Origin of the sequence: Pedobacter sp. Leaf176, from assembly GCF_001424305.1 — a bacterium.
GTDB lineage: Bacteria > Bacteroidota > Bacteroidia > Sphingobacteriales > Sphingobacteriaceae > Pedobacter.
Genome location: NZ_LMPD01000008.1, coordinates 57,672 through 173,014, shown reverse-complemented (window position 1 = coordinate 173,014; position 115,343 = coordinate 57,672). Strand labels below are relative to the sequence as shown.

At 38.3% G+C, this 115,343-nt stretch carries 102 protein-coding genes, 1 tRNA gene and 1 pseudogene (2 of these 104 cut by a window edge); 38 read left to right on the top strand and 66 right to left on the bottom strand.

Annotated features, from left to right (window positions below):
• Positions 1-238, bottom strand: partial view of an RNA polymerase sigma factor gene (locus ASF92_RS20605; RefSeq protein WP_056097618.1) — the 5' end (the start) only. Its footprint begins 578 nt before the window's first position; 238 of the gene's 816 nt are visible here — the first part of the coding sequence; its start codon is at positions 236-238; the stop codon falls past the left edge of the window.
• A gap of 1,050 nt (positions 239-1,288) precedes the next feature.
• Between ASF92_RS20605 and ASF92_RS20595 the strand changes: the two genes are divergently transcribed.
• From ASF92_RS20595 to ASF92_RS20570, 6 genes are all read left to right on the top strand, one after another.
• Entirely contained in the window at positions 1,289-1,522 is a 234-nt protein-coding gene (locus ASF92_RS20595) for a helix-turn-helix transcriptional regulator (RefSeq protein ID WP_056097616.1), read from the top strand.
• A 32-nt stretch (positions 1,523-1,554) separates the two neighbouring features.
• Complete coding sequence (locus tag ASF92_RS20590; RefSeq protein ID WP_056097615.1) at positions 1,555-2,088, top strand: hypothetical protein; 534 nt, start codon at positions 1,555-1,557, stop codon at positions 2,086-2,088.
• Between the two features lie 415 nt (positions 2,089-2,503).
• A complete protein-coding gene (locus ASF92_RS20585; protein WP_056097614.1) occupies positions 2,504-3,517 on the top strand; it encodes a beta family protein in 1,014 nt (337 codons plus the stop codon).
• An 85-nt stretch (positions 3,518-3,602) separates the two neighbouring features.
• Complete coding sequence (locus ASF92_RS20580) at positions 3,603-4,157, top strand: sce7726 family protein (RefSeq protein WP_056097613.1); 555 nt, start codon at positions 3,603-3,605, stop codon at positions 4,155-4,157.
• A gap of 653 nt (positions 4,158-4,810) precedes the next feature.
• Positions 4,811-6,217 carry an AAA family ATPase gene (locus tag ASF92_RS20575; protein WP_056097612.1) on the top strand — a complete coding sequence of 469 codons (1,407 nt, stop codon included), beginning with the start codon at positions 4,811-4,813 and terminating at the stop codon, positions 6,215-6,217.
• Complete coding sequence (locus ASF92_RS20570; RefSeq protein WP_056097611.1) at positions 6,217-6,984, top strand: hypothetical protein; 768 nt, start codon at positions 6,217-6,219, stop codon at positions 6,982-6,984. Before ASF92_RS20575 ends, ASF92_RS20570 begins: the two co-directional genes overlap by 1 nt.
• On the opposite strand, the gene ASF92_RS20565 is transcribed toward ASF92_RS20570, so the two are convergent.
• The 5 genes from ASF92_RS20565 to ASF92_RS21115 all read right to left on the bottom strand — a co-directional run bounded on the left by ASF92_RS20565 (position 6,959) and on the right by ASF92_RS21115 (position 10,230).
• A complete protein-coding gene (locus tag ASF92_RS20565; RefSeq protein ID WP_056097610.1) occupies positions 6,959-7,810 on the bottom strand; it encodes an HEXXH motif-containing putative peptide modification protein in 852 nt (283 codons plus the stop codon). The two genes, ASF92_RS20570 and ASF92_RS20565, sit on opposite strands and share 26 nt — an antisense overlap.
• Positions 7,807-8,391 carry a cyclophane-containing peptide 2OG-Fe(II) oxygenase YhhC gene (yhhC, locus tag ASF92_RS20560; RefSeq protein WP_056097609.1) on the bottom strand — a complete coding sequence of 195 codons (585 nt, stop codon included), beginning with the start codon at positions 8,389-8,391 and terminating at the stop codon, positions 7,807-7,809. Before yhhC ends, ASF92_RS20565 begins: the two co-directional genes overlap by 4 nt.
• Positions 8,384-9,532, bottom strand: coding sequence for a cyclophane-forming radical SAM/SPASM peptide maturase YhhB (gene yhhB, locus ASF92_RS20555; RefSeq protein ID WP_197413352.1), 1,149 nt, complete (start codon positions 9,530-9,532; stop codon positions 8,384-8,386). Before yhhB ends, yhhC begins: the two co-directional genes overlap by 8 nt.
• Positions 9,522-9,707, bottom strand: coding sequence for a YhhA family cyclophane-containing RiPP (gene yhhA, locus ASF92_RS21310; RefSeq protein WP_197413351.1), 186 nt, complete (start codon positions 9,705-9,707; stop codon positions 9,522-9,524). The genes yhhB and yhhA overlap by 11 nt, the downstream gene beginning before the upstream one ends.
• Positions 9,708-10,062: 355 nt before the next feature.
• Positions 10,063-10,230, bottom strand: coding sequence for a hypothetical protein (locus ASF92_RS21115; protein ID WP_157264014.1), 168 nt, complete (start codon positions 10,228-10,230; stop codon positions 10,063-10,065).
• Between the two features lie 272 nt (positions 10,231-10,502).
• On the opposite strand from ASF92_RS21115, the gene ASF92_RS20550 reads away from it, so the two are divergent.
• Entirely contained in the window at positions 10,503-10,871 is a 369-nt protein-coding gene (locus ASF92_RS20550; RefSeq protein WP_056097607.1) for a hypothetical protein, read from the top strand.
• Between the two features lie 3 nt (positions 10,872-10,874).
• Here the strand turns inward: ASF92_RS20550 and ASF92_RS20545 are convergent, their stop codons facing one another.
• The 5 genes from ASF92_RS20545 to ASF92_RS20530 all read right to left on the bottom strand — a co-directional run bounded on the left by ASF92_RS20545 (position 10,875) and on the right by ASF92_RS20530 (position 13,791).
• Positions 10,875-11,921, bottom strand: a complete 1,047-nt coding sequence (locus tag ASF92_RS20545) for a site-specific integrase (protein ID WP_056097606.1) — start codon at positions 11,919-11,921, stop codon at positions 10,875-10,877.
• Entirely contained in the window at positions 11,903-12,268 is a 366-nt protein-coding gene (locus tag ASF92_RS20905) for a hypothetical protein (protein WP_157264012.1), read from the bottom strand. The genes ASF92_RS20545 and ASF92_RS20905 overlap by 19 nt, the downstream gene beginning before the upstream one ends.
• A gap of 17 nt (positions 12,269-12,285) precedes the next feature.
• Positions 12,286-12,359, bottom strand: a tRNA-Ala gene (locus ASF92_RS20540).
• A 110-nt stretch (positions 12,360-12,469) separates the two neighbouring features.
• Positions 12,470-13,099 carry a chloramphenicol acetyltransferase gene (locus ASF92_RS20535; RefSeq protein WP_056097605.1) on the bottom strand — a complete coding sequence of 210 codons (630 nt, stop codon included), beginning with the start codon at positions 13,097-13,099 and terminating at the stop codon, positions 12,470-12,472.
• A complete protein-coding gene (locus ASF92_RS20530) occupies positions 13,096-13,791 on the bottom strand; it encodes an HAD family hydrolase (protein ID WP_056097604.1) in 696 nt (231 codons plus the stop codon). The genes ASF92_RS20535 and ASF92_RS20530 overlap by 4 nt, the downstream gene beginning before the upstream one ends.
• A gap of 326 nt (positions 13,792-14,117) precedes the next feature.
• On the opposite strand from ASF92_RS20530, the gene ASF92_RS20520 reads away from it, so the two are divergent.
• Both ASF92_RS20520 and ASF92_RS20515 read left to right on the top strand, forming a co-directional pair.
• Entirely contained in the window at positions 14,118-14,312 is a 195-nt protein-coding gene (locus ASF92_RS20520) for a hypothetical protein (protein ID WP_056097602.1), read from the top strand.
• A 4-nt stretch (positions 14,313-14,316) separates the two neighbouring features.
• Complete coding sequence (locus ASF92_RS20515) at positions 14,317-14,679, top strand: hypothetical protein (RefSeq protein ID WP_157264010.1); 363 nt, start codon at positions 14,317-14,319, stop codon at positions 14,677-14,679.
• Between the two features lie 199 nt (positions 14,680-14,878).
• On the opposite strand, the gene ASF92_RS20510 is transcribed toward ASF92_RS20515, so the two are convergent.
• The 3 genes from ASF92_RS20510 to ASF92_RS20500 all read right to left on the bottom strand — a co-directional run bounded on the left by ASF92_RS20510 (position 14,879) and on the right by ASF92_RS20500 (position 16,192).
• Positions 14,879-15,073, bottom strand: coding sequence for a hypothetical protein (locus ASF92_RS20510; RefSeq protein WP_056097600.1), 195 nt, complete (start codon positions 15,071-15,073; stop codon positions 14,879-14,881).
• A gap of 129 nt (positions 15,074-15,202) precedes the next feature.
• Positions 15,203-15,814: an NUDIX domain-containing protein gene (locus ASF92_RS20505; RefSeq protein WP_082489653.1), complete on the bottom strand. Its 612-nt coding sequence runs from the start codon at positions 15,812-15,814 to the stop codon at positions 15,203-15,205.
• 15 nt (positions 15,815-15,829) lie between these two features.
• A complete protein-coding gene (locus ASF92_RS20500; protein WP_056097598.1) occupies positions 15,830-16,192 on the bottom strand; it encodes a hypothetical protein in 363 nt (120 codons plus the stop codon).
• Positions 16,193-16,398: 206 nt separating this feature from the next.
• Here ASF92_RS20500 and ASF92_RS20495 point away from each other — a divergent pair, with 206 nt between their 5' ends.
• Together ASF92_RS20495 and ASF92_RS20490 are read left to right on the top strand one after the other, a co-directional pair.
• Entirely contained in the window at positions 16,399-16,971 is a 573-nt protein-coding gene (locus tag ASF92_RS20495) for an alpha-ketoglutarate-dependent dioxygenase AlkB (RefSeq protein WP_056097597.1), read from the top strand.
• A 226-nt stretch (positions 16,972-17,197) separates the two neighbouring features.
• Positions 17,198-17,818 carry a Crp/Fnr family transcriptional regulator gene (locus ASF92_RS20490; RefSeq protein WP_056097596.1) on the top strand — a complete coding sequence of 207 codons (621 nt, stop codon included), beginning with the start codon at positions 17,198-17,200 and terminating at the stop codon, positions 17,816-17,818.
• 69 nt (positions 17,819-17,887) lie between these two features.
• Here the strand turns inward: ASF92_RS20490 and ASF92_RS20485 are convergent, their stop codons facing one another.
• The 4 genes from ASF92_RS20485 to kduI form a co-directional block, all read right to left on the bottom strand.
• Positions 17,888-19,489: a RagB/SusD family nutrient uptake outer membrane protein gene (locus tag ASF92_RS20485; RefSeq protein ID WP_157264008.1), complete on the bottom strand. Its 1,602-nt coding sequence runs from the start codon at positions 19,487-19,489 to the stop codon at positions 17,888-17,890.
• 10 nt (positions 19,490-19,499) lie between these two features.
• Positions 19,500-22,547, bottom strand: a complete 3,048-nt coding sequence (locus ASF92_RS20480; protein WP_082489652.1) for a SusC/RagA family TonB-linked outer membrane protein — start codon at positions 22,545-22,547, stop codon at positions 19,500-19,502.
• 781 nt (positions 22,548-23,328) lie between these two features.
• The gene (locus ASF92_RS20475; protein ID WP_056097593.1) at positions 23,329-24,093 is read right to left on the bottom strand and encodes an SDR family NAD(P)-dependent oxidoreductase; all 765 of its coding nucleotides are present in this window, start codon (positions 24,091-24,093) and stop codon (positions 23,329-23,331) included.
• 47 nt (positions 24,094-24,140) lie between these two features.
• Positions 24,141-24,980, bottom strand: coding sequence for a 5-dehydro-4-deoxy-D-glucuronate isomerase (kduI, locus tag ASF92_RS20470; protein WP_056097592.1), 840 nt, complete (start codon positions 24,978-24,980; stop codon positions 24,141-24,143).
• Positions 24,981-25,389: 409 nt separating this feature from the next.
• Here kduI and ASF92_RS20465 point away from each other — a divergent pair, with 409 nt between their 5' ends.
• Together ASF92_RS20465 and ASF92_RS20460 are read left to right on the top strand one after the other, a co-directional pair.
• Positions 25,390-26,634, top strand: coding sequence for a M23 family metallopeptidase (locus ASF92_RS20465; protein ID WP_197413350.1), 1,245 nt, complete (start codon positions 25,390-25,392; stop codon positions 26,632-26,634).
• A 2-nt stretch (positions 26,635-26,636) separates the two neighbouring features.
• Positions 26,637-27,059, top strand: a complete 423-nt coding sequence (locus ASF92_RS20460; protein WP_056097590.1) for a secondary thiamine-phosphate synthase enzyme YjbQ — start codon at positions 26,637-26,639, stop codon at positions 27,057-27,059.
• Positions 27,060-27,063: 4 nt separating this feature from the next.
• Here the strand turns inward: ASF92_RS20460 and ASF92_RS20455 are convergent, their stop codons facing one another.
• From ASF92_RS20455 to surE, 22 genes are all read right to left on the bottom strand, one after another.
• Entirely contained in the window at positions 27,064-28,032 is a 969-nt protein-coding gene (locus tag ASF92_RS20455; RefSeq protein WP_056097589.1) for a YihY/virulence factor BrkB family protein, read from the bottom strand.
• Positions 28,033-28,094: 62 nt separating this feature from the next.
• Positions 28,095-30,713, bottom strand: coding sequence for a PAS domain-containing protein (locus ASF92_RS20450; protein WP_056097588.1), 2,619 nt, complete (start codon positions 30,711-30,713; stop codon positions 28,095-28,097).
• Positions 30,714-30,833: 120 nt separating this feature from the next.
• Positions 30,834-32,153 carry a DUF3887 domain-containing protein gene (locus ASF92_RS20445; protein WP_056097587.1) on the bottom strand — a complete coding sequence of 440 codons (1,320 nt, stop codon included), beginning with the start codon at positions 32,151-32,153 and terminating at the stop codon, positions 30,834-30,836.
• Positions 32,154-32,258: 105 nt separating this feature from the next.
• The gene (locus ASF92_RS20440) at positions 32,259-32,663 is read right to left on the bottom strand and encodes a hypothetical protein (RefSeq protein WP_056097586.1); all 405 of its coding nucleotides are present in this window, start codon (positions 32,661-32,663) and stop codon (positions 32,259-32,261) included.
• Between the two features lie 287 nt (positions 32,664-32,950).
• Positions 32,951-33,337 carry a hypothetical protein gene (locus ASF92_RS20435; protein ID WP_056097585.1) on the bottom strand — a complete coding sequence of 129 codons (387 nt, stop codon included), beginning with the start codon at positions 33,335-33,337 and terminating at the stop codon, positions 32,951-32,953.
• Between the two features lie 65 nt (positions 33,338-33,402).
• Complete coding sequence (locus tag ASF92_RS21110; protein WP_157264006.1) at positions 33,403-33,576, bottom strand: hypothetical protein; 174 nt, start codon at positions 33,574-33,576, stop codon at positions 33,403-33,405.
• 184 nt (positions 33,577-33,760) lie between these two features.
• Positions 33,761-34,549, bottom strand: a complete 789-nt coding sequence (gene rpiA, locus ASF92_RS20430; RefSeq protein ID WP_197413349.1) for a ribose-5-phosphate isomerase RpiA — start codon at positions 34,547-34,549, stop codon at positions 33,761-33,763.
• 176 nt (positions 34,550-34,725) lie between these two features.
• Positions 34,726-36,708, bottom strand: a complete 1,983-nt coding sequence (locus tag ASF92_RS20425) for a c-type cytochrome (protein ID WP_056097584.1) — start codon at positions 36,706-36,708, stop codon at positions 34,726-34,728.
• Between the two features lie 13 nt (positions 36,709-36,721).
• Entirely contained in the window at positions 36,722-38,143 is a 1,422-nt protein-coding gene (locus ASF92_RS20420; RefSeq protein ID WP_056097583.1) for a DUF1080 domain-containing protein, read from the bottom strand.
• Between the two features lie 125 nt (positions 38,144-38,268).
• Entirely contained in the window at positions 38,269-40,554 is a 2,286-nt protein-coding gene (locus ASF92_RS20415) for a GH92 family glycosyl hydrolase (RefSeq protein ID WP_056097582.1), read from the bottom strand.
• Between the two features lie 30 nt (positions 40,555-40,584).
• Positions 40,585-41,988 (bottom strand): alpha-L-fucosidase, encoded by a 1,404-nt coding sequence (locus ASF92_RS20410; RefSeq protein ID WP_056097581.1) that lies wholly within the window; start codon positions 41,986-41,988, stop codon positions 40,585-40,587.
• Between the two features lie 14 nt (positions 41,989-42,002).
• Positions 42,003-42,674 carry a basic secretory protein-like protein gene (locus ASF92_RS20405; protein ID WP_056097580.1) on the bottom strand — a complete coding sequence of 224 codons (672 nt, stop codon included), beginning with the start codon at positions 42,672-42,674 and terminating at the stop codon, positions 42,003-42,005.
• Positions 42,675-44,915 carry a GH92 family glycosyl hydrolase gene (locus tag ASF92_RS20400; protein WP_082489651.1) on the bottom strand — a complete coding sequence of 747 codons (2,241 nt, stop codon included), beginning with the start codon at positions 44,913-44,915 and terminating at the stop codon, positions 42,675-42,677.
• Positions 44,916-45,011: 96 nt separating this feature from the next.
• Positions 45,012-45,929 carry an ROK family protein gene (locus ASF92_RS20395; RefSeq protein ID WP_056097578.1) on the bottom strand — a complete coding sequence of 306 codons (918 nt, stop codon included), beginning with the start codon at positions 45,927-45,929 and terminating at the stop codon, positions 45,012-45,014.
• 56 nt (positions 45,930-45,985) lie between these two features.
• Entirely contained in the window at positions 45,986-48,253 is a 2,268-nt protein-coding gene (locus tag ASF92_RS20390) for a GH92 family glycosyl hydrolase (protein ID WP_056097577.1), read from the bottom strand.
• Between the two features lie 10 nt (positions 48,254-48,263).
• The gene (locus ASF92_RS20385; RefSeq protein ID WP_056097576.1) at positions 48,264-50,711 is read right to left on the bottom strand and encodes a glutaminase family protein; all 2,448 of its coding nucleotides are present in this window, start codon (positions 50,709-50,711) and stop codon (positions 48,264-48,266) included.
• Positions 50,712-50,899: 188 nt separating this feature from the next.
• The gene (locus ASF92_RS20380; RefSeq protein ID WP_056097575.1) at positions 50,900-52,540 is read right to left on the bottom strand and encodes a RagB/SusD family nutrient uptake outer membrane protein; all 1,641 of its coding nucleotides are present in this window, start codon (positions 52,538-52,540) and stop codon (positions 50,900-50,902) included.
• Between the two features lie 13 nt (positions 52,541-52,553).
• Positions 52,554-55,580 carry a SusC/RagA family TonB-linked outer membrane protein gene (locus ASF92_RS20375; RefSeq protein ID WP_231729876.1) on the bottom strand — a complete coding sequence of 1,009 codons (3,027 nt, stop codon included), beginning with the start codon at positions 55,578-55,580 and terminating at the stop codon, positions 52,554-52,556.
• A gap of 368 nt (positions 55,581-55,948) precedes the next feature.
• Positions 55,949-56,953: a LacI family DNA-binding transcriptional regulator gene (locus tag ASF92_RS20370; protein ID WP_056097574.1), complete on the bottom strand. Its 1,005-nt coding sequence runs from the start codon at positions 56,951-56,953 to the stop codon at positions 55,949-55,951.
• Between the two features lie 184 nt (positions 56,954-57,137).
• Positions 57,138-58,253 carry a lipid-A-disaccharide synthase gene (gene lpxB / locus ASF92_RS20365; RefSeq protein ID WP_056097573.1) on the bottom strand — a complete coding sequence of 372 codons (1,116 nt, stop codon included), beginning with the start codon at positions 58,251-58,253 and terminating at the stop codon, positions 57,138-57,140.
• A 139-nt stretch (positions 58,254-58,392) separates the two neighbouring features.
• The gene (locus tag ASF92_RS20360; protein WP_056097572.1) at positions 58,393-58,665 is read right to left on the bottom strand and encodes a hypothetical protein; all 273 of its coding nucleotides are present in this window, start codon (positions 58,663-58,665) and stop codon (positions 58,393-58,395) included.
• A gap of 7 nt (positions 58,666-58,672) precedes the next feature.
• The gene (surE, locus tag ASF92_RS20355) at positions 58,673-59,512 is read right to left on the bottom strand and encodes a 5'/3'-nucleotidase SurE (RefSeq protein ID WP_056097571.1); all 840 of its coding nucleotides are present in this window, start codon (positions 59,510-59,512) and stop codon (positions 58,673-58,675) included.
• Between the two features lie 208 nt (positions 59,513-59,720).
• Here surE and ASF92_RS20350 point away from each other — a divergent pair, with 208 nt between their 5' ends.
• Positions 59,721-62,651, top strand: coding sequence for a pitrilysin family protein (locus tag ASF92_RS20350; RefSeq protein ID WP_056097570.1), 2,931 nt, complete (start codon positions 59,721-59,723; stop codon positions 62,649-62,651).
• A gap of 62 nt (positions 62,652-62,713) precedes the next feature.
• On the opposite strand, the gene ASF92_RS20345 is transcribed toward ASF92_RS20350, so the two are convergent.
• From ASF92_RS20345 to acs, 3 genes are all read right to left on the bottom strand, one after another.
• Positions 62,714-63,763 (bottom strand): glycoside hydrolase family 130 protein, encoded by a 1,050-nt coding sequence (locus tag ASF92_RS20345; RefSeq protein WP_056097569.1) that lies wholly within the window; start codon positions 63,761-63,763, stop codon positions 62,714-62,716.
• 72 nt (positions 63,764-63,835) lie between these two features.
• Positions 63,836-64,021: a CsbD family protein gene (locus ASF92_RS20340; RefSeq protein ID WP_056097568.1), complete on the bottom strand. Its 186-nt coding sequence runs from the start codon at positions 64,019-64,021 to the stop codon at positions 63,836-63,838.
• Between the two features lie 145 nt (positions 64,022-64,166).
• Positions 64,167-66,059 (bottom strand): acetate--CoA ligase, encoded by a 1,893-nt coding sequence (gene acs / locus ASF92_RS20335; protein ID WP_056097567.1) that lies wholly within the window; start codon positions 66,057-66,059, stop codon positions 64,167-64,169.
• A 209-nt stretch (positions 66,060-66,268) separates the two neighbouring features.
• Between acs and rpmB the strand changes: the two genes are divergently transcribed.
• The 6 genes and pseudogenes from rpmB (at position 66,269) to rimO (ending at position 69,941) form a co-directional block, all read left to right on the top strand.
• Positions 66,269-66,502 carry a 50S ribosomal protein L28 gene (gene rpmB, locus ASF92_RS20330; protein ID WP_025145121.1) on the top strand — a complete coding sequence of 78 codons (234 nt, stop codon included), beginning with the start codon at positions 66,269-66,271 and terminating at the stop codon, positions 66,500-66,502.
• Positions 66,503-66,547: 45 nt separating this feature from the next.
• Positions 66,548-66,730, top strand: a complete 183-nt coding sequence (gene rpmG / locus ASF92_RS20325; RefSeq protein ID WP_010599807.1) for a 50S ribosomal protein L33 — start codon at positions 66,548-66,550, stop codon at positions 66,728-66,730.
• An 80-nt stretch (positions 66,731-66,810) separates the two neighbouring features.
• The gene (locus tag ASF92_RS20900) at positions 66,811-66,966 is read left to right on the top strand and encodes a DUF4295 domain-containing protein (RefSeq protein ID WP_010599808.1); all 156 of its coding nucleotides are present in this window, start codon (positions 66,811-66,813) and stop codon (positions 66,964-66,966) included.
• Between the two features lie 84 nt (positions 66,967-67,050).
• Positions 67,051-68,013 (top strand): signal recognition particle-docking protein FtsY, encoded by a 963-nt coding sequence (gene ftsY / locus ASF92_RS20320; protein WP_056097566.1) that lies wholly within the window; start codon positions 67,051-67,053, stop codon positions 68,011-68,013.
• A gap of 58 nt (positions 68,014-68,071) precedes the next feature.
• Positions 68,072-68,443: pseudogene (locus ASF92_RS21475) on the top strand (GxxExxY protein).
• Positions 68,444-68,609: 166 nt separating this feature from the next.
• Positions 68,610-69,941 (top strand): 30S ribosomal protein S12 methylthiotransferase RimO, encoded by a 1,332-nt coding sequence (rimO, locus tag ASF92_RS20310; RefSeq protein ID WP_056097564.1) that lies wholly within the window; start codon positions 68,610-68,612, stop codon positions 69,939-69,941.
• 52 nt (positions 69,942-69,993) lie between these two features.
• On the opposite strand, the gene ASF92_RS20305 is transcribed toward rimO, so the two are convergent.
• The 4 genes from ASF92_RS20305 to ASF92_RS20290 all read right to left on the bottom strand — a co-directional run bounded on the left by ASF92_RS20305 (position 69,994) and on the right by ASF92_RS20290 (position 74,370).
• On the bottom strand, positions 69,994-70,335 hold the full coding sequence (locus ASF92_RS20305) for a hypothetical protein (RefSeq protein WP_056097669.1): 342 nt from the start codon (positions 70,333-70,335) through the stop codon (positions 69,994-69,996).
• 191 nt (positions 70,336-70,526) lie between these two features.
• Positions 70,527-71,525, bottom strand: a complete 999-nt coding sequence (locus ASF92_RS20300) for an NAD(P)H-dependent glycerol-3-phosphate dehydrogenase (RefSeq protein ID WP_056097563.1) — start codon at positions 71,523-71,525, stop codon at positions 70,527-70,529.
• Between the two features lie 115 nt (positions 71,526-71,640).
• Entirely contained in the window at positions 71,641-72,984 is a 1,344-nt protein-coding gene (locus ASF92_RS20295; RefSeq protein ID WP_056097562.1) for an efflux RND transporter periplasmic adaptor subunit, read from the bottom strand.
• 30 nt (positions 72,985-73,014) lie between these two features.
• Entirely contained in the window at positions 73,015-74,370 is a 1,356-nt protein-coding gene (locus ASF92_RS20290; protein WP_056097667.1) for a TolC family protein, read from the bottom strand.
• Between the two features lie 71 nt (positions 74,371-74,441).
• Between ASF92_RS20290 and ASF92_RS20285 the strand changes: the two genes are divergently transcribed.
• A complete protein-coding gene (locus tag ASF92_RS20285; RefSeq protein WP_056097561.1) occupies positions 74,442-75,134 on the top strand; it encodes a polysaccharide deacetylase family protein in 693 nt (230 codons plus the stop codon).
• A 231-nt stretch (positions 75,135-75,365) separates the two neighbouring features.
• Positions 75,366-77,645 carry an aconitate hydratase gene (locus ASF92_RS20280; protein ID WP_056097560.1) on the top strand — a complete coding sequence of 760 codons (2,280 nt, stop codon included), beginning with the start codon at positions 75,366-75,368 and terminating at the stop codon, positions 77,643-77,645.
• Between the two features lie 133 nt (positions 77,646-77,778).
• Here ASF92_RS20280 and ASF92_RS20275 read toward each other — a convergent pair whose 3' ends face one another.
• Positions 77,779-78,099: a hypothetical protein gene (locus tag ASF92_RS20275; RefSeq protein ID WP_197413347.1), complete on the bottom strand. Its 321-nt coding sequence runs from the start codon at positions 78,097-78,099 to the stop codon at positions 77,779-77,781.
• A gap of 439 nt (positions 78,100-78,538) precedes the next feature.
• A complete protein-coding gene (locus ASF92_RS20270; RefSeq protein WP_056097558.1) occupies positions 78,539-79,876 on the bottom strand; it encodes a GH1 family beta-glucosidase in 1,338 nt (445 codons plus the stop codon).
• Positions 79,877-79,969: 93 nt separating this feature from the next.
• Between ASF92_RS20270 and ASF92_RS20265 the strand changes: the two genes are divergently transcribed.
• Positions 79,970-82,513, top strand: a complete 2,544-nt coding sequence (locus tag ASF92_RS20265) for a PKD domain-containing protein (RefSeq protein ID WP_056097557.1) — start codon at positions 79,970-79,972, stop codon at positions 82,511-82,513.
• Here ASF92_RS20265 and ASF92_RS20260 read toward each other — a convergent pair.
• Entirely contained in the window at positions 82,510-84,324 is a 1,815-nt protein-coding gene (locus tag ASF92_RS20260; RefSeq protein WP_056097556.1) for a DNA mismatch repair protein MutS, read from the bottom strand. The two genes, ASF92_RS20265 and ASF92_RS20260, sit on opposite strands and share 4 nt — an antisense overlap.
• A 109-nt stretch (positions 84,325-84,433) precedes the next feature.
• On the opposite strand from ASF92_RS20260, the gene rlmH reads away from it, so the two are divergent.
• Complete coding sequence (gene rlmH / locus ASF92_RS20255; RefSeq protein ID WP_056097555.1) at positions 84,434-84,907, top strand: 23S rRNA (pseudouridine(1915)-N(3))-methyltransferase RlmH; 474 nt, start codon at positions 84,434-84,436, stop codon at positions 84,905-84,907.
• 245 nt (positions 84,908-85,152) lie between these two features.
• On the opposite strand, the gene ASF92_RS20250 is transcribed toward rlmH, so the two are convergent.
• Positions 85,153-85,704 carry a DUF5606 domain-containing protein gene (locus tag ASF92_RS20250; RefSeq protein WP_056097554.1) on the bottom strand — a complete coding sequence of 184 codons (552 nt, stop codon included), beginning with the start codon at positions 85,702-85,704 and terminating at the stop codon, positions 85,153-85,155.
• Between the two features lie 66 nt (positions 85,705-85,770).
• Positions 85,771-86,229, bottom strand: a complete 459-nt coding sequence (locus ASF92_RS20245; protein ID WP_056097553.1) for a peptidylprolyl isomerase — start codon at positions 86,227-86,229, stop codon at positions 85,771-85,773.
• A 220-nt stretch (positions 86,230-86,449) separates the two neighbouring features.
• Between ASF92_RS20245 and ASF92_RS20240 the strand changes: the two genes are divergently transcribed.
• Together ASF92_RS20240 and ASF92_RS20235 are read left to right on the top strand one after the other, a co-directional pair.
• Positions 86,450-87,631 (top strand): asparagine synthetase B, encoded by a 1,182-nt coding sequence (locus tag ASF92_RS20240; RefSeq protein ID WP_082489649.1) that lies wholly within the window; start codon positions 86,450-86,452, stop codon positions 87,629-87,631.
• 272 nt (positions 87,632-87,903) lie between these two features.
• The gene (locus ASF92_RS20235) at positions 87,904-88,596 is read left to right on the top strand and encodes a porin family protein (RefSeq protein ID WP_056097551.1); all 693 of its coding nucleotides are present in this window, start codon (positions 87,904-87,906) and stop codon (positions 88,594-88,596) included.
• A 65-nt stretch (positions 88,597-88,661) separates the two neighbouring features.
• On the opposite strand, the gene ASF92_RS20230 is transcribed toward ASF92_RS20235, so the two are convergent.
• Genes ASF92_RS20230 through lpxK form a run of 3 tightly spaced genes read right to left on the bottom strand, consistent with a single transcriptional unit; the run spans position 88,662 to position 92,547 of the window.
• The gene (locus ASF92_RS20230; RefSeq protein ID WP_056097550.1) at positions 88,662-90,683 is read right to left on the bottom strand and encodes a putative porin; all 2,022 of its coding nucleotides are present in this window, start codon (positions 90,681-90,683) and stop codon (positions 88,662-88,664) included.
• On the bottom strand, positions 90,684-91,499 hold the full coding sequence (locus tag ASF92_RS20225) for a purine-nucleoside phosphorylase (protein ID WP_056097549.1): 816 nt from the start codon (positions 91,497-91,499) through the stop codon (positions 90,684-90,686).
• Complete coding sequence (lpxK, locus tag ASF92_RS20220) at positions 91,471-92,547, bottom strand: tetraacyldisaccharide 4'-kinase (RefSeq protein ID WP_231729875.1); 1,077 nt, start codon at positions 92,545-92,547, stop codon at positions 91,471-91,473. The genes ASF92_RS20225 and lpxK overlap by 29 nt, the downstream gene beginning before the upstream one ends.
• 221 nt (positions 92,548-92,768) lie before the next feature.
• Here lpxK and ASF92_RS20215 point away from each other — a divergent pair, with 221 nt between their 5' ends.
• From ASF92_RS20215 to pruA, 8 genes are all read left to right on the top strand, one after another.
• A complete protein-coding gene (locus ASF92_RS20215) occupies positions 92,769-93,899 on the top strand; it encodes an NAD(P)/FAD-dependent oxidoreductase (RefSeq protein WP_056097547.1) in 1,131 nt (376 codons plus the stop codon).
• Between the two features lie 2 nt (positions 93,900-93,901).
• A complete protein-coding gene (locus ASF92_RS20210; protein WP_056097546.1) occupies positions 93,902-94,615 on the top strand; it encodes a methyltransferase domain-containing protein in 714 nt (237 codons plus the stop codon).
• Positions 94,612-95,664 (top strand): type III polyketide synthase, encoded by a 1,053-nt coding sequence (locus tag ASF92_RS20205; RefSeq protein WP_056097545.1) that lies wholly within the window; start codon positions 94,612-94,614, stop codon positions 95,662-95,664. Before ASF92_RS20210 ends, ASF92_RS20205 begins: the two co-directional genes overlap by 4 nt.
• A gap of 1 nt (position 95,665) precedes the next feature.
• Positions 95,666-96,112 (top strand): 3-hydroxyacyl-ACP dehydratase FabZ family protein, encoded by a 447-nt coding sequence (locus ASF92_RS20200; RefSeq protein WP_056097544.1) that lies wholly within the window; start codon positions 95,666-95,668, stop codon positions 96,110-96,112.
• Complete coding sequence (locus ASF92_RS20195; RefSeq protein WP_056097543.1) at positions 96,105-97,385, top strand: beta-ketoacyl synthase; 1,281 nt, start codon at positions 96,105-96,107, stop codon at positions 97,383-97,385. Before ASF92_RS20200 ends, ASF92_RS20195 begins: the two co-directional genes overlap by 8 nt.
• Entirely contained in the window at positions 97,378-97,638 is a 261-nt protein-coding gene (locus ASF92_RS20190) for an acyl carrier protein (protein WP_056097542.1), read from the top strand. Before ASF92_RS20195 ends, ASF92_RS20190 begins: the two co-directional genes overlap by 8 nt.
• A complete protein-coding gene (locus ASF92_RS20185; protein WP_197413346.1) occupies positions 97,607-98,188 on the top strand; it encodes a 4'-phosphopantetheinyl transferase superfamily protein in 582 nt (193 codons plus the stop codon). Before ASF92_RS20190 ends, ASF92_RS20185 begins: the two co-directional genes overlap by 32 nt.
• A 92-nt stretch (positions 98,189-98,280) precedes the next feature.
• Entirely contained in the window at positions 98,281-99,915 is a 1,635-nt protein-coding gene (gene pruA, locus ASF92_RS20180; protein ID WP_056097540.1) for an L-glutamate gamma-semialdehyde dehydrogenase, read from the top strand.
• 374 nt (positions 99,916-100,289) lie between these two features.
• On the opposite strand, the gene gcvP is transcribed toward pruA, so the two are convergent.
• Positions 100,290-103,166, bottom strand: coding sequence for an aminomethyl-transferring glycine dehydrogenase (gene gcvP / locus ASF92_RS20175; RefSeq protein ID WP_056097539.1), 2,877 nt, complete (start codon positions 103,164-103,166; stop codon positions 100,290-100,292).
• 220 nt (positions 103,167-103,386) lie between these two features.
• Between gcvP and ASF92_RS20170 the strand changes: the two genes are divergently transcribed.
• Positions 103,387-103,749, top strand: a complete 363-nt coding sequence (locus ASF92_RS20170) for a DUF1304 domain-containing protein (protein WP_056097538.1) — start codon at positions 103,387-103,389, stop codon at positions 103,747-103,749.
• A gap of 14 nt (positions 103,750-103,763) precedes the next feature.
• Positions 103,764-104,336 (top strand): murein L,D-transpeptidase catalytic domain-containing protein, encoded by a 573-nt coding sequence (locus ASF92_RS20165; RefSeq protein WP_056097537.1) that lies wholly within the window; start codon positions 103,764-103,766, stop codon positions 104,334-104,336.
• Between the two features lie 83 nt (positions 104,337-104,419).
• Here ASF92_RS20165 and ASF92_RS20160 read toward each other — a convergent pair whose 3' ends face one another.
• Positions 104,420-105,607, bottom strand: coding sequence for an SAM-dependent methyltransferase (locus ASF92_RS20160; protein WP_056097536.1), 1,188 nt, complete (start codon positions 105,605-105,607; stop codon positions 104,420-104,422).
• A 262-nt stretch (positions 105,608-105,869) separates the two neighbouring features.
• Between ASF92_RS20160 and ASF92_RS20155 the strand changes: the two genes are divergently transcribed.
• Positions 105,870-107,606 carry a GMC family oxidoreductase gene (locus ASF92_RS20155; RefSeq protein ID WP_056097535.1) on the top strand — a complete coding sequence of 579 codons (1,737 nt, stop codon included), beginning with the start codon at positions 105,870-105,872 and terminating at the stop codon, positions 107,604-107,606.
• A gap of 1 nt (position 107,607) precedes the next feature.
• On the top strand, positions 107,608-108,240 hold the full coding sequence (locus tag ASF92_RS20150) for a gluconate 2-dehydrogenase subunit 3 family protein (protein ID WP_056097534.1): 633 nt from the start codon (positions 107,608-107,610) through the stop codon (positions 108,238-108,240).
• 94 nt (positions 108,241-108,334) lie between these two features.
• Here ASF92_RS20150 and ASF92_RS20145 read toward each other — a convergent pair whose 3' ends face one another.
• The 9 genes from ASF92_RS20145 to map form a co-directional block, all read right to left on the bottom strand.
• Positions 108,335-111,295: a glycoside hydrolase domain-containing protein gene (locus tag ASF92_RS20145; protein ID WP_056097533.1), complete on the bottom strand. Its 2,961-nt coding sequence runs from the start codon at positions 111,293-111,295 to the stop codon at positions 108,335-108,337.
• A gap of 144 nt (positions 111,296-111,439) precedes the next feature.
• Positions 111,440-111,970 (bottom strand): 50S ribosomal protein L17, encoded by a 531-nt coding sequence (gene rplQ / locus ASF92_RS20140; RefSeq protein WP_056097532.1) that lies wholly within the window; start codon positions 111,968-111,970, stop codon positions 111,440-111,442.
• A gap of 104 nt (positions 111,971-112,074) precedes the next feature.
• Entirely contained in the window at positions 112,075-113,067 is a 993-nt protein-coding gene (locus tag ASF92_RS20135) for a DNA-directed RNA polymerase subunit alpha (protein WP_056097531.1), read from the bottom strand.
• Between the two features lie 85 nt (positions 113,068-113,152).
• Positions 113,153-113,761 (bottom strand): 30S ribosomal protein S4, encoded by a 609-nt coding sequence (gene rpsD, locus ASF92_RS20130; protein ID WP_056097530.1) that lies wholly within the window; start codon positions 113,759-113,761, stop codon positions 113,153-113,155.
• A gap of 62 nt (positions 113,762-113,823) precedes the next feature.
• Positions 113,824-114,213: a 30S ribosomal protein S11 gene (rpsK, locus tag ASF92_RS20125; protein WP_055910073.1), complete on the bottom strand. Its 390-nt coding sequence runs from the start codon at positions 114,211-114,213 to the stop codon at positions 113,824-113,826.
• A gap of 137 nt (positions 114,214-114,350) precedes the next feature.
• Positions 114,351-114,728, bottom strand: a complete 378-nt coding sequence (rpsM, locus tag ASF92_RS20120; RefSeq protein WP_056097529.1) for a 30S ribosomal protein S13 — start codon at positions 114,726-114,728, stop codon at positions 114,351-114,353.
• Positions 114,729-114,797: 69 nt separating this feature from the next.
• Positions 114,798-114,914, bottom strand: coding sequence for a 50S ribosomal protein L36 (gene rpmJ / locus ASF92_RS20890; RefSeq protein ID WP_010599887.1), 117 nt, complete (start codon positions 114,912-114,914; stop codon positions 114,798-114,800).
• Between the two features lies 1 nt (position 114,915).
• A complete protein-coding gene (infA, locus tag ASF92_RS20115) occupies positions 114,916-115,134 on the bottom strand; it encodes a translation initiation factor IF-1 (protein ID WP_010599888.1) in 219 nt (72 codons plus the stop codon).
• A 71-nt stretch (positions 115,135-115,205) separates the two neighbouring features.
• Positions 115,206-115,343, bottom strand: partial view of a type I methionyl aminopeptidase gene (gene map, locus ASF92_RS20110; protein ID WP_056097528.1) — the 3' portion only. It continues 648 nt past the right edge of the window; the window shows 138 of its 786 coding nt (coding positions 649-786); the start codon falls outside the window, past its right edge; its stop codon occupies positions 115,206-115,208.

Below are 115,343 nucleotides of genomic sequence, written 5' to 3'. Positions count from 1 at the left end.
CAAAAGTTTCGATTTGCTCAGGGCTGGTGATAATTTTTCGGGATAGCCAAAGCCTCAGGAATGCTTCATTTACGATACAACCCGCATTGACATCATCTTTTATGTACCTGAACCCATAGTAATATGCTCGAGGATATAATAGTTTATAGAAAAACTCAAGGCCCTTTTCGTTTCCATTTCGAAATTTTTCGAAATGAATAGCGTGGGCTTTCTTGAAATGTTGAATCGTAGATTCCATGATGGTCTCATTTAAAATATTTATAAACAGTTCGTTAAAGTGGATAACGACAAAATAAAGGGAGACCCATCTTTCATCTGGCGGCCTATGAGATGGGGCAGAATATTCCTTGAGTTAAGCTTTTCAAACATGGGTTCGTTCAGTAATTAATTTAATTTTACTTAAAACCAAGCCTGTAAGCTATTTTGGCTACACCTGCAAAAAGAGTAGCAAACATTACGACTTTTTAACCGGATTTGATTTAATCATTAAATAAGATTTTCGCTTCAAAGCATAAAGTCCATATGCTATCGGTTCACCATATGCTGTTGCATATGAGTTTATATGTTCATTAATAATTTTACAAAAACCAGCCCTTCCGCATAAAAATATGCGGATACGGGAAACCGTATTTGTTATTAGGAAAAAGATACTTACCTTGGGATTGCGAAAAACCATAGTAACTGCACCTTTGCCTAAACAATAAAGGGCTGGTACCAAGCTAAATTAACCCGCCGGGACTTTGTGCGCTCTCTTCACACTAGCCTCTGCTCTTTTGGGCTATATTTTAACTTGGAATTCTGGCAAGTATTACGATGGAGAACAAATGACGTTCTTTAATAATAGTTTTAGGGAATAATCACGAATCACTTCCTGGAAATGAATCATTTTGACGGCGGTTAATTTTTTCGTTTTCATAAACGGTTGTTTTTATGTAAAACGATGTACTACGAAGCAAGAAAAGCAAACCAAATTGGCAAACCAATAAGGCGAACCTCAATGCTTTTGAAACTGGTACCGTCAAGAACCGCTCAGAAATAAATCTGAGTTCCACAAAAGACTGACATGAAATTCGCCCTATTGAATAGTATATCAAAGATATAAATATCCAATAGAAATGGCGAACTCACGATCGGCTCATGTGGAAATTGACGGTTTCGTTTCATGAGAGACATCGTTAAAGCCAGGTTATCCCCGACTCTGTTTGTCGCTATAAATAACTGATAACAAATATAGTTAATTGATTATTAAAATCAAAATATTGACTATTAAAATCAATAATATAATCGAATGGCTGATTTAAATAGAATAAAAGTGGTGCTTGCCGAGAAGAAAATTTCTAATAAGTCATTGGCCGAACACCTTAATAAAAGAGAGGAAACGATTTCGCGATGGTGCCAAAACAAGCAACAACCATCAATCGAAGACCTTAATAAAATTGCAGAATTCCTGATATTGGATATCAGAGACTTATTAAATCCAAGTGATTGGAGCGGCAGTAAAGGTGAGGTATTTAAAAAGTGATTTACAATTAGAAGAATTTGAAAGTCTAATAAATGAAAAATAAGCAGATCTATATTTCAATTTTCTTTTCCGTTACGATACTCTTTTTTTCATGCCGACAAAATGAAAACAAACAAGCCGATTTTATACCAGATAGCTTAATTAAGGCAACGGAAGGAATTGCCATAGGTAAAGCGAAGTTTGGGATATCTGAAAAAGAATTTAACCAATTATATCCAGACTCACTTGTAGATTTAGACGGGAACCTATACAACGTTAGCACATACTTTGACAGTTCAAAAGCATTGAACAAAGTTTATCTAATTGATACCGCTACCATTGACAATACTAAGTTTGGTGAAGCGCTATTCGATAGAATGGATTTACTTAAACAACATTTTATGAAAACTTACGGCGTGCCACAATATGATAGAGGTTATCCAAAACAAGATAAGATGCAGAACGGAAAGGCCTTTGATGCGTACATGTGGAAAGTTGGAAAAAAGAAAATATTTGTCGGTATAGCGCTGGAAGAAACTGATCGAGGAAATATCTATTATGTAGTAGCGCATGTTGATAGAAAATAACTTTTGATAAAGCTCATTTCATTCTGCCTATAAACTCCTCAAAGTCTTTCCTTTGCTTAAGGTAGTCCTTATTCCAATATATCTACCGTTTTACGGGAAACCGTAAGTTAATTGATCTGGTTACATTAGCTTTGTACAGAGCCTATATGGGTACAAAAACTAATGATTTATTAATTTAAATTATTATGGAAGCAATCAAACCTAAACATCCTGATCTGAAACCGCACATTCATAAACCTAAGGATTAAGTTATTGGCATTAGGTTTTGCGCATCATGATAATAGCCCATTATAGTACAAATTGCTTTTAATGACATCAATTAATTGTGATTTATGTCAATAAAACAATAATTAGTCATCATTTGAACATAAATATTGATAGTTTAGTGAAAATAACTAAACCTAAATTAACCCTCATGAAATATTACCCTGTTTTGCTTTCGAAAGCTGGCGAATTAATTGCCTTAGAAAAACTTGCACAGAACGTTAAAAATAGTTCTGCACCTATCATCCAAGTTGTCGAAGATAACTTTACTTCTGTATCAGATCATCTAAAAAACAATTGGTCATTCGCAAATAATGAAGTTTTATTAGATTTTTCGTTGATCGATAGTTTGTCAGCTAAAATGCCAGATGTAACATTACTAATAAAGGACTCAGTCGCAAATGGAATAAATGTTATTCCTGTTATTGATTCCAACTCACCCATTGCGTATATTAACGCTGTTAGATCTTTAGTAAATCAGTTTAATCTTAAAGTATGTCTAAGAGAAATTAACCCATCTAATTTGATTTTGCTCAATTCAAAAGTTGCAAACATTTTAACTACTTTCTCTAGATCTGAATCACAAATAATTCTATTACTAGATCTAGGATATGTACAAGCGAGCAATTTCTCCGTGAAAGCTAATAACGTTGCTACGCTAATATCTGGCTTAATAAATGTCTCCAAATTCGATGCGATAGTTGTTGCGAGTGGATCTTTCCCAGAAAATCTTTCACCTTTTACTGCAAATCATGTTCATATAATAAGGCGTTATGAAAACGACATCTGGGATTATTTAACAATGCAAAATCTCCCGAAAAATCTAAGATATGGCGATTACGGGACGAAATATCCAACCTATACGAATGTGAGTTTTACTGGAACATGCAGTATAAAGTACACGACGGCTAAGACCTTTGCTATCTATAGAGGTGAACTCTCGCAAAACCATCCACTTGGAAATGCTCAGTATATACAGTTTGCAAAGCAATTAGTTTTGGCATCTTACTATTCTGGCTCATCCTTTAGTTGGGGAGATCAAAAAATTGAGACAATTTCTCTTCAATCACTCTCACCTCCACCTCGTTTAAAACCGGGTAACGCGAAGACATGGGTTGAGATAAGCCAGAATCACCATATAACATTATTAGAAAGTATTTTGTAGTTTTATATTCAAGGTAAGGCGGTTTATTAGCAATAGATTCTACGTCTTTAATAAAAATGAGCTAAATTTGAAGAAAAGTTGATTTATGACTGATGTTGATATCAGAATCATTCTGAAAAACAATTTGTTAAAAAATTATTACGAATGTTCCAATACTAAGGTTGTTGAAGAGCTTGAACTTCCTGTTGCAAAAGCAAGAATAGATATGGCAGTGATCAATGGTTATATGCATGGCTTTGAAATAAAAAGTGCAAGTGATACATTGAAAAGAATTCCGTCTCAAGTTGAAGCATATACTAAAGTATTTGACTACCTATCAATCGTTACGGAGGAAAAATATCAGAATAAATTACTTACAATGACTCCGAAGTGGGTAGGAATAATTATTTGTAATCGAGATGGTGAAACAACCTTAATTAGAAAAGCATTAATAAACAAAAAAAAACAATCATTTTTTCTTGCAAAGCTTTTGTGGAAGGGTGAATTACAACTACTACTGGCTAATAGTGGAGTAAAATTTAACAAATCAGATCGAAATTGGTTGCTATGTGAGGCCCTTGCCGAAAAATTCACGGTAAATGAGGTATCTGAATTAGTCAGAGAACAGCTTAGACTAAGAGTGAATTGGAAAGATTGTTAGAATTTAAGTAAGATTTAAGATTTTCTTGTTTGAGCTTACTTAATGATTTTAATGTTATAGATGGCGGATGAGACCGGAGATTTAAATTCTAGTGTTTGCAGGAAATAAATTAGCAGAAAATAGAAAACACAATATTGGCAAGCAACTATATTTCTCAATTTAAGAAAACGACTAGCAAATTCACCAAATCTGATTGAATACCAGTTCAATTTAACTAATGGAGAGTCATTTCGATAAACTAGGCAACCCTTAAGATTATGTATTCGATCTTACACTTGTAGACTTCCGGGCGTTGGATGATAATTCCAGCGGCGTTGTCGTGAGGGACCTTGCAAACGTTATTGCCGAAAACAAGAAGTTAATGGCAAGACTGCGCAATAGGACAATCTGGATCAATAGGAACCAGCATTTCATTCTAAACATTCAAATCGATCCCCGTAGCTTTCTCTGGTTCCAGTAAATCGTCCACTTGCCAATAATAAAACTTGGTTTACAAAGATTTATATCTTTATGATTCTTGGTGCAGGATAAAATTACTTCATTACATCCGTTTTCGCTACATTAGTGGTCAAGTGGCTCAAAAAGTAAAATACAAACGAACCATAAATTACCGTTCCTAGCTGAAGAATTTTCTTGAGTGATATAAATTAACAATGAAGATAACCCCGTTTTACATCAATCTACTTGAACTAAAAGGAATAAAAACCTATTCAAGAGAAACATCTCTCTCATTTTGCAAGGAGGATGGAACCATTTCCAAGTGGACACTAATACTTGGAGATAATGGTGTAGGAAAATCAACCTTGCTACAGTGCATCGCATGGATGAAACCCCTATTGCCGTATAACATGACTGAGGTAGGTGAAACATTTGTGGCATCTCCACTGATAAATGATGAGGAAAATGAAGTGCTGGAAAAGTTGGTCAGTAGAAAAAATGAAGGAGAAGGTACCTTGGAGATAAGAGGGCATTTTGTCGCTAATAGCATCCTTGGACAAAAAGCAAAAACCGGAACAACCGACAACTGTGAGACGGGAATAAAGATCGGCGTCAATGAACACCGTAAATTAGATCTTGTCGAGCCAAGTTTCCTAGCAGAAAATAAAAATGTGTTTTATGATGATGAAGTTCTTGTGTTTGGCTACGGTGCTTCAAGGACTATCGGCAAGCAAAATCTTAGCAACCCGAGGCTTTTTGATACCATACCCCAATTTATCAACGAGCGTACCGAACTTTACGATCCTGAGGAAATCTTGCATAGCATCAGATATGCTTCATTGGCATCTAAGAAGAAAGGAGATAGATTAAAATACGCTAAACTATTGGATGATATCAAAGAAATAATTGTTTCAACTTTACCCGATTTCGAGGAGATTGATAAATTCGAGATTTTGCCTCCACGTGTACTATTGTCAGATCCCGAAGGGGGAATAATCGTTACAACCAAGTATGGAAAAAAAATTCCTTTTGCTGACCTAAGCCTTGGATACCGTACCATTATGTCAGTAATCATCGATCTTTCATGGAGACTTTTCAATAAATATCAGGCACAATCTTCGAAGCCTTTGAACGAACCTGCGATTGTGCTTATTGATGAAATTGATCTTCACCTACATCCAATCTGGCAAGGCGAGATTATGCCTAAATTCTCACATCATTTTCCCAACATACAATTTATTGCCACCGCACATAGCCCTCTAATGCTACAGACTGCTTTAGAGTATAACTATGCTGTTGTCAGGTTTAATGATTCCGAAGATGCAGTAGAGATCTTAAACCAGCCGGATGGTGTTGATGGCTGGCGCGTTGACCAAATCTTGACCAGTGAGCTTTTCGGACTGGAGAGCGCCCGCGGCATACAATATGATAAGCTAATAAAAGACAGAAAAATTCTTTTGCAGAAGAAAAAATTGACAGACGCTGATAGCCGTTACCTTGAAGATATTGAAAAAAAGCTAAAAAAAGTTCCTGTGGGGGAAAATCCAGATGAAATAAAAAAACGAGACTATATCTCGGAACTATACAACAAAATACAGAACGGAGAAATCAAATTTGAATAATGATTAAGATTAACAGACCTCTCGCAATCCCTTTAAGACTTTCTGTTGAGGGGGCAGCCGCTGATCTTCAGAACCGAAACGACTACGATGCAAGCCCAGGAAGCTACACTTCTCTAATTATCGAGTTTGAAATTCTGAACAAAATATACGGCCATGTATCTGTAAAAAGCGCTCTCCGTGCAGCTCAGTTCAACAAATGCTGTTTCTGTGAAAAAGATCAGGTCGAAGAAGACGGAACAGTCGAACACTTTAGGCCAAAAATGGGCTTCAGGGAAAAACGGAAGGAGGCATTGGTCAAACCAGGTTATTATTGGCTGGGATATACCTGGACAAATCTGCTTTTCTGTTGCAGCAAATGCAATGGAGCACGATACAAAGGAAACCTGTTCCCTTTACGCGCTGGCTCCGCGCGAGCAAGGACACACAATGATGACCTAAGCCTTGAAGACCCTTATTTAATTGATCCCGCAAGCATAGACCCACGGGCGCACATTTATTTTGATGACGAAATGGTTAAATACAGAACTGACTATGGGCAAGAGACGATCCACATCCTTGGCTTGGATAGAACTACACTTAACGATTTTCGCAAAGCACTGATCCAGGACCTGAAATCAAGAATAATAACCATTAAAGCCCATAGATTTTGCACGCCAGCTCAAGTAGCAGAAGCAAAGCAGTTTCTACGGGACGCACAATTGCCAAGCGCAAAGTTTTCTGCTGCCGCAATTGATTTTATCGCTAAAGCAGGTGTTGCGTTAGATTGACGGCTAGCTTTTTTCCTTCAAATGTCAGCCCGGGATTTTTATAAAACGAGGAAATCTGTGAAATTTCCTTTCTGATATCCGCTATTCGGCCCCCAACAAATTCCCTGCATTCCGCAATATCCCTATTTGATAGGCTTGTATAAAAGTCTTTTATGGCACTAAAAACAAAAAGACCATGCAGAACTCCTTTCACCGGACGCTTTTCTTGCCTCCATGGAGAAAAATAGGTTTCGACTGTTTTATCAATAACTATTGGAACACTTCCCTCTAATAGCGTCAAATAAAGATGCATCGATTCGTGTATGATAGATTCGGCAAGTCGGAGCGCTGCCAATGGTGTCTTCTCCAAACCTACTGATACAAATATGGTAAAAGGGATATCTGGATGACTATAGCTGATATCATATTCCGGTTCAAATACCCTTAAAGCCTGTAGCGATTTAAGAACAGGCAAAATTGTAGCGTATAGTTGAGGAACCCTTTTTACAAAATGCATTGCCGCTAATAATTTTTCCTTAACATCAAACTTAATATATTCCCGCTCCGTAAGACATTCAAGGCCATGCTCTAAATAAAAGCTTTCCATATCTCCTGAAGGAAGTTCCAAAGAAAAAGGCAGAGATTCCGCGCCCGGAGCTAGGATTATATGTTCAACAGCCCGCTTCTTTAAATAAGCACACCGTGTACTGTAAGATTCATCACCTATCAAAATTTTTCTATTTCCCAATTCCAGCATCTTCGATTCTGCTAGATGCATCGAAATAACAGGATTCCACGGAATTTCTCCGGGTTCAAGCAAAAAATTGATATCTAAGATATTGCTCATGCTTCATTGAAAGTATAAACTAGCGTATAACGCTCGAAATCATGCACAGTTGAAACAGCATGATAGGACTTTTGAGATATCTCAAATCCGATAGCGGAATTATGAAGCGGCTGCACGACTGTAGCGACATCCTGAGGGCTCTTAGAATTAAAGAGCATCAAAAATCCTCCCCGATCCTGTTGCCAATCACGGTTTAGCTGGATCACCAACCTATGACTCTCCTTTTTCCCAATAAAATCATTATGAACACCCATTCGGTGCCCATCAAGAAGTTTGTGGGCCGTAAGACCAACCAGATCAAGATTTGAAACTGTGAAGTGCTCTATCAAAAGGGTTCTGATTCGCTCTACTATTGGCTCTTCAAGTAAGGAATCCATTTTCGTAGGCAATTCACCATCCATCAGACTGAATTCATATTGCGTGTAAAAGCTGGTCTCGGTCAGAAACCACTTATCGGTCTGTTCGAACCACTTCAATATCTCTTCTGCAAATCCTTCTTCAAAAACAGCAGATATAGCAAAATGCGGAAACGGCTGGGTTGCGGATGCTACTCCTTCCAATGCCAAAGATTGATTAGACATACCGTTCTATTAACTTATTAATTCTGTTCTGCATCGCCTCAATCAGGTAAATCTGATCTGAACAATACACCGAAGGGTTATCAAAACCAGATTTTTCGCTCCATCGGTGCAAGATCATTCCGCCACCACAAAGATCCAGTTTTGGACAGGACCGGCAGCGGGCATGCACCGGACGCTGCATTTTTTTATATTCCAAAAATCCTTCAGAATGAATAAAAGGAATCAATGATCCTTCTTTAACATTTACCGGCTCCTCAAACCTGTCCGCCCCATTATAGGAGCTTTTCAAGGTATCATTTTTCATTACTGTACCATCGGTATCGATAATAAGAATCCCGAAATCCGTCAAACCTATTCCCTCTTTTGATACAGCGCCGCCAAGCAGCACCTTCATCATATCATCGAGCACCCGTATCGGCAGTGGTTCAGGATCAGACAAGTATTGATCCATCAAACGCACCATCCAGTCTCCATATTCTACAGAAAACAAAGACTGCTTTCCAAGGGGAAGCCTATCGTGGTTTCCGTCCTTGCAGAGAAAATCAACGCTGGGTGCTGCTAGTGATTTAAAAAAATGATAGATTTCTAAGGGGTCAGAACTGGGGTCTATAACAGCAAGCAACCCCGCATTTAAAAATGATGCACCGCGATGTTTTGATAAAGTTTTTATTCCCCTAAGCACCTTCGCAAATGTTCCCTCTCCGGAATGTCCTACCCTAAAACGGTCATGGATATGTTCCGGTCCATCAATGCTCACCGCTACACTAGCGTGGAACTGCAAGCAGATATCCAGGATTTCATCTGAAATCAAAATGCCATTGGTCTGGATGCTGATCGGGTATCGTTCTGGTAAAACTTCCCGGAGAGCTTCTAAAAGTTCAAACAACCTTCGTTTACCCAAAAGAAAGGGTTCTCCACCATGTAAAACCACACTAAAGGGCTTTTCCTGCTGGGAAACAAGTTGGGAAAAGGACCCGCACATGGCGGCAATGGTTCCGCTATCCATAAACTTGGACATACGTGACCAGTTATCATCACCCATATGATAAACATAGCAGTAGGTACAGTTAATATTACATCTGCTTGCTACCTTCACTAATACGGTGTCCACTTCGCTTTCTGGAGCGACTTTATCTACCACGGTTATGGCGGTTGTGCGTCCTATTATAAGCATTTATCTGATTGGCACCTTCAAAGTCAATCTCACCGATCAGTCTTCTCAATACAGCATTGTCCATTTTGGATGGATCTATCGTTAACGGCTCTTTTAAAAAAACCTTCTCAGTATTTAAATTGCTGATATTCAATTGTTCCATATATTGCTTGATTTCGGGTAAAGTTATAAAAAAAAATAGCCCGAAATTAAATTATTCACAAATCATTAATTATCAATATTTTGTATAGGATTTTGCTAAAATATATACCGTACAGCATTTTTATCAAAACAACCTTTTTAGTCAAATTAATTACCTAATAATCAATTTAATATGATTACATCTTTTAAGATTATAACCTACAAAACTATCTCAAAAAATAGCGCTATCCTTCAATATATATTTTCCATGCATTTAATGCCGTTATCAAAAGCTTCCTCACCGAATACAATCAATAGTTATTCGATCATATTTTTTAGCTTATCATGCCTGGACTATGTTACAAATAACTCGCCTACTATTCTTTTGGCCTGTTCATCAGGAGCAGGTTAGGCTGATTCTTTACCTTATCAGGCAGACGAACCACTGCGACACTGGATGCGCGCCGCTCAGCACTTCGCTCCACACTAACATCAGTAAAATAACAATATTCATCATAATCGGTGTCCTTTAATTTGATAAACATCGGCACGCAGTTTTTCTACTTGTGAATCAATACAAGCTGCATTCCTTAAAATTCTAGTTAAACGGAAAGTTAAACATCATCATGTTTTCTAGGAAGAATAATTTCTGAATCGGATTCTTTTCGATAAATTATGATTTTCTGTTGCCGCAGATATATGTCTAGTCCTTGGAAAAGCTGACTATTTATTTTACTAAATTCAGGGCAAAAAAAAACATAGGGCTCCCTATTGAGATACCCATATCATAAATCCCGTTAAGTGTAGCTTGCCGGCTATGAATTCAAACGGTGAAAAAAAAGAAATATCAGAATCAAATCCTGAACAGCAGGAACTGCTTTGGCTGGAAGGGATTTACTTGAGGGTTGAGCGACTATTCATCGAAATTGCCTCAATTCGAGATGAAATTTCCGAGGTAGCAGGTAAAGGCAGTTACGCAGGCATATTACCTAACCATTATTCCTCGGCAAGGCAAAAAAAGAGTGCCCACGAGGGTATATCTATTGACTTAATGGCTGATCTTACCAAAAAAGTTAACGAGATACACCGGTTGCATTTTGCCGGAGAGTACCTTGTGAAAAAGAAGAATACCAGGGAAAAATTTCTTGCCGAAATCTTAGTAACCCCGGCAAGAAATCAGAAATGATGATCAAATTGCTGGTATGGCTTTATCCGATCGCACAAATTTGAGCAGTTCCTTTAGATAGGTTTCCGTTTCAGAGAGACTACCATGCCTGTTGGCTGAACAAATCTCTGCAAGCGTCCATCCTGCCCTAAACTTTCTCACGTTAGAGAGGTGTTTAAAAGAATAGAGTGTGTAATTTTTATCCAGCAAACCGGTTGCCTCCAAACATTTTTTAAATCTGTTGTAAGCATAATTCTCAGCGCACATTTTGTGTGAAATAAAAGTGTCCGCAGAACCAAGCAGGAAATATTCCTTATCAAATTTTTCTATCTGTAATTTATCAAGTTCTGCTCTTAAGCTTACGTCAATATTTACAGGGATTGATTTTTTGTTTTTTGAGACGACGCCGGGAATTGTGATGGTATTGTCCTCCAAATCGATGTACTTAAGCTGCAAGAACCGGAGTTCCTTTGGTCGAATGCATGTATAATAAATCATCCGCACAAAGAGCTGGCAATATTTGTCATTTTTATCAAGCCAGTCCATGATAACCTTGAAATCACGTTCAGTAAAAACCTGATGGGACTGGGTTGGCATTTTCTTACGTGTTTCGCAGTCCGTTACCGGGTTTTCAGAAATGTATTTGTTGACCTTCAAATACCTAAAAAAGTTATTAAGACCTATTCTGCAGTTATTGTAGGTTACTCCCGCCCACTTCTCCTCCCTTTCCTTAAAGTTCAAAAAATCGGTAATCTCAAAATCAGTAATCGTATTTACCTTTTTATTTCCCCCGTGATATTTAATAAAAGAGTTAACTGTTGAGCGGTAAGTACTGATTGATTTTGGCCTGGTGCCTTTGGCTTTGTGGTAAGACTCGAACAGCAACAGCGCTTCATTAAGATCAATGCCAATCAGTTCTTTTCTTAACCGGGCATTGGCATGTTCATCCAGAGGATTCCAACCACCTTCGAGTGCGATTTTGTAAGCCTCGCAAAGGTTATTAAAATTCCTGAGTTTTTGCTTTGGGTCTTTTATCCTGTTAAGCTTCCTGGTTACCCTGATTCGCTCCATCCGCTCTTCAGATGCATTGTGAAAAAAAATTCCACATACCAACTTTGCCTGGCAACCTCTTTTTCCATTGTACTTCCCGCAGGAACTTTGATTATGTTCCGTCCTTTTACGACACGGGGAATAGTATATGGCAGTTCAGGAATTTCCATGAAGCCAAAATTCGCCACTCGGGGATTTTTTTCTTGTGACTGACGTTCGGGATACCCAACGTTTTTAGACTTTTCGTTAGAAGAATTTTGATTTTTTCGCCGTGCTGGCCGGGATGAATTTTGGGCTCCTGGGGCGTTTAGTGGCAGACTTGTGTCAGAGTTTGAAGGTAAAAAATCTCCTAAATTATTGTTTTTCAATAACTTAGGAGTACCTGTGGAGAATATCGGATTCGAACCGATCACCTCTTCACTGCCAGCGAAGCGCTCTAGCCAAATGAGCTAATCCCCCTTGTGCAACAAAAATAGCAATTAGTTTTTCTAAAGCAAATGATATTCAATCTTTAAATTGAATATCATTTGCTGTTCACTGGCTATTAAATAGTTAAAACATATTTAAGTCTAAGCTTTGTGGCTAAGCAATTGTTGATAGGCATTTACAAATTGCGCAACATGAAAACCGTCCATCAATGCATGATTTGCATGAATAGAAACAGGCATTATTTTGCTGTCATTTTCATCTCTAACCTTTCCAAAAGAAATTTTCGGACAGCTGTCTTTGTATGAATAATTTCTGGCGTGCGACATTGAAGTGAAGTTTAACCAGGGTAGCGCAGAATAATGAATTACGTTTTCTCCCGATGACGAAGGAATTAACCCACTTGTTGTCTTCACCTTCTCTATTTCCTGAGTCGCTCCAGCATTAAAATCTATAAAGTTGTTTAGGTAGTCAAAATAGCCAAAGCCAAAGGTTCCGTCAGGTCTGTTTATGGTTGCCGCAGCATTAACTATATCATATTTCCAAACTTCGCCGTTGATGATACGATACTTGAAGTTTTCAATCTGGTTTGCCGCGATCAATGATTTATGCAGATATAGCAAAAAAAATGAAACTCCATTAGCTTTGGCTTCCTGGTATGTTGCTGTGCAATCTACTTCAATTGTTACACCAAAGAAAGGCTCGTCGAAGTTATTGAAAAAGTTAAAATGGTCTTTCCGTAACCAGGTGTTTATATTTATTTTTTCTTTCATTTAATTAATTTTGGTAAAACCTCCGACAGGCTTTCCATCTGGTAAAAATTTGGATGCTCAATTGTATGTTCGATGTGTTCGTGCATCCAGGTGGTGTGGTAAGGTATATGAACCGCATGGCCACCAATGGACAATACAGGTAAAACATCAGATTTTAGCGAATTACCCAGCATCAAAAATTCTTCTGGCTTACAGTCCAGGTGTTTAAGCAGTTTTATATAATCTTTTTCCTGCTTATCGCTCATAATTTCAATGTGATGGAAGTAGTGATCCAAACCTGACTTGGTCAATTTTCTTTGCTGATCCAATAGATCACCTTTAGTAGCCACTACCAGGCGATATTTCCCCTGCAATGCTTTCAAAACATCTTCTACACCATCTAACAATTCAATAGGCTTATTTAACATTTCCTGTCCTAGTTGAATCGCTTTTGTAATTACTTCAGGATTTACTTTTCCTTCGCTGATTTTTAAAAGAGTTTCAATCATACTCAACATGAAACCCTTGATGCCATAACCATATAGTGGCAGATTAGCGATTTCTGTTTTATATAATTCGGCAATGACGCTATGGTAAGGCAGGAAATCTTCCAGTAAAGCTGCAAAATGAGTTTCCGTTTCCCGGAAATAAGGTTCGTTTACCCAAAGGGTATCATCAGCATCAAAAGCAATTACACTAATCTTATTTTCCATGGTTATGCTTACTTAATGTTCAAAAGTAAATCAAGCCAAATTAATATGAAAGGACATTTGTCTTAAACGGAATTATGATACAAATAAAAACCATGCTTTTTGCTATTTTCACAAAGATAGGCGGTTAACGATGTTCTGCTCGAATGAAAAAGGCATGTTTGAGACGAGCTCAGAGCGCTTATGCTCGACCAGCGTTCATTACTCTTCCAATCAGAATGGCGAAGCGTTTCCAATTGATATCAAGCTGAACCATAACCAAACCTTCACAAACAATTTAGAAAACTTATTTGTCAGCCCGGAGGTTAAAATAAATAAATCTCTATGATATGAATACATCAGATAAAAAAGAAAAGTCAGCAAAAAATAGCGAACCAAAGGTTGGCAGCAAAAAAACGGTAAGAGGATCTGGATATACCTATACAGAAAAGCAGGAACGTACTGATAAGAGTATTCCTTTGAGCGAAGCAGAGGAAGAACAAATTGTCCAGCTACCGAATCTTGGCCAGAAAAACCGCCCATAATTAAATGATGAATAAGCTACTGCGTCTTCAGGGCGTATTTTATCTTTTCACAGGTGTGTGGCCGATAATTCACATACAAAGTTTCATGTGGGTAACCGGACCAAAGATAGATATCTGGCTGGTAAAGATGGTTGGTCTGCTGAGCATTGCCATTTCTTTGTCGATACTCTCCCAGCCTGCCCACAAACAGCGATCACCGGTGCTGAGCATCAGTACCGCCATTAGCTTTCTAGCCATTGACGTCTACTACACTACGGTCGGCACAATTTCTAAGATCTACCTGGCCGACGCGGTAATCCAACTGATTTTCATCATCTTAGCCTGTTTAGCCACCGATAAAGGTAAAAAATCAAAATTTCAACTTTAACTTTAGGCACAACCGTCATGCCAGCACGAAAAAAATACGTATCCCAGGCCGGTAAAATCCTGTTAACTACCGTGCAATCCCAAAGAGCGTGCGTTTGATCTTCTGTTATTAGTATAAAATTTATGTTGTGAAAACAATCATTCAGCTACCTGGCACGAATTACCTGACCAAGCGGATCTGGCACCTAAACGATTAATAGCTATTGCTGCACTTTATCTCCCGCTGGCAATGAATCCGTTTTAGCAGTATCCTTTTTGTCTCCTGCTTGATCGCTACGGCCGGCTTTTACTGATCCGCTTCCGGGATGTGAATCGGCTGGACTATTCTGCCCGGATGTACAGTTTGCCAAAAATAAGGATACCGGGATAATCAATAGTTTAATGTATTTGTTCATAGCTATTTTTTTTTGAATAATGTTTCTGTTGCAGGCAGATAAAAAGGTCCTAATTTGAGAAACTGACATATGTACATCCAAAATTGGAGACATAGTGCAGCCACATTAACAACAACTTTCCTCCCATTCTTATACATGTGTAGAAATATTTTGCTTTCCTGTTCCCATAAAATTAAAGTAGTGCTGCAATAACAACATGGTTTTAGCGTCGTTTATTTTCCCGTCAACGAGCTGATTCCATGCATCTTCAATTTTTAAACCGATAAGTTCGATATCCTCTCCTTCTCCCTCAGCTCCGCCGCCCTGACTGGTTCGATCCACTTCGCGCACCTTTGTAATGAACAAATGCAGGTACTCGGTTAAGCCTCCGGCTGAGGTATACACACCACCGATTTTTTTCGGCTCAGAAATTTCATAACCGGTTTCTTCCCTGGCCTCCCGGATAACCGCCTGCTCGGGAGACTCTCCATTCTCGATCAGCCCCGCACAGACCTCCAGCAAAAAACCACCCGCTCCTTCCTGCGGATTAAGTAGCACTGGCAGCCGCAATTGTTTAGTTAGTATGAATTCCTCTTTCTTAGTGTCAACTAAAAGAACAGCAACCGCATCCGGCCGAAAGTAAACCTCATTTTTCTGCTCATGGCTATTGCCCTCGATATTTGGCTTCGTGAAATCAATCTCTTCCAGTTTGTATTTCTCGTTGGAGAGAAGTTTCCTGTTCCGGATCATTATCTGTTTCATATACCCGAATAAATCTTATGCGCCGCCTTTCTTACGCCATTGCGTTAACAATACCGAAGTGATACCAAGGGCAACCATACCAAGGTTGAAGCCGACAGCTTTGGGTTTTTTGCGGATGCCCTTATACCCGGTTAGCAGCGCCATACCCGATAAATTGGCCACATCAATCAACTTGTGCACCCTCATCGGGATTAAAGGCAACAGTGCCAATGGCTGACGGGTAATGGCTCCGTACAGGAACACTTCTATGGCCAATCCCCTGAAAAGCACGACCGTTTTTTTATTGCAGCCAATCAATGCCGGGACTGTGTAGAGTGTTGCGGCAAAAGCGTAATCTACCAGCCCATGTATGGCGGGAGTTATGGGTTTCTTGTTCATAACTTAACATTTAGAGTTTACGATTAGTATGTATTGACCTTTTCTGCTATAACTTCATATTTGGATTAACAGTAGAAAAAATGAAAAGGTTTGTACAGCTATCTCTTTCCGTAGATCACTGCAAATAGTGTTGGAAATACGGTTAATTCCTGGCTACTACGGGGAACTTATTCGCTAAAAACTTGTTATATCTTAAACATTTCACCATGAGTACAATTTCCCTGTTCGATCCTGTGCTGCCTGAAGGTTTCAGCTATTATCCAGAATTTCTTAGTGCAGAGGATGAACAAAGGCTGCTGGAAATCGTGCAAGACTTAGATTTGCAACCCATGGTTTTCCAGGGTTATCAAGCCAAACGCAAAACCAAAAGCTTCGGTTACGACTACCATTTTCACAGCCGTAAACTGGAAAAAGGACTACCGATACCGGAAACATTCAACGCCCTTATTGACAAAGTTTCCCTAAAATTAGCCTTCGATCCAAAGCTGTTTAAGGAAGTGCTGGTTACCGAATATCCACCCGGCTCAGTCATTAACTGGCACCGGGACGCACCTCCATTTGGCCTCATCTCCGGAATTTCATTATTATCCGACTGCAGTTTACGTTTCCGTCCGCACGATAAATCCAAACAAGGCAGAAAGACAATCATAAATATAACTATTCAAAGATGCTCACTTTACATCCTAGATGGGATATCCCGAAGCGACTGGGAGCACAGCATTCTTCCGGTGAATAAAACCAGATATTCCATTACTTTGAGAACGCTCGGAAAATTTTAAATAATCTATTTCCACAAACTATTGTTTTCAAAACCGTTGGCAGCTGTAATGGATCAGGAAGCGTTGTTTCTCTCGGCAAGACCAAGGTAATTTTTATTTTCCCCCGCCCTCTGCCTCATTCTATCAAAAGCAAATACATCCATTTTATTATCTATATGCTTACTTTAGCGCCCTAAATAAGGTCAACCCAAAATTATTTAGAATAGACATTTGTGTAAACTGAAACATGCTACGAACAAACCCCACTTTTTTATCTTTCATCGCTGATTTTTACGACAGAGAAGAAGCACAAAAAAACATTTTATTAAAATCTTTTCCATCTGGATTCAGGTTTATAGAGCAGGGCGAAAAAATCAGGAACATTTATATCATTAAAGAGGGTATTACAAAATGCTTTATTTCCGAAGAAAACGGTAAAGATTTCATCATTGAGTTTTTGGGAAAAGGAGAAGTTGTTGGCGAACTGGAAGTGCTGAAAAAAATAGATTGTCTATGCAATATCGAAACACTCAGTGAGGTTACAGTGTATTCTATTCCCGATCATTTCTTTTTAAAGCTTATCAGGGAAAACATTGAATTCACTGAAATATTACTTCAGGAGTTATCCACCAGGATCATTCAAACGAGTACGAGGGCATCGTTTCAGCAACTATATACTTTGGAATATGGCTTGATGAAACTACTTAAGCTGCAAGCTGAAGAAAATATCAATGTTTCTAAAGAAGATATGGCGGCTTATTTAGGTATTTCGGTCAGGAGTTTTAACAGAACTTTACGACAATTAGAATCTAAAAATACTTTTATTGAGGATGAAGGTATGCGAAAATTCCTAGAACATTTAGCCTAATAAACTTAACAATAAAACGCCCGGCAATTAATTTGCCGGGCGTTCTTAAAAATTAAAATCAAAATAAGATTACTGTTTTACGGGTGCGGAGCCTGGAGCTGGTGCATTAAAATCCAACTCATTCAAAGGAATATCAAAATAATCCATAAAGTTATAATCTATAAAACAGCTTCTGATTTGAGAACCGGTAGTACCCAGAGTAGAGCCTTGAATTAATACATTTGCCGCAGCACGACCGCCGCCTGAAGACGCAGATTGCGTAACGCCCCATCTTCTTGCATCATAAAAAGCTGTTCCTCTTTGGAACAATGCAACTCTACGTTCGCGTTTTAAAATTGCTATGGCTGCTGCCTGTGTTAAACCAGTACCAGCTGTTGCAGCAACATTTGCCCCCTGGTAAGTACGTATCTGGTCGATGATAATTAAACCGGCTTCTATAGCACCTGTTCTTATGTTCGCTTCGGCAATGTCCAAACGGGTTTCTTCGTAAGTAGCGCCAACCTCCATAAAACCCCTATTATCACTCGTTGCAAACTTACCACCCGATTCAATTGGAACGGCTCCATATCTTGTACCGAAGTTGAAGCCCCTGTCGTTTCTCAAATTCGGAGAAGTAAGAAGATAAAAGTTTGCTGCTAATCTTGCATCATTTGTTTCGAATTCCTGCACTAAACGTTCGCTAACGAAGGTAAACTGAGTTCCTAAGCCTAACAGAGAATACGGATGATAAAAGGCACCCGATAAATCATTTGTACCGTTAGGATCCATCCCAATTCTGAAATTATTATCAGTTGCCAGCATACCTGCATTGGCAAGTGTTGTAACAGCCGTCCAATCTGCAGTTGTCATTGCTGCAACTTTTTTATTAGCCATTAGGTTACGCGCTTTGTAGCTGCTGATCTGTCTTTTCCACATATCAGGTGTGATTCTTGAAGAACGTGCTGCGAAGTCAGGAATTACAGCATCAATTGTTGAATTGTAAGCATCAATATTTGCCGTGGCAATAGCATTTAGTTGTGCAAGGCATTTATCGAAGTTGCTGGTTGCTTCGTTTATTATGGCATCGCGTGTTATAAAGTTACCATTTGTTGTACCATCAGAGTTATTATTGATAATTCCTGAAACGTACATCGAACCAATATGAGAATAAGCATAAGCTTTCCACCAGTAAGCCCAGGCACGTAAAGTTGCTTTCTTAGTCGCTACATCTCCGGTAAACTTTGCTTCAGGTTTATCGATCGATGCAAGTAATAAATTACAACTTGCATTCAATAAATTCATTGATTCCCATTCGTATTTAAATACATTTAGGTCGCCTGCTGTTCTGCTGTTTGTACTTTGCAACTGTGGTTTTTGTTCGGGGCCAATCGGATTTTTTAAAACCGTTCCGTTCGGTAAAGTGATAGAGGTTACTTGTTCGGCCCATCGCCAGCCCCAGTTGCCGTAAGGCGAATACAGCTCGTCGCCCATAAAGCTGTGTAGAGACCAGCCAATAACGAAATTGGCACCAAGTCCTTTTACGTAAAGACCTTTAGAGAAGGCTAATATCCCGTCTTCAACTGTAAGTGAGGCATTTGGCGTCGGTGAGTTGGGGTTAATAAGTTCGAGGTCTGTTTTCTGGCAGCTGCTCAAAAAAACGACTAAAATAAATATGCTAATAATTTTTTTCATGATTTCAGATTTAAAAGCCAATGTTAACACCAAATTGATAAGATTTTAAGTTCGGAAAACCGAAGCTGTCGACACCCCTATCTAATGTGCCCGTACTACTAGATTCTGGATCTAAACCACTGTATTTGGTAATCGTTAAAATATTTCTGGCCGAAGCAGTTACAGAAACCGTTTTAGCCCATTTGATATTCAATGCGTTACGAAGGTTATACGATAAGGATAAATCTCTTAAGCGTAAGAATGAACCACTTTCTGCGAACCAGCTAATTGGGTTTGTTGAGTTATACAAACTGCCATAGTAAGACGTAAAAGCGCCGGTTTGTCCATTAATGGTCACTTCCTTATCAAAATCGGCAGCAAGCTGATCTCTATACAACCATTGTCGGGTTAAATTATAAACTTTGTTTCCGTAATTCCAGTCAAACTGGAATGATAAGCTTAAATTCTGGTAGATATTAAAACTGTTTATGAACGACATTGTGAATTTAGGAGTCGGATCTCCCATGTTTTTCTTATCGTCACTCCCCGTTACAAGAACTTGCTTTGTTGTTTTGTTAGTTACAAAGCCATTAACCAATTCATAATCGCCAACACTTACCGCAGCAATGTAGCGAGAACCGTCAGGCTTCAACTGATCAACAGAAGAAAGCGGAACCTGTCCATAAAAAATACCAAAACGTTCGCCTGCTTTTAAAGCGAAGTTGCCTGAAACTACGTCCTGACCATTTGCAATTTTATCGACAATAGTTTGAGAATGTGCGAAACGGATACCGAAATTCCAGGTTAAATTCTTTTTCTGAAGCATTGTCGCATCTGCACTTAATTCGTAACCACTCGATTTTAATGTCATCAAATTATCGTTGATTGCGACATAACCGGTAGACGGAGATAAATCGGCAGCCTGAATAACATCACCACTTTCTCTTTTCCAGTACGTAGCAGTTACTGCCACCCGACTTACCCAGGCTTTATTATTGTTTGCTAACACGAAATCTGTTCCTGCTTCGAATTCTTTTGAGGTTTGTACTCGTAAAAAAGGATTACTGGCGGTTCCAGGAAGGGTTAAATAACTCCCATCACCTAAAGTTCCGGCATTTAAGGTTACTTGGCGGGCATATCTTCCCGGCTGAATACCCGCTTCGCCATAGGCTGCACGAACTTTCCATTGTGGTAACCATGATAATTTTAATAAATCAGAAGGGTTGAAATAAGCTGTTCCCCTTGGAAAGGTAAAAGCTTTACCACCTGCACCAAATTCTGATGAGTAATCAGATCGTACACCAACAGAAATACCGGCCAAAGTTCCCCAATCTATACTTTGATTGAACAAAAGGCCATAACTTAAAAATTCATTTGAATTACCTGTTGCAGTTTTTGTAGTTGCAACATTAATGTTATAAGGTGGGTATGTAGGTAAACCAACACCTCTTCCGTTAAAATAATTATAAGCTTCTTTCCTTACATCGTATGATACTTGCGTGGAAGTTGTAATTGGCAATCTGGAATTGAAGTCTTTTTCAAAATCTGTTCTGAAGAATACTGAACCAATAGAATTGAATTTCGTGTTTCTTGTATTACTCTGCTCGTACGAACCTTCTCTGGTTCCAAAATATAAATCTTGCCCGGTTGACGTTTGATTTTTATAATAATCTAAATTGTTCAGTGCATAATAATCTAAACCAACTTTATAATCCAACTCTACAAATTTTGGAAACTTGTAATTCAGGTTTAAACTTTGCACAAAACGGGTTGATTTATCTTTTCTCACATGCCAGTCGTTTTCTGCCAATGAGTTACTTTGGTTCTCCTCTTTAGGTTGAACAATCAGGTTTCCTAAAGCATCTTTGAAAGTAAAATCAATAAACTGGTAAGAGTTTAAAAGAGGGAAACGGTTGCCAGAAATTAAATTTTCATTTTCAATTACTGCTTGCGAAGTTGAACGCAAAGTAAAGTTTTTAAATAACTCCACACCTAAATTGATGCCGGCTGTATGTCTTGTCAGCTTGTTATTCATTACGTTTTGCTGATCCAGCCTCGATGCATTAATTGAATAATCAGACTTTTCGCCACCGCCAGATATACTTATATTATTGTTATAAGTTGAAGCAGTTCTATACGCTTGTTTTAAGTGATCATAAACCGTTTCCATATAAGGCTTATTGTTCAGCGTAGTTGCTCCTGACAATAAAGCTGGCTCAGTATACTTACCATCTGTGCCTCTGGTAATCCGAACGCCGTTGTTATCCAAAATGTATCCTTGTGCATCGGTAACGTAGTGATGGTATTTGGCTAGAAGATCGTCACCTTGAATAATCTGATCAGAACTATATTTCGAACTGAAATTAATGGTTGGAGCGGTTCCTTTTGTACCTTTCTTGGTAAATACCTGAATAACGCCGTTCCCCCCCTGTGCGCCATAAAGCATACCTGCCGCAGCACCTTTAACAACCTCAACGCGTTCCACTAAACTGGGATCAAGACCATTTAAATCAGACACTTCAACTCCATCAACTAAAATCATCGGATAAGTGCTACCTAAAGTATTAATACCCCGAAGAATAATTGATGCACCATCGCCTGGCTGACCAGAACCTGTGCGGATAACCGCACCAGCTATTTGTCCTTGTAACGCCTGTTCAACAGAACCTGTTACCACACTTTTAGCAAAGTTTTTCGATGATAAAGTTGCCACATCAACACCGATTTTCCTCTTGTCTGTCGCGGTACCAACTCCAGTTACAACCACATCAGATAATTGTTTAGAGTCTACTGCCATGGAAACTTTAATCTCTCCACTTGTTACTCCAACAGTTTGCGTAGAATAACCTAAAAAACTAAAGGTCACTTCTGTTACATTACTAGGTAAAACGAGTTTAAATGTTCCGCTGGCACCGGTTGTGGTTACTGACTTCGCGCCTTTTGCGGATACCGTAACACCAGGAAGTGGTAAACCATCATCTTTGCCCACTACTGTTCCATTGATTGTACGGTCCTGTGCAAAAATACCTTGGGCAAGGTAAAGCATCAGGAAGGAAATTAAGAGTAATTTTCTCCTCATAGCAATAAGTTTTAGTTTAATTTTAGGTTTTAATTAACACTAATCTATCACTAAAGCCCAGCTAAAACGAATTATAAATACTTAAAGACAATATAATACCAGAATAAGTTAATTATGTATCATATTTTATTTATTAAAAATTAAAAAATTCAAATTTTATATTTAATTATCCAATAAAACGGAAAAACAAACTAATTAATACTGAAAAACATAATTTATTAATCAATTATTTAAATTTAATTATCGAAAATTCATATAAACTATAAATTAAAATGCATTTTTTAAAATAAAAATTGAATAATAACCGTAAATCATGAGTCACCAGAATAAAAAAAATTAAAAAACAAGAATTCCATGATAATTACAAATTGAATCTGTAATAAATCGTTCATTTTATCAAAAGACTTTCAATATTTAAGAAATCTGTTAGCAAACGCAAAAATAGAGGAATGTGCGATTAAAAAAAAACGTCAGGATATTTTACAATTTACCGGCTGGAAGAGTAATTATAGAACTAACAGCAAAAAAGCAGTCAAATAGTCCCAAGGCTGTAGAGATTCCAGAGATTAAGCACCATCCACCATGCTCACTCAGTTATAAATCATTATCTGAGCCTAATGCAGAACTTAAATAATTATAAAGACGCCAGGTGCGTTATCACGCTGATTTTCCCGAGAAAACAATCAGCATTGGAAGCTAATATCTGAGCATTTAATATCAGTCTTACTGAGTCTGGGATTAAATAATAATATCATGTATTTTAACGCTAAGCTTTATAGCCTTAGCGACCCATCCAGCCACCATCCACTGTTAAAACAGTACCGTGAACATAATCTCCTGCTTTAGAAGCTAAAAAGATAGTTGGTCCTTTGAAATCGTTTGGAGTTCCCCATCTGCCTGCTGGAATTCGGGCTAAAATTGAATTACTTCTATCTTCATCTTCCCGTAGTGCGGATGTATTATCTGTTGCGATATAGCCCGGTGCTATTGCATTTACATTCACACCTTTAGAAGCCCATTCATTCGCAAATGCTTTCGTTAATGAAGCAATTGCACCTTTACTCGCCGCATAACCCGGAACTGTAATACCGCCCTGAAAGGAAAGTAAAGAAGCTGTAAATATAACTTTACCACTGCCACGTGCAACCATATCCCGACCTATTTCCCTGGTTAAAATAAATGGTGCCGTCTGGTTTACGGCAATCACTTCGTCCCAAAACTCGTCTGGATGCTCAGCAATTGGCTTACGTAAAATGGTGCCTGCATTATTTACCAAAATATCTATAACGGGATGATTGGCTTTTACATCAGCTATAAATTCTTTTATTGCTTCGCGATTGCCAAAATCGCACTGGTATGCAAAAAATTCCCTGTTTAGCGCGAGGATTTCTTTTTCGACAGCACTTCCTTCAAGTTCAAGACTGGCAGAAACACCAATTATATTGGCTCCCGCTTCCGCTAGAGCCAAAGCCATTGCTTTGCCTATCCCCCTTTTGCAACCTGTTACCAATGCAGTTTTACCCGTTAAATCAAATATGTTTGACATTTTATTTCTATTAACAATTAATCTTCAATTCCCTTTGGGTCTGGTTACTATTTTAATTCAGTTATTGCACAATGATCCATGTCTCCATAATCAAGATTTTCACCAGCCATACCCCAGATAAAAGTATAATTACTGGTACCTACGCCCGAATGTATCGACCAATTTGGAGAAATTACGGCCTGGTCGTTCTGCATCCAGATGTGGCGGGTTTCTTGCGGCTGACCCATGAAATGACAAACACTTTGCCCCTGTGGAACCTCGAAATAGAAATAAGCCTCCATCCTCCGGTCGTGTGTATGTGCAGGCATCGTATTCCAAACACTTCCCGATTTTAATTCAGTCATACCCATTTGCAACTGGCAGGTTGGTAAAACGCTGTTTACAAGAAGTTTATTAATTACACGATGATTTGCGGTTTCAGGTGTGCCTAATTCGACAATTTCAGCATCAACTTTACTCACTTTTTTTGTTGGATAGCTGTGATGAGCCGGTGCCGAATTGATGTATAATTTTGCAGGCTGTGTTTTATCTGCAGATTCGAAAGAAACACCCTGAACACCTTTACCTATATATAAAGCTTCTTTGAAATCCAATTCAAATTTTTCATCGCCGACTGTAATAATTGCCTTTCCGCCTACATTTATGATCCCAATTTCTCTTCGTTCTAAAAAGAAATTTGCCTTTAAAGCATCAGGGTTTGGCAATTCGATTTTTTCATCGACTGGCATTGCACCGCCAACAATATACCTGTCGAAATGGGATAAAGTCAGATTAATGCAGTTGGGTTCAAAAATAGCTTCAATTAAAAAGTTTTCCCGCAAGGCAGCGGTGTCCATTTGTTTAACTTCTTTTGGGCTTTGAGCGTAACGGCTTTCAAATTTGTTCATCGATAAAAATTAAGGTAATGAATCAGGTTACTTGCATTGCAAATATATATAAACTTCAGACAAGAATAACCATAACAGAGGGTGATCTCAGGAAAATCGCTTTTAACTTTTCTCTGATAATTCTTAATCTTTCTGCGCATGCCTTAGCATTATGTTTACCACGGAAGCACGAAAAACTTTAATCTCATCCGTGATTTCTGTGCTTCTGTGGCTAATTAATTTTTACTAATGTTTTAAAAGCAATTTCCCTGGAGGTGATCTGTTGTATTCTGCCGAACAATAAAAACCTGTATTGCCTTTTTTTGTTTATAAAATGACAGAATAACTTTATTATATGAATTTTCGTTTTACAAAAATAATTGTAATCATTTTAATAACATCCGGATATCTATCGTGTAAATCAGGTTCTGTGAATTTGTTTAAGGCGACATCGCCCCATGAAGTATATCAACGCAAACTGATTTCTGCAGGATTAGATAAGACTGCTCTGGGTGCTGACTGGATTACTGCAGCAAGTACAAGTATGCAAAAAGCACTTTCTATCACCGTTCCATACCAGGAAACCGGATATTTCGCTGCAGAAAAAGCAAATGCCGCAGCCTATAAATTTAATGCTGTTCGCGGAACAAAGATTGAGTTATCCTTACAGAAAAAGCCAGTAGATGGCGCGAAAATTTACATCGATATCTGGAAATTACCAACTGATGGAAATGCAAAGTTACTGGCTTCTGCAGATACCCTTGGAAATGATATTAAATTAGATGTTGACGAAACAGGGGCGTATTTGATCCGGCTTCAGCCAGAACTTTTAAGAAGTTCAGAATACACATTAAAAATTACCGTAGGTCCTTCATTAGGCTTTCCAACGCAAACCGGAAAAAATAATATAAAGAGTTTTTGGGGTGATGGAAGGGATAATGGCGATCGTAAACACGAAGGCGTAGACATATTTGGCACATTCAGAAGTCCGGTTATCGCAACAAACGATGGTACAGTGGTTAAGGTTAATGAAAATAACTTAGGCGGCAAAGTAATCTGGCTCAGGCCGAAAGGTAAAGATTACACCTTATATTACGCACATTTAGATGAACAGATAGTAAAGGAAGGGCAAAATGTTTTAGCAGGAGATACTCTTGGTTTAATAGGCAACACTGGAAATGCAAAAACCACTGCGCCGCATCTGCATTTTGGTATTTACACTTTTGGAGGCGCAATAGACCCATTACCTTTTATAAACCCAACTGTGAAGCCAGCGGCAAAAATCACAGCTTCAGTTGCCAATCTAAATAAAACCTTAAGAACAACATCGAAAGTTGCTTTAAGATCCGCTTCCAATTCAAATTCAACGCCGGTTACACAATTAGCCCCAGGTACTGTTGTCAAAATTCGTTCAGCCACTTCCAACTGGTATAAAACAGAGTTGCCGGATGGTAATTCAGGCTTCATAAGGAGTACAGAACTGATTCAGGTTTCCAATCCAATTAGAAAGATTAAAATTACATTAGCCAATTCCTCAGTTTATGATAAGCCAGATAGCCTTGCAGCTGTTAAAGTAGATTTAAAGGAAGGTGAAAGCGTAGATTTATTAGGTAACTTTGGAAATTATAGCTTAATAAGTGATAAAAATTCACAATCTGGCTGGATAAAAAAATAACAATGAAAATATTTCAGCAAGCATTTGCAATAAGGGAACGTAAGAGGGGTTTCCATTTGATAACTGATGAAGTTGTTAATGCCTTTCCTGAACTTAAGGAAATTAATGCAGGCATTTGTCAGGTTTTTATTCAGCATACTTCAGCATCACTAACCATCAACGAAAATGCTGATCCAACAGTTAGGGTAGATTTTGAAATGTATTTCAATAAGGCAGTTCCGGAAAATGATCCGGATTATGAACACGATTATGAAGGTTCGGATGATATGCCCGCACATTTGAAGGCTGCGCTATTGGGTGCTTCTGTTACAATTCCGGTTCGAAATGGTAAGTTAGCACTGGGTACCTGGCAGGGTATTTACTTGTGTGAACATCGAAATCGTGGCGGCCAACGAAAAATTATGGTTACCGCCTGGGGTGAATAGACTATTATTCTTTAGGAACCTTTTTTTGCAAATCTTTGTGGTTATCCTGAATAGAATTACCTTCAGTTTCAATTTCAACTTCTTTTGTTGTAACGGCATAATGTGAGGGATGGATTTCTGAACCGTAGGCTACAGCATAGGCCTTGGTAAACTCTGCACCAAAATATAAAATGATGGACGAATAATAAGTCCAAAGCAATAGAATAACCAGAGATCCCGCTGCGCCATATGTACTGCCAACATTGCTCGAACCAATGTAAAAAGATATCCCAAACTTACCTATCATAAATAAAACACCTGTTACGATGGAGCCTAAAATAACATCACGCCATTTAATGATTGCATCCGGTAAAACTTTAAAAATAACAGCAAACATCAACGATATTACTGCTAGTGTAATCGCCATATTCAGCACATAGAATACCACCACAGATACTTCTTCAAACCTGGCTTCTAGCCTTTTGCTAAAGGCATCAACAACAGTATTTACGACGAGGGAAACCATTAAAACGAAACCCAGACTTACAATTACAGAGAAAGATAAAAACCGGTTTTGCAACATTTTTAACCAACCTCTTTTTGGTTTTGGTTTTAGTCCCCATATGGTATTTATGGAATCCTGAATGTCACCAAAAATGGTTGTCGCACCAATTAATAAGGTTACTAAACCGATAATGAATGCGATTGTACTTTTGCCGTTGAGGTAGGCACTTTTAATAATCTGTTGCAATTGTATCGCAGTGTCCTTGCCTAAAAAACCTGCAAGCTGGGCGTAAACCTGACCTTCTGCAGCCTCTCTTTTTAGAAAAATGCCACAGAGTGATATTATGATTACCAGCAAGGGTGCCATTGAAAAAACTGTATAATAGGCCAGAGAGCCGCTTAACTTCGTTACTTTATGATCAGTAAAACCCGTAAACGAGGCTTTCAAAACTTCCCAAATCCCTTTAAAAGTTACTTTCTTCTTAGTCATAATGCTTCGGCTTAATATCCATTAGAACCGACTATTTTATCATTTTGTTTGAAAAGAATGCATTAAAGAATGATTTCTTGTTTCACAGGAATAGAAAAACAGAAGGTTGAGCCCTTTCCTTCAACCGAATTTACCCAAATTTTTCCCTTTAGCCTTTTGACAATTTCAGAAGAAATGTATAAACCTAAACCGAGGCCGGGAAAAGTATGTTCTTTATTTCCGCTTACACGGTAAAACTGCTCGAAAACATGGTCCTTTTTCTCACTGCTTATACCTATCCCGTAATCCTGTACACAAACCCTTACATGTTCCTCATGGTCTTCGGTGTAAATAACAACCTCATTTGCATCAGGTGAATATTTGACGGCGTTAGTTAATAAGTTTGTAACTACCTGGCAAACCCTTTCTCTATCACCAAAAATCGCTCGTTTAAACTTCAGGTTTTTATTGATGATGTGCTTTGCTGAAGTTCGTTGAACATCTTCGATTACCTCTTCTACCATTTCATTAAAATCAAACATAGAGTGGTTGAACTGAAGTCTGCCCGCATTAATCTTGGTCACATCGAGTAAATCACCAATTAAATTGGTCAACCTGTCTACTTGCTTGTTCATTCTGGACAGGAATTCTGCATTTTTTAAATCGCCAGAACGCTTAAACATCGCTTCCAAAACTTGCGAATACGCTTTTAAACTGGTAACAGGCGTTTTTAATTCGTGGCTCGCAATACCAAGAAAATCATCTTTTTGCTTTTCTAACTCTTTTTGATGATGCACATCGGTATTTGTTCCATACCATTTTACTATTTCACCATGCGCATTTTTTAATGGTAATGCTCTAACTAAAAACCAACGATATTCATTAAATCTATCTTTAATCCTATACTCGGTTTCGTACGGATCTCCGGTCTCTAAAGCATGTGCCCAGGCTGCACTTGCATGAGCCTTATCGTCAGGGTGAACCGCTTCAGTCAAAGTCGAAGAAATTACCTCTTCTTTGGGTCTACCACTCTGGTCGTACCAACGTTGGTTTATGTAATCCAGGGTTCCGTCCGGCCTGCTCGTCCAAACGATTGAAGGTACAGTATTTGCTAAAAACTCCAATTCGTTAAAAGCCCGTTGCAGAGCTTCATTTTTGTCATTCAGAATTTTCCTGGCATTTAATTCTGGTCGTAAATCACGGGCAATACCCGCTATTGCCACAGGTGTGTTGGTTATTTCTTCCCGAATCGCATAAAGTTGCTTATGAATTGGAATAATTTCTCCTGTTTTTTGGTGAAGTAGTTCTAATTCTCCGGACCACTTACCTTTACTCAACAATACGGGCAGAATTTCACGTTTAATAAGTTCGTTTGTTGCCTCACTATGGTAATCAAATAAGTTACTTTTACTAATTTGTGCTTCATCAATTCCTATTAAAGCGATTCCCGACGGGTTTATATAAAAAGTGTTTCCCTGTATGTCACAATAATTACAGAAATCTTCGCTGCTATCAACAATTGTGGCTAAACGCTGCAATTCTGCTTTTGCTTTAATTTCGGGGCGTAAATCGCGGGCAGTTGCGCCTCTTCCAATTACATCACCACTTTCAGGATCTTTGATTAGCAAATAATTTACATTGCAAGGGATGATTTCCTTTGTTATAAAATTCCGAAGGTTAATGGTGCCTTGCCAACCAGACGTTTCTGTTATCTCTTTTATTATGTGATTTTGAACCCTGTCAAGCTCTTCGGGTGTATAAAAATCTTTTGCACTTAATTTGGTAACATCAGCGTCTAACCCAACTCCTAGCAGGTTTCTCGATGCAGCATTCATGTAAATTAAATTGCCTTCCATGTCGGCTACTGTCATATGGTCGGCATTATGACTTACCAAACTCATTAATTGCTGTTCACGTCTTTTGCTTACCACTTCGCTTGTTACATCCTGCGCAATTCCAGCAAAACGATACGCAATATTTTCAGCATTAAAATATGCTTTTCCCTTACAATGCACCCAACGCAACTGATTTATTTCTTTATTTAATGTACGATATCTGATATCGTAATTACCTTCCCCCTTCGGATCAACTGCTGCTATAACAGCCGCATTGACCATTGCTTCATCATCAGGATATATCCGACTAAGAACATCTTCATAAGCAATTTCTCCTTCAGGCGAAAACCCGAAAAGTTCGCGACAGCGATTATCCCAGTTCACCTTGCTATTTATCGGGTCTAAATCCCAGGTTCCTATGCCAGCAGATTGCAATGCGAAGGCCAACCGCTCTTGGGTTTCTGCAATTTCCTTTCTTGCGGAAACCAATTCTGTTAAATGTGCCGCGGTGTTTATTATGGCATACGTTTGGCCATCGCAATCTTTTATTGGTTTATAAGTAAAAGTGAAATAAAATGTTTGCAGCCTACCATTTACCACTAAATCGGCACTCGATTCTTTAGCATAATAAGTTTCACCAGTATCGAAAACATGGGCCAAAATATCGTGAAAAGGCTGGCCATCAAGTTCAGGCAATGCCTGTTTAAGTGGCATTCCGATAACAGACTCATCCTTTCCCCACAAATCAATCATGGCCTGATTAGCGAAGCTGATAACCATTTGCCGCCCTTTGTAAATAGCTGTTGGCATTGGCGATGAATCAACGAGGGACGAAAACTTCTCATCGTCGGAATATTCTCTATTCATTAAAAAATAAATTTTTATTAAATATAATAATATTGCTGCTTACAGATCCATTAAATATTACGTTAAACAAAATAGCCTTAAGTAATATGTAATATAAGACTATTCTATGTTGCACGAGAATTACTTTATTTTTATCCAGGCTACTATGTCGTTAATTAATGTGGCCGAAACACTGGAGAATGATTGGTATTGAACACCGGTCCCTTTTTCGACCTGTTGACTCAACAGGTGGTTTAGTTCTGGATAAAATTTAAATTCTGCATTCGTATTGCCTGCCAAGCCAGCTTTCCACAAATCATAATCCTTTTGTGCGACCTGAAAATCATTCCCTCCCTGAATAACAAAGATTCGCGGCTTAGTTAATTTTTTGGCAACAGCTATCTGGTCATAGTTATTAATGTCTACCCAATAAGCTGCTGGTATACCTAAAATAGAAGAGTCCGGTTTTATGGCACCCAGTTGTGTGATATTACCTTTTGCAATTTCAGTTATAGCCATATCATATTGCACTTTGGCCATTTTTGCAGTATCATTCATTTTCTCAAAAAGGTACTTGTTTTGCTCGGTTAGTAAGTCGGGCAACTTTCTGGCGGGCGCTGCAGCTAAGATAATACCACTTAAATCCGGAACCTGACTCGCAATCCGCGGTGCAAGCATGCCGCCTAAACTATGTCCGAAAAGATAAATATTTTTTATGTCGGCCCCCGGAACTGTTTTAGCCATAGCTAATGCTGCCACAGCATCATCTATTACTTCTTCTTTAACCGTATATACCTTATTAAATTCCTGAGCATAAACCAATGTTCTCTTCACATATCGGATAGATCCAATACCTTGAGCCGCTAAACCAGCAGCCAAATCTTTAAAAGGTTTGTTCGGACCAACGGTCTCGTCCATATCTGAAGGACCAGATCCATGAACAAATACAACCATAGGGAAATTTTTAAGATTTTTAGGTGTGGTGATAATCGCGGCCAATTGATGCCCTGGAAGAGCCAGGTATGTAGCTTTTTCTGTATATAATGTGGTGTCAGCGTAGGAAGGCGACAGATATTTAGCCGTTACCGGTTTTGGGGCTAGAAAAAAACCAACTATTTTTTGAGTTTTATTAAAGCCAAGGATAAAATTTTGCGTACCCCTTTCAAACTCACCTGCTACAGTAACCGCGAAAAAGTCGCCCTGAACTTTACTTTGAACAGCCTCAATAGATTTCGATTTTCCGAGATTCGCATGTACATCAGCCCATAGCTTTTTTAATTGTTCTTCTGTTAATTTGGTCTTAACAGTTTCGTCAAAATTACCATATGCTTCGGTAAACTTTCCATCCTCTAACAGCTGGAAAAAATTATTTGCTCCGTTAAAAAGGCTGATAACATTTTGTGCGAAAGACGCTGTTGTAAAAAATAATAGTGTAAAAACTATTAAAATACTTTTCCTCATGAATAATATTGTATTTAGTTCAATAAACCAAAGTTAACAATATTTGAATCCAATTTTGTTAAAATGTAACTAATTGATTAGTTTTTCGTTAATAATGTTATTGTATTATTTTAGAGGTACCATACAACGAATATCTTTATTGCCGATATACATTTCCAGACAATATCCATCAGGATCGATATCAGCAATGAAAAGCAGCTTTTCAAAAGTTTTGCCTACTGAAGGAATTTGGCTCATAAAATCGACGATGTATTCACTGGCGAAATGCCCTTGCTTTATAACAAAGGTTTCAAAACCAAATATACCCGACTCACCTGGATTTAATTCTTCGGCAGCCGCTTTATAAATAATGCTTCTTCCATTGGGACTTGAAATACCAAAGCACCTTCTTTTTTCATCAAAGGCCAAAACGTCGTGCAATTTCTTATGCGCCGTATTTACACCATCCGGAAATGATGATGCTGTTACACACATCACCTTAATATCCTTATCTAAGTAAAATGTTTCCATGTGTTTCCAATTGTTCTGATCAAAATTAATTTTAATCAGAAGATGGCACAACTACATTAAGCGACAACATTCAGGGCCAAATGCGACAAGAAAAAAAATACAGGCAACACAATAATTTCACATATCAGCGTTTATGTATATGAGAGCGTTAATTTAGATGACGGGGATGCTGCTTCGGTGGAATCCCCGTTTCTTTTTATCAGCTTTTCACTTTCTGAAGTTTTCCCAATAAAAAAGGGACATAATTTATAAACGTCCCTTTCAGATATATGATGGATTTAAGGATTTTAACTTTTTATCTCATGTATTTCGGCCGTGCCTGAAAAATGGTTAGGGTAGGCTTTAATTTTTCGAGGCCTTAACAATACCCATAGTCCCAAACCAATCACTATCAGGGCGGTGGTAATTTTTGAAAGTTCAAAATCGAAAATTGTGATGTCCTGTAGCGTGAAAAAACCACCAATTATGGTTAGAGCCAACCAGCCTCCACCTTGAAAGTTTTTGCGATATCCTATCCACAAACCCGCAGCGAGCATAATGGTGTGCCAGCTTAATATCCAGTTTGGCCTGTCCCAACCAATATTATCCAGTAAGAATACTGATCCGATTACAATTACTAAAATGCCTAAAGCATTTTGTTTATCTATGTGATTTTTTTTGATTAGATTTTCCATGACCGTTGTTTTTATAAATCAAATGTATCCCGAAAATGAAGACAAGAGAATGGACTTTCCTTAAACTACTTTTGTTTATCGGTGAGTGAAATAAAAGCATCGGTGAAAATACTTGGAGGATTTTCGAAGGCAGAAAAATGTCGGTAAAGAAGTGCAGAGGCGTAGTAAGTACTTTGGTGGTCGTCGGTTGCGCCCGAATACAATACGTTTAGTGTAATGATTTCGATTCGTGAGGACACGAACCGAGGCGTTGGATGTCGGTGAAAAATAGCGGCGGTAATTATTTTGATTTTAATCAGTCGTCTTCCCCGCGAAGGCGGGAATCTTATACAATAATATTGAGCTTCCTGAAGAAATGAATGACAAACATAAAAAGTTAGGGCACAAAAATTTCTCCCCTTCGATCAAATTGACGACTTACGACTATTCAAAAACTAAAATCTCGCTTTCCTTTGCCATAATAACTTTGGAAGTTAGTCCAATAAATAAACCATGCGCCAATATGCCGTCAATTTGATTCAAGGAATAAGCAAGTTCATGAGCCTTTTCTATCAAACCAAAATCAACATCAACAATATAATTTCCATTGTCCGTTATAAATGGTTTATCTTCCTTGCTTCGAAGAATACATTTGCCACCTGATTTTTTCAGTTGGCTATAAACGTAGTGCAATGCAAGCGGAATCACTTCGACAGGAACTGTAAAAGCACCTAGCTGACTTACTTTTTTAGATGAATCTGCGATAATAATGGAATACTTACTCAAAGAAGCGACTATCTTTTCGCGGAATAATGCTCCTCCTCCGCCTTTAATTAAATCGAGTGATTCAGTAAATTCATCGGCTCCATCAATACTGATATCTATTGAACTTAACGTTTCCAATTTTACAATAGGAATGCCGTGAGAAATAGCTAGCGCTTCTGTTTTTATCGAACTTGCTGCGGCAGTTATCACCAAGCCATCTTTCATTCGTTCGGCCAGTTCTTTTATAGCAAAGGTCGCCGTGGAACCTGTGCCCAGGCCTACAACATCATTATCTTTAACAAACTGAACTGCCTCGCGGGCCGCCGCTAATTTTTCTGCATCCTGCTTAACTTTATCTGTAGGTACCATATTGTAAAAATATAAAATTACCAAACAATTAGTCGTCATTCCGAACTCATTATCGCCTATTGACCATGCAGGATTAAAATTAAAAAAAATATACCACATGCAATAAATCCTAATTAATGCGTTTATGTATATGAGAGCGTTAATTTAGATGATGGGGATTCTGCGATAAGTGGAATCTCCATTTCTTTTTTAAAGGCTTTTCGAGATCTTTTAAATAAAAAAACGGTTGATGTTTCCACCAACCGTTAACCAAATTATACTAACTAACTATTATTTTATTTATCTAATGAGTTAATCCATGCAGCAATCTTTAAAGCTTCTGCTTTAGTTACCTGCGGCATTGGAGGCATCTCTGTAGAATAACCCGGCCAGTTTTGTGGTTGCGGATTATGGATTAAAGAATATATTTTTTCAGCTGAATACTTGCGTTTCGCTATCTCTACAAACGGAGGGCCGATTTGTCTTTTGGTTGGGTTATGACAAGCCAAACAAGTATTTTTTGTTAATAAACCTTCAACCTCTTTGTAAGTTGGCGTTTTAGTTGATGCCGTTGCAACAGCCTTTGCAGGTGTTGTATTGGTTGCACCTTTAGCCTCAGGTTTTGTACCGGTTGAGGCTTTCGGTTTCGCAGAAGGTTTAACTGGAGTTGCAGACGCTTTCGGACCAGCCTCAGAATTCCTTGTGCTTACTTCACTCGTTGATAACTTTTCGCCATCAGCAATTTGATTTAAAGTATAATAAGCTACCGGATGAACCAGAGAATAAAAACCTTCTTTATCACGAACACCGTCTAATGTTAAAGTGTGAATGTAATATTGACGAAGATTAGGGATAACTAATCTTGCTTTTAAGCCATCTTCTGAAACTTTTACGCCAGTAATTTTTAGCGTTTCAACATTTACCGGAGGTGAACCATAAACCGGGTGGTACTTATAGATAAAGCTTTCAGCTGCGTAAGAAGCTAAATCTTCGGCAGATTTACGGTCAACAGGCTTTGTAAATTCGATCTCGAAACCGTCAGGCATTGACCTTACCGCTTTCATTTCGAAGGGAACCTTATTTGTATACACCAAACGTTCTAAACCTTCGTTCGCATCGCCTGCTGAGCCCCAGCCGCGGTTAGTTTCGCCGACAAATAATGAACCATCATTTCCCCAGGCCATCCTTAACACACCGGAGCGGAAACCTTTTCTGAATAAGAAAGCCGCACCTTGCTCCTGGCCTTTTACTGTTTCAAGGAAGATTCTCGAAATGATACTCATCCCTTGATCCCCAGCTAAAATTTGTCCTGCGAATGGACCGAAAGTATTTTCAGGAATTTTAACCGGCTCTGATGAGGAAATACCTAAAATTCCATAAGGCAGCCAAACCGAAGGCAACTTCAATTCAGGGAACACTTTTTTCATATCAAAAAGCGTTTTGAAAGTTTCGTTTACTCTGTTTTCTGGCTTTATGTATCTACCTTGTTCGTTTTTAATACGGCGTTCATCAATATTCGAATAGAAAAAATCTGATGTTAATTTAACAGGTGAATCTGAACGCCCAGTCCATCTCAAACTTGCAGGATGTCCCATAAAATCGCCTTTATTAACTTTCCACAGGCCACCAGAACCTACCCAGTCGCCTTGATTTTCGGTATAATAAAACTGATTATCAATCATACCAATACCAGCAGGAGAACGGAAACCGGCTGCATAAGGCGTCATTTTACCATCTTCAGTAATGTTCATTGCCCAACCGCGCATTGGCACGCGGCTTTCACCTCTCCACCATTCTTCGTCACCAAAGGCAACGTTAGCAGTCACTAAAAACGAGCCATCAGCCGCAATTTTTGGCCCGAAGCTGTATTCGTGGTAGTGACCGCTTAAAGGCCATGCATAAACTGTTTCGTAAACATCGGCTTTACCGTCCATGTTTTTGTCAACCAATTTGGTTAACTCACCACGTTGAGCCACATAAAGTGCTCCGTTTTTTTGTGCAAGACCCAAAATTTCATGTAAGCCTGTTGCAAACCTACGGAAATAAGGTTTTATGCTTGTCGGATTTTCAACTATCCAAACATCACCTCTACGGGTCGAAATTGCTAAATCGCCGTTAGGCATTGTAACTAAACCACCAACTTCTAAAATCGGTCCTTCAGGTACGCGGACTTTACTTACTCTGAAAAAATCCTCTTCTTTTGGTGTTTCTTGGGCGAAAAGCGTTGAGAAACTCAAGCTGAGCGCCATTATTGCAAGTGTTTTAAATGTATATCTCATCGTAAATTTCAGACTAAAATAAAATAGAGTAATTTAATTTGCTTCCGATTGGTATAATCAGTTGTTTTTTACCGTTCAAATCTCTCACGATTGGTTTTTCACCATTCGGAAATTGTAAATAATAGGCCTTATCATCCACCACATACAAACCTTTAGAAACCTCGTTAACATCTGATACCTCGGCTAAAAGCAAATACAAATCTTTTGCCGGCTGCTCAAAAGAAATTTCTCTCGACAAGCCTTGTCCGTTTTCCAAAATTTTAATGGCATCGGTAACTTTGGTTCCATAAATTGTGTACTTAAATTCAGGATGATCCTGGTCGTCGAGGACATAGCCTTTTGTTCGGAAACCAGTGCCTGTTGTATCTGAAACCAAGGCGGCCTCAGCATTGGCCAATTTTGCAATGGCTAAAACAGGCTTTTTAGTGAAACGGGTTACACTTCCCATCGGGCGAGATGTACCGTTTCCACGACCGTCCCACATTGGGGTTGCATCCAGGAAACCGCCATGCCAGCCATGTAATAATGTTCCATTATCAAGGTCGTAACTATAAGCCGTTTGTTGCGGCCCGCCAACAGAAATGGCGTGTACAGAACGAACGCCTGGTACTACATCGATAAAACTACGAATCATTGTATTTATTGGTGCCTCAACATAGATTGGGTCGCCGCCACCGCCGCCACGACGGAAATTTTGAGCAGCCACAGCAGGAAGATCGGTAATTGAAATATTTCTGAATGCAATTGAACCGTGATCGCCTTGTAAGCGAATTGGTGCCATTGCCCTTTCTGTACCATACCCGCCTCTAGTTGCGCCCCAAAGCTCCACATTTTCATGTATGGTTACGCCGTTTAACTCAACGCTTAATAAGCGTGCATTGGCGATTTTTTTCCCAGATCCGTCAAATTTAGGCGCCTGAAATGCAATCTTTATGTGTTGCCACAAACCTGGTGCTTTACTCGCGTTTTGGCGCGGAGCAATACCACCATAGCCTTTTTCGCCCTCCGGTTTATCATTATCCCAACGCTCATAAACCCCGCCGTTATTCGATGATAACGGGTTTTTAACCGTCCAGGAGTCTTCCAGTTGAATTTCATAATTGTTCTGAAGATAGATTCCTGAATTGGTTCCCTTTGCAGTTAGATAATCTAACTCTAAAACCATATCTCCATATTCTTTAATTGTAGTTAAGTCGAATCCGGCTTTTTTGGGTGCTGAAATATTCAATAAAATCCCTGTTCCTTTGGTTCCCTTAATTGAGTTAACCTCATTTAAATCCACGGTTACATCACCTACTAAAGACCATGAGTTTCCTGGTTCTTTAAATGCGGATAGATCTGTAAGCGGAATATTCGGTTGCTGGGCAAATGCCATGCAGGTTCCTATAAGCCAGACGAAGGCGGTTGAACCTGTTTTTAAGACGCTAATCTTCATAATATTCGGTTTTGTTAGTAATGATTTTTATTTTTTCAACTTCCTGTTGAAGTTATCAATTTTTGTCGCGTTGAGCTTGTCGAAACCCTATAATTTTCGACAAGCTGAGGAAGACGATAATTTATTTATTTTTCTGTTGATAATGAATATGGAAAATCTGCGGGATTTGAACCTCTGTTTTTGTTAGGTACCGCGGTCATATTAAAATTTAACACGGCTCCTTTTTGTAAACCACTGTGACTAATCCAGTTTTTCGAATAAGGTTTTCCATCTATTTGCAACGATTGAACATAACGGTTATCGGCACTATTAGCGGCGGCATTTATAACCACTTTTTTCCCATTATCTAAAGTGAGCGTTATCTTTTTGAACAACGGTGCACCTAGAACATACTGATCTGTGGCAGGCGTTACAGGATAAAATCCCATTGCCGAAAACACATACCAGGCAGAGGTTTGTCCGTTATCTTCATCGCCACAGTAACCATCGGGTGTCGCTTTGTACATTCTATCCATGGTTTCCCGAACCCAGTATTGAGTTTTGTATGGTGCCCCACCGAAGTTGTACAAATAAATCATATGCTGAATGGGTTGGTTACCGTGGGCATACTGACCCATATTTGCAATCTGCATTTCTCGGATTTCATGGATGACGCCACCATAAGCACTTTCATCAAATACAGGAGGCATAGAGAAAACTGAATCCAGTTTAGTTATAAACTTATCATGGCCGCCCATTAATTTAGCTAAGCCGTCGATATCCTGAAATACCGACCAGGTATAATGCCAGCTGTTGCCTTCGGTAAAAGCACCGCCCCATTTAAAAGGGCTGAAAGGGCTTTGGAAAGTTCCATCCTGATTTTTACCACGCATTAGGCCAGATGCAGGGTCGAAAAGATTTTTATAATTCATTGCTCTTTTCTTGTAAATTTCAATTTCAGAAGCAGGGCGTTTAAGCGCTCTTCCTAATTGATAGATGGCAAAATCATCATAAGAATATTCCAAAGTCTTTGCAGCATTTTCATTTACCTTAACATCAAAAGGCACATAACCCAGTTCGTTATAGTATTTTACACCGTTGCGGCCAACAGCGGCCATCGGTCCTTCATTGTTCGCCCCGTGTTTTACAGCATCCCAAAGGGTATTGATATCATAACCACGAAGACCTTTTATGTAAGCATCGGATACAACAGAAGCCGAGTTGTTACCCACCATAATGTTAGCAAAACCAGGACTGCTCCATTCAGGTAAGAAACCACCTTCTTTATAATCGTTAATCAAACCCTCCTGCATTTCTTTATTTATCGAAGGATAAACAAGATTTAAGAATGGATATAAAGCTCTGAAAGTATCCCAAAATCCTGTTCCAGCGAACATGTAACCAGGTTTAATTTCACCTGTATATGGACTCCAGTGCATGATTTGGTTTTTTGCATCCAATTCATATAATTTATTCGGGAAAAACAATGTACGATACAGGCAAGAATAGAAAGTACGCATTTGATCTATGGTTCCACCTTCAACAGCAATTTTGTTTAGTGTTGTATTCCAAACCGCTTTTGCTTTCGATTTTGTTGCATCAAAACTATCGTTAGCCAGTTCTCTTTTCAAATTTATCTCTGCCTGGTCGAAGCTGATAAAAGACGATGCCGTTTTAGCAGTAACTTTTTCACCTTTTGCAGTTTTAAAACCGATTATTGCGCCAGTATGGTCGCTGGTAAGCTCCAAAGCATCGCCCAAAGTTTTGCCACTCCAGGTTTTAGCTAAAGTGAAGTCTTTATCAAAATAGATTACAAAGTAATTCTTGAAGTTTTTTGGTAACGGACCGCGAGCATATTTACTCGTATAGCCGATAATTTTTCTTTCTTTAGGGAAAATTTTGATGTAAGAACCTTTGTTTTGTGCATCAACTACAACGAAAGAACTATCTGTTTTAGGGAAAGTAAATCTGAACTGTGCGGCTCTTTCTGTTGGCGTAAGTTCGGTAGTCACATCAGCATCAGCTAAATAAACGCTGTAATAATAAGGCTTAGAAACTTCGGCTTTATGGCTGAACCAACTTGCGCGTTCATCATCGGCAAATTTTAATTTACCGGTAACCGGCATAATTGCAAAAGCACCATAATCGTTCATCCATGGAGAAGGCTGGTGGGTTTGTTTGAAACCACGAATTTTGTCAGCATCGTAAGTATAAGCCCAACCGTCGCCCATTTTACCTGTTTGTGGTGTCCACATATTCATTCCCCAAGGCACACCTACCGCCGGGTAAGTGTTACCATTAGATAAACTTGGTTTAGATGCCGACCCCATCAATGGATTTATCCATTCTACGGGATCAGTAATTTTGCCTACCTGCTGTGCGAAACTTCCCGTTGCCGCAAAACTTAATAAGGCGATGAATAGTTTTTTCATTATTTGTATATCAGTTTATGTGTTTACGCTCTATCTTCTCTCGTTATAAACCTGAAACTCGGCCAACTCTACCTGTTTATCAGCTTTATCTATTAGTATTCTCACCTTTTTACTCCAAACGCGGTTAAAACGATGAATTTTAATTCTTGACGGGTCAGTACCGGAAAGAATTAGCTTCCAAATACCATTGTCGTTATACTCTAACCTGTAAGCCTTAATATTTGCTTTTTTTTCAGCTATAACGATGGTATTGAAGGCTTCATCCCGCTTAAAAGAAACTTCATACCAGGGTTCTTTTACGGCCGGGTTCGACATCCAGGCCGTAGTAAAACTGTCGTCATTTGCGAAATCCATTATCCACATATCATCGCTCCAACTCGAATTGGCAGCCTGTTTCTTCGCTAAGTTAGATGAAATTATAGGAGCCTCTGAAACAGGTAGCGCTTGCACCGGACCAACATTATTCCATTTCGATCCGATAGCCGCCAATGTCGACAAGGCATTATCATCGATTAACCCATCTCGGTTCGGAGCAACATTTAGAATGAAATTACAATAAGCATCATTAAGTGGTTTAATCATTTTATCTACAAGGACATCGGCAGTTTTAGTGGGCACTGTTGGGAAATCAGTTTTCCAAAACCAAGCTGTATTTATAGGCAGACATGATAATGCAGGCAACTTATTACTTTCTTTTTGAATATGCTGCCCAGCGCCCTGCTCGTATGATTTTATGTCGGTGTAGTAAAGCGCCTCGGCAGGATATTTAGCTGCATTCAAATCCATCACCAAACAATCCGGCTGAATTGATTTAATTAAGCGATAAATTTCTTCAAAAGGAACATCATCATAGGAAATTCTAGACCATGGTGCATCCCAGCCATCAATAATCAAAGCATCAATTTTACCATAGTTAGTCATTAATTCGCTGATTTGAGCCTTTATGAAATCAATCTTTTCAGGCGTAATCTGACCGGGTCTGATTTTATGGTGGGTATCCAGAATAGAAAAATACAGCATTACTTTCAGTCCTGCCTTCCTAAATGATTCTGTATAGGCCTTTACAACATCCTTTTTGTAAGGGCTGCTCATCACACTATAATCGGTTGTTTTGGTATCCCAAATTGCAAAGCCACTATGGTGTTTTGTGGTTAGGCAGCCATAGCTCATGTTGGCCGATTTTGCCGCCTTGGCCCACTGGTCGGTATTTAATTTCTTTGGATTAAATATAGCAGGTGAGGCTTCCGGATCAGCCCAATCCTGATCCATATAAGTTGGAATGTTATAGTGAATGAACATCCCAAAACGCAAATCAACGAAATCTTGCTGGCGCCTGGCCAGACTGACCTGCTGTGCATCAGCGGTAAAAATCGAAGCATTGCCAAGCACAATAAGCAACAACAGTTTAAGGGAATTTTTAGGAATTAAAAACATTTGTAATTTTTTTCTTAAAGTTGTGGATTTTTAACGTAATCAGCCCAAAGTGCATCTAAATCTTTACCTGTCAGTTTTGCCCAGATCGATGGGGTATAAGTATGTTCCCTTAGCGAGGCGTCTATGGCTTTAATTGTTCCTGGTTTCACATGCTTTTCAATCCAGGTGAAAAACCTTGCTGTAATTCGATAGCTGTTTTTATAGCTGTGTTCCGGCTTAAGATCGGGCAGGGTCCATTTAGCGCCCGGATTGTCTACACCAAATTTGGAACGAACATAATCTGCGATGCCTTCGGTTAACCATCCCGGACCTACACTGCGGCCATAATCCTGGACAATGTGCATCACTTCGTGGGTTACCACATCGATATCCTCTGGGTGTTTAACCATCCAGTTGGAACTAAAAGATACCTTCCCATTGCTTGTTGCGGCAACACCTTTATAATTTGTATCTACAAAAAATTTAACTTCTTTTATTGTATTTGGATTGTATTCTTTGGCCAGCTTTGGATAAACCTCGAAAAATGTTTCGATTAAACGCTTTTTTAGTTTGGGATCCAATTGGGCAAAATTACTCTCAAAAGTAAGGGTGTAGCCCTTTTTCTTGATAACTTCCTGGGCGTACGATTGTGTGAATGAAACCACCGCAAGAAAAAATAAGACACTGAATAATGTTACTCTTTTCATTTATTTTAAAGGATTATAGGTTATAGATGATGGGGGCAAATCTGTTTTCCCCCAGTTTTTATCAGGCATATTGCCCATTACCAGATTAAGCACGCCGCCGTTTGTAAGTTCTTCGTGGGTAAACCATGAACGGTTCAAAACTTTGCCATTTAATTCCGCCCTGATAACATATTTATTTTCAGCCGAGTTGTTCTTCGCATTAAGCGTAAATGTTTTTCCGTTATCTAATTTTATTGATGCTTTATTGAAAACAGGGCTGCCAATACTATAAACAGGAACGCCAGGCGTAACCGGAAAAAAGCCCATCATAGAAAATACAACAAATGCCGTCATTCCGCCACCGTCTTCATCGCCAGGGATTCCAAAAAGGTTATCAGTATACCAGGTATCCATAAGCATTCTGATCCGCTTTTGTGTTTTCCACGGCGCCCCAAGGTAATTATAGATATATGGAATATGGAAACTTGGCTCGTTACCCATAACAAATTGCCCCACCAAACCTGTCGCATCCGGAAAGGTGTACCAAAGGTTATATTTGCTTCTGCCTAAGCTGGATCTAAATAAATCATCCAGTTTTTCTTCTGCCATTACTTTTCCACCCATCAATTCGAATAAACCGCTTAAGTCGTGTTTTACATCCCAGTTATAGGTGTAGGCATTATTCTCTGTAAAATACTCCCGTCCACCTTGCCCACCAGAAAATTTCGGGTCGAAAGGCTCAATCCAGTTTCCATCAGCATCCTTAGGCCAAACAAAACCCTTGTCAGCCCTGTATACATTTTTGTAGTTGGCAGCTCTGTTTAAAAACAAATTCCCGTCTTTTTCATTACCACTTGCTTTTGCTAATTGCGCAATACACCAATCGTCGAAACTGTTTTCCAGAGTAACCGAAACGCTTTGCCTTTTCTCAAAACCATGTACTTCTTTTACGGTTTCCTTTTCACCTGGTTTGAGTGCAGGCATATAACCTTTTCTCGCGTAAAAACTGTCTAAAGAAGTGGCGGGTCCGTTCCGCCAAGGCAATAAAGTTGCTTCTAGCGAATTCTTTTTAACACCTTCATAGGCTTTTTTCAAATCGAAATTGCTTACGCCCTTATTGTAAGCATCTAAAAACCATGCGGCGGCGTGATTACCTGTCATACATGGATCATCACCAAAAGTTAAAGCAAAAGACGGCATCCAGCCGCTCTGTTCATACATATCGACGTAGGATTGAATTTTATCACCTTCCATTTTAGGATTCAGCATGGTTTGCAAAGGTTCCAAAGCAATATAGGTATCCCAGAGCCAGTTATCCACAAAGAATGGCCTACCTGAAGTATGAATTTTTTTATCGTATGCGCTGTAATATTTCCCATATTCGTTGATATCAACCATTCTTTCATAAGAACGATATAAAGACGTATAGAAAACCCGTTTTTGCGCATCCGTTCCACCATCAATATTTATTTTCGATAATGCTTTGTTCCATGCAGCAGTCGCTTTTGTATGCACTTTTGCAATGTCCCAGTCCGGAATCTCTTTGGCTAAATTTTCTTTCGCCTGCGCTACGCTGATGAATGAAATGCCATATTTAAAAGAAACATTTTGAACCTGATTACTTAATTTTAATAACGCTTTATCTTTCTTTTGCCCATCCTGGTAAATAATTTCCAATGGCGTATTCGTTTCAGCATAAAAATAAGCTTTCATACCTCTAAATTCTTCAACCCCGCTGATGCTCATTTTACCATCCAGATTGATAACGCCCCGGTTAAGAATATTTAATCTTATGTATTTGCTGGATTTCGCAGTAAAACTGAGTTTGAAAAATCCTGATTTTGCTGCGGGATAAAAACTGAGGGCTGTGCCTTGGTCTTCCAATAAAACTTGGTAGAAATCAGGACTTATCTTTTCGTTATCAGACGTAAATTTCTTAGACCATGTTTGTTCGTTAACGGCACCAGTATAGGGCATAAAACCAAACAACCAATTTTGGCGGTGAGCAGAAATTGTTAATGGAAAATAAGCAATCTGATCATCGATCTGGTCTGCCCGAACCGGGAAAACCCTTATCATGCTATTCGGCAAATGGATGGCCGGACGCGTAGGCTCCAGGATCAAACCAACGCCGCCGATCCTTGGGTCGACATATTTAATATTAGACGGATTTTGTTGTGCGAAAACAACAGTTGCCTGCATAACAGAAATAGTCACCAAAATCTTAAAAAAACAATAAAATTTAACACCTATATACCGCATATGCTACTTTTCTTGAAGTGATTCCAATCCATTTTTCTTGCTCTATAAGCTACTAAATGGTTTTACTAATTATTTTTAAAAATTTGATTTATGTCGTTAATTTCTCCCAGTACTTATCAAATTACCCACAACGCTTTCTGTTGTAAAACTCAAATCACAACAGCTTGCAGAACCAATGAGTGAAGCATGCTCTTTCAGCTTGGTTACCTTAACGTCCGTCTGGATGTCGTTGCCCCTTAAAGTTGCGATTAACTCAGGTGAAAATGCTGCAAATGCGCTGGAGATATTGCCGCCCAAAATAACCACTTCAGATTTATATTTCTTGATCACCGGGATAAGAAACTGGGCTAAATTATATCCAAATTCCATAAATACACGGGTTACCAAGTGGTCTGTTGGCATTAGTTCCGTTAACTCCTTTACTCCATTAACCGTAGTATTACTCAATTGATGATAACGCTTTACGAACCAACGGGTGGATAAATAATCCTCCGCAATTCCATTCAAAAAAGGAGAATTCCATAAATCTGCATCTTTTGCAATACCACCTTCACTATATGATGAGCCTAAACCGGTACCCAGTGTTAAGCCTAGAGCGTTTGCGTTTCCTCTTGCAGCACCAGCAAAAACTTCACCCTGTAAAAAACCGGCCGCATCATTGATGAAATGAATGTTAGCCGTTTCCACAGCCAAACGCTCCGAAAGTGCTTGTTTGATATCAACTCCATAAAGTGATTTAAACTTATCTTGATCTTTTATCAACGATATGCCCTTTTCATAATTGAAAGGACCGGGCATTGCGATGCCGATGTGTTTAATTTGTTGGTTTATTTTCTTTAAACCTCCGTCTATAACCTCGCACCATGCAGCTAAAATATGCGCTGAAGTTTCCTGCGAGTCTACCGCGCTGCGTTTTATCGAATCCTCGATAATTGTTCGGCTTTCTAAATCTACCAGCGCTACTGTAATATGCGAACCGCCTATGTCTACACCTAATGCAACAGGTTTTACCATCGTCTATTTTATCTTTAATTTTTACCTGTAAATCGTTGATTATACATTGGTTAATTCTACTTGCTTAGAGAAAATGGTCTATCTTCTTCTAATTCTTTTCTTTCCAGGTTTGGTTTATCATCCATTTCCAGCTTCATAATACCGCCTTTTATAATATCGCTGTGCAATAAAAAGTTGCGGGTATAGTGCTCACCATTCAGCGTTGCTGATTTTATATAAACATTGGCGTCGCTATTTAAAGGGGCTTGAATTATAAATTTTTTTGAAGTGCCTAAATTAAGAGTTATTTTCTTAAACATCGGACTTCCTAAAACATATTCTCCGCTTCCCGGCGTTACACTATAAAAACCCATCGCGCTAAGTACATACCACGACGATGTTTGCCCCTGGTCTTCATCACCAGGATAACCATTTTCAGTGGCGTTATAAAGCTTTGACATTACCTCACGAGCATGAAATTGTGCTTTCCAGGGTTTGTTAGCATAGTTATACAAATAAACCATGTGCTGAATCGGCTGGTTACCATGTGCGTATTGTCCAAGGTTTGCCATAACCATTTCAGTCATTTCGTGTATCATGCCACCATAGGTACCAACTTTCACTTTATTGGGTTCAGTAAAAACGGAATCTAACTTGGCAACGAAATTTTTATTGCCACCCATTAAATTGATAAGTCCTTTGGTATCCTGAAAAACCGACCATTGCCAATGCCAGGCATTGCCCTCAGTGTATGGACCACCCCACTCTATCGGATCGAAATTCGGAGACCAGTTTCCGTTTAAACTCCTGCCCCGCATAAATCTTGTCGAATGATCATAAACGTTGCGGTAATTATACATCTGACGCCCGAAAATATCCATGTAAAATTTATTACCAGTCATCTCAGCCAATCGGTACCCGCAGTAGTCATCGTAAGCATACTCCAAGGTTTTTGCAGTAGCTTCACGATACTTTGGATAAGGAACGTAACCTAGCTCGTAATATTCCTTCCAGCCATCGCGGCCGTTCGCAGGGCCCCAGGGACCTTTATTCGTAGCTTCGTGAAGGTAAGCTTCCAGCGCTTCCTTTGGATCGAAAGTTCTGATTCCTTTTGCCCATGCATCAGCAAAAAGAGAAATTGCATGATTACCAATCATACTGCCGCCTTCGCTGGGAAAAGACCAGGAAGGCAACCAGCCGCATTGCTTATAAGCATCAAGCATGGCCTGCATGTATTGGCCATGCATTTCGGGCTGAACTAAAGTGTTTAAAGGAAACTGGGCACGGAAAGTATCCCAAAAGCCAGTGTCAGTAAACATATAACCTCGATGAATTTTTCCATCATACGGACTGAAATAATATGGCTTTCCTGAAGCATCAATCTCATAAAATTTCCTTGAAAAGAGGCTTGCCCTGAAAAAGCAAGAGTAAAAGGTCTCGGTATTTTCTTTCGAGCCGCCTTCAACTAAAATCTTCCCTAATGATTTATTCCAAACTTCAGCAGCCTTTGCTTTTGTTTGTTCTAAAGTTTTATCTGCACCGAGTTCGGTTTTTAAATTTAATTCAGCTTGCTCTAAACTAATGTAAGATGAGGCTGTTTTTATCTGAACCCGGGCCCCAGCTTCGAATTCTATATAAGCGCCTTTACCCAGTCCTTCTGCATGGGTTGAATCTGGGTTAATTTTGTTTTCCTTATTTTCCCAGGTTCCAAAAGCTTTTATAGGTTGATCAAATTTAATAACAAAAAAACTCTTCCATTCTTTTTTAAAGCCCTGCCCATTACTAACATAGCCGGTAATTTTTTTTTCCTTCGGATAAATTTTAACACCGCTGGTTCGGATATAACCATCTAAAACCAGGTAGCTTTTCTTACCTTTTGGATAAGAAAAACGAAGGTGAGCACCACGTTCGGAGGGCGAAATTTCGGTGGTTAACTGGTTATCGAATTTTACCTTATAGTAATTTGGTTTAGCGATTTCGTTTGCATGTTTAAATTTAGCTTCGCGCTGATTTTCATTAACTACCAAATTGTCTATCATTGGCATTAAAGAGAAAACAGCATAGTCCCGGGTCCATGAACTGCATTGGTGCGCCTGCTGAAAACCCCGTATTGCATCTTTAAAATATTGATACTTCCAACCATCACCGTTCTTACCAGTTTGTGGTGTCCATGTATGCATACCAAAAGGCAATGCCGTTGTCGGGTATGTATTCCCCCTAGTTAATTCATGTTTGGAGTTGGTGCCCTGCAAAGTATTAACATACTGAACCAGATCGGTTTGCTGCGCAAACGAGCTGATGTACAGTATACTAAAAAAAACAATTAATGAATGTTTAAATTTCATTTTGTTGACACTAATTTTTAACGCCCCATTTATCTGCTAACAATTTGATGAAATATCCACCAACAACACTTCTTGCCTGAAAACCCACCTTTGTACCAGTCGTAGTTTCATGCCAATCATTCAATGGCACGCGGCTTTCCGTTTTATTTGCGAACTGGTATATCGGTTTTACAAATTTCTGAAAATCAGCCTGGTTATCAGCTAAAGTTGCAGTCCACATGATCCAGTCGGATTTTGTATAAGTTTTACGACTGTCTAAGGGCAAACCAAAAGTATTCTGCTTGGTTAAATAGTAATTGATTTCCTTTTTGTAAACTGCTTCGGGAAAGAGTTTTAAGCCTAATAACTTGTCCCAAACCAGGTTATACTTCTGACTCCATGTATTTTTATCGTTAAAAGTTAAAGCGTAATGGTCGCCATCATCAGCCATTTGCTGCCATTTTTTAGCCATCTCTAATGCGATATTTCTGTATTTTGTCGCTTCATCAGTTTTGCCCAGTTGCTGAGCCATTTGTGCATATGCACCAAGCGCTACTATGGCTTTTACAGATAAATTTGCGTTTCTAGCGAGGTGACCGGCGAAATCGTCTGTACACAACTGGTTTGCCGGGTCAAAACCTTCTTTCGACAGGTAATCTGCCCAAATTGACATGGTAGCCCAATGTTTTTCGGCATATTTTGCATTTCCCTGTGCTTTAGTGATTGCTCCGGTTAAAATTATCATATTCCCCGCCTCTTCAACCGGCATATCCTCACCGTATGTCTGACCATTAGCAAATGGATAAGTCCCTAGATCGTGAGCTGGATAAGGTTTTTTCCATTTTCCGCTTTCTGAGTAATAAAAAATACCGTTGAGCATTCCTGTCAGTAATTCAGGATTGTAGATTAAATATTCAGGGGCAGAAGGATAGGTAACGTCTACCGTGTTAATAAAACCGCCACTAAAATTTTCTTTTGAAAGGAATAAGATATCACCATTGGGTGCGTAAACAATTTTGTGTGCAGCAATACTTTGTCTGTAAGCCAACTCACATAAATCTGCATACTCTGCACCACCAGCTTTCTTTGCATCAGCGTAAAGGCTGGCGTTGAATTCTGCACATTTTTTAATTACTGAAGGGAAATCTTTGTCAGCTTTAGCAAGTTGAACTTCGAATCGCTCACCCGATTTTTTCCAGATTGGATGTAATTGTGTACCGAAGTATTCTACAGATTTTAAATCATCATAACCCATCATTAGGTATTTTTCAACAGAATTGCCGGATACAGTACCGAATGGAATAATGCTGCTTAAATTTAATTCTTTAGCATTTACGATTGTAGCTGTCGAAGGATATCTGGAGCCCAGGAAGCTATTTAAACTTTCTGCTTGCTTATTAATATACTGTATCGCTTTAAATTTCTCCGGAACAGCAACATACATGTAACCCCAGTCAATTCGTAAATCATCACCTTTCTTTTTTAGAACAGGTTGATCGACCGTTCCGGCCCTTAAAATTGATAAATTGTTTGTCAGAGATTTTGTTGCCGTTACAGGCTGGTCTGCTGTGTTAACGGACAGATTTGAAGATGCACTGAAATATAAATCTACCTGGTGCGTTTTGCCATCAGTTGCTGCCGCCACATAGCTGATGTAACTTATTGGCCGTGCCGTAAGAGCGATGTCATTTAACAGAAGTGGCGAAGTAAAAGTAACATCTAATTTTACAGCACCGCAGGTAAAACTATATTTAGTTGTGGTCGCTTCAACTTTTACATCGGTTTGTTTAGCCAATCCGACGGTCGATTTCTGAGGAATTTCTTCTACAACACCAGCGTCGAGGTATCTGCCACCTGCAGTGTTTTTAACGTGAATAGCCAATAAATTTTCTCCTGAATTTAATATGCCTTCTTCAATAGGAATGTAGATGTATTCGTGAACCCAGCCTTCCTTTTTGTAAATAGATTTTCCATTAATGAATACTTCGACATCATCATCATGGTTTAACTTCAAATATTTTTTTCCCGCCGATAATTTAGCGATAGAGAATTTTCTTCTGTAATATAAATCGTCGCTATTCCATTTGGTTTTAGCAGATTTATCATCGCCAAAAGGCGCAATTCCTTTTTGCCATTTAACATCGTCAAATTTCTTTGTCATCCAACCTTCTGTTGGTTTATTAAATGAGTAAGCAGCCTGATAAGCAGTTTCATCCGTAGCAGGCAATATGCTTTTATATTCCTTGGATTCAGCACCTAAGAAACGGTAAAATTTGCCATCAACTTTCAGTATTCCTGTCAGTGATTGGTTTTTACCTGTCCAGTGTTTAGTAACAGACTGGTTAAGTTCATCTCCGAAAGACCAGATGCTGAAATAAGTGTCGTGTGTAATAAGTGGATAAGCGGGCGCCCTATCTTGTGCTACAGATTTGAAAAAAACTGAAATGCTTAACAGAAATAAAGTGCAAAATTTTATCATAATATATCTGGTTAAGATGTTGGGGCTGCTTGAATTTAAGATTAGTAAATCGTTTTACCATCTCCAATATTAAGTAAAAAAGAATTATTATATTCTTTAATTGTTGTAAATAGTGCGTTACTGAAAGGCTATAATAAAAAAAGTCAAAAAAAAGGTGCTCGTTAAGAGCACCTTTTATAAAGCATTAATTAATAACCAGGGTTTTGAGTTAGATTGGTATTCAAATCTCTCTGTCTTTGAGGAATTGGATACAAAGCTTTTGTAGCAGCTGTAGGCGTATGATCCCACCATGCATTGGTCGTAAATTTACCAAAACGGATTAAATCATCCCTTCTCATTCCTTCGAAGATAAATTCTCTGCCTCTTTCAGCCAAAAGTTCATCCATAGTTAAAGTTGCAGGCGTATATGCTCTAGTTGCCCAGTCAGCAGCAGAGTAAGCACGTTTTTTACAATCGTTGATCAATTGTACAGCTTCTGCATTTGCAACACCACCATTTTTACGCATTATAGCCTCCGCTTTAGCGAAATAAATCATGGTTAGGCGATAGATATTCCAATCTCCATTATTGTAGTTTGGATCAATAGCCGGAATACCACCCGGACCAGCAAACTGGTTACCTAATTTATATTTGTTAAAACGTACACCAGAGTTTTCTTCACCTTCACTCATGTTAGAAACTGTCGAGTTACTTTTGTTTTTACGAATGTTATCAACGAAAACTAACGGCAAACCGTTGTATTCTTCAGAAGCTAACACAGGCGCAGTAGGGTTCGTAAACTGGTACATTGTACCTTCTAACAACCAAGTTCTTTTTCTCAAATCAGCATCTTCGTAGGTTGTAAAAACACCAGGAATAACTACAATACCATCGTTACCATTTCTACCACCACCATAAATTTGTTGTTGTTTAAAGTGATAGAATTCTGAAGGCCATGATGGCTGGAAGTTGGCTACACTATAGTTATATGCAATAGAGAAAATAACTTCTTTTGATAAATCATTTGTCGTTTTAAACTGATCGGTAATATTTGGATCTAAAGCCATTGTACCGTTCTGTGCGCCACCTTCGCCAGCGATTAATTTATTTGCAGCTGCAATACAATCATCCCAGCGCGCGGTACCTGTCCAAACTTCAGCATTAAGATAGAGTTCTACAAGCATTGCATAACCAGCAGCCTGAGAAATACGGCCTAATTGAGCGCGGGATAATTTAGGCGTTTTATCAATATTTGCCTTGATTTCAGACTCAATAAAATTAAATACCTCCGTACGTGATTTGGTTTCAGGTTTAGCAGGAATACCCACCTGGGTTACAATTGGAATATTTCCGAACAAGTCCATTAATTTTAAATAATGGAAGGCACGTAACATTTTCAACTCTGCTACGAAAGCATCTTTTTCAGCCTGGCTAATACCCATTGCCGCGATATCACGTTTCTCAATATTTTCAATAGGGTCGTTACATAAGCCCATACCCCAAAACATTAAAGACCATGCACCGTTAAATCCGCCTTCGTCAGTGGTCCAGGTGTGGTAATGAAACCTTTTCCATTTACCTCCATCTTCACCATGACGGCCTTTTGTTGGCCATGCTAACTGGTCTCCTGAAAGCTCAGCCATGCGCCACCAACTATCCTGGCCTGATGGCGTAACCCATGCATTTGCGTGGGTATATGGCCTTAGTACAGCAGACAAAACTTCTGTTCTGTTGTTATAAAAGTTGTCTGTTAACAGCTCGTTATAAGCGTTTTCATCCAACTTAGTACATGCATTTGTGAGGCATAATACGCCTGCAAGTACACTATATATGATTGATTTATTTTTCATTTTTTTTTAATCTTTAAAATCCAACATTTAATCCGAATAAGAACGAACGTGTACTTGGGTATGAGCCACTGTTATCAACACTTGGACCTAAGCCGTTATCATTAATAAAGTCAGGATCACTACCTGTGTAGCCAGTAATAGTTGCTAAGTTTTGACCTGTTGCATAAACACGCATGTTTCTGATCAATTTGGTTTTAAACTTAAAGTTATACCCTAAAGTGACCTCATCAAGTTTTACGTAGCTACCTCTTTCTAAATAATAATCAGAGTACATATAAGTGTCGTTAATTTGGCTGTATTTGTCGAAAGTGCTCTTTAACAAGTTACCAGACCAAGTTTTGTTCGCATACGAAAGTGCATTTCTGTTTAAGATATCGTAATCAAATTTACCTCTTAAAAACACGCGTAAATCAAGTTGCTTATACCTAAAACTGTTATTTAGTGAAGCATAATATTTAGGAATGGCGTTACCGATCAATTGTAAATCCGTTACGTTTTTATCCCTTGAATTGTTGATTTGAGAATTTGGAACTGCTTGTCCGTTTCTATTGTAAAATAACCACTTACCTTCTGGTGTAAATCCAGCAAACTTCTTACCCCAGAACTCGCCTAAACGACCGCCTTCATAAGTAACGATAGCATCTCCAAGCGCACCAGCGCCGCCAATTCCACCAAATGTTTTGAAGTTAATTTTATACTCATCGTTTGAATAAGCATCCAAATTATTCCTCAAAGTACTTGCTGTTGCATCAATATCCCAGTTAAAATCTGGTTTAGATATTGCAGCATAGCTAAGTGCAATCTCGATACCTTTAGATGAAATTGTACCTACGTTGGTATAAATAGAACTTTGAATAAAAGGCGGCTGTGGAGAGGTGTATGTATCTAACAAATCTTTCGTTTTACGATTAAATAAATCGATCTGACCAGTTAAACGGTTCTTTAACAAACTGAAATCGATACCAATATTGGTTTCTATTTTTGTTTCCCATTTCAAGTTTGGATTTGGGTTACGGCTTGGTCCGTAAGTTTCCAGGTACTGACCATCTGGATATAAGTAACGACCACCACCGCCAAGAGTTACCCTTGATGCGTTGTTAGAAAAACCACTATTACCTGTTTCACCATAGCCAACCCTCAATTTTAAGTTGTTAACCCAGGTAACATCTTTCATGAAATTTTCCTGAGAGATATTCCATGCTCCTGAAACAGCCGGGAAATTACCCCATTTGTTATTATCTCCGAAGCGGGATGAACCTTCTCTTCTCAAAGTACCTGTTAAAATATACTTGCCATCAAATACATAATTTACACGACCAAAGAATGCGATTAAAGTATTATCACTTTTGCTACTACCGATACCCGCTTTACCTAAACCTAATGCAGCACCTTGACCTAAGTTATCTTCATGGAACAAATCATTTATGAAACCGCGGTTGTTGGCACTTAAGCCTTCGCTCATGCCATATCTGTAACTATAACCTAATAAAGCACTAACGCTGTGTTTAGATGCAATGGTTTTATTGTACTGTAAGGTTGGCTCAAATGCCCAGTTTTGATTTAAAAAATCTGATTTGCCTGCATAACCTCCACCTGGAAAATCAGTGTTTTCTACTGAATTTTCACTTGTTCTTGAACGATAAGAACCATCAAAACCATTATCTCTTTGTACCGAACCGAAAACTGAAGCTTTTAAACCATCGATAATATCTAAATCAACTTTAATATCTGCCGATGTTGTTTGTTGTTTACGGTAAGATGTCTCCTGAAATAAACGGGCATATTCATTTGTACTCGTTAAATCAAAACGATAACTTCCATCCGGATTAAAGTTAGACAGGGTCGGGTTTTTAGTTTGTTCACTTTCCCATCCACCGCCACCTAATAAATTGGCTTTGTTAAAGTTTGTAACCAAGTTTGTCTGAATCCTTAAACGATTATCCAAACCTGTCTGGTTGATGTTTAATCTTAAAGTATATTCTTCTCTGCTGTTTTGCTTAGCAATACCTTGCAAATCACGATAGTTAAAACTAGCTCTATAGCTGGTTTTATCTGTACCACCACTCATGTTAAAGTTATGGTTGTTCGAAATATTATTTTTTTTAATTAATTCACCTACAAAATCGGTTTCGCTACCAAAATTTTGTTGTTTAATTTCGCCAGATGCTACTTTAGCTTTGTATTCTGCAGGAGTTAAAAACTCTAACCATGGGTTATAAACTTCTACCCGTGCATAACCATTATAGTTAAATTGCGGAGGACCTGGTTTACCTTTTTTAGTGGTGATTAAGATTACACCTGCATTTGCCGTAGAACCATAAATTGCAGCAGCAGAACCATCTTTCAATACGTCGATCGATTCGATATCATCTTGTTGCAACAAATCCGGGTTACCACCTGGTATTCCATCAATTACAAATAGAGGAGATTGACTGCCAGTTACCGAAACAACACCACGAAGCTGTACACTAACACCGCTATTCGGGTTAGAACCGCTTGTACGGGTTAAACTTAAACCAGCAACCTTGCCTTGAATTAAATCCAAAGCATTTCTTGAACCACTTTGTCTGAAATCCTCAGAAGTAACATGCGTAATAGCAGAGGAAACTTCTTTCTGAGGCAAAGTACCATAACCGATACCAACTACAGTTACCTCATCTAACTTAGTTTCGGCATTTACCGCAAGTCTTATACTTAGTGCATCACTTTCACCAACAGTTACATTCTGAGTATCATATCCGATATAAGTAAATCGTAAAACCTCACCTGCGTTTGCTTCTATTCTAAACTTACCATTCGCATCTGTAACAGTTGTTTTGCCGGAAGTCTGGTTTTTGATACCAACACCCGGTACCGGTGTGTTTTTATCATCTACCACAGTTCCCGTAATAATTTTTTGCGCCTGAACCTGCTGCTCCAACAAGTCCATTTTCAAGAATCCTTTCGCTCCTTCCCTGGCCAAATTCATTGAAAACGCAGGGCCATTAAGCAATATTATTGCAGCAGATAGCCCCGTAATTTTAAGTAAATTAATTTTCATTAGCGGTTTTGTTAAATTTTTATTGATTAGTTATGTTATTAGTTTTACTGTACGCTCCCTTATCGACATCTGATATATCGGTAATAAGAAATGAAAGCATAATGCCCGATGCCTTACATTTATTTTATCATTTCATTAAAAAGTGAAGAAATTGTTAATCGTAAAAACAAAACTGTTTGGAGCGGAACAGTCCTTCTGTAACAAAGAATTAATTTTAATTACAATAGCGTTAGCCCCTCGCGAAAGTCTCATAAATACATTTGGTTATAGTAAATCGTTTTACCATATCAATAGTAGAAATTTTTTTTGATTTAATAAAACGTTTTAGTTGTAAAAAAAACGTTACGATTCAGATTGCAGTTATTTTTTTAATCTCTGAGGATGAGCTTTGCCGGAATTATAACCTGTTGGCTTGGCAATTTTGTCTTTGTAGTCAGTTGACTTAATATGAGTTTTATAACAGTCTCAGCAATTTCCTCTAAGGGCTGCTGAACAGTAGAAATACCTGGAGTATGCAATTCGAAAGCCTCGTGATCGTCGTAGGCAATTACAGAAAACTCAGGCCCTATTTTTTTATTTGTTATCTTAAGTACTTTTAAACCACTTATAGCTAAGTAATTCGTTGCAAATAAAACTGCATCTATTTCCTCCGTATCGAAAAGATGTTTTATCTGCTTTATGGTAGCTGCTTCATCCTGGTTAAAATGAATTTTCAAAACAAGCGCTTCCTTATACGGCATCTTATGATCCAAAAGTGCATTTCTGTAGCCCTCAAAACGTTCATTTATCTGTTGAACATCGATGTCTGTGGTAACGAGGGCTATATTCTTTTTACCTTCTTCAATAAACGTTTTTATCGACTGATACGACGCACTGAAATGATTAGAACCAACATAATTTGTGTCTACATCAGGCAAATTCCTGTCGAACAGGATAACTGGTTTATTATCATTTAAAAGAACCTGAATGTCTTTTTCCAAACCTTTAATCGGCGAAATGATGTAAGCATCCACCTTTCTTGATTTGAACATGTTAATCAGTTCCTTTGCTTTTTCTACATCATTTTCGGTACTTGAATAAATTATTTTATAGCCATGTTTATAGGCCTTGTCTTCAATTAACCGCGCTACTTTGGCGAAAAAGGAGTTGGAAATGTCTTCAACGATTAAACCAATGATGTTAGAGTTGCCTGTTCTTAAACTTCTGGCAATCTGATTTGGTTTGTAGCCACTTTCTACAATAATTTTTTCTACTTTTTCGATTACCGCCTCACTAATAGATTTTTCCTTCGCCTTTCCATTAATAATGAATGAAACTGTAGTTATGGAAACGTTCGCTTTAAGAGCAATATCTTTTATGGAGAGGGCTTTCATCTAATTCAATTAAACTTCAGGTGTCATGCCAAAACTAAGTAAAAATACGTTATTTTTCATGTAAGGCTAAACTGATTTCATCGAATGGTATTATTTGATTTTTTTTGAGCTATAAACACTGTACCGTTTAAAACTGATAGACCTTTAAAAGGCAGCCAACGGTACCTTGCTCTAAACTTATAAATTACTGATTGTTAGTTTTTAAGTATTCGATGATCAACCTTGCTGTTTTTTCCGAAGCGCCTGGTTTACCCATTAGGTTGGCTAACTTGTCGTAATTTGAAAGCATGGTTTCCCTGGCGGATCCGTCGACAATTAATCTCAATTCTTCATCGATTCTTTTTGTAACACAATCCTCTTGGATTAATTCTGCTACTATTTTTGTGTCAACAATAAGATTTACGAGGGAAATAAACCGAATTTTAACCAGCATTCGCGCGATAGCGATAGACACTGCGCCACCTTTATATACCACAACCTGGGGCACCTTAAATAAAGCTGTTTCCAGAGTCGCTGTACCTGAAGCCACAACCGCCGCATGTGCATGATGAAGCAGGTTATAGGTTTTATCAAACAAAAGATGGATTTTTTTAGTACCTATAAATGTTTTATAGTAACTTTCGCTGAATGTTGGTGCAGCTGCAATTGCAAATTCATATTCCGGAAAATTATCGGTAATGCTTAGCATCACAGGCAATAAGCGCTCTATTTCCTGTTTCCGGCTCCCAGGCAGAAAAGCTATAATTTTGCTGTTACCAATATTATTATCTAGTCTGAAATTAACATCAGGCTTAAAAAGCGCTTTTTCATCCAGCAATGGGTTACCGACATAATCAACCTTCATATCCCATTTTCCGTAAAAATCAACTTCAAACGGGAGGATGCAAAACATATGATCGACAACCTTTTTTATTTTCAGAACCCGTTTTTGATTCCAGGCCCACACTTTTGGAGAAATGTAATAGCAGACTCTTATACCACTGGTTTTGGCAAATTCAGCAATTTTCAAATTAAAACCTGGAAAATCAATTAAGATTAAAACATCCGGCTGCCAATCAATTAAATCTTTTTTGCAAGCACTTAAGTTTTTGTAAATCGTTCTGAGATTTAATAAAACCTCCGTAAATCCCATAAATGCCATATCGGCATAGTGTTTTACCAGCTGGCCCCCTTCTGCCTGCATTTTATTTCCACCAAAGTATCGAAAAACGGCTCCATCATCTTCACCTTTCAAGGCTTTCATTAAATTTGCACCGTGTAAATCGCCCGATGCTTCGCCGGCGACAAGGTAATATTTCATTTTTATAGGTAGAAAATGGTAAATGGAGATTGAAAAATTGAAAATGAAAGGGGATAATTGAGCGTATAAAATAAAAAATTAAAGACCAGAATCTCTTTAACACCGTTATTCTCTCTTTTCCACCTTAGATTTTCCATCTTTAAAAAACTTTATAATAGAAAAAAACAAAGGCACATAGAAATGTTGCCGCCAATATACCCCTTCCAATATTCTCTTTATAATTATTAAAGAAATATTGCATCGTGTAAGCATTCACTGCAATGCAACCAATGTACAATAAATCAGCTTTAGCAAGATAAATTACGTGATGAATTAGGTACCAGGCGATTGCACAAAGAATAGAAGGCATTACCAATCCAACTCCCAGTCCCACCCATACCGAGTCTTTTAATTTGCTTAATTGATGATTCATTTGCTAATTAACCAAGATTTAAACCATCCGGCGCAGAAATTTTAATAGTAGAATTATCTGCTTTCTCGTCTACATCAAAATTCCAGCTGTTTAAAGCTGGGATTGCGTGATGCGCAGTTAGATCGAACTGAACCGGAACAATAGAAACATAGCCATGTTCCAATGCCCAAACATCGGTATCTTCCCCGCGATCAAAATTCTCAAAAACACCGGTTAACCAATAGTAAGGCCTTTTATACGGATCTGTTCTTTCGTCAAATTCTTCCATCCATTTTGCATTAGCCTGACGGCAAATTTTAATTCCTTTAAGTTTGCCGCCTTTAGGGAAATTAACATTTAGCAAAGTCCCTTCGGGTAAACCATTTGCTAAAACCAGTTCGCAAATTTGCTTAATATATTTTTTAGTGAAACTAAAATCTGCGTCAGCAGCAAAATCATCTAAGGAGAAACCAACTGAAGGGATTTTTTCTATAGCGCCTTCAACAGCGGCAGACATGGTACCTGAATAAAGCACGTTTATTGAATTATTTAAACCATGATTAATTCCTGAAACACATAAATCGGGCTTTTTACCTTTAAAGATTTTATTTACGCCAAGTTTAACACAATCTACAGGAGTGCCACTGCATTTATACATCTCTACTCCAGGATACAAATCTACTTTATCGAAGCGAATAGGTTTACCAATTGTAATCGCATGCCCCATCCCGCTCTGCGGACTATCAGGCGCAACCACAACAACATTTCCCAACTCCTGCATAACCTCCATCAGGTTTTTAATTCCCGTCGCAGTTATACCATCATCATTAACAACTAGAATATTAGGTTTTGTACTTTGCTTAGTCATGATGTAAAAATACAGATTATAAAATTTAAGGCGTAATAAAGCTAAATTTTTAAGTCAGGTTTAATTCCTACATCTTTAGTTTGCAATAAAAATTATTTCATTCACTAGCTTAAACCATATATATTTGGATAAATAACTTATTTGATACGATGATTCATTTACCTCTTGTATTAATGAACAATCGCAACCATAAACCAAATCCAAATAAATGAAATTCAAACTATTTAGTCTTGCCTGTTTCCTGATAACTGGTACGTTTGTTAAAGCACAAACTTATCAATGGAAAACCGGCACATCAGGCGGTTACACGTACAAGTATGTAACAAACGACCCATCTTCAACGCGCTTTTACACACTAAAAAATGGCCTGACGGTTATTCTATCCCCAAATAATAAAGAACCGAATATCCAGTTTCGAATGAGTGTTCGGGCGGGCAGCAACACCGACCCAAAAAACGCAACAGGTTTAGCGCATTATTTAGAACATCTTTTATTTAAAGGAACTGATAAATTCGGCACCACAAACTGGGCAAAAGAAAAACCCTATCTGGATAAAATTGATGCCCTTTATGAAAAGTATAATAAAACAACTGACCCTGTTCAGCGCAAAGAAATTTATAAGGAAATAGATAAAACTTCGGGCGAGGCTTCTAACTTTTCGATAGCAAATGAGTACGACAAAATGATGTCGGGCATCGGTGGAAATTCATCAAATGCGCACACCTGGTATGAAGAAACTGTTTACAACGAAGATTTTCCATCAAACGCAACTGATAAATTTCTAGCCATTCAAGGCGAACGTTTCCGTAAGCCTATTTTCCGAATTTTCCATACGGAACTTGAAGCTGTTTATGAAGAAAAAAACCGGGGTTTGGATAACGACCCAAATAAACTGGATGAAGCGATGATGGCTTTGTTGTTCCCAACCCATAATTACGGGCAGCAGACTACAATTGGAACAATCGAGCATTTGAAAAATCCATCTCTCGTAGAAATTCGAAATTATTACAACAAATACTATGTACCAAACAATATGGCTGCAGTATTTACAGGCGATTTTAACCCTGATGTAATGATTAAAAAAATCGATAATACTTTCGGTTACATGGTTTCAAAGCCTGTCACGCTTTACAATCCGGCTCCTGAAAAACCATTAACTAAAATTCAACAGGTTGATGTTTACGGTCCGAGTGCAGAAATGGTAGAAATTTACTACCGCGGTTTTGCTGAAAACACGAAAAATAGCCTCATGCTTAACCTGATTAAAAGCATTTTGTTCAATGGCAAAGCTGGCCTGATCGATATCAATCTAAACAAACAGCAGAAAACGCAACGCTCGAGCGCAAGCTACCAGCAAATGAAAGATTATGGCGTCTTCAATTTATCGGCACAACCACGTCAGGGACAGAGCTTAGAGCAGGCATCTAAACTATTATTAGAGCAAATCGATTTGCTAAAACAAGGAAAGTTTGATGATGACTTAATCGAAGCGGTTGTTGCCAATCAAAAACTGAGTTTTTTACAGGCATTTGATAGCAATAATAGCAGGGCTGAATATTTATCGAACGAGTTTATTTTAAACCGTGGCACCAAGTGGGATAAGAGTTTAAGCGATATTGAAGAAACCGCTAAAATTACGAAAGCACAGGTTATTGCGTTTGCCAAAACCTACTTTAAAGATGATTATGTAATTGGTTTTAAGCACAAAGGCGAAGATAAAAATATCGTTAAAGTAGAAAAACCGGCTATAACCCCTATAAATGCGAACGGAAACCTAACCTCGCCGTTTGTTAAAAACATTTTGGAAGCGCCGGTAAAACCAATGGAACCGAAGTTTCTGGATTATAAAAAAGATATTATAACCGGTAAGCTTGGTATTGCCGATATTTTAACTACAAAAAATAGTGAAAATTCTATTTTTAGAATGACTTATAGATTTAACCACGGTGCAAATAGTTATAAACTGCTGCCATACGCTGCAAGCTATTTGCCATTCTTAAGTACAGATAAATATAGTGCTGAAGACATTAGCAAGGCGTTCTACAACATCGCTTGTACATACAGTTTAACTGTTGGAACAGAAAACACAACGATTAACATTAGCGGTTTACAAGAGAATTTTGATAAAGCGGTAAGCCTGGTTGAACACATTTTTGCGAATGTAAAACCAAACGAGAAAGCGCTGTCGGATTTAAAAAGTACAATTTTAAAAAGCAGGGAGAACAACAAATTAAATAAAGGCCAGATTATGGCCGGCTTAACTTCTTATGCGCAATATGGTAGTTTAAATCCATATAATAATGTGTTATCAAATGAGGATGTTAAAAATATGAAAGCAGACGATTTAATTTATCTGTTGAAAAACCTTACAAATTATGAGCACGTAATTACTTATTACGGTCCGAAGGATGTAGCTACTTTTACTACTGACATTAAGAAACAACACCTGTTACCAAAAGAATTTACACCTGCAGCGCCTGCCAAAGTATATGCATACAGCGTTCAGGACAGTAATAGAGTTTATTTTGCAAATTACGACATGGTGCAATCCGAAATTCGCTGGTTCAGAAATACGGGTTTATACAACAAAACAGACAGGGCAAATATTGAGGTTTTCAATAACTATTTTGGTGGTGGTATGGGCTCAATTGTATTCCAAACCATCAGAGAATCGAAGGCATTAGCCTACTCAACTTATGCAACTTACCAAATGCCAGACAAAGCAGACAGACAATACAGCATGTTGGCTTACGTTGGTAGCCAGGCCGATAAAATGACGGATGCAGTAAATGGTATGAATGAGTTATTAAACGTTTTGCCACAGAGTGATAAATCATTTGACGGTGCTAAATCCAATGTTTTAACATATTTAGAATCGAATAGAGTAACCAAAGATGGCATATTCTATTATTACTTTGCTGATAAGAAATTAGGCTACGACTACGATTCTAGAATTGACCTATACAAAGAGCTGAAACCAATTAATTTCGCAAGCATCAAGGCTTTTCATGATGAAAAAGTTGCAAATAAACCCTACACTTATTTAATCGTTGCTTCTGATAAAAAAGTTAAATTAGAAGACATGCAGAAATTCGGAAATGTTAAGACATTAACATTAGAACAGATTTTCGGTTATTAGTATTTTAGAATAACAAGTAAAAAAGGGCGATTCTCAGAAAATGTGAATCGCCCTTTTTAGTACTAATGATATTTTAACTCAGATAGAATATCCTGAATAGAAAATTTAGCGGCACAAACAAACTCATCAGCTGCACCATAATAAATTGTCAACTCATCGCCATTGACGACATGCCCGTTTGTAAAAACAACCTGTCCGAAAAAACCGCAAACTTCGTATTCTGCTGCTGGTTTCATAATTGGTTCGTCGGTTTGTGCTAAAACCCTCGATGGATCGTTTAGGCTCATTAAAAAGGCACCCAAACAATACTGATGCTCACCGTTTGCACCATGGTAAATTTCCAGCCAGCCTTTTTCTGTTTTAATCGGGGCTGCACCGGCTCCCACACGTTTGCTGTCCCACTTACCTTTCCGGGTTTTAATTAAGCATTTATGATTACCCCAATGAAATCCGTCTGGTGATTCGGCAAGCCAAATAAAATTACCACCTAAGTCAACGCTACTCGGGCGGTGTAAAGCATAGAACTTACCATTAATATTTTCTTCGAAAACTGCACAGTCTTTATTGTGTGGAGGGATAACCATACCATGCTTCTTAAAAGTCTTCCAATCTTTTGTGGTTCGCATGCCAACGCCTACGCCGTGCTCAGAAACCGCAGTATAGGTTAGATAATAAGTGTGCTCTATTAAAGCCACTCGACAATCTTCAATGCCGAAGGCCTCATCCGGTCCCTCCCCCTGCAATAAAGGGTAGCCTTCGGGCTGATAAAAATTGATGCCGTCATCACTACAAACCAATCGCAAATGTGAAAGTGTAGTTAAATAATCGGCGCCTTTGTATGTGATAATACGAGGATCATTTGCAATTAAATCCGGGTCATTCCCATTTATTGCTTTAATCTCTATTCCATCGCCGCTTAAAACAGGGAAAGAAATTACACCATCTATTTGTGCAGGCCGCTCCGCAACGCGAATAAGCAACCATGTTTTATTTTGAAAAGTAAAAACACCTGGATTTAACAAGCAGGCAATTTCTAAACCTTCGCGACTCGGAATTAAATCCTTAGGCGATAGTATGGGATTTTGCGGAAATCGTTTTGCAATGTCTGTCATATAGCTCACCTTTTTCAACAAACAAAACAGGCAATCAATTGTGATTGCCTGTTTTGTTTAACGATATTAAGATTATAATGAGTTAATCCATTTCACCAACTCATCCCGGCCTTTACCGGTTTTTTGCTGTAATTTTCCCAATAATTCATCATCTTTACCTTCTTCATGGGCTAGATCATCTTCGGTTAGATCGCCATAAGCCTGTTTAACCTTGCCTTTAATCTCATTCCATTTTCCTTTTAATTCTAATTTATCCATCTTGTTGTCCTTTATATATTTGTATTTAAACAACAACAGGACTAGCATATTGTTTGTTAAACAAGCCTTGTTGGTTCTATTTCAGGGAAAGTAAAAATTTCCATGAAAGCCGATCCAGCTTGTTTAAACATACATCTAAATCATACTATCTTCTTGAAGCTTCAATAATTTCATCAACGACAGCAGGATCCATTAAGGTTGAGGTATCTCCGAGATTTGCTGTATCTCCTTCAGCAATTTTACGCAGAATGCGTCGCATTATTTTACCAGACCTGGTTTTTGGCAATCCTGAAACAAACAATATCTTATCAGGCTTGGCAATTGCACCGATTACCCTGGTAACCGTTTGTAAAATATCTTTTTTGGTTAAATCTGCTTCCCCATGCATTTCGGGGTTAATTACAAAGGCATATATTCCCTGTCCTTTAACATCATGAGGGTAACCAACAACAGCACTTTCCACTACGCCTGCGTGCATATTAATTGCATTTTCGACTTCAGCAGTTCCGATTCTGTGGCCTGAAACATTCAAAACATCATCGACACGCCCGGTAATTCTATAATAGCCATCCTCATCCCGCAGACAGCCATCACCTGTGAAATAAAGATTTTCGTAGGTTGAGAAATAGGTTTGTTTACAGCGCTCATGGTCGCCATATGTTGTGCGCAGCATTCCGGGCCATGGAAATTTAATGCATAGATTGCCACTTACACCATTGCCTTTAATTTCGCTACCATTCTCGTCTACCAGGATTGGTTGAACGCCGGGAAGTGGCAATGTTGCAAAACTTGGCTTGGTTTTAGTAACGGTTGCAATAGGTGAGATCATGATCCCACCGGTTTCGGTTTGCCACCAGGTGTCTACAATTGGCGCCTCATTGTGACCAATCTTTTCATCGAACCAATGCCATGCCTCCTCATTGATGGGTTCTCCTACCGAACCTAAAATACGTATAGAGCTTAAATCTTTTCCATTGAGCGGTTCTTCACCAAAACTCATTAATGAGCGTATTGCCGTTGGAGCAGTATATAAAGTATTTACCTTATGTTTCTCAACAATGTCCCAAAAGCGCGAGGGGCCCGGGTGTGTCGGGATTCCTTCAAACAGAACTGAGGTTGCGCCTTGAGAAAGCGGACCGTAAACAATGTACGAATGCCCTGTAATCCAACCGATATCGGCGGTACAAAAATAAACTTCACCAGGCTGATAATTAAATACATTCGAAAATGTGTAACCAGCATAAACCATATAACCTCCACAGGTATGTACAACACCTTTTGGTTTGCCTGTTGAGCCCGATGTATAAAGAATAAACAACATATCTTCTGCATCCATTTCTTCTGCCTCACAGGTATCATTAACATGTTTTACCTCATCTTCCCACCAAACATCCCTTCCTTTAAGCATTGAAACTGGTGTGCGAACGTGCGTTAAAACAATACATTTCTCTACAGTCGGGCAGCCGATTAGGGCATCATCTATTACATCTTTTAATGGAATTTGTTTATTTCCTCTATAAGCACCATCCGCCGTAATCACTAGTTTACATTGCGAATCATTAATCCTGTCAGCGATCGATTTAGCAGAAAAACCGCCAAATATTACAGAATGTACTGCACCTATCCTGGCGCATGCTAAAACTGCAATTGCCAGTTCGGGTACCATTGGCATGTAAATACAAATGCGATCGCCTTTTTTAGCACCATTTCTTTTTAGAACATTGGCAAAACGGCAAACCCGTTCGTGCAACATCTTATAAGTTAACGTAACACTTTCTTCTTCGGGATTATTCGGCTCCCATATAATCGCAGGTTTATCTCCGTTAGCAGCAAGATGCCGGTCCAGACAATTTTCAGTTATATTTAATTTTGCGCCCTCGAACCATTTTATTTCGGGGTCTTTGAAATTCCATGACAATACTTTGAACCAAGGTTTACGCCATTGAAAGTTTTGCGCAACTTCACCCCAAAATTGCTCCGGATTTTCTACGCTTTTTTTATATTCTTCCTCGTATTGCTGAAAAGTTGTAATTTGCATCGCTGTTTATATATCGTTAGTATCGGCTAATTTAAATAAATATTAACAACCTGAAATGGTCAAATTACATCTAATTACAGGCAGCAAAACAATTTTAAAAATATATGAAAATATTTAGCTGACCACTTGTCATTTACAATAATTATTCAGATATTTGCACACTCTTAAAAAAATTAAGCGGACGATATTAACAACTATATTTATAAGTCATGTCAAGAGTTTGTGATTTAACAGGAAAAAAAGCAATGGTAGGTAACAACGTTTCTCACTCAAACGTTAAAACCAAACGCAAATTTTACCCGAACCTACAACTTCAGAAATTTTATATTCCTGAAGAAAATCGTTGGATTACGTTGAAAGTTTCTACTTCAGCAATTAAAACCATCAATAAAGTGGGTATAAGCGAAGCAATCAATCGTTTCGTTAAAAAAGGATTTTTATAAAAAAACTTTAACTGTTGAGATTAACAGTTTACAATTTATATTAAAATGGCAAAAAAAGGTAACAGAGTTCAGGTTATTTTAGAATGTACTGAACATAAAGAAAGTGGCATGCCAGGTATGTCTAGATATATTTCTACCAAAAACCGTAAAAATACGACTGAAAGATTGGAATTGAAAAAATTCAATCCGGTATTAAGAAAAGTAACCGTTCACAAAGAGATTAAATAATTGAATGATAGATTGACTGAATGATTGAGTATTTCATTCATTCGAACATTCACTAATTCAATCATTAAAATTATAAAAACATGGCTAAGAAAGTAGTTGCAACCCTTAAAACAGGTACAGGTAAAGAATATTCGAAAGTTATTACAATGGTTAAATCACCAAAAACTGGTGCTTATTCATTCAAAGAGCTTATCGTACATAACGACCACGTAAAAGATGCTATTGCATCTAAATAGGTTAATATTTTTTAATATTAGAAGATATTAAAGGCCGTTCCGTTTAAACCGGAAGGGCTTTTTTTGTTATATAAAAATTTAGATATGGGTTTATTCGATTTTTTCAAGAAGAAAGAAAGTGCACCTGAAGCCCAGGAAGCATTGGATAAAGGTTTAGAGAAAACAAAAGATGGTTTCTTTAACAAAATAACCAAAGCTGTTGCCGGAAAATCTTCTGTTGATGATGAAGTTCTCGATAATCTGGAGGAAGTTTTAGTAACCTCTGATGTCGGTGTAAGCACAACGCTGAAAATAATTAAGCGTATTGAGGAACGCGTTGCAAAAGATAAATACCTGAATACCTCTGAATTAAATTTTATTCTTCGCGATGAAATTCAGTTATTGTTATCAGAAAACAACAGTAATGATTTCCGTCAGTTTGAATATGGCGAACATAAACCTTATGTTATTATGGTGGTCGGCGTAAATGGCGTTGGTAAGACGACTACAATCGGCAAACTCGCTCATAAGCTTAAAGAAGCAAATCTCAAAGTTGTTTTAGGCGCTGCAGATACATTTAGAGCAGCCGCTGTAGAACAGATTAAACTTTGGGGTGAGCGTGTGGGCGTCCGGGTTGTTGCTCAGGCAATGGGATCGGATCCGGCATCGGTAGCTTTTGATACACTCCAATCTGCTGTCGCCAATGGCGAAGACGTTGTAATTATCGATACCGCAGGGCGTTTACATAACAAAATAGGTTTAATGAACGAACTTGGTAAAATTAAACAGGTAATGCAAAAGGTGGTTCCGAATGCACCTCATGAAATTTTATTGGTTCTTGACGCCTCAACCGGGCAAAATGCATTTGAGCAATGTAAACAGTTTACTGAAGCAACAGACGTAAATGCTTTAGCAATTACAAAGTTGGATGGAACCGCCAAAGGCGGGGTTGTGATAGGAATATCAGACCAATTTAAAATTCCTGTAAAATATATTGGCGTCGGTGAAAAAATAGGCGATTTACAACTTTTCGATAAGAGGGAGTTTGTGAATAGTTTGTTTAAATAGCACTTCGTGGGTGATTCCACAGATTACTGGATTACACAGATTTTAGGTAATTTTAGTAATGGAATATGAGAAAGGCCTGATTATGGAAGCAATAATTGGATGTAGTTACAATATTCATAATCATCTAGGCCCTGGATTTCCAGAGAGAATATATTCAAACGCTTTAAAAATAAAAGTAAAGCAAATAAATTTAAGGCACGAAGTAGAAAAAGAGTTCAAAGTTATATTTGAAGGCAGTCTGATAGGCACCTTTCGTTGTGATTTAGTTGTCGAAGATAGCGTGATAGTTGATTTATAAGCGGTAGCAGGTTTTCAACCTAAGTTATTCAAAAGTCAAGTTATTTCTTATTTGAAAGCAAGCAAAATTAAAACAGGATTATTGATTAACTTTGGCAATTCCAGCTGCGAAGTAAATAGACTTGTCGTTTAAATTTTAAAACCAAAGCATCCATTTTTGAGTGCAATTAGGCTGATTAAAATCGACTACATAATTTATAATATCAAAAGAATCGCAGTATAATTAATATCCGCAAGGGAATCTGTGGAATCGCTAAATCGGTGGAATCAATCTACAAGGAAAGCGAAATCAAATTAATATGAATACCAAAACCATAAAAAAAAGTTCAACAATCAAGCAACCTAAAATCAATGTGATTACCTTAGGTTGCTCAAAAAATATTTACGATTCAGAAGTATTAATGGGTCAGCTCCGTGGCAATAACTTAAATGTTGTGCATGAATCTGATAAAATGGGTAAAGATGACATCGTTGTAATTAATACCTGCGGTTTTATCGATAATGCCAAACAGGAATCAATTGATACCATTCTACAATTCAGCGAGTTAAAAGAAGCAGGTAAAATTGGCAAAGTAGTGGTAACAGGCTGTTTGTCTGAGCGTTACAAGCCAGAGCTGGAATCAGAAATCAGCAATGTAGACGCCTTTTTTGGCACCAACGACCTGCAAAATATATTACATGAGTTAGGTGCCAATTACAAACATGAACTTATTGGCGAACGTTTGTTAACCACTCCTTCTCATTTCGCCTATTTCAAAATTGCGGAGGGCTGTAACCGCCCTTGCTCTTTCTGTGCCATCCCTTTAATGCGAGGCAAACATTTAAGCAAACCAATGGAAGAGTTGGTTAATGAAGCAAAAATATTGGCTAGAAATGGCACAAAAGAGCTGATTTTAATTGCTCAGGATCTTACCTATTACGGTTTAGACCTCTATGGTGTGCGTAAGTTAGATGAGTTAATGCGCCGTTTATCAGATGTTCCTGGCATTGAATGGATTCGTTTACAATATGCTTATCCTTCAGGTTTTCCGATGGAAATTTTAGATGCCATGAATGAGCGTGATAATATCTGCAAGTATCTGGATATGCCATTACAGCACATTACCGATAATATGCTGAAGTCTATGCGCCGGGGAACGACAAAGCAAAAAACAATAGATCTGGTTAATCAGATTAGAGATAAAGTGCCAAATATCGCAATGCGAACCACCTTGATTTGTGGCTATCCTGGCGAAACTGAATACGATTTCGAGGAGATGAAAGCCTGGGTTGCTGAAACAAAATTTGATCGGTTGGGTTGCTTCACTTATTCGCATGAAGAAAAAACACATGCGCACACACTTGTTGACGATGTACCTGATGAGTTAAAACAACAACGTGTTGATGACATAATGGAAGTACAGCAGGGAATTTCTTTCGATATTAACCAGGAAAAAGTTGGAAAAACCTTTAAAGTTCTGGTTGATAAAAAAGAAGGTGATTTCTTTGTAGGAAGAACAGAGTTTGATTCTCCTGAAGTTGATAATGAGGTTTTAATTGACGCTGCAACCGGTTATGCGGCAAACGGAAGCTTTGTAAATGTAAAGATTAACAGAGCTGAAGATTTCGATTTATACGGAACAATAGTTTAGAAAACAAAAAGGCTCGATTGAATTTCAATCGAGCCTTTTTGTAAGGGATATTTTAGTTTTTAACTTCTACTCTGGTTCTAATCTGACTAGGCTTTAGCCAGATTTTAGCGCCTTTCGAGTTTACATAATATTTTTCGTTCTTCGCATTGATGTAAACATCAGAACCATCTGGTGCCATCTTACCTTTCCAGGTTTTATCAGCCACTTTTGAACCACCTTTTACCGCAACTTCAGCAGTTTTATTACCAACAGATTTTGCGCCTTTACCAATCGCTTTACCTGTTTTATCTAGTGCTTTGCCTACGTCTGTTTTCTTTTCCTGTGCGTTTACGCTAAGGCTCAAACCGCCAAATAATGCGAGTGTTAATAATCCTATTGCAAATTTCTTTTTCATGACAGTTATATTTATTTTGGAGGAATAACAGTTCATCTTAGCTTTTGTTTTACAATGAAGCACAATGTATTATGATAGCAAAGGAAAGAAACAACAGGAGTGAAAACAGTTACATCATGCAATTGCAGGATAAACTTTATATCGTGTAAAAAAGTTCAATCCTGTAAGCAGTTGGCAATTAACGTAAAATACTAATTTAGCTTTTCGGCGAGCAACTTCATTTCCATAGGGGGTGAATGACCCTCATATAAAATATTATAAACTGCCTTGCAAATGGGCATCTCTACATCATGCGCACGGTTTTTGAGTTGCATACATTTTGCTGCGTAATAGCCCTCGGCTATCATATTCATTTCCAGTTGGGCTGATTTTACCGTATAGCCCTTCCCCACCATATTGCCAAATGTTCTGTTTCTACTGAATTGCGAATAGGCCGTTACCAAAAGGTCGCCAAGATAGGCAGACTCCATAATATCGCGGTTTATTGGATGCACAACATCTACAAAAAGCTTGATTTCACGAATTGCATTGCTAATTAAAACTGCCTGAAAGTTATCGCCATAGCCAATCCCGTGGCAGATACCACTGGCAACTGCATAAATGTTTTTTAAAACCGCAGCGTACTCTGTTCCATAAATATCATCAGATATATTAGTTTTAATATATCTTGTATTTAGAAAAGAAGCGAAAGATGACGCTTTTTGCATATCGGTGCAGGCGATTGTTAAATAGGAAAGCTTCTCAAAAGCAACCTCCTCCGCATGGCAGGGACCGCTCACAACCAGAATATCATGGTATGGAATTCCGTAAACTTCGTGGAGAAATTCTCCGATAATTAAATTGTCTTCGGGTACTATGCCCTTAATTGCAGACACGATTTTCTTACCCTTTAAATCTTCAGGCGTGATATTAGCCAAACTGTCTTTCAAAAAGGCTGCCGGAACGTTTAAAACTATGTAATCAGCAGCTTCGATGATGCAATTTATTTCAGTAGAGATATTATCCGGGGATATTTTTATTTCTACAGAGCTGATGTAATGTGGATTGTGTTTAAACTTCTTGATGTGCTCAACTGCTTCAGCATTTCGCATCCACCAGTAAATCTCTTTTTCGGTCGAATTGTCTGATAGCATTTTAACAATTGCAGTAGCCCAGCTTCCGCCTCCAATCATTGCTATTTTTGGTACCATGGTTATAAAAAAGGTTAAAGGTAAAAGGTGTAAAGCATCAGGCTAAACAACTATTTAACCATTAACTTTACACCTTCAACAATGCAAGATACCAATTCCTGCGATTATTTATTAATTACTTTTTTCCGTCTTTGCTAAACAATTGGTCTTTAGAGGTTTTCTCTACTACCATTCCATCTTTAAGTTTATTTTGAATCGCAGAATAAGGGCCAGTCACAATTTCCTGTCCGGCTTTAACGCCAGATTTTACAATGATAAACTGATCATTTTGAATGCCGGTAGCTACCTCAGTTTGCTTAACTTTTTTGCTTGCGGCGTCATATACGTAAACAAATTGCTTAACCGTCTTATCTGCAAGTTTAGACTTCTGTTTGTCGTTATTTTCCTGATTATTTGCAGCAGCGCCAGCATCTGAGGATTTATTTTTATTATCTGTGAACACAGCCTGAATCGGAATTGATAAGCCTTTTAATGACTCACTTTCAATATCCACTGTTGCAGACATGCCCGGACGAAAAATAGATTGTTGTTTCCCAGCAAGCTCCTCCTTAATCCTGATTTTTACAGAAAAGTTTGTTACCTGATCTACCGATGTCGAAGTTGTTGTTCCGACTGCAGTTGATGAACTCGCAATTTCAGTAACTTCACCTCTGAATTTTTTATCAGAAAATGCATCAACTTCAATTGAAGCCTTATCACCAACTTTTACTCTCGTAATATCGTTTTCATTAACATCAACATTTACTTCCATTGATGATAGGTTAGAGATACGCATAATCTCTGTACCTGCCATTTGTGACGTACCTAAAATACGGTCGCCCAATTCGATAGAAAGTTTTGAAACTACTCCATCTACAGGAGCGTAAATTGTAGTTTTTGCGAGGTTTGCACCTGCTTCTTTTACGTTTGCACCTGTTTGCTCTAATGTAAATTTTGCACCGGTAACATTTTCCTTTGCGCTTGCTAAATTTGCTTTTGCGGTTAAATAAGCAGCTTTCGCGGCATCAAATTCTGAAGCAGAAATTACCTTTTTATTGAATAATTCTACATTACGTTTATAGGTAGCCTCTGAATTAACGAAATTCGCCTGGTTTTGAATTAATTGTTGTTGAGCTGCAGCTACACTGGCCTTTTGAGCATTAAATGTCGCAACGGTTCTTTCATAACCCGATTGCAATACATCAGGTCTAACTTTACATAGTAACTGGCCGGCTTTGACTATATCACCTTCTTTTACCTTAAGTTCTACCACCTCACCCGATACTTCAGAGCTTAGTTTCACTTCTGTTTCGGGTTGAATTTTACCACTTGCAGTAACCGTTTCCACAACAGTTCTATCAGTTGCTTTTTCCGTAGTTACCTTTTCGGTTTTGTTGCCCCCAATTACACCGGCAAGCTTTAATCCGATTAGAACAACAAGGATTACACCAATGGTAATTAAAATGTGCTTCAGTTTCATAATATTTTATTGTATTTCGTTTGTTGATTGTTAAAATGTAATCTGTTTCCCTAAATAATAGTCAATTACCTTGGCTCTGAAAATTAAATCATACTTAGCTAAAATAAAATCTATCTCAGCCTTATTTCGATTTGTCTGGGCTGTACTGTAATCTAACGAATTTACAAGGCCCACGTTGTAGCGCTGGTCTATTACATAAAATGCATCTTTTTGGGCTTGGAATGCGTTTTGCGTAGACGAATAGCGACTCTTAGCTGCATTTAAATCCGCAACCGCCTGATTGATAACTTTAATGAGATTATTTTTGGCTAATGCTTCATCCGTTTTACGCTGTTGCAAAGAAATTTTTGCCCTCCTAACATTCGATCGTGTTGAAAAGCCATTAAAGATAGGAATTTGGATGCCCATGCTTATAAATTGACCAAAGTTATCAGTTAACTGACTACCAAATGGGGAGTTAGGACGGAACTGACTGGCATTAAACTGATAGTAGTAGGCAGAACCTAAGCCACCACCGAAACTTATTTGCGGAAAGTAACTGCCTCTGGCAACATCAACAGCTTTTTCTGCTGCTTTGCTATAATTAAATGCTAATTTGATGTCTGGAAATGTTTCCATCGCCTGCTTGTAAATATCGCTGGGCACATAGGCTGTTTTAACATTATCAATTTCACTTACCATTGGGGGCTGAACTTTAAAAGTCATTGGGGGCTGAATTTCCATTAACTGGCCTAATGTTAGGTAAGCAATGGTAAGTTGATTTTGTGCATCGGTCAAATTCAGCTCAGCTGTGGCTGCCTGAGATTTAGCCTGAGAAATGTCTGCCAACGTTTTATTACCCACGTCAAGTAATGCCTGCTCGCGCTTCAAAGTTGAATTAGCCACTTCCAGTTGTTGTTCTGTCGCCTTTACCTGATCCTGATTGTTAAGCACTTGAAGGTAAGCTGTTACCACCTGCAATATCAAATCATTTTTTACCTTATCAACATTCGTCTTACTTGCATCCAATAAAAATTTATTCTGTCTGATTTGATTAATTTTTGTCCCTCCACCGAATAACGTAACGTTCGTATTTAAGTTTGGGTTTAGATTGTAGTTTTGTGTATTTTCAAATAAACCAGAAACCTGTTGACTTCTTCCCCACTGCATGGATTGGTTAACACTTCCGCTTAATGTAGGGAGTAATGCATTTTTAGACTGCCGTAGGTCTTCCTCACTAATGGCCGCACTGAAAGCGGCCTGTTTAATATTGAGGTTGTTTTTTAAAGTATTTTCAACGGCTTGCTCAATGGTAATCACTTCCTGGGCTTTAGCGAATTGATTCAAGCTTAGAGCAAATAAAAGTACAGATACGGTAAGTAAGCTATTCCTGGTAAACATTTTCATAATTTGTTTCAAATCTATATAAACAACTTTAATAATTTCAATCTGTCCGGGCAATTACTAACTTTGATGTAATGTACCTGGTTAAATCGCCGCTCCTGCTCAAATGGTATTATTCCAAATTGATTTGGAATAAATCCCGCACCGAAAAAGTTATTTATTTAACCTTTGACGATGGACCTATACCCAATGTTACAGATTTTGTTTTAAAAACCTTAAAAGCCTTTAATGCAAAAGCAACTTTCTTTTGTATCGGCGATAATATTAACAAGCATCCTGACGTTTTCGAACGCATAAAAAATGATGGCCATGCCATCGGGAACCATACTTTTAACCACCTTAAAGGCTGGATTACCGAAGACGAACCCTATCTTCAGAATTTCTTAAAATGCCAGGCATTTACTCAAACCAATCTTTTTCGCCCGCCATATGGAAGAATAAAAAAATCTCAAATTTCAAAATTGGTTAGCGGTTACAGGTTATGGGTTGAAGGTATAAATGCCCAATTTTACAACCCTCGACATTTAACCCCCGGCACACAACTACAAATTGTAATGTGGGACGTTTTGAGCGGCGATTTCGACGTCGATCTTTCACCTGAAAAATGCTTTCAAAATGTGATAAAACATACAGAAAATGGATCAATCATCGTCTTCCACGATAGCTTAAAAGCCTTTGATCGCCTGCAATATGCGTTACCAAAGGTACTGGACCATTTTTCGAAACAGGGTTATCAATTTTCATCGATTTATCATCAACTAAAGTAATGCCAATAGCAAAATTCAAAACAAGCAACTCATTAACAAGCATTTACTTATTTAAATTCCGCACAGGCGTTCAAAAACGAACACAAGAGTTCGGAAATGGACATTCTTTTTGTAAAATTATTTAGAACAATACTAAATAATACAATGATCTTAGTATGACCTATAACGTGCATTTTTTTTGTAAATTCGCAGGAATATAATAGAAGTATTACCCTTTTAAACAATAAATCGATGGCTTTTGATATAGACATGATTAAAAAGGTATATGCAAACTTCGGTAGCCGCGTTGATGCGGCCCGCAAAATAGTTGGCAGACCTTTAACATTATCAGAAAAGATATTATATGCACACCTTTGGGACGGCAATCCTAAAAAAGCATTTTCACGGGGAACTGATTACGTAGATTTCGCACCAGATCGCGTAGCTATGCAGGATGCAACTGCTCAAATGGCCCTTTTACAATTTATGCAAGCTGGTCGTCCTCAGGTTGCAGTTCCTTCAACGGTTCACTGCGATCACCTGATCACAGCCAAAGAAGGTGCAGCAATAGATTTACCTCATGCGCGGACTGAAAGTGCTGAAGTTTTTGATTTCCTATCATCAGTTTCCAATAAATACGGTATCGGTTTCTGGAAACCAGGTGCAGGTATCATTCACCAGGTAGTATTAGAAAACTATGCATTCCCTGGCGGGATGATGATTGGAACTGATTCCCATACGGTTAATGCCGGCGGTTTGGGTATGGTTGCTATCGGTGTTGGTGGTGCCGATGCTTGTGATGTAATGGCCGGATTACCCTGGGAGCTTAAATTCCCTAAATTAATTGGTGTGAAGTTGACCGGCAAATTAAACGGCTGGACTGCTGCCAAAGATGTTATCCTTAAAGTCGCAGGCATTTTAACCGTAAAAGGTGGTACAGGTGCTATTGTGGAATATTTCGGTGAGGGTGCCACATCTATGAGTTGTACCGGTAAAGGCACAATTTGCAACATGGGTGCAGAAATTGGTGCAACAACATCTACTTTCGGTTATGACGAGAGTATGGAGCGCTATTTACGTTCAACCAACAGAAATGATGTAGCTGATGAGGCTAATAAAATTGCTTCTTACTTAACCGGTGATGCTGAAGTTTATGCGGATCCAGAAAACTATTTTGATCAGGTAATTGAAATTGATTTAAATACTTTAGAACCTTATTTGAACGGACCTTTTACACCTGACTTAGCAACTCCGGTTTCTCAGATGAAAATTGAGGCAGAGAAAAACGGCTGGCCAATGAAAGTGGAATGGGGTTTAATCGGCTCCTGCACCAACTCTTCATACGAAGATTTATCCAGAGCTGCATCTATTGCCAAGCAAGCCATTTCTAAAGGTTTGGTTACCAAAGCAGAATTTGGCATAAACCCTGGATCTGAACAAGTGCGTTACACAGCAGATCGGGATGGATATTTGAAAACTTTCGAAGACTTAGATGCAACAATCTTCACCAACGCTTGCGGACCATGTATTGGAATGTGGGACAGAACCGGTGCGGAGAAAGCAGAAAAGAATACGATTGTACACTCGTTTAACAGAAATTTCGCTAAACGTGCAGATGGTAATCCAAACACCTTTGCTTTCGTAGCATCACCTGAAATGGTTGCTGCAATTGCCATTGCTGGAGATCTTGGTTTCAATCCACTAACAGATACCTTAACTAACGATAAAGGTGAGCAGATTAAATTAGATCCACCAACTGGTGATGAACTACCAACAAGAGGTTTTGCTGTTGAAGATGCGGGTTATCAGGCGCCTGCAGAAGATGGTTCTAAGGTAGAAGTTTTGGTTTCTCCAACGTCTCACCGTTTGCAATTATTAGATCCGTTTACCGCTTGGGAGGGTACTGACTTGAAAGGTTTGAAACTTTTAATCAAAGCTAAAGGCAAGTGTACAACAGATCATATATCCATGGCCGGACCTTGGTTAAAATTCCGTGGTCACCTGGATAATATTTCTAACAATATGTTAATTGGAGCAGTAAACTACTTCAACGACAAAACTGACAATGTTAAAAACGAACTAACCGGCGAATACGGTCCGGTCCCTGCTACTCAGCGTGATTATAAGGCCACTGGTTTCGGATCAATTGTAATCGGCGATGAAAACTACGGTGAAGGTTCATCTCGCGAACACGCAGCTATGGAGCCGCGTCACCTGGGTGTTCGTGCTGTATTGGTAAAGTCCTTTGCCCGTATTCATGAAACCAACCTGAAAAAACAAGGTATGTTAGGTCTAACTTTCGCTGATAAAGATGATTATGATAAAATTCTGGAAGGTGACACCGTAGATATTCTTGGTTTAACAGAGTTTGCTCCAAATAAACCATTAACATTAGTATTACATCACTTAGATGGAACTGAGGAATCTTTCCCGGTAAACCACAGTTACAACGAACAACAAATTGAGTGGTTTAAAGCAGGCGGTGCACTAAATATTATTAGAGCTGAAGCCGCTGCCAAAGCCGCGCTTTGAGGATAAAAGAGCAAGGAATAAAGAACAAAGACAGACTATATAATTGTGATCTTTGTCCTTCGATTTTTATTTCTTAATCCAAGAAATCCCATTTTGATTAATTTCATAATGGGATTTTTTTTAAACTAAATTGTTACCTATTCACCAGCTCATAAACTTTTTGCATGAAATTGGCTTCTTCCATTTTTTCGAAAAATTCACGCCATTCATATCTTGTAAATACTAAACTGATATCCGGCAAAGGCGTAGAAAGAATTACAACTTCCTTGCCATCTGGTCTGCTTTCTAAATAATTGTCAAATTCCAGTGTTTTAGTTGCATGATAAAAGGCCTTGAATTGCTCAAATGAAAAGTTCATAAGAACGCCCGCTCTCCAAATATTCAAAACACGGCAATTGCAACACTGTGCAATTGTTAGATTTTCATTCTGGGCTAAAACCAAAGTTTTACACATAGGCTAACGATTCGAATTTAATTGCGCCTGATTTACCCACATCATCAATGTGGGTAGTCAGGACTTATTAATCAACAAAAACTAACCAAAAGATGATGTTGAATATCTTCAAGAACAGTTCAAATATACATTATTTAGATTAAGTCTAAATAAAAATTATTAATTTTTTTTAATTAATAGCTTTGCTAGAGATGCGCACTTGTTTACGAATATAAAATGAGGTGGTTTCTTCTCTGCATGGTACTGGATCGTAAGTAAAAATGGCCAATCCGAAGCAATGATGTAATTATTTAATTAAATCTATTCGATTTCCTAGAAGCAACTAATTTTATTAATTCTCAGCAGATTGGAGTTAATATGTAAATAAACTTATTAAAGCATACGCTTATGTCAGGTCTTATTTGCCTAAAAAAGAACTTTTCAATCTAAATGCTCAAGATTATGACTTCAAAAATGCCTGCCACCAATAACCCGAATCCTTAATTGTTCGTTCCTGAGTTTTGAAATCATTATAAACAAGTCCAAATCGAGCAGTAAAGCCTTCAGCCCATTCAAAATTATCCATCAAAGTCCAGGCCATGTAACCAGTAATTGGCATACCTTCATTTTTTGCTTTCAGCAGCGCAGCGAGGTAAAGTTTGAAATATTCTATACGGTCAACATCATGAACATGTCCATCAATCAATTTATCAGGATAGGCGGCCCCGTTTTCAGTTATGATGATGTTTTTAATATTTGGGTAAGAGGAGAACTGTTTTATAATGTTATAAAAGCCATCCGCATTTATCTCCCACCCCATTGCTGTGTGCGGCTTTTTTCTACTTTTCGCTTTAACCTCCCATGCTTGTATTACAGGAATAAATGCGTTGTACTTAACCGTTAATGGAAAATAGTTTTGTAAACCAATAAAATCAAAATCGAACTTATAACGCTCAGTATGCCGCCAAGTACCGTATTCAATTTGAAATTTCTCCAACACTTCCCAATTTTCTGAAGGAAAACCCAGACCGAGTGTTGGCTCTATAAAAAGTCGGTTCATTAAACAATCTACCCGCTTAGACACGAGAATATCATTATCGCTTTGAGTATAGGGAAGTATTTCCGAGCAGGAAAAAGTTGTTCCGATAGTCGGGTTGCTTATTTCTGCCCGTAGAATTTTTCCACCTTCAGCTTGCGCCAAAGCAGTATGATGGGCTGCAGAAAAGAAATTACCTAAGCCTGTTTTGCCCGGCGCGTGCAGGCCCAGCATATAACCAAGTGAGGTAAAACCAAAAGGTTCATTGATAACCATCCAGTGCTTAACCTTATCGCCATATGCTTTTGCACATATATGGACAAAATCGTTAAAAGCCCTATTGATGCTAAAGCTCGTCCAACCACCTTTTTCTTCCAATTGCTGTGGCAAATCCCAATGGTATAAAGTTACGTATGGCGTAATTCCCTGTTCGAGACACTCATCAATAACATTGTGGTAAAAACGAATACCTTCCGGATTAATCGTTCCTTCTCCAAAAGGTAAAATTCTCGACCAGGCTATTGAAAATCTGAATATTCTAAAACCAAGTAATTTAACCATCGCTATATCTTCTCTAAAACGATGATAGAAATCGCAGGCTACATTTGGTTTATGGCCTTTTTTTATCTTGCCTACTTTATGGGAAAATGCATCCCAGATAGATGGTCCTTTGCCATAGTAATCAGATGTGCCTTCTATTTGTGCCGCAGCAGTTGCAACACCCCACAGAAAGTGCTTACCAAAATCAGACGCTTTTATCATTTAAATTGGGTTACATGAAGATGCAGCTTTAATATTAATAAATCGTTAATTCGTAAATCATCATAAAATTAAATTTTTTTATAGATTTACGTTATGCGCTTTCTGTTCATTTTTGTAATATTAAATACATTCTACACCAATGTCCGGGCCAACATTGCTACACCATCAAATGATGAAATCGCCGGCGCTATAAACCTTGCAAATACCACCGCTTTTTGTACGAGCGATGCCTTTTACGATAATTTTGAAGCGACCACAACTTCTACTTACGGTAAGCCAATGGGCTGGCCGGCAACTGGTAAAGATGTTTGGTTTAAGTTTACTGCAACGAAATACGATGTAAACGTTTCAATCACAGGAAAAGTAGATCCCAACAACAGCAATACAATGATCGATCCTTTGGTTGCGCTATACACGTTTGAAACCAACACAACGGGAATTATCGAGATGATTGGATCCTCTTTTAGCTCGAATAATGTAACCTCACTTTATAAAGGTGCACTAACATTAGGGCAAGTTTATTACATTCGGGTAAGCGCAGGAAATGATAATACCGGTCGATTTAAGCTATGTTTAGATAATTATTTTCCACCTATAAAGCCAGGACAGGATTGTGGCACCGTATCAATTTTGTGTTCGAAGGAGACCTTTACGCAACTTAATGTAAGCGGTGCTGGAAATAACAATCAAGAATCTGCAGGAACTTGCCTGGGTAGAGAATCTAACTCCGCCTGGTATATGTTTAAGGCGTCAAAAGCAGGTAGCTTTACATTTACAATTACGCCGACTGTTATTACGAACGATATAGACTGGGTATTTTACGATTTGGGTATCAACGGCGATTGCAGTAAAATTAGCGCTGCAACAGCAATTAGATGTGCTGCAGGCAGTGGGGTAACTTGTACGCCAAGCTATTACAAAACGGGGTTAAGCATGACAGAGACAGACCTGACAGAAGCTTCCGGCTGTCCATCCGGACAAAATGGTTTTGTTAAATATGCAGATTTAATTGAAGGCCATACCTATGCAATACTTATAGATAACTTTTCGAGTGGAAATAATGGCTTTACGATAGAATTTGACGGAACGGCTGATCTGGCAGGGCCAAGCGCTAAAATCCAACTTGAAAAATTAAACGCCTGCACCGATAACCAGGCTTATAAATTTGAAGGTATCGCAAGCAACTATGCCCAGCTTAGGTGGTCTTTCGGTGAAGGAGCGAATATTTCCAATGCTGACACGAAAGGACCATTTACGATAACCTATAGTACACCAGGAGAAAAAGTGGTTGTACTGGAAGCCGTAGCTAGCAATGGCTGTAGTGTGATAACCACAGAAACGTTTATTGTTGCGAAAACACCAGACAAGCCAACTATAATCGCATCGGACTTGACCTTGTGTCAGGGTGACGTATTGCAGCTCTCTACACCATTCTTAAACTTAGCAATTTACCATTGGTCAGGTCCGAACGGATTCACCTCCCAGCTGCAAAACCCATCAATCTTAGCCACTGGGGCAGAGACTGCAGGCCTTTATAAACTCTTCATACAAATTGGCGATTGCATTAGTCAAGAAAACGAAATACAAATTCTTTCTGTTGACCTAAAACCAGAAGCAAATTTTTCTATTATTACTAACAATGAATGCGAACCTAGTCAGAGTTTTACCTTCGTTAACTCTTCACAGAATTACAAGAAAATAACCTGGGATTTCGGTAGTGGCGTAAGTAGCCTTAATGATCTAACCAACGACGGAAAGATAATTACTTATTCAACACCTGGCTTGAAAACGATTACTTTAATTATTGAGACCGACAACGGTTGTATTGCAAAAAAAGAGATGGATTTATTGGTGGAAGTGAAGCCGGAAATACCTGTAATATCTGTTAATCAAACATTATTTTGTTTAAATGATGTATTAAAATTATCTGTACCTTTTAAAGACAACATCAGTTATCGCTGGAGCGGACCAAATAATTTTACGGCGAATACAAATGCCGTTGAAATTCCGATAACAAGTCTCGATCAGGCGGGGATGTACAGCGTTATACTAACTTCAGGAAAATGCAACGCCTTACCTGCAATAATTAATATTCCACCAATCGCAAAAATACCTGTTGCAAACTTTCTTACAGCGCCTGCGTTAAATGGTAAATTTTCTGTTCCCGCACGAATTGCTTTTATTAACAAATCTACAAATGCCGATTTTTATCAATGGGATTTTGGAGACGGTTTTACATCGGATGAAATTAATCCATCACATAATTATACAATAGATGGCCTATTCAAGATAAAACTAACGGCTTATTCAAAAAATGGCTGTTTTACTTCCTTCACTTTGGGCGATTTATTAATTAATAAAGAAGCATCCTTGTTTATTCCCAAGGCATTCTCTCCGAATGGCGACAGTACGAATGATGAATTAATAATTAACATTACCAATTTGAAAAAATACCAAATCCAGGTATTTAACAGATATGGCACTATTGTTTTTACTACAGAGAACATTAATGATAATTGGAAAGGAAACTTCAGAGGAAACGACCTACCGGTCGGCGTTTACTATTATATAATAACCGGAACCACACTTGATAATCAAAACATTAAACACTCTGGTAGCGTTACGTTATTACGTTAATCTAAGCTTAAACCAATCTCTTTTAATAAAAGTGCCGCATTAAATGTAGAACACGGACCTTTCTTTAATTTATAATCAAATACCATTTCCCCATTTCTTATAGATATATCAAAATGAAAATTACGCAATAAAGTTGTGTATTCTAATTGCATATCGGCTAGTTGTAAATCATGTGTAGCAAATAACGCAGCTCTTTTTAAGCCTAGCAGTTTTTCAATAAAAACTTTTGAACCTAAATATTTATCGCGGCTGTTTGTACCCCTCAACATTTCATCGATGAGTACAAAAGTATTTTCGTTTTGAATTACATTAGTTAAAATCATTTTTAAGCGATTTAATTCTGCTTTGAATGTAGATGTGTTTTCATTCAACGAATCCTTAATACGCATATAGGTATTTAGCGAAAAAACAGAAAGTTTCATCTCCCCTGCACAAACCGGAGCGCCGGAATAAGCTAAAACCATGTTGATCCCTACGGTTCGAAGGAAAGTACTCTTACCGGCCATATTCGAACCCGTAACAATATCTACGGTAGGTCTGTTTTCTAAACTGAAATTATTTGCAATACGCGATGACTCCTTAATTAAAGGATGTCCCAAAGCAATTGCAGATAGCGTAAAAGAACTTTCAATTTGAGGTACAGTCCACTGAGGCGCGTTATAACCCAGTGTTGAAAGCGAAATTATTTCTTCAAATTGGCCAAGATTATTTAAGGATGAAATCACATTTTTTGATGAAGTTTGTAACCATTTCTCCAATTGAATACAGCATCTGAAATCCCATAGAAACAACGCATTCAACAAGCTTCCTATCATTAAATTTAAACGTGAATCGAAATTTTGGATAACGTTGGATAGGCTTTTTATTTCTTCACTCACGGTTGAATCCATCTGAATAAAATCTAAAATATATTTGCTGCTCCACTGCTGTTTTTCTGTCCATTGAATGGCTTTTGAGTATTCATTCAATAAACCAGAACTGCCGCTAAAACTGTAGAACACCAGATCTATTTTTTTGCTGAAAAATGAATTCCAGCCAATATGAGCAAAAAAGAAGAAGACGAAAAACTTCCAGAAAACACCTCCGAAAAATAGTCCGCCTAGGATCAGAAATAAACTTATAAAAGGGACTAAAGTAACGTAGAATCTAAAGAAAGAACTCCTAGTAAATGAAAGTTGTGCGGCTAGTTTAGTGGACAAATGATCTTTTATAAGCTCTATTTTTGACGTTTCATGACCTAATAGGTTAGCACGAAACTCATATGTCTTGTCTGTGAGATCTGACATTTCTTTTATTGCCTTTTGGCGAAGCACAATCTCGTCGATAGATTTTAAATCAGCGAAGCTCGCTGCCAGCATCTCATTGCCAGTTTTTGTACTGCAACGATTGGTCAAAGCGAATAAAGATGAGTTCCCGAAGATATCAAGGTCTGAGCTGTAAGGGTGTGACTGTGATTCGAAACGTTTTCCATTGTCGTATCCGTTTTCCAGATCATTCAAAATATTCAGTTCATTCTGATATACCCATAGGAGTTTTTTTTCGAAACTTAGCTTTCTATCAAGCTTACTTTGTTGGCGAACGATGAATATAAACCCTATTATTGGAATTGCCAATAAAATTTGAATCAATGTTCTCCAACCATTGTTATCGGAGTTTAATAGCAAAATAAAGAATAAAACTTCCAACAAAAACAAACCAATGCGAACCAAAGAAAGCTGATCGATGAATGTCTTCGTTGCACCGATTTGCTTCGCGACTTCATCAACTTTCCGGCTATATTCGATTTTTACTTGCTCTTGAGTTTTAAACATTAGGTTTACTTTATATTTTTTGTAAAGGTATTAAAGCAGATGATAAATTATTTTTGTTGGTGCATTTTTATCTAAGTTTGTAGCTATAAAGGATAGTAAAGGCAAATAAATGAAGATTACCCTTATCGCCATAGGCAAAACAGAAGATAAGTATTTGATAGAAGGCATTGATAAATACGTTAACCGGCTGAAGCATTATATTAATTTTAGTTTAGCGGCAATTCCTGATGTTAAAAACGTAAAAAACCTCTCGGAAGCCCAGCAGAAAGCAAAGGAGGCAGAATTATTACACAAACAAATTAGCAATGGGGATGTTGTAATTTTATTGGATGAGAAGGGGAAAAAATACAGTTCAGTTGAATTTTCTAACTATCTTAATAAACAAATGGTAGGAAGTATTCAGCATTTGATTTTTATTATAGGTGGTCCTTACGGTTTTGATGAGAGCATTTATAAAAGGGCAAATGGATTAATATCTTTGTCAGACATGACTTTTTCTCATCAAATGATACGTTTGTTCTTTGTTGAACAACTTTACCGTGGTTTTAGTATATTGAAAGGCGAGCCTTACCATCACGCTTAACAGGAACAAAGGTTAAATCAGTTGTGGAAATAACCATTCTTTTTCATCGTTAAATAAAAGATTATGATTTTAGATAAATATAAAAGACAATATAAGTTTAAGAGCAGGCAAGGCGGCGCAGACAAATACCTCTGGGTTAGTATAATTGGTGCATTAGTTATTTGCGCAATTATATATTATTTTTTTTAGCAAGCTTAAAAAAAAAGCACCGATTCTCACCGGTGCTTTTCAAATCTTTTGGAAGCCTAAACTCCTTTTTTACTGGTCATGCTTGCCTTTTTAGCAGGAGCAGAAGTTTTTGTTGTCGCTTTAGCATTTGCTGACGCTTTTGAACCCGTCGCTTTTTGCTTTTTATCGGCAGCGGCTTTCTCTTCAGATAGTTTTACTTCAGCCGGTGTACCTTGCGTATCGGGCGTATCTTCGGTAAACAAAGGTAAATCTTTGATAATATTGTACCAACCGATAATTTTTTTCATATCAGAAGCGTAAACTTTATCTTCATCATGACCTGGTGCTACCTCGTTAAAGTAAGCACGTAAAGTAGCCGTATCCGCTTTACCATCCGGAGTCGTTCCTTTTGCGGAAATTTTAGTAAAAACATCAACTAACTTAATCTCTTCATCTTCTCCATAAACTGTAATGTCTTCAAGCGATGCAAGTTTTGTGTTTGTGATATTAGCCACAACTTTAAGTTTTTGTGCGTCTAAACCTTCCAGGATATAACCTACTTTATTTTGTCCAACCAGTTTAAACAAACCTGGTCTGCCGGAAACGGCAACTATTCCTCTTAAATTCATATTTTTTTGCTTAGAGCGTAGGGCGTAGAGCATAGGATTGACCTCTATGCACCAAGCACTCTGCTATTAATCTTCAATTATTTCAATCCCTGTAATTTTGTCCCCCTGACGGATATCATCAACAAGATCAACATTTTCAACTGCTTTACCAAACACGGTATGATTGCGATCTAAATGCGCCGTATTTGTTCTGCTGTGGCAAATAAAGAATTGAGAACCTCCAGTATTACGACCAGCGTGAGCCATCGATAATACACCACGATCATGATATTGGTTCTCGCCATCCAACTCACAATCGATTTTATAACCCGGCCCACCAGTGCCTGGCATTCCTGTGGCACCGTCTTTTGAATTTGGACAACCAGTTTGAACCATGAAGTTAGGAATTACACGGTGAAAAGTCACACCATCATAAAATCCTTCATTTGCTAATTTTTTAAAGTTTGCAACTGCTTTCGGAGCATCTTGTTCGAAGAACTCAACAGTCATATTACCTTTTTCGGTTTTTATTATTGCTTTACTCATATCAATATGATTTTATAAATCTTTAAAAGTTTCAAATCTTTTAATGAAGCGCAAAAATAACAAAATTACGCTACTTATAACACGTTTAAATTTTTGTAAACAGACTAAATCAGGTATTTTAGTGTTTTAAGTAATTATGGCTATTCAAAAAAAGTATTACTTCCTGGTCTTTTGCTTGTTTTTAAGCATTTATACCAAAGCATCGTCCCTGCTCATATTTATGGATGAAGACCAGAAAAACCATTTGAAGGCTTACGGCATCGCTTATTGGACGATAAGCAAACAGGTTGAAGTTGACTGGCTTTTAAATTATCGTGGTGGAAGCTTTTTAATAAAGTACAATAAAACGATTGAGGACGAACTAAAAATCAGGGGCGTTTCCTATGAGGTTTTAGCTGATGGAAAAGTAGTAAATCTATTAAATGAAATAAGCGATCCTTCGGTAAACATGGAAATGGTAAAGCTTGAAAAAACGCCAAAAATTGCTGTTTATTCACCGAAGAGCAAACTTCCTTGGGATGATGCAGTCACACTAGTTTTAACCTATGCCGAAATCCCTTATGAAGTAATTTACGACGATGATATCCTTCAGGATAAATTGAACAAGTATGACTGGTTGCATTTACATCATGAAGACTTTACGGGCCAATATGGTCGTTTTTACGCTTCGTTTCGTTATGCAAACTGGTACCAAGAAGATGTAAAGAGCCAAGAGGCGTTAGCCAAACGCATGGGCTATAAAAAAGTTTCGGAAATGAAATTGGCTGTGGCTAAACACATGAAAGAATATTGTGCCGGTGGTGGTTTTATGTTCGCTATGTGTTCTGGAACGGATAGCTTTGATATTGCACTTGCTGCGGAAGGGATTGACATTTGCGCTTCCATGTTTGACGGTGATGGAGCAGATCCGAATGCACAGTCTAAACTCGACTTTAGCAAAACCCTCGCTTTTCAGAGTTTTAAACTGGACACCAACCCGATGAATTATGAATTTTCAGATATTGACGTAACAAACGGCCGGAACCTTAACCAAACAAATGATTACTTTACTTTATTCGACTTTTCAGCGAAATGGGATTTGGTACCGACTATGCTTACCCAAAACCATGATAAGGTTATTAAAGGCTTTATGGGCCAAACTACTGCTTTTAAAAAAAACCTTGTAAAAACCAGTGTAACTGTTTTGGGTGAAAATAAAGGTGCTGCAGAGGTTAGATACTTACACGGTGAAATTGGCAAAGGCCAATTCACTTTTTATGGAGGCCACGATCCGGAAGATTACCAACACGCGGTTGGCGACCCGCCAACCGACTTAAACCTCCATCCAAATTCTTCGGGTTATAGGTTAATATTAAATAATGTTCTGTTCCCGGCCGCTAAAAAGAAACCTCAAAAAACGTAAAACTATATTTTCGGTCTTGATAATTTTGACCAGAATTAGTTCGTAAATTTTCATTATCCTTTAATCTATACAAATAGAAAGGTTATTAAACCTTTTGTATCTACTTGTTTTTATACTGAAAAACACTTTTAAAGTCTACTGTAAACCAGCTATTTATATAGCTAAATGTAACTTAAATAATACTTTGGCACAGCTTTTGGAAAGATGCACATAATTAACAATATGAGTTCATCTCATTAATTTTTAACAAGATTTTTAGAAAGAAAAATATTATGAAAAAGTTACTATTAAGTGCATCGGTTATTTTATTAGCAACAGGTGCTTTTGCACAATCAACAATGAGTGGTAGTACAGCCAGATTTGGATTAAAAGCCGGCGTCAACTTGTCTAGCTACAGCGGAACGGGGGCATTAGATCGCGATTACAAAAGTAATGTTGGGTACAATGTTACAGCCTTCGGGGATTTTGGTGTCGGAAATAATTTCTTCATTCAACCAGGTGTTTCGTTACAAAACAAGGGTGCAAAATTAGAAAGCACGGGTACTGTAGCGGGTACAACAGCAACAGGTACATTTAAGCAAGATGTAATGGCCATTGAAGTGCCTGTTAATGCAGTTGTTAGAATCCCTACGGGAGATGCAGGAGCATTCCAGATTAGCGCAGGCCCGTATGTTGGCTTCAATATATCTGGCAAAAATAAATATACAGGAACATATACTAATGGTGCTGTAGCAGGTTCTTCATTTACTGACAGAGATATAGAATTCGGTAGCACAACCAGTGATGATTTAAGCAGCATCGATTTTGGTGCAAATTTTGGCTTAGCTTATCGTTTAAACAGCGGTATTTCAATAGGTGCTAATTATGGCTTAGGATTATCTAACCTTGTACCTAAAGATTCAAGAACCAACGACGACAAATTAAGAAATCGTGTTATCGGTTTCTCAATTGGTTATTCTTTGTAAGAATACCAAAACTGAGCATAAAAAAGCGTTCCGATTGACATCGGAACGCTTTTTTTATTCAAGCTTTAGTCGTAAAAGTTCCAGGTTAGCCCAAACTTCAATAAAGCATCGGGCATAGGATAACGGTTTACAGTATAATAGCCGTTGGAAAGTAATCCCTGGTTCAGGTAATCATACTTAACAAAAATATTCGCCCGTTTTAAATTTGCCTTAAGGAAAAAATCAACAACAGGCGTTGATTTTAATATTGTTTCGTCTCCTACATAAAATTGAGATGTGGCCGGCGAGTAGGAATAATTAGCATAAGACGTATTGTATCTAACATCGAAGCCTATATTTGTCTTTAAAACTTTAAAGAAAGTAATATCGACATAAACACTATTATAAGTATAAAAATCAGGTGTTCTTAATATGGATTGATTATCCGTTTTTTGATATGCCAGGTAGTTTTCAACCGCAAACTTACCAAACCGCCATTTTTTGGATATATCCAAACGTATTAGATTAATATCAGAAGTTTCTTGTAATGGTTTTATATTGATATCATTAATACCCTTTATTGTGGTGCCAAAATATAAATAGTTACTTGTAAGAAAATATTTAGCTCCGGCCTGTAAACCCAGCTTGTCATTAAAATAGTCTAAAGAAAGATTCGCCACTTTAACATTTTTCAGATCATTGTTAATCCAGCTGTAATGATTTCCGTTGTAAAAACTAAAAATTTCTGATGGGGATTGGTTTTGAAGGTAAGCACCTAATTCAATTCTTCCAATAGTTTTCCCCAAAGCAATTCTGCTTTTTGCCTCGTATAAAAAATCTCCGGCATTCCTCCCCTGGAAAATCTGCTGCACATTTAAATTAAAATCGATGTTATCATTGAAACGATAGCCCAATGCACCTAATAAACTCAGGTTTTGAAACCCAAAAGATCTATCTCCATAGGTTGTACCTGTGGTTCTTATTCCTAAGGAACGGTACTGATAATAATCATGTCTAATGCCGGCATCCAGCTTCAACTCATTTCTAATAACCGAGGATTTTTTTGGCCTTAAGAAGAAACTGTATAAAAATTCATTTTTGACATGCTGAACATGAGTAGAATCGTTTGTAAAAGTAACGTCCAATGAGCCGTCGTCTTTGGTTAATGCCCGTGGAATTACCGTATTGTCATCTGACTCGTTTTTTGTAAAATCATAACTATCATTATCATATTCAATGGTGTAAGTTATTTTATTTGTAGGCACAACTGAACCATTTACAGTAGAAGAGCTGTCTATATGGCCTACATAATAAGTTTGTTTTAAGAATAAAGTATTTTTACGGTATAAATTTCTGGCAGATGACAAACGAACGGCTTCAGCATCGCGTGAAATTTTACTGTAGTCGGCGTCAAATATGTTGTTAGCGGCAACAGCGCCATTTTCGTAGGCCCGTAACGTATTAAAAATCACAGATGCCCACATGTTGTACCGCTTACCTGGCGATTGGTACCAACTGAATAGTGCAATATTTAGATTATCGCCACGCTGCCGACTGTAAAAGCCGCGTGAATCCATTCTATTGAAGTTGAAACCCGCATTCCAATTTTTCTTGATATTTTGGCTATGTATGCCCCTGAAAAGTTGCTCCTTTTGCCCGGCACTAATTAAATATAAGCTGGTAAAAGGCGCTCTTGCCTGATAATAAATAATGTCTTCCGGAGTTAACGCGTAATAATCCAAAGAATGATATCCAGCATCAAATCCAATTCGCTTTGTCGGCTCATATAATAGAGGCCTTGCCACCTGCCCCATACTACCTGTAGTTATAGCGGGGTGTTTCGGCTGAACTAGAGGGCTGTAATTTTGAATATTTGTGGTGGATGTATCTAAAGGTAAAAGGACGATACTGTCCTTACTTAAGGATAGCTTTGTAAAACGGATGAACTTTGCATTGTAAACAACAGAATCTTTTCCGCCTTCTTCTTTTTTTCTTAAAGAATCTAATTCTTTATTTGTACCCACAGTGGTTTTTAAATCCTGTGCAAGAACATTGCCTCCGCCGATTAATACCAGAATTGCCAAACAAAACAGAATAGCTTTATACATTTATAACTCAGCGATTAGTGCAGTTAAAATTTCAGTCATTTTAGGCTCTGCTTTTGCGGCGACTTCTAAAATTTCATTCAAGTTAAAGGGTTGTAGGTCTTCGGGAAAACCTTCATCTGTTAACACGGAAATGGCAAAAACAGGTAAGCCTGCATGATTAGCTACAATTACTTCAGGTACAGTGCTCATTCCAACTGCATCTGCTCCAATTAGCCTGAGGTATTTGTATTCGGCTTTTGTCTCCAAATTAGGGCCGGAAACAGCCACGTAAACGCCCTTATGACATGTTACATCTACACCTTTCGCAATTTCCAGGGCTTTAGAAATAATTGTCTTTTTATATGGCTGGCTCATATCGGGAAACCGTGGGCCTAATTCACTCTCGATTAAACCACGTAATGGATTATCAGGCTGAAGATTAATATGATCTTCAATAACCATTAAATCACCCTTTTTAAATTCAGGATTTAAAGAGCCTGCAGCATTTGACACAATTAAATTCTCAATACCCAATCCTTTCATTACACGGACTGGAAAAGTAATCTGCTGCATCGTATACCCTTCATAATAATGCAAACGGCCCTGCATTGCTATAATTTTCTTTCCGTTTAAAGTTCCAAAAATTAATTTGCCGCTATGAAACTCTAATGTTGATATCGGGAAATTTGGAATATTTGAGTACATCAATTGATGTTCAACATTAATTTCCTTAACTAAGCCACCTAAGCCGGTGCCTAAAATAATACCTATTTCTGGTTTAAAGTTTTCCGTTTTGCGTTTTATATACTCAACGGTTTCTTCTATTGCTCTTAACATAGTTTAAAATAAGTTCATCAAAGGTAATCTTATCTTCTTCAAATAAATCGACCTCAATGGGTAAAAAATATACTGGTAAATTTACCAGTAAATCTTTAAATCCCGCAGCTTTTAAACGTTTGCTATCCTTTTCTGTTGTGATGATGATTTTTTCTTTTTTTGTCCCTGCATCAAATGATGATAAAAACTTCTTAATGTCATCGATTTTGAAAGCGTAGTGATCCGGAAATTCCTCGTGTTTGATTGTTTTCGAATATTTCTCCAGCTCTTCAATAAGCGGTGCGGGATTGGCAATTCCTGTTAACAAAAAGATTTCGTAATCTTTTATCGAATCCAGCGAACGGCTGTCATCATGGTACAAATGCCTCAGTTCGCCATATTTTAAATAGGAATGAAGTACTTTTTGATTTTCATTTGGTTGTAATTCGTTAATTGATGCCTGTTGCGCCACATGCAACAATGGAACCGGAGATTTAGTAACCAGCAAAACATCGGCACGTTTTCTTGATGAAAACACATCTCTTAAATTTCCTGCAGGAAGTAAGAATTGTAATGTCCCTAACTTCCTGAACTCGAAAAGTAAGATATTTAAACCGGCACGCACAGCCCGATGTTGATATGCATCATCCAGAATAATTAAGTCATGGTTTTCTTTTAGGTTTTCTATTCCCTTTATTCTGTCCTCGCAAACAGCAACCGTTATATCTTCAAATTTGTGATAATATTGTAAAGGTTCGTCGCCTATTGTTTCGGCTGTAGCGTTACCATCTGCGATAATGAAGCCTTTCGTTTTACGACCATAGCCCCTGCTCAGAACGGCAATTTTGTTATTCGTAAGTAATCGGATCAAATATTCTGTTGTTGGCGTTTTTCCGGATCCACCAACTGCCAGATTCCCTACGCATATTATGGGCAAATCAAATTTAACCGATGACATGATGCCCCAATCATAAAGTTTTTTTCGCAATGTAATCGCTAAACCATAAATAAGCGAAAATGGAAGCAGTAAAAGGCGTAAATAATTTAATAACATATCGTCGTGTTTCAAAAATACTGATTATTAAGATAAAGCAGGCATCACAAAATCGGATGCTTACTAAAATGAACCCTTAACTTTTGGAAAGGTTTTGCCAGAATTCTTAGAAATCCAATAATATATCCCATAAAAGACTGAACGTTAACTTTTGTACCGCCTTAAGTTTTATAATTATTCATAGTACAGAACAAAGGCTGATTTAAAATGTTAACTTGTAAGATGCTTACACTTTTATGAAGTTGGAATCAGAAGTTCTAATTGTTGGTGGTGGCTTGGCGGGTTTGACTGCGGCTATTCACCTAAAACAATTTGGTTTAAATGTAATTTTAATTGAGAAACAAAGTTATCCGCATCACAAAGTTTGCGGGGAATATATTTCTAACGAGGTTTTGCCCTACCTGGACTCGCTTAACCTTAACCTGACGGGTTTATCGCCTACACTGATAACAAACCTACAATTCACATCCCGTTCGCAAAAATCTTTTACCACAAAACTGCCATTAGGAGGTTGGGGCTTGAGCCGGTTCGTTCTTGATAATTTTTTATACCAAGCTGCGCTTAACCGTGGCATTACCATTTTACAGGATACAGTTACTAATATAATTTATTCGGATAATCAGTTTATTATCGAAACATCCGCAGGAATAAGCCTTAAGTCAAATCATGTTATCGGTGCCTATGGCAAACGGGCATCGATTGACGTAAAGCTGGAACGTGAGTTTATCAGCAAAAGATCAGGTTATCTGGCTGTAAAGGCACACTATTTTTCAGATTTTCCAGATAACCTTGTGAGCCTGAATAATTTTGAAGGCGGTTACTGCGGCGTTTCCAAAGTTGAAAATAATAAACTAAACGTCTGCTATTTAGCAGATTACGAAAGCTTTAAAAAACATAAAAACATTACAGCCTATCAGGAAAATGTACTCTATAAAAACGCCAATCTTCGAAACATATTAGAGCAGTCAAAGATGATTTTTGATGCCCCTTTAACGATTAGCCAAATATCTTTCGAGGCAAAAGAACCTGTATATAACCATATTTTAATGATCGGAGATACTGCCGGATTAATACACCCGCTTTGTGGTAATGGAATGGCGATGGCTATTCACAGTGCGAAAATCTTATCCGAACTTTTGAATAAATATGCTAAGGGACAAATCTCATCAAGAATTGAGTTAGAAAAAAAATATAGTGCAAGCTGGAAAAGCCTGTTTAGTACACGCTTAAAAGCAGGACAACTCCTAACATCGTTATTAAAAAACAAGGCAATGGAAAGTTTCGCTATGAACGCCATCAGCAGCATGCCTTTTATTTTGAATAAATTAATTAAATATACCCATGGACAACCGATTCCAATTTCGTGATTATGGCGATAAATACAAAGTTTAGAAGCAATGCGCCGGAACTTATGGATGATTTTCAGATGGAAGGTGAGATTTTAAGAGATGCATTAGATAAAATCGCACGCATTAATCAATTGTTAGGCGGCAATAAGGTTACCATTAGTGGAATTAAAATCTTAATTCAGGGCAAACCAAAAGATGAACCAATACGTATTACAGATATTGGTTGCGGCAATGGAGATATGCTGAGGGCCCTGGCCGATTATGCAGAAGAAAAAAACTTGAATTTTATTTTAAAAGGAATAGATGCCAACAATTTCACAATAAAACACGCTGAAAATTTGTCTAAGAATTACAACAATATTTCTTACGAATGTCGTGATATTTTTGACAGTTCAATAGAGGAGCAAGCGTGTGATATTTTTATTTGCACCCTGACTTTACACCATTTTAAGGACGAGGATATTATTCGCATTCTCGAAAAATTTAAACAATCGGCAAAATTGGGTATTGTTATTAATGACTTGCACAGAAGCGCCTTAGCTTACTATCTTTTCAAGGCTCTGTGTTTCCTTTTCGCATTAAACGATATGTCGAGAGAAGATGGTCTAGTATCTATTCTGCGGGGATTCAAAAGAGCAGATCTTTTGAACTATAGCAAGCGGTTAAACTTTAAATTCAGTGATATTAAATGGAAATGGGCATTTCGCTACCAATGGATAATTAAAACGATATGAGTGTTAGAATAAAAGCAGTTGGGAAAGCCCTTCCCGAATTTTGGAGTGCGACGGAAGATATTCTGCCTTTTTTAGATGGGTGGTTGAAAAACCAGGACGAGCGATTTATCAGAAAGGTTAAAAAAATTTTCGAGGGTGCTGCTGTAGATAAGCGTTATTCAATAATGTCACCGGGAGAAGTGTTTAGCGATTTAAGTTTTGAAGAAAGAAACACTATTTACATAAAGGAAGGCATAAAATTGGGTAAACAATGTCTTGAAACGGCATTGGGAAAAGCCGGATGGAAAGCTGAAGATCTGGATTTCATCATCACTGTGAGTTGTACGGGGATAATGATTCCATCTTTAGACGCTTACCTGATAAATGAATTGAGGCTTCGCCAGGACATTGTACGTTTACCGGTAACCGAAATGGGTTGTGCTGCAGGGGTTTCGGGAATCATTTATGCAAAAAATTTTCTCAAGGCAAATCCGGGTAAGCGAGCGGCAGTTGTTGCCGTCGAATCGCCTACTGCGACCTTCCAGCTTAATGATTTTTCTATGGCCAACGTGGTGAGCGCAGCCATTTTTGGGGATGGTGCGGCCTGCGTTTTACTTAGTTCAGACGGAGCAGATAAGGGGCCTGAAATTATAGCAGAGGAAATGTATCATTTTTACGATGCAGAAAACATGATGGGATTTAAACTGACCAATTCCGGTTTGCAAATGGTATTGGATGTAGAGGTTCCTGAAACGATTGCTTCGCATTTTCCGGCGATTATACACCCTTTCCTGGCTAAAAATGGTTTGGAAATTGAGGCGATTGACCATCTGATTTTTCATCCAGGCGGAAAAAAAATCATACAGATTGTAGAGGAATTATTTGGCAAACTTGGTAAAAACATAGATGAAACAAAAGAAGTTTTAAGACTTTATGGCAACATGAGCAGTGCGACGGTGTTATACGTACTAGAACGTACCCTGGATACGAAACCGCAGACAGGAGAAAAAGGTTTAATGCTGAGTTTTGGCCCTGGATTTTCCGCACAAAGAATACTTTTACAATGGTAAGATGGAAGCAAAGGAAATAATCAATAAATTACCTTACGGAGATGCATTTTTGTTCGTTGATGACTTGCTTCATATTGATGAAAATGGTGTGAAGGGAAGCTATACATACGCGCAAAATTTACCATTTTACGAGGCACATTTTAAAACCGCCCCTGTAACACCTGCGGTGATTTTGACCGAAACTATGGCTCAAATCGGACTCGTCTGTTTAGGATTGTTTCTATTGGGCAGTTATTCTGATGAGCAGAAAATATCGATTGCAATGACCTCAAATTCGGTCGATTTTCTAAGACCGGTATACCCGGGGGAAACAGTAATTGTAACCAGTGAAAAGCGCTATTTTAGATTTAATAAATTGAGTTGCAGAGTAAAAATGGAAACTGTTTCGGGTGAGCTGATATGTAAAGGAACTATTGAAGGGATGTTAATTTCTAAACCTGATGAATAATAATCGTGTCGTAATTACTGGTCTCGGCATTTGTGCGCCAAATGGAACTACAATTCCTGATTTTACTGAGGCGATTAAAAACGGCTCTTCGGGAATTACGCATCAACCTGATTTGGAAGCGCTTGGATTTTCTTGCCAGATTGCAGCAAAACCATCCCTTAATGAAGACCGGATTGCACAATATTTTACGCCTTTAGAGTTGAGAAATTTAAACAGCAGCGGAATAATTTACGGCGTAATTGCAGCTTTGGACGCCTGGAAAGACGCTGGGTTAGAGAAAAGCAATGACGATGAGCCTGATTGGGAAAGTGGAACGGTCTTCGGAACGGGTACTTCAGGAATTGATAAATTTCGCTGGGCGATAAACAAAATAGATGAATTGGAAATCCGAAAATTAGGAAGCTCTGTTGTTGTACAAACCATGGCTAGTGGAGTTAGTGCTTTCATCTGTGGAAAATTAGGCTTAGGAAATCGGGTGATTACAAATTCCGCCGCGTGTGCAACCGGTACCGAAAGCATTTTACTGGCATATGAAAGGGTTAAATCCGGACAGGCCAAAAGGATGTTGGCCGGAAGTACAAGCGACAGCGGGCCATACATATGGGGAGGATTTGATGCCATGAAAGTATGTACCTTCAAACACAATAACGAACCGGAGAAAGGAAGCCGGCCAATGAGTTTAACTGCTAGTGGGTTTGTGCCGGGAAGCGGCGCAGGTGCCTTAGTATTGGAATCATTGAATTCCGCTTTGGCAAGAAATGCAAAAATCTATGCCGAAGTCCTCGGCGGTGATGCAAATTCCGGTGGCCAGCGTGGCTTAGGCACCATGACCGCTCCAAACCCGCTTGCTGTACAGCGCTGTATTAAGCAGGCGATTGAAAATTCCAGAGTCGGGGCCGATGAAATAGATGTGATAAATGGACATTTAACTGCTACATCAAAAGACGCACTGGAAGTTGAAAACTGGAAGAAAGCATTAGGGTCTTCCGCGGACAATTTTCCTTACATAAATTCATTAAAGGGAATGGTAGGCCATTGCATTAGTGCAGCAGGAAGTATTGAGTCTGTGGCATCAATACTGGAGCTGCACAATGGATTTATCTTTCCAAACGTGAACTGCGAGGATTTGAATCCGGAAATCAGTTCCTTGATTAATGCCAAATGCATACCTCAAAAACTGATAGAAAAACCCATTAACATCTTAATTAAAGCAAGTTTTGGATTTGGCGACATTAATGCCTGTGTAATCTTTAAAAAATATAAAAATGACTGAACAACATATAATCGACGAACTAAAGACAATTATTATACCCTATACAGAAGAAAAATCTGCGTTAGAAAATATCGGAGCGCATACGGACTTTATCAAAGACCTTAAAATCAACTCTGCAAATTTAGTTGATATCGTTCTAGATATTGAGGAAAAATTTAACATCACAATCGATAACGATTCAATGGCGAAAATGCTCACGGTTAAAGCAACAATCGATGTGATTGAAAACAAATTACAGGCAAATGCTGGGTAATGATATCGTAGATTTAAACCTGGCCAAAATCCAAAGCAACTGGAGGCGTAAAAATTACCTCGATAAGATTTTTACTGAAGAAGAACATCGGCTTATTTCATCAGCTAAAGATCCTGATGTATTGGTTTGGATTCTTTGGAGCATGAAAGAATCAGCCTACAAAATATGTAACAGAATAACGAATAAACGGCTTTTTAATCCAGCCGCTTTTCAGTGCAGCATTGTAGAATTGAATAACGAAACTGCAAAAGGCCTTGTTAATTACAACACTTTGAAAGTTTTGACAACAACCGAAATCAAAACTGAATTTATACACACCATTGCGACTGATGATATTCGATTTTCAAAGAATATAAGGTTATGGCGCAATCAATACCCTTTAAACTACCCGCAGCTTTTCAATAAACAAAATACTGATTACCAATTATATAAAAACGAAAATAATCTTCCTGAGGTAAAAAATTTGTGTAATAAAACACCACATCATGTATCGGTTAGCCACCATGGCAACTATTTATGCATTGTTTTTGATAGTGACCCTATACGTTGATTGATGTTAAATGTTGCGCTATTTCTTTACAGAAGAATAGAATTGCATCCCTTAAAAAGCCTTATCTTTGCGTAAATCATAAAAAATATAATATGCTTAAAGGATTTTTCAACGTACCATCCCCGGTAAATGAACCTATATTAAATTATGGCCCAGGTAGCAAAGAACGCGTGCTTTTGAAAGAAGCGCTTGCTGAGGCCCGTTCCCATCAACAAGACATACCGATGTACATCGGCGGAAAGCAAGTTTACACAGAAAAAAAAGGCAAAGTTGTTCCTCCACATGATCATCAACATATTTTAGCTCAATATAGTATTGGCGACAAAACACATATTAAACAGGCGATTGATGCAGCTTTAGCGGCAAAAGAGGACTGGGAAAATCTTTCATGGGAGCACAGAGCTGCCATCTTCCTAAAAGCTGCTGATTTAATCGCAGGAAAGTACCGTTATAAATTAAATGCTGCGACCATGTTGGGTCAAAGTAAAAATGCCTATCAGGCGGAAATTGATGCTGCTTGTGAGCTGATCGATTTCTTACGTTTTAACGTGAGTTACATGGCTGATATTTATAAACAACAACCTCCTGTTTCACCTCGCGGAAGTTGGAATCGTGTGGAACAAAGACCGTTGGAAGGCTTTGTTTTCGCTTTAACACCATTCAATTTTACGGCAATTGCAGCGAATTTACCAGCATCGGCAGCGATGATGGGCAATGTCGTGGTTTGGAAGCCTGCAGACACACAAGTATATGCAGCTAATCTTCTAATGGAAATTTTCCGCGAAGCTGGTTTACCTGATGGCGTTGTCAACCTGGTTTATGCCGACGGACCAGAAACCGGAGAGGTGATCTTTAATCATCCGGACTTTGCAGGTATTCACTTTACAGGTTCTACAAAAGTATTTCAGGAAATCTGGAAAACAATAGGAACAAACATTCACAAATACAGGTCTTATCCGCGTATCGTTGGTGAAACCGGAGGTAAAGATTTTATACTCGTACATCCATCTGCACAGACCAAAATTGCAAGTACTGCAATCGTTCGTGGTGCTTTTGAATACCAGGGACAAAAATGTTCAGCTGCGAGTCGTGTTTATATTGCAGAAAGCCTTTGGCCGGAAATTAAAGAACAAATATTAGCCGATTTAGCGTCTTTCAAAATGGGCGGAACTGAAGATTTTACTAACTTCATTAATGCGGTTATTGATGAACGCTCATTTGATAAATTGGCCAAATACATCGATCAGGCAAAGAAAGATGAAGGCGTTGAAATTATCGCAGGCGGTAAGTACGATAAAAGTAAAGGCTATTTCGTTGAGCCAACTGTTTTAGTTGTTCAGGATCCGAAATACACGACCATGTGCGATGAGCTTTTCGGTCCGGTTTTAACGGTTTATGTATATGCGGACGAGGATTTCGATTCTATTTTAGAGGTGATTGATACAACTTCTCCATATGCCCTAACCGGTGCCCTGATAGCACAAGATCGTTATGCAATCGACAAGGCAAGTCATGCTTTACGCAACTCTGCCGGCAACTTTTACATCAACGATAAATGCACGGGAGCAGTTGTTGGCCAGCAGCCATTTGGCGGTGCCAGAGGTTCGGGTACCAACGATAAAGCGGGCTCGATGATTAATTTATTGCGTTGGGTTTCTCCACGCACGATTAAAGAAGTTTTCGAATCTCCAACTGACTATCGCTATCCATTCTTAGCTGAAGATTAATATCAACTACATAAAATTAAAACCTCTTGAGCAAAAATCAAGGGGTTTTGTTTTTATATGGGTTTCGAAAAGCAATCACAGCAGCATTACTTATTCGATCGGCTATAGGCCATACTCTTAACTGTTCGGAAAATACTAAGCCCTCTCTAACCCCCTCTAAAGGGCGGGCAGTAATTGCATAAATGCTTAAATAAAAAAATCTGCAAGCTTTATGAAATTGACTTCATAAAACTTGCAGATGATTGGTTTGTGAGGACCAAACCAAGGTGTTTGATTTCATCTAAGAATTGCTTAATGCCTCGTAATGAAAGAATCGGTAGTGGCTTTGGAGAAGGGAAACCTTAAACCCTCTGCCTTCCTACCCTCAACCTTATCTAAGGAACGATTTCTTCTAAATAACTCTCCACCGGCGGACAAGCACAAATTAAGGAGCGGTCGCCATGGCTATCGTTAACACGTCCAACTGATGGCCAGAATTTACGCTCTAACACATAAGGAAGTGGGAACGCAGCAGTTTGACGGCTGTAAGCATGTTCCCATTCGTTTGCAGTAATTACCGCAACGGTATGGGGTGCATTTTTCAATGGGTTGTCTACTCTATCAAAAGTTAAGTTTTCTACCTGATCTATTTCTTTTTTGATTGCGATTAAGGCATCACAGAAACGGTCTAATTCGTGCTTAGGTTCAGATTCTGTTGGTTCGACCATTAGCGTGCCTGCAACGGGGAATGAAACTGTTGGTGCGTGAAAACCATAATCCATTAAACGTTTTGCGATATCCGTTACTTCAATTCCAAAAGCTTTAAATGAACGGCAATCTAAAATCATCTCGTGTGCACAACGCCCCTGAGCACCGGAATAAAGTACCGGATAGTGTTGCTCCAGACGAGTTTTCATGTAATTTGCATTTAAAATCGCATATTTTGTAGCATTAGTCAATCCCTCGGCACCCATCATAGCGATATAAGCGTGAGAAATAATCAGGATTGATGCTGAACCCCAAGGCGCAGATGAAACGGCAGAAATTGATTTTCCTTTGTCGATATCAACTACAGCGTGACCTGGAAGATAAGGAACCAAGTGTTTAGCCACACCGATTGGACCCATACCGGGGCCACCACCACCGTGAGGAATACAAAAGGTTTTGTGCAGGTTTAAGTGACAAACATCGGCACCAATATTAGCAGGACTTGTAAGACCAACCTGCGCGTTCATGTTCGCACCATCCATATAAACTTGTCCCCCATTAGCGTGTACAGTTTCACAAATTTCAATGATGCTCTCTTCGAATACACCGTGGGTTGAAGGATAGGTTACCATCAAACAAGATAAATTGTCTTTATGCAACTCTGCTTTTGCTTTTAAATCTTCAACATCGATGTTGCCATTTTCCAACGATTTAACCACAACAATTTTCATGTCAGCCATAGCTGCAGAAGCTGGGTTTGTACCATGAGCCGATGCCGGTATTAGTGCCACGTTACGGTGGAAATCGCCTCTATCGTGGTGGTACGCACGAATAACCATCAAACCTGCATACTCACCTTGTGCACCAGCGTTTGGCTGTAAACTCATTGCCGCAAAACCGGTAATTTCACTTAACCATTTATCTAATTCGTTGAATACAGAATAATAACCTAAAACCTGGTCGGCAGGAGCGAATGGGTGAACACGACCGAAGTGAGACCAGGTAACCGGAATCATTTCTGCCGTGGCATTTAATTTCATGGTACAGCTACCCAAGGCAATCATCGAGTGGCAAAGTGATAAATCTTTCGCCTCTAACGATTTAATGTAACGTAACATTTCATGCTCAGAATGGTGTGAGTTGAAAATTGGATGCGTTAAATATGTTGATGTACGTTGTAATTCCGTTGGAATAACCGTTTCTACAGTTTCTATAACTTCAACCTGATCTGCAGCTACCGCCTTTACTTTAGCAAAGATTTTAGCAATTAACTGAATGTCTTCGAAAGTAGTTGTTTCGTCAACTGAAATTGTAGCCACATTACCAACATAGTTAAGGTTAATTTCGTTATCTAAACAACCTGAATGAATGCCGCCTTTTAAATTGCCTAAATCAAAACGTATGGTATCGAAATAGGCTGAATTTAACTGCTCATAACCCAGGTCTTTTAAAGTTGAAGCCAGGCTTATTGCCAAACCATGCGTGCGTTCTGCAATGGCTTTTAATCCTTTCGGACCGTGATAAGCCGCATAGAAACCAGCCATAATAGCTAGCAATGCTTGGGCTGTACAGATATTCGAAGTTGCTTTATCTCTACGAATGTGTTGCTCCCTTGTTTGCAAAGCCATACGTAAAGCGTAATCTCCATGGCTGTCGATGGTTACACCTATAATACGACCGGGGATAGAACGTTTATATTCTTCTTTAGTGGCGAAAAATGCAGCATGCGGACCACCAAAACCCATCGGAATACCGAAACGTTGTGTGGTGCCAACAACAATATCTGCTCCCCACTCGCCCGGAGGCGTTAATAATGTTAAGCTTAAAATATCCGCTGCAACGGTTAATTTAATATTCACGTTATGGAGCTCCGATGCAAAACCTTTATAGTCAAAAACTTCGCCATTACCAGCCGGATATTGAACAATTGCACCAAAGAAGTCTTCAGTAGCAACAAAATCTAAATGATTTCCGATAACTAATTCAATACCATAAGGATTTGCGCGGGTTTTTAAAATATCTATTGTTTGAGCAAAAACCAATTCCGAAACGAAATATTTTTTCGCAGACTGATTCTTACGCGTACTGTATTGCATAAACATAGCTTCTGCTGCAGCCGTACCTTCATCTAAAAGTGAGGCGTTCGCAATTTCCATCCCGGTTAAATCAATAACCATGGTTTGGAAATTCAGCAATGCTTGTAAACGGCCCTGCGCAATTTCTGCCTGATAAGGCGTGTATTGCGTATACCATCCCGGATTTTCAAAAACATTACGCAAAATTACGCCAGGCGTAATGGTGTCGTAATAACCCTGACCGATAAAGCTTTTGAAAACTTTATTTAACAATGAAGTTTGTTTTAAAGCACCAAGGTATTCCGTTTCTGACTTCGCTGCTGGCAAGTTTAAAGGCTGTTTCAACCTAATTGCCGTAGGAACAGTTTGTTCAATTAGCTCATCAATAGAATTTACGCCAACAGTTTGCAACATTTCGGCTGTATCTGCCTCATTTGGCGCAATATGACGATTTTGAAAATCTTCCTTGTAATGGATATTTAAGCTCATGCGGTATGAATAATAATTTCGTGCAAAGGTAGGAAAAACGATGTTGTATTTTGCTATTCATCCGTGTAAAAAAGGTGTCTTATTTAAGCCGAAAAACAGGTTATCCAAGAATAATTAACCAAACTTTGATGTTAACAAAATATAGTGATATGCTGAAACGAAATCCTGCATAGAATTACTTCAGGATTTTATTGTATCTTCAATACCAAATACGTACACTATGCAATTAGCAGCACAAATCCTAATCGGCTTAGTTGCCATTATTCACATTTACATTCTTTGGTTAGAAATGTTCGCCTGGACAACTCAAGCGCCAAAGGTTTTTAAAACCATACCGAAGGAACTATTCAAACCGACAAAAACTTTAGCAGCAAACCAGGGCTTGTATAACGGCTTTTTAGCGGCCGGTTTAATCTGGTCATTATGCATAGGCGATCCACATTGGAAATTTTACGTCGCGATATTTTTTCTGTGTTGCGTTATTATCGCCGGCATTTACGGTGCGGCAACCGCAAGTAAAAAGATTCTTTATGTACAGTCGATTCCGGCTTTGGTTGCTTTAATTCTATTGCATTTAAAGTAGTATAAATTTAAAGAATGAGATTTTTTTTAGTACTTGCGGTACTTGCGATCTTAAGCTTTAAACCGGCTTCAAGCTATAAACTGAGTGATTCCAAAATCAAAACCGCATTATCGTTTTGCCAAAAAAACAATATGGATACTTCGGTTTGTATCATGATCGACATGAGTATCCACTCTGGGAAGAACCGGATTTTTGTTTACAATTTTAAGCAAAAAGAAATCATCATAGCAGGACTTTGTGCCCATGGCGTGGGCGGTGGTAGTACACCGGTAAAACCAATGTTTAGCAATAAAATTGGAAGTAACTGCACGTCTTTGGGAAAATATAAAGTAAAAGGTCGTTCTTACAGTAACTGGGGGATTAACATCCATTACAAAATGGATGGGTTAGAAGAAACCAACAATAATGCTTTTAAAAGAATTGTGGTTTTGCATTCCTACACGCCAGTTCCTGACCGGGAAATATTTCCTCAAACCTTATTCGGCCAAAGTGCGGGGTGTCCGGTTCTATCTGATGGAACGATGAAAAAGATTGACAACCTTTTAAAAACAAAGAAAAAGCCCGTATTACTTTGGATTTATATCTAAAGGCAATCCGCTCATGAGCTCATCATTTAGAAACCCTTAACATAAAGACTGCTTTGAATTTCGGATTTTAGAAATTGAAAAACTTATAGGTTTAAAAGCCGCTCTAAATGATGATAACCAATGCCAAAGTATTCTTTACTTTCTTTAATCTTCTGGAGAATTTCCTCTTTGTTTTTTGTGTCCTTTTCTTTACCCTTAATTCCGACCACTAAAACATTTTTTGGTGTATGCGCATCAGAAATAAATTCGAATACTTTCGTTTTATAACCAAAATATTCTAAAATCAAAGCTCGGATTCCATCGGTAACCATCTCCGCCTGGCGTTCTAAGAAAATACCGTACTTTGTTAAAAAGGAAACGTCATTTTTTACTTTGTTGCGCTCAATTTCTTTGCGGATTTGTTTATGGCAACAAGGGGCAACAACGATTAATTCGGCATTCGCTTTAATTCCCTTAAAAATTGCGTCGTCTGTTGCCGTATCGCAGGCGTGAAGTGCAATTAACAGGTTAAGATGCTCCGCTTCATAGTCTTCAATTGTTCCCTGTACGAAATTTAAGTGCCGAAAGCCCGACTTTTCAGCAACCTCATTGCATAAGTTTACCATATCCTGGCGGTACTCTACACCAACAACTTCAGCATTTAACTTCAAAACCGAATGTAGATAATCATACAAAGCAAAGGTTAAATAGCCCTTTCCAGAGCCCATATCTACAACATTTTTAATCGTTCCCTCTGGTAACTCTTTTATCAGAGAACTTAAAATTTCGATGTAGTGATTTATTTGGCGGAATTTGTCCTGCGCATTTTTGAAAACTTTCCCTTCCCCGTCGGTAATTTTCAATTCAGTTAAATAAGATTTCGAATCAGCTTTAATTAGCCTGCTTTTCTCTTTATCGTGGGTAGCCTTTGGAATCTCCCTGGTTGATGCCGATATTTCCCTTAATACAACCTTACCGCTATTTAACTGTTCAAGAATCAAGTCCTTGTCCGCTGTAAAGAGTGTTCCTATATTAAATCCGGCATGCAAATGTTCAGCAACGAGCTTAATGCCCTCACTTATAGAAAAGTTTTTCACCAAATCACGTGTTTTGTAGCGAAATGTGAAAGCCAGCTTATCTTCTCGCTTAATAATGACTTTTCTAACCAGAATTTGCTTCAGGCCTTCTTCATCTCCTTTATAATTCCCTAAAGAGATTTTAGCAAACTTCTCTGAAGTTAAACTAGCTTGCAAAGCCGAGATAAATTGTTCAATCTGTTCTGAAAATACCATCGTAAAATTAAAGCAACAAAGATAAATCAATTTCTTCAGAGAACGCCCCATGACTGATAATGTAACACTCGGCCGACTTTTTTAAGGGCATAAACAACGTTTAGTAATGTATTGCTGCTTAAAGCGTTTCTAAGATGTAATTGCCAAGAAGCGGGCTAACCAATTAAAAAAGTTATCAGTAATGATTCCAAAAAGGCAAATGGTTTTCGTTTAATGCAATTAAAGATTATTTTAGGATAAATTTAACAGCCAAACCAAATTAATGAGTGAATTTCAGATAAAAAAATCGCCAATTGTTTATGATGCCATTGTAGTTGGCTCTGGCGCAGGTGGCGGCATGGCAGCGTATGTACTTGCAAACGCTGGCCAAAAAGTTTTAATGCTCGAAGCGGGGCAATATTTCGACCCGAGGTTAGATTCTCATCAATTGAAATGGCCCTGGGAATCGCCCAGACGTGGTGCCGGCACCGTCCGCCCGTTTGGCGATTTCGATGCCTCTTATGGTGGATGGGAGTTGGAAGGCGAGCCTTACACTCAAAAAAATAAAACCGAATTTGAGTGGTTTCGATCGAGGATGCTTGGTGGCCGTACCAATCACTGGGGAAGAATTTCCTTAAGAATGGGGCCACAGGATTTTAAGCCAACCGACGGCTTAACCGACGACTGGCCAATCACCTATAATGACGTAAAGCCGTTCTACGATAAAGTTGACCGAATGATCGGTATTTATGGAACCGCCGAGGGTTTAGAAAATGAACCTGATGGCATCTTTATGAAGCCGCCTAAACCCAGGTTAAATGAATTATTCATAAAAAAAGGTGCAGAAAAAGCTGGTGTAAAAGTAATTACCGGTCGTGGCGCAGTAATGACCGAATCTATTAAAGGAAATAATGATCGTGCGCCCTGCTTCTATTGCGGCCAGTGTGGAAGAAGCTGTAAAGTATATGGCGATTTTTCCGCTTCCTCTTGCTTGGTGATTCCGGCAGTAAAAACAGGTAATTTAACCGTTATTACTGATGCGATGGTTCGTGAAGTAATTACGGATAAAGATGGAACGGCAAAAGGCGTTTCTTATGTAAATAGAAAAGATTTACAAGAGTACCAGGTTAATGGTAAACTGGTGATTTTAGGCGCCAGTGCCTGCGAATCTGCCCGAATTTTATTGAACTCAAAATCGTCCGCACACCCTGGCGGCTTAGCAAATAGCAGCGGCGTGGTCGGAAAATATTTACACGATTCTACTGGCGCCGGCGTATACGGTTTTCTTCCTCAATTAATGGATAGAAAACGTTATAACGAAGACGGTTTAGGAAGTGTGCATATTTACTCGCCCTGGTGGCTGGATAACAAAAAATTGAATTTTCCTCGCGGTTATCACATTGAATATGGCGGTGGGATGGGTATGCCATCTTACGGTTTTGGCGGAGGTGTTGAATCAATTAACGGCATGGTTCCCGACAGAAATGGCAAGAAAAAAGAAGCGGGCGGTTATGGTAAGTCTTTAAAAGATGATTATAGACGCTTCTATGGAACAAGTGTGGGCATGGCTGGTCGTGGAACTGCAATCGCCCGCGAAGATAATTATTGCGAAATAGACCCCAACATGGTGGATAAATATGGCATTCCGGTTTTAAGATTTAATTACAAATGGGCGAAGGAAGAAATTCTGCAAGCGAAACACATGCAGGAAACTTTTTTATCCATTATGAAAGAAATGGGCGCAGTCGTAACTTCTGAAATTCACGGTGCAGATACGAACTACGGTTTGCTGAATCCAGGAAAAATTATACATGAAGTTGGTACCATCCGTATGGGCGACGACCCTAAAAAGTCAGCTTTAAATAAGTATTGCCAGGCACACGATTGTAAAAATTTATTTGTCGTTGATGCTGGTCCTTTCGTACAACAGGGTGATAAAAATGCAACCTGGACAATCCTCGCCTTATCAATGAGAACAGCAGAATATATTTTGGCACAAAAGAAAAAACAAAACATATAATATGAACAGACGAGATTCCATAAAGGCTTTGGGCTTAACGGCCCTGAGTACGGCAGTACTGGTTGAAGCCTGTAAACAACCTGAAACCAAAACCGAAGTTGCCGCGCCTGCCGAAACAACAAAAGAAGCCGGCAGAGAGCAATGGGAAATGGATAGGGATAAAAAACTTAAATCCGAAACCTTTTTCGATAAGCACGAAATGGCCACGATTACAGTTTTAGCCGATATTATCATCCCTAAAGATGATGTTTCGGGAAGCGCTTCTGATGCAAAAGTCCCTGAATTTATCGAGTTTATTGTAAAGGATATTCCAGAACACAAAGTGCCAATGCGTGGTGGCTTGAAATGGCTGGATATTTACAGCTTCAATAAATTTCAGAAATCCTTTGTCGAACTTTCACAAAGCAATCAATTATCAATCGTTGATGAAATTGCTTACCCTGAAAAGGCCAGACCCGAGATGCAGGCCGGCGTGGCATTTTTCAATAGAATGAGAGATTTAACAGCATCAGGTTTTTACACGAGTGAAATTGGCGTAAAAGACATCGGCTATGTTGGAAATTCTCCAAACCAATGGGCTGGCGTTCCTGATGATGTTCTGAAGCAATATGGCATGCAGAATGTGAAGATTTAGCTAAGCTAAGTCGTCATTTCGATCGAAGCGGAGAAATCTTTCCAGATGGGTTCAAAGATTTCTCCATTCCGCCTTGCTCCAGTCGAAATGACGTTTATTCGAAAATCAATATCAATCCTTTGCCTTTTTCAATAGGAATTGATTTTCCTTCCAGATAATTTCCTGCAGCCTGAAACTTATCAATACCTGGCGCTGAAATTTTAACTTTCTCAGCACTCAAACCTAACTTGCCCCAATCGATAATTAAATTGACTTTAACATCAGTCTCATCCCAACTTGCCAATGCAACCATCGTTTTATTCTTATGCTTATAAACTGTAGCCAAAACTTTCCGATTATCTGTTTTAACCGGACAGTTTTCACTCCAGCAGCCAATCATTTCTGAGCCTTGAATTCCAAAATCATCCCAAGCGCTCCATAACGGTTTCGGGTCGCTTTTTTCCGACCATCCTAATCGGCTTGTCATGCCGTAAATCATTCCCCGCCATGGATTGCCGTCGTCCTGAAGCATTTCGCCCATTACACCAAATGGAATTCCACTGATCTCAGTTAAAAAGAAATCGGAATTATTCTTCTGATAATCAAAATATTCGCCAAACCATAAGCGATTTAAATAAGGAAAATGTTCCAAATATAAAATGGCGCTATTGTTAAATCCATCGTTTTTATTGTACTGATTTGCTGAATGTAAATCGATAATTCCCGGGTGATTATCTTGCGTTAATACACGCTTGATCCGCTTCATTGTTATCCTATCAAAAGCGACATCATCAAGGTAAACACCGTCGATACCAACATTCTTAACCAGCCAATTCATACCCTCCACATAATAATTATGCCAGCGATTCATACCGCTGTTTATGATTGCAGCGTCTTTAATTTCGGGTACAAACCAGGCGGCAATGTAGTTAGAATCCAAATGCTCTTGTAACCAGCTAAAACCCCCACCCTTTCCTGGTGAATAAACTTCTGTACCCAAACTACGCAGTGCAGGCCATTCATAAGCATGATTAGAAAGTTCACGTACAGTGTTATAAATCTTAACTTTCAAACCCTTGCTGTGCGCTTCGTCGATATAGCTTTTCATCTTTTTCCATTCGATGAAAGGATAATTTATCCATGGATTTATAGGCGTGGCATGATGAATGTTGATTACCGTGGCCCCTGCCGATTTAATAGAATCTAAATTTCCATATTTATGGTAAAAACGATTGCTCCACTGAAAGTCGGTGTCTAGCAGATGGAAAGGTGTTATCAACAAATTGAAATTGTAATAAAGCTCATCATCTTTTTTCATGGTTCGTGCTCCGGTAAAATTATCAGCAAGCATTGAGCTCCCTTTCACGTTGATCTGAATTCCACCTTTACCATCATTTCCCCACGATTTTGGAAGAAATAAAGGCTTCTGCAAGTAGAAATTGGTATTCAGCGGACGAAGATAATGCTCATCTCTTAAGTTGTAATACAAGCCTGCATTTACATTACCGATCCATACCGCATCCTGGTTTTTATGTGCAACATCCCACTTCCATTTTACGGTATCAGGCCTCAGTCCACCTTTTTCACCCAATCCCATTAAGTATTTCGTTGAACCTTTTTCAAACGGGATGTGAAAATCTACGTTACTGAAATCGATATCCTTTAGTGCGGTTACTTTAACCACATAATGTACATAACCATCAAATTCAAGTGAACCCTCTATATCCATTTTCAGATTCTCAGAAGTACTGGTTGCAGTCCACTTGACCATTCCCGCTTCTTTGCTCGTAATTTGAAAATTGCCATTAACAAATTTCTCCTGAATTTTTGATGTATTGTAAAAATGAAAATGAATAGGTTCGTACAAAATATTATTTGGTTTTTCAGTATAACCAGTCATTTCCGGATTAAAGAAAGTTTGAATTTGCCTTGGAAAGCCATCGGCGTTGATTTCGAACTTTCTGCCCAATAAAGAAATCACATTTCCCTCAACTTTTAGTGGTGTGTAGGGTGCAACAACTGTATTTGCCTGCGCCATTGCCGAATTTAACCAGGTCAGGCGTGTCTGTTTATCTGGTGTGCCAACGCCGGCATCCGCAAGAACGTCATTTCCAACTGTTAATTTTACATCAATATTTTTTGATTTCCCATTAGATTTCACTGCGAACCTGCCAGTGTAAATCCCCGCTGATGTTGTTCTTGGAACATCAACCGTAATCCACATGGCTTGCACTTTTCCTGTAGCAACGTTTACTGTTTTTGTTAAAGGTTTGTTGTCGTAGCTTATTCCATTGGTATTTAAACAGTTGATGTATTTTGCAGAAATTATTTTTCCTGTTGATGACTTTAAATCACCAAAGAACACTTTGACGTCTTTTAAATCCTTCAAAGCATAAACGCCAAATTGAAATGCATAATTTTCACCCTTTTTAGCTGAACCGGAAAACGTATTAGAAACGCCTTTCTGAATCCAGCGATAAGGTAAATCATTTTGCATTTTAATCGGAAATAGTCTATCCTCAGGAAATACAATAAATGCTTCAGATTGATTTTTAGATTTTACAGCAGCAGTTTCCTTAGCGGTTGCGATAACTTCCATCGGATAAAAAGAATTAAAGGCATCGATGGATTGAATTTCCAAAGCAGTCGCATTAATAGCAATCTTATTCGCATTATTTAATGTATAATTATCTGCTTTTAAATAAACGCCTTTCGGATAATTACTTCTCCCCTCATTTTTATAGGGCATATAATAAACAAAATACTTTCCTTTTGTAGGTGCCTCAAAGTAAATATCGGCACTTTCCCTGCTGAAATTTTCAACGCTCAAAACGGAAAAAGCTTTTCCTGTAGCATCTTGAATAATTACTTTTTTTAATTCCAGGTGTTCATCTCTTCTGCGCCAATCTATTTTTACATGAGCAACTTTCCCGGTTCCATTAAAATGGACTACGACTCTATGATTGCCAAGTGAATCAGCATTCCAGGCGTTGTTACCATCAGTATATTTTAGAACCTGAGCATCAACAGATAATTGACAAAGTATTGATAACAGAAGAAAAGACCAGAATTTCATATTAAATTTATTTTACGCTAATTTATAGATACTAGCAGAAAAAATACTATATGGTATAAAAATTCGCAATGTCTAATAAATTCCTACAACAAAAAAAGTCCCGCTCTTTCGAACAGGACTTTCTTTATCTTGAGGTGAATAAAACTATTCTCCTTTTGGTTCTTCAGTAGCAGGTGCTTCTTCAGTCGTAGCCGCAGGAGCCGTTTCTGCAACTTCTGCTTTAGCTTCAGCAGCTTTAGGTGCAGCAGCAGTTTTACTTCTACCACGACGCGTTGTTTTCTTCTCTTCTTTAGCTTCTACATCTTTACCGTAAACTGTATTATAATCTACAAATTCAATTAAAGCCATTTCAGCGTTATCACCTGCACGGTTGTTTAATTTGATGATACGAGTGTAGCCACCTGGACGATTTGCAACTTTCTCAGCGATTTCGCGGAATAAGATTGTTACTACTTCTTTATCTTGTAGGTAAGCAAATACTGTACGACGTGAATGCGTAGTATCACTTTTTGATTTAGTGATGATAGGCTCAACATAAGTACGTAAAGCTTTTGCTTTAGCTAAAGTTGTTGTAATTCTTTTGTGCAAAATAAGTGATGAAGCCATATTCGCTAACATCGCCTTTCTGTGGCTTGCGGTTCTACCTAAGTGGTTTACTTTTTTACCGTGTCTCATTGTTTTTTAATAAAGTGTATACCGTCTCTGTCTCAGAGGGAATTATACACAGTGAAATAATAATTTGTTCAACGCTTTGCGCTACGCGCATGGCGCTATGTGTTTTACTCTTCGTCTAATTTAAATTTAGACAGGTTCATGCCGAATGACAAACCCTTTGATTTCACAAGCTCTTGAATCTCTGTTAATGATTTTTTACCAAAGTTTCTGAATTTTAACATATCAGCAACATCGTAAGAAACCAAATCAGCTAAAGTACGGATATCAGCAGCTTTTAAGCAGTTTAATGCTCTAACTGAAAGATCCATATCCACTAGTTCAGTTTTAAGGATTTTACGCATGTGTAAAATTTCCTCGTCAACTTCTTTAGTTTCTTCTTTTGCCTGAGATTCTAATACTAAGTTCTCATCAGAGAATAACATAAAGTGTTGGATAAGAATCTTAGCCGCCTCTTTTAACGCTTCTTCAGGGTGAATTGAACCATCAGTAGAAATATCTAATACCAATTTCTCATAATCCGTCTTTTGTTCAACACGGAAGTTTTCAATTGTGTATTTAACGTTTTTCATTGGTGTGTAGATCGAATCGATAGCGATAACACCTACAACAGCATCAGCAACTTTATTTTCTTCAGCAGGTACATAACCACGTCCTTTATTGATGGTTAATTCCACTTCTAAAGTAACAGATTTATCCATGTTGCAAATAACATGCTCAGGATTTAATACTGTAAAGTTGTTAGAGAATTTAGTAATATCACCAGCTTTGAACTGATCCTGGCCGTTAACAATGATGAATACTTTTTCAGCATCACCAGAATCACCGGTTTTTTTAAAACGTACTTGTTTTAAGTTCAAGATGATATCAGTTAAATCTTCTACAACACCTTTCATGGTAGAAAACTCATGCGAAACGCCTGAAAAACGAATAGTAGTAATAGCATAACCTTCTAATGAAGAAAGTAAAATTCTTCTTAAGGCATTACCAATTGTTACACCGAAACCGGGTTCTAAAGGACGAAATTCAAATATGCCATCGAAATCGGTTGATTTCTGCATGATCACTTTGTCTGGTTTCTGAAATGCTAAAATTGCCATTTATATTTTTTTAAATTCGTTATTGAATATATAGTAACATGAAAAAAGTTAATTACCCTTTTGAGGTAATTAACTATATCACTTATTACTTTGAGTATAACTCGATGATTAAGTTTTCCTTAATGTTTTCAGGAATCTCGTCGCGTTGTGGATAAGTTAAAAACTTACCCGTTAACTCGCCAGCATTCCACTCTAACCAGGCAAATTTGTTAATTGTTCTGCCTGCAACTGAGTTACTGATTGATTCTAAAGACTTTGATTTCTCACGAACCGCAACAACATCACCAGCTTTTAACTGATATGAAGGGATATTTACAACTTCACCATTCACAGTTACGTGTTTATGGCTAACTAACTGGCGTGCAGCAGAACGGGTTGTTGCAATACCTAAACGGTAAACGGTATTATCTAAACGTGCTTCTAATAATTGAAGTAAGTTATCACCAGTAATACCTGCACGTGAAGATGCTTTCTTAAACAAGTTACTGAACTGCTTTTCTAATACACCATAAGTATATTTTACTTTTTGTTTCTCCATTAACTGGATAGCATATTCAGATTGTTTTCCTCTTCTTTTTGATGAGCCGTGTTGCCCAGGAGGATAATTTTTTCTGTCTAACACTTTATCAGGACCGAAAATTGGTTCTCTGAATTTACGTGCGATTTTACTTTTGGGGCCTGTATATCTTGCCATTTTTGTTGTGTTTTTAAAGTATCATCCAGCCTGTAGCTGGAGATTCTTAGCTTTAAAATTAATTAAACTCTTCTCTTTTTAGGAGGACGACATCCATTGTGAGGAAGTGGAGTGATATCTTTTATAGACATTACTTCAATACCTGCTACTTGTAAAGTTCTGATTGCAGATTCACGACCTGAACCCGGACCTTTAACAAATACTTCAACTTTACGTAAACCTAAATCAAATGCAACTTTACCACAATCTGAAGCGGCTTGACCGGCTGCATAAGGTGTGTTCTTTTTAGAACCTTTAAAGCCCATTTTACCAGCTGAAGACCATGAAATGGTCTGTCCGTTGTTGTTCGTTAGCGTAACGATAATGTTGTTAAAGGTAGCATTGATATGTGCCTGACCAACAGACTCAATTACAACGATACGTTTTTTGGTAACTTTTTTACTCTTAGCCATTTTTGCTTTTAGATTTTAGATGTGAGACTTGAGACGTAAGATTTTCCCAATCCCGGCACTCAGCATCCTAATTTTTATCTTTATATTCCAGATTTGAGCAGATTAAATACTATAATCTCAATCCCCACATCTATCTATTATTTAGTAGCTTTTTTCTTGTTAGCAACTGTTTTTCTCTTACCCTTACGAGTACGTGAGTTATTTTTAGTACGCTGACCACGAGAAGGTAAACCTTTTCTATGACGTAAACCGCGGTAACAACCGATATCCATTAAACGCTTGATGTTTAACTGAACCTCTGAGCGTAAAGCACCTTCTACTTTAATCTCGTCGTTAATCATTGTACGAATTGCTGATAACTCATCATCAGACCAATCTTGTACTTTTTTGTTGAAATCGATACCTGCAGTAGTTAAAATACGTTGTGCAGTTGTTCTACCTATACCGTAAATATAAGTTAAACCAATCTCTCCTCTTTTGTTTCTTGGTAAATCAATACCTGAAATCCTTGCCATATTTATTTATCTTTTTAGTAATTCCGAACGGCGGGCCACCGTTGTGCGGTTTATTACAATATTTTCTAATTACCCCTGACGTTGCTTGTATTTAGGATTTTTCTTGTTGATAACGTAAAGTTTACCTTTACGGCGAATAATCTTGCAATCAGCGCTACGTTTTTTAATTGATGATCTAACTTTCATTTTATTTGTATCTATAAGTGATGCGACCTTTTGTTAAATCATATGGCGACATCTCTAGTTTTACTTTATCACCAGGAAGAATTTTGATGTAGTGCATCCGCATCTTTCCCGAAATGTGCGCAATAATCTCATGCCCGTTCTCGAGTTCTACTCTAAACATCGCATTAGATAATGCTTCTCTTATTACTCCGTCTTGTTCAATTGAGGCTTGTTTAGCCATATTTTATTGATTGTTACTTAATTAGCTGCTTCTAAACAGGGTTGCAAAATTAAATAAAAAATTTTAATTATTTATTTTTTTTGTTGTAAAATTTCTACTATTAATGAAAAGTCCGATAAAATGTCTGCCTTGCCCTTTTTAACGGCAACCGTGTGTTCAAAATGTGCTGAAGGTTTATTATCCTTACTAGTCACAGTCCACCCATCGTT

What these genes read in the sequence shown, in the direction of transcription:
- lpxB (WP_056097573.1), bottom strand. Translation starts at nt 58,253, where the DNA reads ATGAAATATTACCTTGTCGCCGGCGAAGCATCGGGCGATTTACACGGT.
- ASF92_RS20340 (WP_056097568.1), bottom strand. Translation starts at nt 64,021, where the DNA reads ATGGATAAATTAGAATTAAAAGGAAAATGGAATGAGATTAAAGGCAAG.
- ASF92_RS20280 (WP_056097560.1), top strand. Translation starts at nt 75,366, where the DNA reads ATGGCTTTTGATATAGACATGATTAAAAAGGTATATGCAAACTTCGGT.
- rpsM (WP_056097529.1), bottom strand. Translation starts at nt 114,728, where the DNA reads ATGGCAAGGATTTCAGGTATTGATTTACCAAGAAACAAAAGAGGAGAG.
- ASF92_RS20375 (WP_231729876.1), bottom strand. Translation starts at nt 55,580, where the DNA reads ATGAAAATTAATTTACTTAAAATTACGGGGCTATCTGCTGCAATAATA.
- ASF92_RS20205 (WP_056097545.1), top strand. Translation starts at nt 94,612, where the DNA reads ATGAGTGTTAGAATAAAAGCAGTTGGGAAAGCCCTTCCCGAATTTTGG.
- ASF92_RS20210 (WP_056097546.1), top strand. Translation starts at nt 93,902, where the DNA reads ATGGCGATAAATACAAAGTTTAGAAGCAATGCGCCGGAACTTATGGAT.
- ASF92_RS20425 (WP_056097584.1), bottom strand. Translation starts at nt 36,708, where the DNA reads ATGAGATATACATTTAAAACACTTGCAATAATGGCGCTCAGCTTGAGT.
- ASF92_RS20515 (WP_157264010.1), top strand. Translation starts at nt 14,317, where the DNA reads ATGATGAATAAGCTACTGCGTCTTCAGGGCGTATTTTATCTTTTCACA.
- acs (WP_056097567.1), bottom strand. Translation starts at nt 66,059, where the DNA reads ATGCAAATTACAACTTTTCAGCAATACGAGGAAGAATATAAAAAAAGC.
- ASF92_RS20290 (WP_056097667.1), bottom strand. Translation starts at nt 74,370, where the DNA reads ATGAAAATGTTTACCAGGAATAGCTTACTTACCGTATCTGTACTTTTA.
- ASF92_RS20390 (WP_056097577.1), bottom strand. Translation starts at nt 48,253, where the DNA reads ATGAAATTTAAACATTCATTAATTGTTTTTTTTAGTATACTGTACATC.
- ASF92_RS20165 (WP_056097537.1), top strand. Translation starts at nt 103,764, where the DNA reads ATGAGATTTTTTTTAGTACTTGCGGTACTTGCGATCTTAAGCTTTAAA.
- ASF92_RS20160 (WP_056097536.1), bottom strand. Translation starts at nt 105,607, where the DNA reads ATGGTATTTTCAGAACAGATTGAACAATTTATCTCGGCTTTGCAAGCT.
- ASF92_RS20400 (WP_082489651.1), bottom strand. Translation starts at nt 44,915, where the DNA reads ATGCGGTATATAGGTGTTAAATTTTATTGTTTTTTTAAGATTTTGGTG.
- ASF92_RS20450 (WP_056097588.1), bottom strand. Translation starts at nt 30,713, where the DNA reads ATGAATAGAGAATATTCCGACGATGAGAAGTTTTCGTCCCTCGTTGAT.
- gcvP (WP_056097539.1), bottom strand. Translation starts at nt 103,166, where the DNA reads ATGAGCTTAAATATCCATTACAAGGAAGATTTTCAAAATCGTCATATT.
- infA (WP_010599888.1), bottom strand. Translation starts at nt 115,134, where the DNA reads ATGGCTAAACAAGCCTCAATTGAACAAGACGGAGTAATAAGAGAAGCA.
- ASF92_RS20485 (WP_157264008.1), bottom strand. Translation starts at nt 19,489, where the DNA reads ATGAAAAAAATTATTAGCATATTTATTTTAGTCGTTTTTTTGAGCAGC.
- ASF92_RS20240 (WP_082489649.1), top strand. Translation starts at nt 86,450, where the DNA reads ATGGATGAAGACCAGAAAAACCATTTGAAGGCTTACGGCATCGCTTAT.
- ASF92_RS20575 (WP_056097612.1), top strand. Translation starts at nt 4,811, where the DNA reads ATGAAGATAACCCCGTTTTACATCAATCTACTTGAACTAAAAGGAATA.
- ASF92_RS20170 (WP_056097538.1), top strand. Translation starts at nt 103,387, where the DNA reads ATGCAATTAGCAGCACAAATCCTAATCGGCTTAGTTGCCATTATTCAC.
- ASF92_RS20345 (WP_056097569.1), bottom strand. Translation starts at nt 63,763, where the DNA reads ATGACAGACATTGCAAAACGATTTCCGCAAAATCCCATACTATCGCCT.
- ASF92_RS20530 (WP_056097604.1), bottom strand. Translation starts at nt 13,791, where the DNA reads ATGGAAAATAAGATTAGTGTAATTGCTTTTGATGCTGATGATACCCTT.
- ASF92_RS20265 (WP_056097557.1), top strand. Translation starts at nt 79,970, where the DNA reads ATGCGCTTTCTGTTCATTTTTGTAATATTAAATACATTCTACACCAAT.
- ASF92_RS20495 (WP_056097597.1), top strand. Translation starts at nt 16,399, where the DNA reads ATGAGTACAATTTCCCTGTTCGATCCTGTGCTGCCTGAAGGTTTCAGC.
- rpsK (WP_055910073.1), bottom strand. Translation starts at nt 114,213, where the DNA reads ATGGCTAAGAGTAAAAAAGTTACCAAAAAACGTATCGTTGTAATTGAG.
- ASF92_RS21115 (WP_157264014.1), bottom strand. Translation starts at nt 10,230, where the DNA reads ATGTTTATCAAATTAAAGGACACCGATTATGATGAATATTGTTATTTT.
- ASF92_RS20420 (WP_056097583.1), bottom strand. Translation starts at nt 38,143, where the DNA reads ATGAAGATTAGCGTCTTAAAAACAGGTTCAACCGCCTTCGTCTGGCTT.
- ASF92_RS20305 (WP_056097669.1), bottom strand. Translation starts at nt 70,335, where the DNA reads ATGAAAAAGAAATTTGCAATAGGATTATTAACACTCGCATTATTTGGC.
- rplQ (WP_056097532.1), bottom strand. Translation starts at nt 111,970, where the DNA reads ATGAGACACGGTAAAAAAGTAAACCACTTAGGTAGAACCGCAAGCCAC.
- ASF92_RS20230 (WP_056097550.1), bottom strand. Translation starts at nt 90,683, where the DNA reads ATGTATAAAGCTATTCTGTTTTGTTTGGCAATTCTGGTATTAATCGGC.
- ASF92_RS20350 (WP_056097570.1), top strand. Translation starts at nt 59,721, where the DNA reads ATGAAATTCAAACTATTTAGTCTTGCCTGTTTCCTGATAACTGGTACG.
- rpmG (WP_010599807.1), top strand. Translation starts at nt 66,548, where the DNA reads ATGGCAAAAAAAGGTAACAGAGTTCAGGTTATTTTAGAATGTACTGAA.
- rlmH (WP_056097555.1), top strand. Translation starts at nt 84,434, where the DNA reads ATGAAGATTACCCTTATCGCCATAGGCAAAACAGAAGATAAGTATTTG.
- ASF92_RS20545 (WP_056097606.1), bottom strand. Translation starts at nt 11,921, where the DNA reads ATGGAGCGAATCAGGGTAACCAGGAAGCTTAACAGGATAAAAGACCCA.
- ASF92_RS20595 (WP_056097616.1), top strand. Translation starts at nt 1,289, where the DNA reads ATGGCTGATTTAAATAGAATAAAAGTGGTGCTTGCCGAGAAGAAAATT.
- ASF92_RS20245 (WP_056097553.1), bottom strand. Translation starts at nt 86,229, where the DNA reads ATGAGTAAAGCAATAATAAAAACCGAAAAAGGTAATATGACTGTTGAG.
- ASF92_RS20150 (WP_056097534.1), top strand. Translation starts at nt 107,608, where the DNA reads ATGAACAGACGAGATTCCATAAAGGCTTTGGGCTTAACGGCCCTGAGT.
- ASF92_RS20500 (WP_056097598.1), bottom strand. Translation starts at nt 16,192, where the DNA reads ATGAACAAGAAACCCATAACTCCCGCCATACATGGGCTGGTAGATTAC.
- ASF92_RS20385 (WP_056097576.1), bottom strand. Translation starts at nt 50,711, where the DNA reads ATGATAAAATTTTGCACTTTATTTCTGTTAAGCATTTCAGTTTTTTTC.
- ASF92_RS20395 (WP_056097578.1), bottom strand. Translation starts at nt 45,929, where the DNA reads ATGGTAAAACCTGTTGCATTAGGTGTAGACATAGGCGGTTCGCATATT.
- ASF92_RS20415 (WP_056097582.1), bottom strand. Translation starts at nt 40,554, where the DNA reads ATGAAAAAACTATTCATCGCCTTATTAAGTTTTGCGGCAACGGGAAGT.
- ASF92_RS20200 (WP_056097544.1), top strand. Translation starts at nt 95,666, where the DNA reads ATGGAAGCAAAGGAAATAATCAATAAATTACCTTACGGAGATGCATTT.
- ASF92_RS20260 (WP_056097556.1), bottom strand. Translation starts at nt 84,324, where the DNA reads ATGTTTAAAACTCAAGAGCAAGTAAAAATCGAATATAGCCGGAAAGTT.
- rimO (WP_056097564.1), top strand. Translation starts at nt 68,610, where the DNA reads ATGAATACCAAAACCATAAAAAAAAGTTCAACAATCAAGCAACCTAAA.
- kduI (WP_056097592.1), bottom strand. Translation starts at nt 24,980, where the DNA reads ATGAACAAATTTGAAAGCCGTTACGCTCAAAGCCCAAAAGAAGTTAAA.
- ASF92_RS20550 (WP_056097607.1), top strand. Translation starts at nt 10,503, where the DNA reads ATGAATTCAAACGGTGAAAAAAAAGAAATATCAGAATCAAATCCTGAA.
- ASF92_RS20360 (WP_056097572.1), bottom strand. Translation starts at nt 58,665, where the DNA reads ATGAATCATCAATTAAGCAAATTAAAAGACTCGGTATGGGTGGGACTG.
- yhhA (WP_197413351.1), bottom strand. Translation starts at nt 9,707, where the DNA reads ATGGAACAATTGAATATCAGCAATTTAAATACTGAGAAGGTTTTTTTA.
- ASF92_RS20135 (WP_056097531.1), bottom strand. Translation starts at nt 113,067, where the DNA reads ATGGCAATTTTAGCATTTCAGAAACCAGACAAAGTGATCATGCAGAAA.
- ASF92_RS20440 (WP_056097586.1), bottom strand. Translation starts at nt 32,663, where the DNA reads ATGGAAACATTTTACTTAGATAAGGATATTAAGGTGATGTGTGTAACA.
- ASF92_RS20300 (WP_056097563.1), bottom strand. Translation starts at nt 71,525, where the DNA reads ATGGTACCAAAAATAGCAATGATTGGAGGCGGAAGCTGGGCTACTGCA.
- ASF92_RS20510 (WP_056097600.1), bottom strand. Translation starts at nt 15,073, where the DNA reads ATGAACAAATACATTAAACTATTGATTATCCCGGTATCCTTATTTTTG.
- ASF92_RS20145 (WP_056097533.1), bottom strand. Translation starts at nt 111,295, where the DNA reads ATGAAATTCTGGTCTTTTCTTCTGTTATCAATACTTTGTCAATTATCT.
- ftsY (WP_056097566.1), top strand. Translation starts at nt 67,051, where the DNA reads ATGGGTTTATTCGATTTTTTCAAGAAGAAAGAAAGTGCACCTGAAGCC.
- ASF92_RS20250 (WP_056097554.1), bottom strand. Translation starts at nt 85,704, where the DNA reads ATGAATTTAAGAGGAATAGTTGCCGTTTCCGGCAGACCAGGTTTGTTT.
- ASF92_RS20405 (WP_056097580.1), bottom strand. Translation starts at nt 42,674, where the DNA reads ATGAAAAGAGTAACATTATTCAGTGTCTTATTTTTTCTTGCGGTGGTT.
- ASF92_RS20520 (WP_056097602.1), top strand. Translation starts at nt 14,118, where the DNA reads ATGAATACATCAGATAAAAAAGAAAAGTCAGCAAAAAATAGCGAACCA.
- ASF92_RS20570 (WP_056097611.1), top strand. Translation starts at nt 6,217, where the DNA reads ATGATTAAGATTAACAGACCTCTCGCAATCCCTTTAAGACTTTCTGTT.
- ASF92_RS20270 (WP_056097558.1), bottom strand. Translation starts at nt 79,876, where the DNA reads ATGATAAAAGCGTCTGATTTTGGTAAGCACTTTCTGTGGGGTGTTGCA.
- ASF92_RS20215 (WP_056097547.1), top strand. Translation starts at nt 92,769, where the DNA reads ATGAAGTTGGAATCAGAAGTTCTAATTGTTGGTGGTGGCTTGGCGGGT.
- ASF92_RS20900 (WP_010599808.1), top strand. Translation starts at nt 66,811, where the DNA reads ATGGCTAAGAAAGTAGTTGCAACCCTTAAAACAGGTACAGGTAAAGAA.
- ASF92_RS20505 (WP_082489653.1), bottom strand. Translation starts at nt 15,814, where the DNA reads ATGAAACAGATAATGATCCGGAACAGGAAACTTCTCTCCAACGAGAAA.
- ASF92_RS20275 (WP_197413347.1), bottom strand. Translation starts at nt 78,099, where the DNA reads ATGTGTAAAACTTTGGTTTTAGCCCAGAATGAAAATCTAACAATTGCA.
- yhhC (WP_056097609.1), bottom strand. Translation starts at nt 8,391, where the DNA reads ATGTCTAATCAATCTTTGGCATTGGAAGGAGTAGCATCCGCAACCCAG.
- ASF92_RS20565 (WP_056097610.1), bottom strand. Translation starts at nt 7,810, where the DNA reads ATGAGCAATATCTTAGATATCAATTTTTTGCTTGAACCCGGAGAAATT.
- ASF92_RS20460 (WP_056097590.1), top strand. Translation starts at nt 26,637, where the DNA reads ATGAAAATATTTCAGCAAGCATTTGCAATAAGGGAACGTAAGAGGGGT.
- ASF92_RS20195 (WP_056097543.1), top strand. Translation starts at nt 96,105, where the DNA reads ATGAATAATAATCGTGTCGTAATTACTGGTCTCGGCATTTGTGCGCCA.
- ASF92_RS20585 (WP_056097614.1), top strand. Translation starts at nt 2,504, where the DNA reads ATGAAATATTACCCTGTTTTGCTTTCGAAAGCTGGCGAATTAATTGCC.
- ASF92_RS20410 (WP_056097581.1), bottom strand. Translation starts at nt 41,988, where the DNA reads ATGTTTTTAATTCCTAAAAATTCCCTTAAACTGTTGTTGCTTATTGTG.
- ASF92_RS20285 (WP_056097561.1), top strand. Translation starts at nt 74,442, where the DNA reads ATGTACCTGGTTAAATCGCCGCTCCTGCTCAAATGGTATTATTCCAAA.
- ASF92_RS20490 (WP_056097596.1), top strand. Translation starts at nt 17,198, where the DNA reads ATGCTACGAACAAACCCCACTTTTTTATCTTTCATCGCTGATTTTTAC.
- ASF92_RS20435 (WP_056097585.1), bottom strand. Translation starts at nt 33,337, where the DNA reads ATGGAAAATCTAATCAAAAAAAATCACATAGATAAACAAAATGCTTTA.
- ASF92_RS20295 (WP_056097562.1), bottom strand. Translation starts at nt 72,984, where the DNA reads ATGAAACTGAAGCACATTTTAATTACCATTGGTGTAATCCTTGTTGTT.
- ASF92_RS20445 (WP_056097587.1), bottom strand. Translation starts at nt 32,153, where the DNA reads ATGAGGAAAAGTATTTTAATAGTTTTTACACTATTATTTTTTACAACA.
- ASF92_RS20535 (WP_056097605.1), bottom strand. Translation starts at nt 13,099, where the DNA reads ATGAAAGAAAAAATAAATATAAACACCTGGTTACGGAAAGACCATTTT.
- ASF92_RS20155 (WP_056097535.1), top strand. Translation starts at nt 105,870, where the DNA reads ATGAGTGAATTTCAGATAAAAAAATCGCCAATTGTTTATGATGCCATT.
- ASF92_RS20190 (WP_056097542.1), top strand. Translation starts at nt 97,378, where the DNA reads ATGACTGAACAACATATAATCGACGAACTAAAGACAATTATTATACCC.
- rpiA (WP_197413349.1), bottom strand. Translation starts at nt 34,549, where the DNA reads ATGTGGTATATTTTTTTTAATTTTAATCCTGCATGGTCAATAGGCGAT.
- ASF92_RS20580 (WP_056097613.1), top strand. Translation starts at nt 3,603, where the DNA reads ATGACTGATGTTGATATCAGAATCATTCTGAAAAACAATTTGTTAAAA.
- rpsD (WP_056097530.1), bottom strand. Translation starts at nt 113,761, where the DNA reads ATGGCAAGATATACAGGCCCCAAAAGTAAAATCGCACGTAAATTCAGA.
- pruA (WP_056097540.1), top strand. Translation starts at nt 98,281, where the DNA reads ATGCTTAAAGGATTTTTCAACGTACCATCCCCGGTAAATGAACCTATA.
- ASF92_RS20475 (WP_056097593.1), bottom strand. Translation starts at nt 24,093, where the DNA reads ATGTCAAACATATTTGATTTAACGGGTAAAACTGCATTGGTAACAGGT.
- ASF92_RS20380 (WP_056097575.1), bottom strand. Translation starts at nt 52,540, where the DNA reads ATGAAAAATAAATCAATCATATATAGTGTACTTGCAGGCGTATTATGC.
- surE (WP_056097571.1), bottom strand. Translation starts at nt 59,512, where the DNA reads ATGACTAAGCAAAGTACAAAACCTAATATTCTAGTTGTTAATGATGAT.
- ASF92_RS20480 (WP_082489652.1), bottom strand. Translation starts at nt 22,547, where the DNA reads ATGAGGAGAAAATTACTCTTAATTTCCTTCCTGATGCTTTACCTTGCC.
- ASF92_RS20370 (WP_056097574.1), bottom strand. Translation starts at nt 56,953, where the DNA reads ATGAAAGCCCTCTCCATAAAAGATATTGCTCTTAAAGCGAACGTTTCC.
- rpmJ (WP_010599887.1), bottom strand. Translation starts at nt 114,914, where the DNA reads ATGAAAGTTAGATCATCAATTAAAAAACGTAGCGCTGATTGCAAGATT.
- ASF92_RS20590 (WP_056097615.1), top strand. Translation starts at nt 1,555, where the DNA reads ATGAAAAATAAGCAGATCTATATTTCAATTTTCTTTTCCGTTACGATA.
- ASF92_RS20225 (WP_056097549.1), bottom strand. Translation starts at nt 91,499, where the DNA reads ATGTTAAGAGCAATAGAAGAAACCGTTGAGTATATAAAACGCAAAACG.
- ASF92_RS20235 (WP_056097551.1), top strand. Translation starts at nt 87,904, where the DNA reads ATGAAAAAGTTACTATTAAGTGCATCGGTTATTTTATTAGCAACAGGT.
- ASF92_RS20455 (WP_056097589.1), bottom strand. Translation starts at nt 28,032, where the DNA reads ATGACTAAGAAGAAAGTAACTTTTAAAGGGATTTGGGAAGTTTTGAAA.
- rpmB (WP_025145121.1), top strand. Translation starts at nt 66,269, where the DNA reads ATGTCAAGAGTTTGTGATTTAACAGGAAAAAAAGCAATGGTAGGTAAC.